At 49.1% G+C, this 115,343-nt stretch carries 110 protein-coding genes and 6 tRNA genes (2 of these 116 only partly in view); 34 read left to right on the top strand and 82 right to left on the bottom strand.

The window, feature by feature from the left end; all coding sequences use genetic code 11:
- The 5 genes in view from nuoN to H6859_02675 are tightly spaced (at most 11 nt apart) and all read right to left on the bottom strand, a layout consistent with a single transcriptional unit that may run on beyond the window.
- Positions 1–918, bottom strand: the 5' portion of a protein-coding gene (gene nuoN, locus H6859_02695) for an NADH-quinone oxidoreductase subunit NuoN (GenBank protein USO06121.1). 525 nt of this gene lie to the left of the window's left edge; 918 of the gene's 1,443 nt are visible here — the first part of the coding sequence; the start codon lies at positions 916–918; its stop codon lies beyond the left edge, outside the window.
- Positions 915–2,453: an NADH-quinone oxidoreductase subunit M gene (locus tag H6859_02690; protein USO06120.1), complete on the bottom strand. Its 1,539-nt coding sequence runs from the start codon at positions 2,451–2,453 to the stop codon at positions 915–917. The genes nuoN and H6859_02690 overlap by 4 nt, the downstream gene beginning before the upstream one ends.
- Positions 2,454–2,456: 3 nt before the next feature.
- Positions 2,457–4,511 (bottom strand): NADH-quinone oxidoreductase subunit L, encoded by a 2,055-nt coding sequence (nuoL, locus tag H6859_02685; protein ID USO06119.1) that lies wholly within the window; start codon positions 4,509–4,511, stop codon positions 2,457–2,459.
- Positions 4,512–4,521: 10 nt separating this feature from the next.
- Entirely contained in the window at positions 4,522–4,833 is a 312-nt protein-coding gene (nuoK, locus tag H6859_02680) for an NADH-quinone oxidoreductase subunit NuoK (protein USO06118.1), read from the bottom strand.
- An 11-nt stretch (positions 4,834–4,844) separates the two neighbouring features.
- Positions 4,845–5,459: an NADH-quinone oxidoreductase subunit J gene (locus H6859_02675; protein USO06117.1), complete on the bottom strand. Its 615-nt coding sequence runs from the start codon at positions 5,457–5,459 to the stop codon at positions 4,845–4,847.
- A gap of 194 nt (positions 5,460–5,653) precedes the next feature.
- Here H6859_02675 and H6859_02670 point away from each other — a divergent pair, with 194 nt between their 5' ends.
- Positions 5,654–6,157, top strand: a complete 504-nt coding sequence (locus H6859_02670; GenBank protein ID USO06116.1) for an acyloxyacyl hydrolase — start codon at positions 5,654–5,656, stop codon at positions 6,155–6,157.
- Positions 6,158–6,165: 8 nt separating this feature from the next.
- On the opposite strand, the gene H6859_02665 is transcribed toward H6859_02670, so the two are convergent.
- From H6859_02665 to nuoH, 3 genes are read right to left on the bottom strand one after another with little or no spacing between them, the layout of a single operon-like run.
- On the bottom strand, positions 6,166–6,732 hold the full coding sequence (locus H6859_02665; GenBank protein ID USO06115.1) for a hypothetical protein: 567 nt from the start codon (positions 6,730–6,732) through the stop codon (positions 6,166–6,168).
- 57 nt (positions 6,733–6,789) lie between these two features.
- On the bottom strand, positions 6,790–7,272 hold the full coding sequence (nuoI, locus tag H6859_02660; protein ID USO06114.1) for an NADH-quinone oxidoreductase subunit NuoI: 483 nt from the start codon (positions 7,270–7,272) through the stop codon (positions 6,790–6,792).
- Between the two features lie 10 nt (positions 7,273–7,282).
- Positions 7,283–8,296: an NADH-quinone oxidoreductase subunit NuoH gene (gene nuoH, locus H6859_02655; protein USO06113.1), complete on the bottom strand. Its 1,014-nt coding sequence runs from the start codon at positions 8,294–8,296 to the stop codon at positions 7,283–7,285.
- Positions 8,297–8,492: 196 nt separating this feature from the next.
- On the opposite strand from nuoH, the gene H6859_02650 reads away from it, so the two are divergent.
- Positions 8,493–9,728 (top strand): M23 family metallopeptidase, encoded by a 1,236-nt coding sequence (locus H6859_02650; protein USO06112.1) that lies wholly within the window; start codon positions 8,493–8,495, stop codon positions 9,726–9,728.
- On the opposite strand, the gene H6859_02645 is transcribed toward H6859_02650, so the two are convergent.
- Positions 9,725–10,129 carry a phosphoribosyl-ATP diphosphatase gene (locus H6859_02645; GenBank protein ID USO06111.1) on the bottom strand — a complete coding sequence of 135 codons (405 nt, stop codon included), beginning with the start codon at positions 10,127–10,129 and terminating at the stop codon, positions 9,725–9,727. The genes H6859_02650 and H6859_02645 overlap by 4 nt on opposite strands.
- A 95-nt stretch (positions 10,130–10,224) precedes the next feature.
- Entirely contained in the window at positions 10,225–12,309 is a 2,085-nt protein-coding gene (locus tag H6859_02640) for an NADH-quinone oxidoreductase subunit G (GenBank protein USO06110.1), read from the bottom strand.
- Between the two features lie 95 nt (positions 12,310–12,404).
- Between H6859_02640 and H6859_02635 the strand changes: the two genes are divergently transcribed.
- Together H6859_02635 and H6859_02630 are read left to right on the top strand one after the other, a co-directional pair.
- On the top strand, positions 12,405–15,299 hold the full coding sequence (locus tag H6859_02635) for a phosphoribosylformylglycinamidine synthase (GenBank protein ID USO06109.1): 2,895 nt from the start codon (positions 12,405–12,407) through the stop codon (positions 15,297–15,299).
- A complete protein-coding gene (locus tag H6859_02630; protein USO06108.1) occupies positions 15,299–16,120 on the top strand; it encodes a phosphoribosylformylglycinamidine synthase subunit PurQ in 822 nt (273 codons plus the stop codon). Before H6859_02635 ends, H6859_02630 begins: the two co-directional genes overlap by 1 nt.
- Before the next feature lie 449 nt (positions 16,121–16,569).
- Here H6859_02630 and H6859_02625 read toward each other — a convergent pair whose 3' ends face one another.
- On the bottom strand, positions 16,570–17,412 hold the full coding sequence (locus tag H6859_02625; protein USO06107.1) for a hypothetical protein: 843 nt from the start codon (positions 17,410–17,412) through the stop codon (positions 16,570–16,572).
- Between the two features lie 176 nt (positions 17,413–17,588).
- Between H6859_02625 and H6859_02620 the strand changes: the two genes are divergently transcribed.
- Positions 17,589–17,810: a hypothetical protein gene (locus tag H6859_02620; GenBank protein ID USO06106.1), complete on the top strand. Its 222-nt coding sequence runs from the start codon at positions 17,589–17,591 to the stop codon at positions 17,808–17,810.
- 9 nt (positions 17,811–17,819) lie between these two features.
- Here the strand turns inward: H6859_02620 and nuoF are convergent, their stop codons facing one another.
- The 11 genes from nuoF to ispG all read right to left on the bottom strand — a co-directional run bounded on the left by nuoF (position 17,820) and on the right by ispG (position 27,159).
- The gene (gene nuoF / locus H6859_02615; GenBank protein USO06105.1) at positions 17,820–19,100 is read right to left on the bottom strand and encodes an NADH-quinone oxidoreductase subunit NuoF; all 1,281 of its coding nucleotides are present in this window, start codon (positions 19,098–19,100) and stop codon (positions 17,820–17,822) included.
- The gene (gene nuoE, locus H6859_02610) at positions 19,101–19,760 is read right to left on the bottom strand and encodes an NADH-quinone oxidoreductase subunit NuoE (protein ID USO06104.1); all 660 of its coding nucleotides are present in this window, start codon (positions 19,758–19,760) and stop codon (positions 19,101–19,103) included. It lies immediately after the preceding gene.
- Positions 19,761–20,969: an NADH-quinone oxidoreductase subunit D gene (locus H6859_02605; GenBank protein ID USO06103.1), complete on the bottom strand. Its 1,209-nt coding sequence runs from the start codon at positions 20,967–20,969 to the stop codon at positions 19,761–19,763.
- Entirely contained in the window at positions 20,966–21,628 is a 663-nt protein-coding gene (locus tag H6859_02600; GenBank protein ID USO06102.1) for an NADH-quinone oxidoreductase subunit C, read from the bottom strand. The genes H6859_02605 and H6859_02600 overlap by 4 nt, the downstream gene beginning before the upstream one ends.
- Before the next feature lie 10 nt (positions 21,629–21,638).
- The gene (locus H6859_02595; GenBank protein USO06671.1) at positions 21,639–22,154 is read right to left on the bottom strand and encodes an NADH-quinone oxidoreductase subunit B; all 516 of its coding nucleotides are present in this window, start codon (positions 22,152–22,154) and stop codon (positions 21,639–21,641) included.
- Positions 22,155–22,217: 63 nt separating this feature from the next.
- On the bottom strand, positions 22,218–22,565 hold the full coding sequence (locus H6859_02590) for a hypothetical protein (protein ID USO06101.1): 348 nt from the start codon (positions 22,563–22,565) through the stop codon (positions 22,218–22,220).
- Complete coding sequence (locus tag H6859_02585) at positions 22,556–22,927, bottom strand: NADH-quinone oxidoreductase subunit A (GenBank protein USO06100.1); 372 nt, start codon at positions 22,925–22,927, stop codon at positions 22,556–22,558. Before H6859_02585 ends, H6859_02590 begins: the two co-directional genes overlap by 10 nt.
- 150 nt (positions 22,928–23,077) lie before the next feature.
- Positions 23,078–23,154: transfer RNA gene (locus H6859_02580), tRNA-Asp, on the bottom strand.
- Positions 23,155–23,226: 72 nt separating this feature from the next.
- On the bottom strand, positions 23,227–24,348 hold the full coding sequence (gene ald / locus H6859_02575) for an alanine dehydrogenase (GenBank protein USO06099.1): 1,122 nt from the start codon (positions 24,346–24,348) through the stop codon (positions 23,227–23,229).
- On the bottom strand, positions 24,345–25,796 hold the full coding sequence (locus H6859_02570; GenBank protein USO06098.1) for an NAD-dependent succinate-semialdehyde dehydrogenase: 1,452 nt from the start codon (positions 25,794–25,796) through the stop codon (positions 24,345–24,347). The genes ald and H6859_02570 overlap by 4 nt, the downstream gene beginning before the upstream one ends.
- A gap of 115 nt (positions 25,797–25,911) precedes the next feature.
- A complete protein-coding gene (ispG, locus tag H6859_02565) occupies positions 25,912–27,159 on the bottom strand; it encodes a flavodoxin-dependent (E)-4-hydroxy-3-methylbut-2-enyl-diphosphate synthase (protein USO06097.1) in 1,248 nt (415 codons plus the stop codon).
- Between the two features lie 101 nt (positions 27,160–27,260).
- Between ispG and H6859_02560 the strand changes: the two genes are divergently transcribed.
- Positions 27,261–27,335 (top strand) — tRNA-Val (locus H6859_02560).
- Between the two features lie 131 nt (positions 27,336–27,466).
- On the opposite strand, the gene H6859_02555 is transcribed toward H6859_02560, so the two are convergent.
- From H6859_02555 to H6859_02530, 6 genes are all read right to left on the bottom strand, one after another.
- On the bottom strand, positions 27,467–27,745 hold the full coding sequence (locus H6859_02555) for an HU family DNA-binding protein (GenBank protein USO06096.1): 279 nt from the start codon (positions 27,743–27,745) through the stop codon (positions 27,467–27,469).
- Between the two features lie 182 nt (positions 27,746–27,927).
- Positions 27,928–30,348, bottom strand: coding sequence for an endopeptidase La (lon, locus tag H6859_02550; GenBank protein USO06095.1), 2,421 nt, complete (start codon positions 30,346–30,348; stop codon positions 27,928–27,930).
- A gap of 90 nt (positions 30,349–30,438) precedes the next feature.
- Complete coding sequence (gene clpP / locus H6859_02545; protein ID USO06094.1) at positions 30,439–31,092, bottom strand: ATP-dependent Clp endopeptidase proteolytic subunit ClpP; 654 nt, start codon at positions 31,090–31,092, stop codon at positions 30,439–30,441.
- A gap of 99 nt (positions 31,093–31,191) precedes the next feature.
- Positions 31,192–32,640 carry a trigger factor gene (locus H6859_02540; protein USO06670.1) on the bottom strand — a complete coding sequence of 483 codons (1,449 nt, stop codon included), beginning with the start codon at positions 32,638–32,640 and terminating at the stop codon, positions 31,192–31,194.
- A 31-nt stretch (positions 32,641–32,671) separates the two neighbouring features.
- Positions 32,672–32,756: transfer RNA gene (locus H6859_02535), tRNA-Leu, on the bottom strand.
- A gap of 30 nt (positions 32,757–32,786) precedes the next feature.
- Positions 32,787–34,178 (bottom strand): NAD(P)H-hydrate dehydratase, encoded by a 1,392-nt coding sequence (locus H6859_02530; GenBank protein ID USO06093.1) that lies wholly within the window; start codon positions 34,176–34,178, stop codon positions 32,787–32,789.
- 75 nt (positions 34,179–34,253) lie between these two features.
- On the opposite strand from H6859_02530, the gene H6859_02525 reads away from it, so the two are divergent.
- Both H6859_02525 and glnA read left to right on the top strand, forming a co-directional pair.
- Positions 34,254–34,329 (top strand) — tRNA-His (locus H6859_02525).
- Between the two features lie 76 nt (positions 34,330–34,405).
- Complete coding sequence (glnA, locus tag H6859_02520; GenBank protein USO06092.1) at positions 34,406–35,833, top strand: type I glutamate--ammonia ligase; 1,428 nt, start codon at positions 34,406–34,408, stop codon at positions 35,831–35,833.
- Positions 35,834–35,846: 13 nt separating this feature from the next.
- Here glnA and H6859_02515 read toward each other — a convergent pair whose 3' ends face one another.
- On the bottom strand, positions 35,847–37,082 hold the full coding sequence (locus tag H6859_02515) for a hypothetical protein (GenBank protein ID USO06091.1): 1,236 nt from the start codon (positions 37,080–37,082) through the stop codon (positions 35,847–35,849).
- Between the two features lie 172 nt (positions 37,083–37,254).
- Here H6859_02515 and parE point away from each other — a divergent pair, with 172 nt between their 5' ends.
- The 3 genes from parE (at position 37,255) to H6859_02500 (ending at position 41,794) form a co-directional block, all read left to right on the top strand.
- A complete protein-coding gene (parE, locus tag H6859_02510) occupies positions 37,255–39,303 on the top strand; it encodes a DNA topoisomerase IV subunit B (protein ID USO06090.1) in 2,049 nt (682 codons plus the stop codon).
- A 35-nt stretch (positions 39,304–39,338) separates the two neighbouring features.
- The gene (locus tag H6859_02505; GenBank protein ID USO06089.1) at positions 39,339–39,785 is read left to right on the top strand and encodes a hypothetical protein; all 447 of its coding nucleotides are present in this window, start codon (positions 39,339–39,341) and stop codon (positions 39,783–39,785) included.
- 89 nt (positions 39,786–39,874) lie between these two features.
- The gene (locus tag H6859_02500) at positions 39,875–41,794 is read left to right on the top strand and encodes a YdbH domain-containing protein (protein ID USO06088.1); all 1,920 of its coding nucleotides are present in this window, start codon (positions 39,875–39,877) and stop codon (positions 41,792–41,794) included.
- 162 nt (positions 41,795–41,956) lie between these two features.
- Here H6859_02500 and H6859_02495 read toward each other — a convergent pair whose 3' ends face one another.
- From H6859_02495 to H6859_02480, 4 genes are all read right to left on the bottom strand, one after another.
- Positions 41,957–42,682, bottom strand: coding sequence for a hypothetical protein (locus H6859_02495; GenBank protein ID USO06087.1), 726 nt, complete (start codon positions 42,680–42,682; stop codon positions 41,957–41,959).
- 37 nt (positions 42,683–42,719) lie between these two features.
- Entirely contained in the window at positions 42,720–44,630 is a 1,911-nt protein-coding gene (locus tag H6859_02490; protein ID USO06086.1) for an SLC13 family permease, read from the bottom strand.
- 77 nt (positions 44,631–44,707) lie between these two features.
- The gene (locus H6859_02485; GenBank protein USO06669.1) at positions 44,708–46,828 is read right to left on the bottom strand and encodes an LPS-assembly protein LptD; all 2,121 of its coding nucleotides are present in this window, start codon (positions 46,826–46,828) and stop codon (positions 44,708–44,710) included.
- Between the two features lie 409 nt (positions 46,829–47,237).
- A complete protein-coding gene (locus H6859_02480) occupies positions 47,238–48,596 on the bottom strand; it encodes a DEAD/DEAH box helicase (protein ID USO06085.1) in 1,359 nt (452 codons plus the stop codon).
- A 76-nt stretch (positions 48,597–48,672) separates the two neighbouring features.
- Here H6859_02480 and gshB point away from each other — a divergent pair, with 76 nt between their 5' ends.
- The 3 genes from gshB to hisI are packed head-to-tail and all read left to right on the top strand — an operon-like array spanning position 48,673 to position 50,521.
- A complete protein-coding gene (gshB, locus tag H6859_02475; protein ID USO06084.1) occupies positions 48,673–49,638 on the top strand; it encodes a glutathione synthase in 966 nt (321 codons plus the stop codon).
- Positions 49,635–50,084 carry a hypothetical protein gene (locus H6859_02470; GenBank protein ID USO06083.1) on the top strand — a complete coding sequence of 150 codons (450 nt, stop codon included), beginning with the start codon at positions 49,635–49,637 and terminating at the stop codon, positions 50,082–50,084. Before gshB ends, H6859_02470 begins: the two co-directional genes overlap by 4 nt.
- 11 nt (positions 50,085–50,095) lie before the next feature.
- Positions 50,096–50,521, top strand: a complete 426-nt coding sequence (hisI, locus tag H6859_02465) for a phosphoribosyl-AMP cyclohydrolase (protein USO06082.1) — start codon at positions 50,096–50,098, stop codon at positions 50,519–50,521.
- Here the strand turns inward: hisI and H6859_02460 are convergent.
- Positions 50,512–50,940: a hypothetical protein gene (locus H6859_02460; GenBank protein ID USO06081.1), complete on the bottom strand. Its 429-nt coding sequence runs from the start codon at positions 50,938–50,940 to the stop codon at positions 50,512–50,514. The two genes, hisI and H6859_02460, sit on opposite strands and share 10 nt — an antisense overlap.
- 28 nt (positions 50,941–50,968) lie before the next feature.
- Positions 50,969–52,768, bottom strand: coding sequence for a single-stranded-DNA-specific exonuclease RecJ (recJ, locus tag H6859_02455; protein ID USO06080.1), 1,800 nt, complete (start codon positions 52,766–52,768; stop codon positions 50,969–50,971).
- A 114-nt stretch (positions 52,769–52,882) separates the two neighbouring features.
- On the opposite strand from recJ, the gene H6859_02450 reads away from it, so the two are divergent.
- Entirely contained in the window at positions 52,883–53,179 is a 297-nt protein-coding gene (locus H6859_02450) for a hypothetical protein (GenBank protein ID USO06079.1), read from the top strand.
- Here H6859_02450 and glpX read toward each other — a convergent pair.
- From glpX to H6859_02435, 3 genes are all read right to left on the bottom strand, one after another.
- Positions 53,176–54,144: a class II fructose-bisphosphatase gene (gene glpX / locus H6859_02445; protein ID USO06668.1), complete on the bottom strand. Its 969-nt coding sequence runs from the start codon at positions 54,142–54,144 to the stop codon at positions 53,176–53,178. The genes H6859_02450 and glpX overlap by 4 nt on opposite strands.
- Before the next feature lie 73 nt (positions 54,145–54,217).
- Entirely contained in the window at positions 54,218–55,525 is a 1,308-nt protein-coding gene (locus H6859_02440) for a homoserine dehydrogenase (GenBank protein ID USO06078.1), read from the bottom strand.
- A gap of 45 nt (positions 55,526–55,570) precedes the next feature.
- Entirely contained in the window at positions 55,571–56,278 is a 708-nt protein-coding gene (locus tag H6859_02435) for an OmpA family protein (protein USO06077.1), read from the bottom strand.
- A 356-nt stretch (positions 56,279–56,634) separates the two neighbouring features.
- On the opposite strand from H6859_02435, the gene phaC reads away from it, so the two are divergent.
- Positions 56,635–58,494, top strand: coding sequence for a class I poly(R)-hydroxyalkanoic acid synthase (phaC, locus tag H6859_02430; GenBank protein ID USO06076.1), 1,860 nt, complete (start codon positions 56,635–56,637; stop codon positions 58,492–58,494).
- Between the two features lie 236 nt (positions 58,495–58,730).
- Here phaC and rpsI read toward each other — a convergent pair whose 3' ends face one another.
- The 13 genes from rpsI to H6859_02365 all read right to left on the bottom strand — a co-directional run bounded on the left by rpsI (position 58,731) and on the right by H6859_02365 (position 65,483).
- Positions 58,731–59,273, bottom strand: coding sequence for a 30S ribosomal protein S9 (gene rpsI / locus H6859_02425; protein ID USO06075.1), 543 nt, complete (start codon positions 59,271–59,273; stop codon positions 58,731–58,733).
- Between the two features lie 5 nt (positions 59,274–59,278).
- Entirely contained in the window at positions 59,279–59,743 is a 465-nt protein-coding gene (gene rplM, locus H6859_02420; protein USO06074.1) for a 50S ribosomal protein L13, read from the bottom strand.
- A gap of 112 nt (positions 59,744–59,855) precedes the next feature.
- The gene (locus H6859_02415) at positions 59,856–60,167 is read right to left on the bottom strand and encodes a divalent-cation tolerance protein CutA (GenBank protein USO06073.1); all 312 of its coding nucleotides are present in this window, start codon (positions 60,165–60,167) and stop codon (positions 59,856–59,858) included.
- Between the two features lie 171 nt (positions 60,168–60,338).
- Positions 60,339–60,415, bottom strand: a tRNA-Pro gene (locus H6859_02410).
- A gap of 48 nt (positions 60,416–60,463) precedes the next feature.
- Positions 60,464–60,540: transfer RNA gene (locus H6859_02405), tRNA-Pro, on the bottom strand.
- Between the two features lie 88 nt (positions 60,541–60,628).
- Positions 60,629–61,180: a MerR family transcriptional regulator gene (locus H6859_02400; GenBank protein ID USO06072.1), complete on the bottom strand. Its 552-nt coding sequence runs from the start codon at positions 61,178–61,180 to the stop codon at positions 60,629–60,631.
- Between the two features lie 36 nt (positions 61,181–61,216).
- Positions 61,217–61,513, bottom strand: a complete 297-nt coding sequence (locus tag H6859_02395; GenBank protein ID USO06071.1) for an integration host factor subunit alpha — start codon at positions 61,511–61,513, stop codon at positions 61,217–61,219.
- Positions 61,514–61,659: 146 nt separating this feature from the next.
- On the bottom strand, positions 61,660–62,634 hold the full coding sequence (locus H6859_02390) for a ketoacyl-ACP synthase III (protein ID USO06070.1): 975 nt from the start codon (positions 62,632–62,634) through the stop codon (positions 61,660–61,662).
- Between the two features lie 18 nt (positions 62,635–62,652).
- Positions 62,653–62,961: a PigN domain-containing protein gene (locus H6859_02385; GenBank protein ID USO06069.1), complete on the bottom strand. Its 309-nt coding sequence runs from the start codon at positions 62,959–62,961 to the stop codon at positions 62,653–62,655.
- Positions 62,962–62,972: 11 nt separating this feature from the next.
- The gene (gene plsX, locus H6859_02380) at positions 62,973–64,007 is read right to left on the bottom strand and encodes a phosphate acyltransferase PlsX (GenBank protein ID USO06068.1); all 1,035 of its coding nucleotides are present in this window, start codon (positions 64,005–64,007) and stop codon (positions 62,973–62,975) included.
- Between the two features lie 102 nt (positions 64,008–64,109).
- A complete protein-coding gene (locus H6859_02375; protein ID USO06067.1) occupies positions 64,110–64,289 on the bottom strand; it encodes a 50S ribosomal protein L32 in 180 nt (59 codons plus the stop codon).
- Between the two features lie 88 nt (positions 64,290–64,377).
- A complete protein-coding gene (locus H6859_02370; protein USO06066.1) occupies positions 64,378–64,989 on the bottom strand; it encodes a DUF177 domain-containing protein in 612 nt (203 codons plus the stop codon).
- A gap of 5 nt (positions 64,990–64,994) precedes the next feature.
- Positions 64,995–65,483 (bottom strand): ubiquinol-cytochrome C chaperone family protein, encoded by a 489-nt coding sequence (locus tag H6859_02365; protein ID USO06065.1) that lies wholly within the window; start codon positions 65,481–65,483, stop codon positions 64,995–64,997.
- Between the two features lie 120 nt (positions 65,484–65,603).
- On the opposite strand from H6859_02365, the gene H6859_02360 reads away from it, so the two are divergent.
- Complete coding sequence (locus H6859_02360) at positions 65,604–66,059, top strand: outer membrane protein assembly factor BamE (GenBank protein ID USO06064.1); 456 nt, start codon at positions 65,604–65,606, stop codon at positions 66,057–66,059.
- Positions 66,060–66,121: 62 nt separating this feature from the next.
- Here H6859_02360 and H6859_02355 read toward each other — a convergent pair whose 3' ends face one another.
- The 11 genes from H6859_02355 to H6859_02305 all read right to left on the bottom strand — a co-directional run bounded on the left by H6859_02355 (position 66,122) and on the right by H6859_02305 (position 75,203).
- On the bottom strand, positions 66,122–68,269 hold the full coding sequence (locus tag H6859_02355; protein ID USO06063.1) for a sodium-translocating pyrophosphatase: 2,148 nt from the start codon (positions 68,267–68,269) through the stop codon (positions 66,122–66,124).
- Between the two features lie 267 nt (positions 68,270–68,536).
- A complete protein-coding gene (locus H6859_02350; protein USO06062.1) occupies positions 68,537–69,013 on the bottom strand; it encodes a flagellar basal body-associated FliL family protein in 477 nt (158 codons plus the stop codon).
- 120 nt (positions 69,014–69,133) lie between these two features.
- Positions 69,134–69,607 (bottom strand): transcription antitermination protein NusB, encoded by a 474-nt coding sequence (locus H6859_02345; GenBank protein USO06061.1) that lies wholly within the window; start codon positions 69,605–69,607, stop codon positions 69,134–69,136.
- Entirely contained in the window at positions 69,608–70,042 is a 435-nt protein-coding gene (ribH, locus tag H6859_02340) for a 6,7-dimethyl-8-ribityllumazine synthase (GenBank protein USO06060.1), read from the bottom strand.
- 8 nt (positions 70,043–70,050) lie between these two features.
- Positions 70,051–71,148, bottom strand: coding sequence for a 3,4-dihydroxy-2-butanone-4-phosphate synthase (ribB, locus tag H6859_02335; protein ID USO06667.1), 1,098 nt, complete (start codon positions 71,146–71,148; stop codon positions 70,051–70,053).
- 11 nt (positions 71,149–71,159) lie between these two features.
- Complete coding sequence (locus H6859_02330) at positions 71,160–71,753, bottom strand: riboflavin synthase (GenBank protein USO06059.1); 594 nt, start codon at positions 71,751–71,753, stop codon at positions 71,160–71,162.
- A gap of 9 nt (positions 71,754–71,762) precedes the next feature.
- The gene (gene ribD / locus H6859_02325) at positions 71,763–72,737 is read right to left on the bottom strand and encodes a bifunctional diaminohydroxyphosphoribosylaminopyrimidine deaminase/5-amino-6-(5-phosphoribosylamino)uracil reductase RibD (GenBank protein USO06058.1); all 975 of its coding nucleotides are present in this window, start codon (positions 72,735–72,737) and stop codon (positions 71,763–71,765) included.
- The gene (nrdR, locus tag H6859_02320) at positions 72,737–73,207 is read right to left on the bottom strand and encodes a transcriptional repressor NrdR (protein USO06057.1); all 471 of its coding nucleotides are present in this window, start codon (positions 73,205–73,207) and stop codon (positions 72,737–72,739) included. The genes ribD and nrdR overlap by 1 nt, the downstream gene beginning before the upstream one ends.
- 6 nt (positions 73,208–73,213) lie before the next feature.
- Positions 73,214–74,503, bottom strand: coding sequence for a serine hydroxymethyltransferase (locus H6859_02315; protein USO06666.1), 1,290 nt, complete (start codon positions 74,501–74,503; stop codon positions 73,214–73,216).
- Between the two features lie 45 nt (positions 74,504–74,548).
- Positions 74,549–74,974 carry a ribose 5-phosphate isomerase B gene (gene rpiB, locus H6859_02310; GenBank protein ID USO06056.1) on the bottom strand — a complete coding sequence of 142 codons (426 nt, stop codon included), beginning with the start codon at positions 74,972–74,974 and terminating at the stop codon, positions 74,549–74,551.
- A gap of 25 nt (positions 74,975–74,999) precedes the next feature.
- Positions 75,000–75,203: a hypothetical protein gene (locus H6859_02305; GenBank protein ID USO06055.1), complete on the bottom strand. Its 204-nt coding sequence runs from the start codon at positions 75,201–75,203 to the stop codon at positions 75,000–75,002.
- Between the two features lie 45 nt (positions 75,204–75,248).
- Here H6859_02305 and H6859_02300 point away from each other — a divergent pair, with 45 nt between their 5' ends.
- Positions 75,249–76,427: an acyl-CoA dehydrogenase gene (locus tag H6859_02300; protein USO06054.1), complete on the top strand. Its 1,179-nt coding sequence runs from the start codon at positions 75,249–75,251 to the stop codon at positions 76,425–76,427.
- A 223-nt stretch (positions 76,428–76,650) separates the two neighbouring features.
- On the opposite strand, the gene H6859_02295 is transcribed toward H6859_02300, so the two are convergent.
- Positions 76,651–77,082, bottom strand: a complete 432-nt coding sequence (locus H6859_02295; GenBank protein ID USO06665.1) for a MarR family transcriptional regulator — start codon at positions 77,080–77,082, stop codon at positions 76,651–76,653.
- Positions 77,083–77,224: 142 nt separating this feature from the next.
- A complete protein-coding gene (locus tag H6859_02290; protein ID USO06053.1) occupies positions 77,225–78,298 on the bottom strand; it encodes an enoyl-CoA hydratase/isomerase family protein in 1,074 nt (357 codons plus the stop codon).
- Positions 78,299–78,352: 54 nt separating this feature from the next.
- On the opposite strand from H6859_02290, the gene hemB reads away from it, so the two are divergent.
- The 4 genes from hemB to motB all read left to right on the top strand — a co-directional run bounded on the left by hemB (position 78,353) and on the right by motB (position 83,319).
- The gene (hemB, locus tag H6859_02285) at positions 78,353–79,414 is read left to right on the top strand and encodes a porphobilinogen synthase (protein ID USO06052.1); all 1,062 of its coding nucleotides are present in this window, start codon (positions 78,353–78,355) and stop codon (positions 79,412–79,414) included.
- Between the two features lie 91 nt (positions 79,415–79,505).
- Positions 79,506–81,128, top strand: a complete 1,623-nt coding sequence (locus H6859_02280; GenBank protein ID USO06051.1) for an EAL domain-containing protein — start codon at positions 79,506–79,508, stop codon at positions 81,126–81,128.
- A gap of 221 nt (positions 81,129–81,349) precedes the next feature.
- Positions 81,350–82,243, top strand: coding sequence for a flagellar motor stator protein MotA (gene motA, locus H6859_02275; protein USO06050.1), 894 nt, complete (start codon positions 81,350–81,352; stop codon positions 82,241–82,243).
- Positions 82,244–82,284: 41 nt separating this feature from the next.
- Positions 82,285–83,319 carry a flagellar motor protein MotB gene (motB, locus tag H6859_02270; protein USO06664.1) on the top strand — a complete coding sequence of 345 codons (1,035 nt, stop codon included), beginning with the start codon at positions 82,285–82,287 and terminating at the stop codon, positions 83,317–83,319.
- Between the two features lie 205 nt (positions 83,320–83,524).
- Here motB and parC read toward each other — a convergent pair whose 3' ends face one another.
- Complete coding sequence (gene parC, locus H6859_02265) at positions 83,525–85,762, bottom strand: DNA topoisomerase IV subunit A (GenBank protein ID USO06049.1); 2,238 nt, start codon at positions 85,760–85,762, stop codon at positions 83,525–83,527.
- A complete protein-coding gene (gene recO / locus H6859_02260; protein USO06048.1) occupies positions 85,749–86,513 on the bottom strand; it encodes a DNA repair protein RecO in 765 nt (254 codons plus the stop codon). The genes parC and recO overlap by 14 nt, the downstream gene beginning before the upstream one ends.
- A 71-nt stretch (positions 86,514–86,584) precedes the next feature.
- On the opposite strand from recO, the gene H6859_02255 reads away from it, so the two are divergent.
- Both H6859_02255 and H6859_02250 read left to right on the top strand, forming a co-directional pair.
- On the top strand, positions 86,585–87,376 hold the full coding sequence (locus H6859_02255; GenBank protein ID USO06047.1) for a DUF108 domain-containing protein: 792 nt from the start codon (positions 86,585–86,587) through the stop codon (positions 87,374–87,376).
- 32 nt (positions 87,377–87,408) lie between these two features.
- Complete coding sequence (locus H6859_02250; protein ID USO06046.1) at positions 87,409–88,005, top strand: histidine phosphatase family protein; 597 nt, start codon at positions 87,409–87,411, stop codon at positions 88,003–88,005.
- A gap of 11 nt (positions 88,006–88,016) precedes the next feature.
- Here H6859_02250 and folP read toward each other — a convergent pair whose 3' ends face one another.
- The 8 genes from folP to H6859_02210 all read right to left on the bottom strand — a co-directional run bounded on the left by folP (position 88,017) and on the right by H6859_02210 (position 96,138).
- Complete coding sequence (gene folP, locus H6859_02245) at positions 88,017–88,862, bottom strand: dihydropteroate synthase (GenBank protein ID USO06045.1); 846 nt, start codon at positions 88,860–88,862, stop codon at positions 88,017–88,019.
- 5 nt (positions 88,863–88,867) lie between these two features.
- A complete protein-coding gene (folK, locus tag H6859_02240; GenBank protein USO06663.1) occupies positions 88,868–89,323 on the bottom strand; it encodes a 2-amino-4-hydroxy-6-hydroxymethyldihydropteridine diphosphokinase in 456 nt (151 codons plus the stop codon).
- A gap of 110 nt (positions 89,324–89,433) precedes the next feature.
- Entirely contained in the window at positions 89,434–90,015 is a 582-nt protein-coding gene (locus H6859_02235; GenBank protein ID USO06044.1) for a DUF882 domain-containing protein, read from the bottom strand.
- A 163-nt stretch (positions 90,016–90,178) separates the two neighbouring features.
- Entirely contained in the window at positions 90,179–91,852 is a 1,674-nt protein-coding gene (locus H6859_02230) for a L,D-transpeptidase family protein (protein USO06043.1), read from the bottom strand.
- Positions 91,853–91,933: 81 nt separating this feature from the next.
- Positions 91,934–93,676, bottom strand: coding sequence for a dihydroxy-acid dehydratase (gene ilvD, locus H6859_02225; protein USO06042.1), 1,743 nt, complete (start codon positions 93,674–93,676; stop codon positions 91,934–91,936).
- Positions 93,677–93,764: 88 nt separating this feature from the next.
- Positions 93,765–94,271, bottom strand: a complete 507-nt coding sequence (locus H6859_02220; protein ID USO06041.1) for a PH domain-containing protein — start codon at positions 94,269–94,271, stop codon at positions 93,765–93,767.
- A gap of 178 nt (positions 94,272–94,449) precedes the next feature.
- The gene (locus H6859_02215) at positions 94,450–94,989 is read right to left on the bottom strand and encodes a PH domain-containing protein (protein USO06040.1); all 540 of its coding nucleotides are present in this window, start codon (positions 94,987–94,989) and stop codon (positions 94,450–94,452) included.
- Positions 94,990–95,055: 66 nt separating this feature from the next.
- Positions 95,056–96,138: an ATP-dependent 6-phosphofructokinase gene (locus tag H6859_02210; GenBank protein ID USO06662.1), complete on the bottom strand. Its 1,083-nt coding sequence runs from the start codon at positions 96,136–96,138 to the stop codon at positions 95,056–95,058.
- A gap of 154 nt (positions 96,139–96,292) precedes the next feature.
- Between H6859_02210 and H6859_02205 the strand changes: the two genes are divergently transcribed.
- Genes H6859_02205 through H6859_02180 form a run of 6 tightly spaced genes read left to right on the top strand, consistent with a single transcriptional unit; the run spans position 96,293 to position 100,133 of the window.
- Positions 96,293–96,496, top strand: coding sequence for a DUF465 domain-containing protein (locus tag H6859_02205; protein ID USO06661.1), 204 nt, complete (start codon positions 96,293–96,295; stop codon positions 96,494–96,496).
- 27 nt (positions 96,497–96,523) lie between these two features.
- Entirely contained in the window at positions 96,524–97,021 is a 498-nt protein-coding gene (gene purE, locus H6859_02200; GenBank protein USO06039.1) for a 5-(carboxyamino)imidazole ribonucleotide mutase, read from the top strand.
- Positions 97,022–97,034: 13 nt separating this feature from the next.
- Positions 97,035–98,093, top strand: coding sequence for a 5-(carboxyamino)imidazole ribonucleotide synthase (locus tag H6859_02195; GenBank protein ID USO06038.1), 1,059 nt, complete (start codon positions 97,035–97,037; stop codon positions 98,091–98,093).
- Positions 98,094–98,097: 4 nt separating this feature from the next.
- A complete protein-coding gene (fumC, locus tag H6859_02190; GenBank protein USO06037.1) occupies positions 98,098–99,513 on the top strand; it encodes a class II fumarate hydratase in 1,416 nt (471 codons plus the stop codon).
- Between the two features lie 4 nt (positions 99,514–99,517).
- Positions 99,518–99,877 (top strand): hypothetical protein, encoded by a 360-nt coding sequence (locus tag H6859_02185; protein USO06036.1) that lies wholly within the window; start codon positions 99,518–99,520, stop codon positions 99,875–99,877.
- 34 nt (positions 99,878–99,911) lie between these two features.
- On the top strand, positions 99,912–100,133 hold the full coding sequence (locus tag H6859_02180; protein USO06035.1) for a ribbon-helix-helix domain-containing protein: 222 nt from the start codon (positions 99,912–99,914) through the stop codon (positions 100,131–100,133).
- On the opposite strand, the gene H6859_02175 is transcribed toward H6859_02180, so the two are convergent.
- Both H6859_02175 and H6859_02170 read right to left on the bottom strand, forming a co-directional pair.
- Positions 100,114–103,566, bottom strand: coding sequence for an AsmA family protein (locus H6859_02175; GenBank protein ID USO06034.1), 3,453 nt, complete (start codon positions 103,564–103,566; stop codon positions 100,114–100,116). The genes H6859_02180 and H6859_02175 overlap by 20 nt on opposite strands.
- A gap of 100 nt (positions 103,567–103,666) precedes the next feature.
- Positions 103,667–104,197, bottom strand: coding sequence for a cyclic nucleotide-binding domain-containing protein (locus H6859_02170; protein USO06033.1), 531 nt, complete (start codon positions 104,195–104,197; stop codon positions 103,667–103,669).
- Between the two features lie 127 nt (positions 104,198–104,324).
- On the opposite strand from H6859_02170, the gene H6859_02165 reads away from it, so the two are divergent.
- The gene (locus H6859_02165; GenBank protein USO06032.1) at positions 104,325–104,585 is read left to right on the top strand and encodes a hypothetical protein; all 261 of its coding nucleotides are present in this window, start codon (positions 104,325–104,327) and stop codon (positions 104,583–104,585) included.
- 17 nt (positions 104,586–104,602) lie between these two features.
- On the opposite strand, the gene phbB is transcribed toward H6859_02165, so the two are convergent.
- A complete protein-coding gene (gene phbB, locus H6859_02160; protein ID USO06031.1) occupies positions 104,603–105,328 on the bottom strand; it encodes an acetoacetyl-CoA reductase in 726 nt (241 codons plus the stop codon).
- 21 nt (positions 105,329–105,349) lie between these two features.
- Positions 105,350–106,537, bottom strand: a complete 1,188-nt coding sequence (locus tag H6859_02155) for an acetyl-CoA C-acetyltransferase (GenBank protein USO06030.1) — start codon at positions 106,535–106,537, stop codon at positions 105,350–105,352.
- A 186-nt stretch (positions 106,538–106,723) separates the two neighbouring features.
- Here H6859_02155 and phaR point away from each other — a divergent pair, with 186 nt between their 5' ends.
- Positions 106,724–107,257 carry a polyhydroxyalkanoate synthesis repressor PhaR gene (gene phaR / locus H6859_02150; protein USO06029.1) on the top strand — a complete coding sequence of 178 codons (534 nt, stop codon included), beginning with the start codon at positions 106,724–106,726 and terminating at the stop codon, positions 107,255–107,257.
- 121 nt (positions 107,258–107,378) lie between these two features.
- On the opposite strand, the gene H6859_02145 is transcribed toward phaR, so the two are convergent.
- From H6859_02145 to H6859_02130, 4 genes are all read right to left on the bottom strand, one after another.
- Positions 107,379–110,711 carry a hypothetical protein gene (locus H6859_02145; protein USO06028.1) on the bottom strand — a complete coding sequence of 1,111 codons (3,333 nt, stop codon included), beginning with the start codon at positions 110,709–110,711 and terminating at the stop codon, positions 107,379–107,381.
- A gap of 178 nt (positions 110,712–110,889) precedes the next feature.
- Positions 110,890–111,969 carry a TcpQ domain-containing protein gene (locus H6859_02140; GenBank protein ID USO06027.1) on the bottom strand — a complete coding sequence of 360 codons (1,080 nt, stop codon included), beginning with the start codon at positions 111,967–111,969 and terminating at the stop codon, positions 110,890–110,892.
- A gap of 104 nt (positions 111,970–112,073) precedes the next feature.
- A protein-coding gene (gene prfB / locus H6859_02135; protein USO06026.1) for a peptide chain release factor 2 occupies positions 112,074–113,190 on the bottom strand; the annotation gives its coding sequence in 2 pieces (ribosomal slippage) (positions 112,074–113,120 and positions 113,122–113,190; 1,116 coding nt in all).
- Positions 113,191–113,230: 40 nt separating this feature from the next.
- Complete coding sequence (locus H6859_02130) at positions 113,231–113,824, bottom strand: DJ-1/PfpI family protein (GenBank protein ID USO06025.1); 594 nt, start codon at positions 113,822–113,824, stop codon at positions 113,231–113,233.
- A gap of 296 nt (positions 113,825–114,120) precedes the next feature.
- Between H6859_02130 and H6859_02125 the strand changes: the two genes are divergently transcribed.
- Entirely contained in the window at positions 114,121–115,041 is a 921-nt protein-coding gene (locus H6859_02125) for an OmpA family protein (GenBank protein USO06024.1), read from the top strand.
- A gap of 176 nt (positions 115,042–115,217) precedes the next feature.
- Positions 115,218–115,343: the beginning of a TrkH family potassium uptake protein gene (locus H6859_02120; protein ID USO06023.1), read on the top strand. 1,317 nt of this gene lie beyond the right edge of the window; only the first 126 of its 1,443 coding nucleotides appear in the window; the start codon lies at positions 115,218–115,220; its stop codon lies beyond the right edge, outside the window.

The raw sequence follows: 115,343 nt of genomic DNA, 5'->3' as shown, positions 1-115,343 counted from the left end.
CATATTCCCAATCGAACTATAAGCGAGCAACCGTTTGATATTATCTTGTGCAATTCCGGCAAAAGCGCCCAAAAACATCGACATCAATGCCAGGAAGTAGATAATCTGCACCCACTGCTCAGAAAGCGCCATAAACGGCTCAAATAACAAGCGCATCAACAAGCCCATCGCCGCAATTTTCGGCACAATCGCAAACAGCGCCGTCACCGCCGTCGGTGCACCTTCATAAACATCGGGGGTCCACATATGAAACGGCACAGCAGAAACCTTAAATGCAAGCCCCGCCAAAACAAACACCAGTCCAAACGTTACGCCAATCGGAACACCGTCCAAATCGCTCAATGTTGCGCCCACCACACCAAAATTTACGGAACCCGTAAAACCATAAATCAAAGAAACACCAAACAAAAGCATCCCAGAAGACAAGGCACCAAGAAGGAAATATTTAATCCCCGCCTCCGACGAACGCATCGAATTACGATGAAATGCCGCAAGCACATACAAGCTTAAAGACTGCAGCTCCAGCCCCATATACAGCGCTAGGAAATTATTGCTTGAGACCATGATCATCATCCCGATCCCGGCAAACAAAACCAAAATGGGAAACTCGAACCGCTCCATCCCTTCTTGCAACAAATAACGCACAGACAAAGCCAATGAAGCAATCAGACCGATAATAATCATCAGTTTCATAAACCCGGCAAACTTGTCCATCACAAACATACCGCCAAGTACGCTACGCGTTTCCCAACCCACCGAAAGCAGTATCAAAGCACTAAGCGCCAACCCGCAGACAGCTGACCAGCAAATCACACGCGTAGAAACGTTGCCCTGGCTCGCACCAACGATCAACAACCCCATTCCAATCAAGGACAGAAAAATTTCTGGCAATACAGGGATCAGGTTAAAATCAATCATTCTCCCACCTCCTGCAACATGCCTGTTTCAGGCGTTTCAACAACCGCTGCAGCGTTCAACTTTGCATTATATTCTGTAATCAGCTTATCCACCGACGGACCGATTTTTTCTGTCACAACGCCCGGAAACACACCCAGCCAAAGCACCAGAAGAACAATCGGCACCAGCAAACCAAGCTCGCGCCAGTTAAGATCAGGCATCGAGAGCGCATCATCATTCACACGCGGTCCAAACACAACCCGACGATACAAGATCAGCATATAAGCTGCGCCAATAATAACACCCGTAGCCGCCAAAGCCGCAACCAAAGTGCTCACCTGGAACGCACCAAGCAATACGAGAAATTCACCAACAAACCCGCTTGTTCCCGGCAAACCAACGCTGCCCAGCATTAAAATCATAAACACAGTCGCATATTTCGGCATATTTTTGACAATGCCGCCATAGCGTTCAATTTCACGCGTATGCATCCGGTCATAAACAACGCCCACACATAAAAAGAGTGCTCCGGAAATCAAACCATGCGAAAGCATCTGAAAAATCCCGCCTTCAATCCCTTGTGTCGTCACACTAAAAATCCCGATCGTCACAAATCCCATATGCGCCACCGAGGAATAAGCAATCAACTTCTTCATATCTTCCTGCACCAACGCAATTAGCGAGGTGTAAATAATCGCAATAACACTCAAAGCAAAAACAAAGTCGGCAAAATACGCACTCGCCTCAGGCAGCATCGGCAAAGAAAATCGTAAAAATCCATAACCGCCCATTTTCAAAAGCACCCCGGCCAAAATAACCGAGCCGGCCGTCGGCGCTTCGACGTGCGCATCGGGAAGCCACGTATGCACTGGCCACATCGGCATTTTCACCGCAAAACTCGCAAAAAATGCCAGCCACAGCCAATACTGCAAATGCGTCGCTACTGGGTTATCCATCAATGTCGGAATATCGGTGCTGCCCGTCTGTGCATAGAGTGCCAGCAAGCCTATCAACATCAACACCGAACCCAGAAGCGTATAAAGGAAGAACTTATAGGCCGAATACACACGGCGAGGACCTCCCCATACCCCGATAATCAAGAACATCGGAATCAACACACCTTCGAAAAAGACGTAAAACAACACCGCATCCAGCGCAATAAATGTTCCGATCATAAAGCTTTCCAGCAACAGAAACGCAACCATAAATTCCTTAACACGTACCTTAACTGCGTCCCACGCCGACAAGATACACACCGGTGTCAAAAACGCCGAAAGCAAGACAAAAAACACTGAAATACCATCAACTCCGACATGATAGTTAATCCCCAAAGGCTTCAACCAGCCCCCCTGTTCAACAAACTGAAATTCAGCGCTTGATCCATCAAAGCGCGTATACATAAACAGCGCAAAAGCCAGCGTAAACAAAGATGTATAAAGTGCCATATGCCGGGCATTTTGCTTCACAGTCCCTTCATCCCCGCGAATCATCAAAATGATCAACACGCCGGCAACCGGCAAAAACGTCATTAATGAAAGAAGCGGAAAATCTACCATAGTCTAAAACCCTTGCCCGCTTTTAAATACAAACCACGAAACAATTGCGATGAGCGCAACCATCATCACAAATGCATACTGAAAGACATATCCGCTCTGGAAACGGCTAATCACACCAGCCAGCTTTTGAACGCTCTTCGCACTGCCGTCCGGGCCCAACCGGTCAATCGTATTTTGATCCCCAACGCGCCAGAAGAGCCGTCCAAGCATAAAAGAGGTTTTTATAAAAATAGCGTTGTACAGCTCATCAAAGAACCACTTATTGAAGAAAAGCGCATAAGGCACAGCAAAAATAGTTTTGATTTTTTCAGGAATTCCCGGGAGCAGCATATACGCCAGATAGGCTAAACCGATCCCTAAAAGCCCCATAACCAACGGCAGGAACTTGACCCATTCAGGCACATGGTGGGCAGATTCCAGCGTATCATTTTGGTGCTGCACACGGATAGCCTGTCCCCAGAATTTTTCTCTTCCCATGCCGCTATCCACGCCTTCTTCTTCAAGAACAGGTGCTTCAATGTCATGCTCAATTTCAACATCAAGGGTGTGATGCGCATCGAGTTCAATCTCAGCAACATGCTCAGCCTTACCGCTACCGACAAACGGTTCATAGAAGACCATCCCGGAAAACAATGCGCCTGTTGCCAAAACAACGAGCGGCCCCAGCATCACCGCCGGGCTTTCATGAATATGACTCATCACTTTTTCACTCGCCCGCGGCTTGCCGTGGAACGTCATGATTAACAAGCGCCACGTATAAAACGCCGTCATAAAGGCTGCTGCGATCCCCAGCCAGAAGGCGATATTCCCAAACCATGTGTGATCCGCCCATGCGGCCTCCAGCACGATGTCCTTGGAATAAAATCCGGCAAAAGGCGGTATCCCGGCCAGCGCAAGCGACCCAACCCACATCAAACCATAGGTCATAGGGATTTTCTTCCAAATCCCGCCCATCTTGCGCATATCCTGCTCATCACTCATCGCGTGAATGACCGAACCGGCCCCCAGGAACAACAAAGCCTTAAAGAACGCATGCGTCATCAAATGAAACATAGCCGCGCCATAGGCCGACACGCCTAGCGCAAAGAACATATAGCCGAGCTGGCTCATCGTTGAATACGCAATGACCCGCTTGATATCAAACTGCGTCAGACCGATCGTCGCCGCGACAAACGCCGTCGCCCCGCCAACCAATGTCACCACCATCAGCGCTTCTGGAGCATATTCATACAAGGGTGACATCCGCGCCACCAGGAACACACCAGCAGTCACCATCGTCGCCGCGTGAATAAGCGCCGAAACCGGCGTCGGCCCCTCCATCGCATCAGGAAGCCACGTATGCAACCCCAATTGCGCCGACTTTCCGATCGCCCCGACAAACAACAACAAACCAATCAGCGTCAACGCGTGATATTCCTGACCAATAAAGCTGAAATACGTCCCGGCCATTTCCGGAACTGCCTCAAAAATATCATCAAACTGCAACGTACCAAACACGACGAAAATCGCCATCATCGCCAGCGCCAGCCCAAAATCACCAACCCGGTTCACAACAAAAGCCTTCACCGCTGCGGCATTCGCACTGTTCTTATGATTCCAAAACCCGATTAACAGGTAGGAAGCCAACCCGACCCCCTCCCAGCCAAAGAACAGTTGCAGCAAATTATCCGCCGTCACCAACATCAACATCGCAAAGGTAAACAGCGACAGATACGCCATGAACCGACCCTTGCAGGGATCATGGCTCATATACCCGACCGAATACACATGAACGCACGCCGATACGATATTAATCACGCACATCATCACCACAGACAGCGAATCAATCCGCAGCGCCCATGAAACATTTAAATCACCTGAAATAATCCAACTTGAAAGCTCAGTCGTATAGCTATTTTCACCGATAGCCACATCAAAAAACAGGCTAATCGAGGCAAAAGCCGCCACGATCAAAGCACTACATGTTATAAACTGAGCGCCTTTATCCCCGAGCTGCTTTCCAAACAGAAAAGAAATCACAAACGCAAGCAAAGGCAAAAAGACAGCTAAAAGTTCCATTACACGCGCCCTACCCCTTCATACTCGAAATATCTTCGACCGCGATAGAACCTTTATTGCGGAAGAACGCCACCAAAATTGCCAGCCCGATCGCCGCTTCAGCCGCCGCCACCGTTAAGATAAACATCGTAAAGACCTGCCCCGTCAAATCATTCAGATAGGCGGAAAACGCCACAAAATTAATATTCACCGCAAGCAGCATCAATTCGATCGACATCAAAATCACAATCACGTTTTTTCGGTTCAAAAACATGCCAAACACACCGATCGTAAAAAGCAACGCCGCCAAAGTCAGATAATGTCCCAAAGCAATTTCAAACATGCCGCTCCCCATTAGCCCCCCGTTCCCGGCGTAACCTTGTGAATTTCCAGCACATCCTTACGCTTGCGCCGATGCTGGGCCGCCACCACCTGCTTGCGCAAACCAGGACGAGCGCGCAGCGTCAGAACAATCGCACCGATCATGGCCACAAATAAAATTAAACCGGCAAGCTGAAACGCCAAAATATAATCCGTATATAAAATCTGCCCCAAACTTTCAGTATTCGTCGCGCCTTCAAAACGCAAAGAAGGCGCGGCTAAATTTTGCTCAACCCCTGGAACAAAACCCCAGGCACCATAAATCAACACCAACTCACTCAATAGAACTGCGCCAATCAATAATCCCATCGGCACATATTGCATCGCCCCTTTACGCAAATTAGCAAAGGAAATATCAAGCATCATCACAACAAACAAGAACAACACCGCCACCGCGCCCACATAGACAATCACCATGATCATCCCGACAAATTCAGCCCCTAATAATATGAACAATCCGGCAGAATTAAAAAACGCAAGAATGAGAAACAGTACGGAATGCACAGGGTTGCGCGCCGTAATCACCATCAAGGCGCTCAGCGTCAAAATCACAGCAAAAATATAGAAGGCAATGCCGGAAATGATCATAAGAACAATCTTTTGTTTCTGCCCTTTCGTTCTAGTCTGTTACGCCGCGGCGCGCAAGGCCCCTAACCCAAAAAATCCTCTACATTTTAGACATTTTTTCAAGATTGATTTTTATCCTTAATCGGGCATTATAAAAATGATAAAGCACTGCTTTTAAATCCTTTTACACGCCCGCCCTAAAACAGAAATCACCCATGAGAAGAAAAGCTCTCTCCGCCTTTTTGAGCGCAGGATTACTAAGCGCAATCACCCCCGCAGCAGCCACAGATACAGCCCCCGCGTACTGGCTCAATTTCGCCATTGGTTACTATGATGTGTTTGATGAGCAAGACGGCTTCGACCTGCGCGCAGAATTCCGCCCAAACAGCACCGTATTTATCGATAATTTGAAACCCTGGGCAGGATTAGAACTCACCTCACAAGGCTCAATCTGGGCCGGCATCGGCCTGCTCTATGATCGGAATTTTAAAGAAAACTGGTACTTCACCCCCAGCCTGGGCGTCGGGTTTTACACCGACGGCGGCAGCGACAAAGACCTCGACTATCCCGTCCAGTTCCGCAGCCAACTTGAAATTGATTACGAACTGGAAAGCCAGCATCGCATCGGCCTGTCCTTAAGCCACATGTCAAACGCAGGCCTCGGAGATCACAACCCCGGCACCGAAGTCATCAGCCTGAACTGGTCCTATCCGTTTTAAAAACCACCTTAAACTTCTGGAATTCTCAGCGCATCAAATGCAAAACCACTTATTTTTTGTTTAGTTATAGTAGTGCCTCTATAAAGTTCGCTGTCCGAAACATATGGAATAATCGAAGCCAATACATCATTAATAGCCTGACCTTCCGGCTCACCAACGACATGGCAGTTTAAAATAGCTTTAGGAGAAATGTGTTCGATAGATTTTTTCCAATTTTCGCGATCAAACGCCAATTCACTTTGGCGCGATAAAGAAAAAAAACTATGTTCAGGATTACCGAGACCACTAAAATAAAGATTACAAAAAACGACAAAGTCATAGTTATCCTCTGAACCAAGTTCAAAAAAGTTTGAACCATAATCGAGATTGCAAACATCCACTTTTGGGTTGGCTGCAATACAAACATCTAGATTTTGATTAATCCATTTCACCGACTGAACAAGAGCGACAGTATCACTGTCTTGAAGGCAATCATCTTCACAACAAAGCCCACCAACAAGTAAAGCACTTGAATAAACACCCCCTGCCTGTGACTGATCACCAAACATAGTCGCAAGCCGCCGATCATCAAACACAACTCTCTTTAAAGCCATGAAAAGAAATATAAAGTAATATAAAATTATGTCAACAGACTATCTATAAGGCGCATCTGCGGCAATATTTGCCGCAATTTGCGCTTCCCAGCGATCGCCATTGGCAAGCAGTTTGTCTTTGTTATAAAACAACTCTTCACGCGTTTCAGTTGAATATTCAAAATTCGGCCCCTCAACAATCGCATCAACCGGGCAGGCTTCCTGACACAAACCGCAAAAAATACATTTGGTCATGTCGATATCGTATTTCGTCGTCCGTCGCGATCCGTCCGCGCGCGGCTCGGTTTCAATAGTTATGGCCAAAGCCGGACAAATCGCTTCGCACAGCTTACACGCAATGCAGCGCTCTTCACCATTCGGATAGCGGCGCAACGCATGCTCACCGCGAAATCGCGGGGAAATTGGTCCCTTTTCATACGGATAGTTAATCGTTACCCGCGGAACAAAAAACATATATTTCAGGGTCAGCAAAAACCCCTTCACAATTTCCGTCAGCAAAAATGAGCGTGCAAATCCGTCCATATCAATTCCTTTACCCCGGCAGCGCATCAAACGTAATGAGAACCCCGGCGGTGAACACCACCCACACAAGCGTAAGCGGCAAAAACACTTTCCACCCCAGCCGCATCAACTGGTCATAACGGAAACGCGGCAACGTCGCCCGTGCCCAGATAAAGAAAAACATCACCAACGCGGTTTTCATCGCAAACCAGATGATTCCCGGCACGAACGCCAAAAAACTCATTCCAAATGGTGACAGCCAACCACCAAGAAATAACGTTGTTGTCATCGCGCTCATCAAAATCATCGCCGAATATTCACCCAAGAAAAACAGCGCATAAGTCATGGCCGAATATTCAACCATAAACCCGCCGGTAATCTCCGACTCGCCCTCCGGCAAATCAAACGGCGCACGGTTTGTTTCCGCCAATATAGAAACCAGAAACACAATCAACATCGGAAACAGCAAAACCTGCATCCACAACGGACGAGGTGCTTCAACAATTTCCTGCAAATTGAGACTGCCCGTACACAAAAGCACACACACGATAATCAGCCCCATTGAAACTTCATAAGACACCATCTGCGAAGCGCTGCGAAGACCGCCCAGAAAAGCATAGCGCGAATTCGACGCCCATCCGGCCATAATCACGCCGTACACCGTCATCGACGACACGGCAAAAAGATACAAAATCCCAACATTGATATTGGCCAGCACCCATCCCTTATCAAAGGGAATCACCGCCCATGCAATCAACGACAAGGCAAACAGCATCATCGGCGCGAGCAAAAACACCGGACGGTTCGCCCCGCTTGGAATAATCGTTTCCTTGGAAAACAGCTTAATTCCATCGGCAATCGGCTGCAACAACCCAAACGGCCCGACCGTCATCGGCCCCTGTCTGCGCTGCATCGCGCCCATAATTTTACGCTCGGCATAAGTATAATACGCCACAGCCATAAGCACACCGGCCACGATCAAAACCGTGTAAAGCAGCGTTAAAGCCGTCCACAAAACATAAAGATTTTCAAAAAGTACGAACATCAGGAATTATAAAAATTTAAGCGTTAACATCCTCGCCCAATGTGCAACCTTTAAAAGAAAAAGTAAACGCTAAAATCCCGGCTATACCCACGTCAAATCTCGAGAATGCCACAATTTTAACTTTTCATTAACATATTATAATTACAATGCACTAAGCCCCTGTAAAATATACATAAGGGAAAATAGAGGCACCAAAATGGCGGATAAGACCGAAAAACGATCCATTCTTGATGATATTTTGGCACACGTAACCGTGCAAAGCGCCAATGGCGCTATCAGCATCAACAGCTCCAGCTTGGGTAAAGGCAAATCACAAACAGTCAAAAACTTACAACAAGAGCTGTCCAACGAAGGTCTGTACGTGTCCAAAGGCCATCGCTATTATAATGACGGTTATCCAGGAGGAATCACCGATTTTGGCCTGTTAATGAAGGCCGATCCAATACAGGCCATAAACCACATTAATGACGCTCTTAACGACAATAATTTAAATGAAAAGGATATTCTGAAACTACAAATAGCGCTGAATGCCAGCACAGACGATCCGACAAAAAAAATCAAAGTTCTCGGCGAAATGAACGCACAAACCGCCAACCGCCTTGCCGATCACCTCGCGCAACAGATGATAAAACCAGATCCAAACAGCGCTCTCAGCAAAGCCCTGCAAAAACACGCCGCTCCAACAAAATTAAGTGAAATAGGAATAGAGGCAAAAAAACAAACCTCTGATCGCTTTAACAACAGCGCCGCACATCACAATCACGATCATGGGCATGGGCATGGGCATGGGCAGAATAAAGAGATTCAAACCCGAAAACCGGTCGGAAGCAATACACTGGATACAAGCACCAGTCCTTTGACATTGCGAACGCCAATAAACAATATGAGGGTAACAAGCACTCTCAAAGAAAGGTTTGGCAAATCACATCAAGGCTTGGATATAAATACCGAAAAAAGAGGTAATGCGAATATCGGTGAGCCAATTCACGCCCCCGCAAACGGCGTCGTCGCCTATGCAGGAGCCTCCAGCGGCTATGGTAAACTGATATCCTTGTACCACGGCCACAACGTATACACGCAATATGGCCATGTCCGGGACACAAACCACCTTTCGATCGGTCAATCTGTTAACACCGGCGAAAATTTCGCGCAAATCGGCAAATCCGGCACAAACATTGCCCATTTACATTTTGAAGTGATCATCGAAAGAAACGGTGTAGGCTACATTGTCGATCCGCAAAAGGCCCTAGTACCAGGTGTTAATCTTTATGACCCTGACGTACAAAACAAACTTATTGAAAGCGCGAGCGAAAAAATCTCAAAGAACACTTCAGAGGCCTTCGGAACCAGAGTCGCAAGTTTCAATGAACAACGCTACGAAACGACACTCATCGCATCAAATACAATCAACGATAAACCGGCAATCACTTAAGCCGCTTTATCTTTCCCTTCAATAAACTGCGCAATGTCGGGCTTGAAATAATTCGGTCCCTTGAGAATCTTGCCATCCTCTTCGCGCACAATCGGCTTGCCATCTGCACCAAGCTTGCTCATATTCGAGCGCTGCACCTCTTCAAATGCCGCCGTTTTCACACCATGCAAACCAAAAGACAAATACGCCCCGTCCAGCACATATTGAATATCGGTGAGCGCGTCAAGTACCTCGACAATATTTCCTTCCGCCAGCGCCTCCTGCAATTCCTCAAGCTCTTCGGCCAGCAAATTCACCCGCAGCGCATTGGTCTTTTCATCCGAAATATCCGGCGCAGCCTTCACCGGAAGCCCGTACGTTTCATGGAAAATCTGTACATATTCAAGTGTCGTTTTGCTCATATCCTATCCTCTTTCGTCATTGCGAGCGCAGCGAAGCAATCCATAAACTAGATTGCTGCATCGTCCTCGCAATGACATACTCGCAAACATTGTCATCACTCCGCCGCCTCCAACATTTCATCATCAGCATGAGTAAACGATTCTACACAGTCTCGCATCGTCGCCGAAGCCCGGCAAATCACATTCGCCATATAATAATTACGTACAGGATTCACAAAAGAAGCTTTATCGGCCGGGCCCTTCGTGCCAAATTCACCCCACGGCGCCGGTGCAATAGAATCGACAACTGACATATGCTTAAATTCATCCAAAACACGATCCCGCAACTCAGCCTGCGTATTATACGGCAATGTCTGGCCTAAAGCTTCCGAAAGCGCCCGCAAAATCTTCCAGTCTTCTTTGGCATCACCCGGCGGGAACGAAGCGCGGCGCGCATATTGCACCCGCCCTTCGGTATTTAGATAAATCCCGTCTTTTTCGGTATAAGCAGCCCCCGGCAAAACCACATCTGCACGAAGCGCCCCATGATCCCCGTGATGCCCTTGATAAATCACAAAAGTCTTCCAGCCGATAGACGCACGCGCATCGAACTCATCCGCGCCCAGCATATACAGAGCTTTGATAGAGCCATCCTTCGTCCCCTTAACAATTCCAGCAAAATCCTTACCGCCAACCTGCGGAACGAATCCCACATCAAGCGCCCCAACCCGGCTCGCTGCGCGGTGCAAAATGTTAAAGCCGTTCCAACCCTCTTTCGCAACGCCAAGTTTTTCGGCAGCCATGTAAAGCGCATGGTGAATCGCCTCGCCGTCAGGCCGTGCAAACACGGCGCTGCCAACGACAATCATCGGCTTCTTGGCGTCTTTGAAGACCTTTGCAAAACCGCTTTTAGCCTTCACAAACTTTTCGAGTGCCTCAGGCCCATCCCCAAAATGCTCATAATCATAGGTCAACGCCGCCCGCTCTCCGATCAACCCGATCTTCACCCGGCGTTCAAACTGTGCCTTACGAATACGCGCATTAATAACCGTCGCTTCATGACGCGGATTGCTCCCGATCAGCAAAATCGCATCAGATTCATCAATGCCGGCAATGGTAGAATTAAACAAATATCCCGCCCGGTTCGATGGATCAAACTGCGCCCCGTCAGTACGGCAATCCATATTCGGACTGCCCAGTTTTTCGAGTAAATCTTTCAACGCGACAATCGATTCGACTTCGGCCAAATCACCGACCAGCCCGGCAATCTGCTCACCCTTCAAACTTGAAAGTTTTTTGGCAATCAACGCAAACGCCGCTTCCCAACTCGCCTCAACCAACTTTCCACTGTCTTCATCACGAATATATGGCCTATCCAGACGCCCGTTATTAAGGCCGTCATACGCAAAGCGCGTCCGGTCAGAAATCCACTCCTCATTCACATCTTCATGCAAGCGCGGTAGAATTCGCATCACTTCTCGCCCACGCACATCAACGCGGATATTCGATCCCACCGCATCATGCACATCAATCGTCTCAACCTTTTTCAACTCCCATGGCCGCGCCTTAAATGCATACGGCTTGGAAGTCAGCGCCCCTACCGGGCACACATCAATCAAATTGCCCGAAAGCTCTGTCTGCACCAATTCACCAATAAATGTACCAATCTCGGCATCTTCCCCGCGATTAAGCTGCCCCAACACAGGCGTACCGGCGATTTCTTCGGCAAAACGCACACAGCGCGTACAATTAATGCAGCGCGTCATCGTAGTGCTAATCAGCGGCCCTAGCTCCTTGTCCTTCACCGCACGTTTATTTTCCGCAAAACGACTCCGGTCAAATCCATAGCCTACAGCTTGATCCTGTAAATCACATTCGCCCCCCTGATCACAAATCGGACAATCGAGCGGATGATTGATGAGAAGCATCTCCATCACGCCCTTGCGCGCCTTCTTAACCATCTCGGAATCGGTATGCACAACCATGCCTTCACCCGCAGCCATCGCACATGATGCCACCGGTTTTGGCGGCCCGCCTTCAACCTCCACCAGACACATCCGGCAATTTGCCGGCACACTCAGCTTGTCATGATAACAAAAGCGCGGCACCTCAATGCCGAGCGCTTCCGCCGCCTGCAAAATACTTGTTCCGCGTTCGACTTCGATTTCCATGTCATTGATTGTGAGCTTAACTGTGGCCATAAATTTGAGTTTCTGTTGTGAAGTGTATTGAATTCTCTAACCTATTCCTGTTTAATCTGCGCGAAAGCCAAGATCAACAGTTAGTTTAAAAGTATATGACCACTCGCATTGAAGTTCTAGCCTCACCGGAAGACGGGCGCGCAAAAACACTGGAAAAAATCTTAAAGCACCAAGGCAAAACCGCGCAAGTGCGCGTGGTCGATGTTTACACCAGCGAACACCCGGCCGCCGCCAATGACAGCTTTCAATCCAGCCTTGCCAACCCTGTGACTCAGAAAATCGGCTCCCTCCCCGATGATTTCGACTGGGCCCTGGAAATCGGATATCTGCCCGGCGTTACCGACAATGTCGGCCACACCGCCGCAGAATTGCTAAAACTGGCCGGAGCCGAAAACGACAATGAGTGCTTCTCTTCCCGCCTATATCTCATCAAAGGCGACCTTAAGCAAAGCGATATCGAAGAACTTTCGCAAAGCCTTTCCAACAATCTGATTCAACGTGCTTCCATCAAAAGCGCTGAAAAATTCAAAGCCGATGGCGGAATGGACGCCGTCATCCCTCGCGTCACGCTTGATTCAACAAGCAGCGCAGCAGCCGACGCAATTGACCTCAATGATTTGGATGACGAACAACTCATGGAGATCAGCCAAAAGGGAATCCAAAATCGAGGCCCCCTCGGTCTCCCTCTGGTTTATATGAAAGCCATACAAAAGCACTATAACGGCAAAACCATCACAGACATCGAACTCGAAACCATTGCGCAAACATGGTCCGAGCACTGCAAACACACGATTTTTGCCTCCCCTATCGACGATATTGCCGACGGTCTTTACAAAGGCTTTATCAAGCGCGCCACCAAAGAAATCCGCGCCGCTAAAGGCGATAATGACATTTGCGTTTCGGTCTTTTCCGATAACGCCGGCGGCATTATTTTCGATGATGAATACCTCATCACCGACAAGGTTGAAACGCACAACTCCCCTTCCGCCCTCGACCCGTTCGGCGGCGCAATCACCGGAATCGTCGGCGTCAACCGCGACTGCATCGGCTTCGGCCAAGGGGCCAAACCTATCATCAATCGTTACGGATTTTGCCTCGCCGACCCGCGCACTTCGTCGGAATATTACCGTGATCAAAAATGCACAATCCCCGTGCTATCCCCTGAAACTATCATGAAAGGCGTGATTGACGGTGTAGAAGCAGGCGGCAACCAGTCCGGCATCCCCACCCCGCAAGGCTTTGTGACCTTTGATGATCGCTTCGTCGGAAAGCCTTTGGTTTTCGTGGGAACAATCGGCCTCATCCCGCGCGAAATCAACGGGAAACCTGGCCACGAAAAATGCGCAAACCCCGGCGATAAAATCGTTGTCGCAGGCGGCAGAGTTGGCCGCGACGGCATCCACGGCGCAACATTTTCTTCCGTGGCACTCGATGAAGGCTCCCCTGCCACCGCCGTCCAAATCGGCGACCCCATCACGCAGAAAAAAATGTCCGACGCTATTATCAAAGAAATCCGTGATATGGGGCTCTACAGCGCGATTACCGATAACGGCGCAGGCGGCATGTCTTCTTCCATCGGTGAAATGGCTGAAGGCTCCGGCGGCTTCCATGTTGAACTGGATAAAGTACCGCTAAAATACCCTGGTATGGCCCCATGGGAAATCTGGATCAGCGAATCACAAGAACGCATGACCATGGCCGTACCGCCCGAAAATGTTGATAAAATCATTGAACTCTTTGCTAAGCGGGGCGTTGAAGCAACCGTTGTTGGCATCTACACCGATGATGGCCGCGCAAAAATCACCTATCAAGGCGAAACCATCATGGATATGGATATGGACTTCCTCCATGACGGCAATCCTGAAACCCCGCTTGCAACCAATTTCACCCGCGGCGGTAATGATGAACCGGATATTAATGAACCCAGCGCCCATGAAAGCGCATTGCTGAATATGCTGGGCCGTTTGAATATCTGTTCAAAAGAATTCATCTCAACCCAATATGACCATAACGTGCAGGGCTCCGCCGTTATGGGACCGTTACAAGGCCCAGGACGCGTTTACGCTGAAACCTCAATCACTCGGCCTGTTTTAACCAGCAACAAAGGCATTGTCCTCTCCCAAGGCCTCTTCCCGCGCTACAGCGACGTCGACACTGCCGCCATGGCCGCCGCAGGCCTCGATCTCGCCGTACGTAACGCGGTTGCCGCCGGTGTGGATCTGAACCAACTCGCCCTGCTCGACAATTTCTGCTGGTGCAGCTCAGATGAACCCGAACGCTTGGGGCAGCTCAAACGCGCCGTTGAAACAATTTATGAGATGGCCGTAAAATACGAAACCCCGTTCATTTCCGGCAAAGACTCAATGTTCAACGACTTCAAAGGCTTTGATAAAAACGGTAAACCAGTCAAAATCTCGGCCCCGCCAACCTTGCTGGTTTCTTCCATCGGTGTGATTCCCGATATTGAGCGTTCCATCGATCTCGCTCCCAAAGCCGTTGGCGATCTGGTCTACCTGCTCGGCGAAACCAAGGATGAGTGCGGAGCATCCGAATATTACGACCATCTCGGCCATCTCGGCAACAACGTCCCAGAAACCAACAGCCACCAGAACTTACGCCTCTATAAACTCTATGGCCGCGCCGCCCGCGACCGCCTGATCGCCTCCGCCTACGCGCTGAACTATGGCGGCCTTGGCGTAGCTTTGGCCAAAAAAGCCATCGCCGGGCAAATGGGCATGGATATTGACCTGTCGACTATCGACAGCGAACTGCGCAGCGACAAACTTCTGTACTCCGAAAGCACCGGCCGCATCCTCGTCACCGTCGCCCCGCAAGACAAGGACAAGTTCGAGAAAAATTTTAAAGGTTATGAGCATTGCACGTTTGTAGGTCATATTGCCTACGGCAATAAACTCAATATAAAGAATATATTACAAGTTGATATTGATAAACTGGATGAGGCGTATAAAGCGCCCCTAAGGAATTGCTAATGAGCGCTAAAGTTCTCGTACTCGCCGGATACGGCCTTAACTGTGAAGAAGAAACCCTGCACGGTTTTGAACATGCAGGCCTCTCAGGCCAAATCCGCCACATTAACGATCTGATCGAAAACCCAAAGGAGCTGGAAACGGCAGAAATTCTTGCTATCCCCGGCGGGTTTTCCTACGGCGATGACACCGGCGCCGGCAACGCCTATGCGCAAAAACTCAAACTCGCATTGTGGGAACCTTTGCAAAAATTCATCGCGCGCGACACACTGGCCATCGGCATATGCAACGGCTGTCAGATTCTCACCAATCTCGGCCTCAACCCGCCCACGGGCACCCCCTATGGCGAGCGCAAGATTGCCGTAACATACAATGAAACTGCGCGCTATCAATGCCGCTGGATCGACCTGAAAATCACCTCAAGCTCCCCATGGCTCAGCGGTATAGAGCACATGCACCTCCCCGTCGCCCACGGCGAAGGCCGCTTTATGATGGATGAAGGCACCCTCAAAACCCTCCAGAATAACAGCCAGATCGCCGCGCAATATATCAAACCGGGCGGCACGCCCGCCAATGGCGAATTCCCCTACAACCCCAACGGCTCGCTCAGCGATATCGCCGCCATCACCGATGAAACCGGGCGCATTTTAACCATCATGCCCCACCCCGAACGCGGCATGTTCACCAGCCAGCGCGATGATTATATGCAAATCAAGGATGCCGCCCGCCGCAAAGGCCAAGCAGTAAACGAAACCGCCGACGGCATGGCTTTGTTCACCAACGCCGCGCGCTACTTCGAAATAGCGCAGAAAAAAAGCGCTTAACGTTTAATCAAATCAATCCTGCCGAGGAGTAAGTTCAGTAGCACTAGAGAGAAGTTTCTTATACTTTCGCGCGCGCCCATAATGACGCTTTGCCCAAAATCCAAAAAACCCTGAAAGCCCAAGAAAACCAACGCCGCCTATACCCTTAACGACACCGCTCACTAAAGCGCTTCTGGCCTGATGATCGTTGGAAACCACAGCCTTTCGAAAATCATCAACAGCCGAATATGCAGTCCCCCCCAGCCACAATAACGCTTAAAACCGCCCCGGCCGTAAACCTCCGACCCCTCACTACATTGTTGTTAGCAAGAGCCCGCCAAGTCCGTTTCCGCTCCGATAACGCCTCAACGCGGCTTTCTATCATATTTCACCCTCTTTTCACATAACTTAAGAAAGAACATATAAATATATTTTCCAGAAGTCAAAAACTTCCTCAATTTTAAAAACCTTTAGCCAAATTCAAAAGAATCATCATCCCGAACAATCTCCGAATTACAATCAACGCTCAATCTGCCAAATTCTTCCCCAGCCTTTTCCAAAACCTCGTCAACACGTTTTAACATACCCATGAGATCGCGGTTCCATTTCCTCCTGGATTCACGACCATTATATAAACCAAAACCACACTTTCTCTCAAATATATATAAAAAAGAAATTTGCGCCGAAGCCTCGTAAAGCTCTATCTCCGCAAGAGAAATCTTTGAACGTGCCCCAAGAGCTGTAATCAGCGTTTTAAGACCATCCTTATCCTCCGTATAATCACACGCAAGAACGTCACCGGCTATCTCCGCTCTTCCTGCCCTGATTTTTTCAAAAAGCATAGGATTATGTACCGCCTCACGTTCAAGAATATCTAACCCCTCCCGAAAACGCGAAATTTCTTCGGAGTGGTTTTGATCAAATGCCTTTTGAGTATCCATAAACTCTGCAGATAGTCCGGATTTTAAAAGCGCATCTTTAACAATTTCTCCCATCGCTTTTCGGAACAAAATATGGTTATAATGTCTCGCATATAAAATCCCCGCATAATCATCCAAAACTGTCTCCGCCTGACGCGCCCAAATTTCTTGAGAAATATCCGGCAACAAGTCTTGAAGCTCCTGCGGAGTATCAATAGAAATATCATCAACACTCTTTCCCAAAAGCCCTTCACTAAATGCTTCTAAAGCCGAATGCTTTTGACAGCCCATCCCTGGATAAGCCGCAAGGTCATCGACCAACGTCTTCATATTGGCGCGAATAGCACAGGCCTGCTCATAACGCTCTCTTAGCTTTGAAATATCAATATCCATAACGTTTCCGTTTCCCAAGGATCATAATCTTGGCAACCATAGACAACAGGCATAATTATGTCAACAAATAGCCGTGTATTTTATAGCACATTATACATTTTTATTGACAAAACACATTACATAACGTAAAAACCACTCCAAACAACTTTATCGAGCATAATATTGGGAACAAAAAAATGGAAATAAGATCGCCATTAGATAAACAAAGTGGAATAACGGCTCTGTTTGGCGCTCTGGCCGCTGGAGCCGTTCTGATCACAGCCTTAGCGCTTTCAGACATACCCGCAGAAGAACAAGGACTGACCGCTGACTATAATAATAACAGCAATAACAGTTTTGTATTTGAAATCGCAGAAAAAGATATGACACCGCCCGTACCAGACTATGCACAACAATAAGCCAAAAGCCTAAGCCGCCGCCTTACGGTACTCCATAATTCTGTGCTCCATCTCGGAACGAAAATGCTTGATCAACCCCTGCACCGGCCAGGCCGCCGCATCGCCCAGCGCACAAATCGTGTGCCCTTCAATTTCCTTGGTCACCTCAAACAGCATATCAATCTCTTCAACGCTGGCATTGCCTGCCACCATCCGCTTCATCACGCGCCAGACCCAGCCCGTCCCTTCACGACACGGCGTACATTGACCGCAACTCTCATGCATATAAAACTGCGACAATCGGCAAATTGCCTTGATCACATCCGTAGACTTATCCATCACAATAACGCCCGCCGTGCCAAGGCCAGTACCGAGTTCACGCAAGGAATCAAAATCCATATGCAAGTTTTCACACATCTCTTTCGGCAACATCGGCGTCGAAGACCCGCCCGGTATCACAGCCAGCAGATTATCCCATCCGCCGCGCACACCGCCACAATGCTTCTCAATCAGCTCTTTGAGCGGAATGCCCATAACCTCTTCGACATTGCATGGCTGGTTCACATGCCCCGAAATACAAAACAGCTTCGTCCCGGCATTCTTCTCATTCCGGCCCAGCCCGGAGAACCACGAACCTCCACGGCGTAAGATCGTCGGCGCCACCGCAATCGTTTCCACATTATTCACCGTTGTCGGACAGGAATACAGCCCCGCCATCGCCGGAAACGGCGGCTTATTACGCGGCTGGCCTTTCTTGCCTTCAATCGATTCAATCAACGCGGTTTCCTCGCCGCAAATATAAGCCCCGGCCCCGCGATGCAAAACAACATCAAAATCCCAACCGGACCCGGCGGCATTCTTCCCCAACAATCCAGCAGCATAGGCTTCTTTAATCGCCTTAATCACTTCAGAACCCTCATTCTGAAATTCCCCGCGAATATAGATGTACGCTGCATGCGCCCCCATCGCGAAACCGGCAACTAAACACCCTTCAAGCAATTTATGAGGTTCATGGCGTAAAATATCGCGATCTTTACAAGTTCCGGGCTCAGACTCATCGGCATTCACCACCAGATAATGCGGCCGCCCATCCGATTCTTTAGGCATAAAAGACCATTTCATCCCTGTAGGAAAACCTGCTCCACCACGCCCGCGCAAGCCGGAGGCCTTCATCTCATCAATAATCCAGTCCCGCCCCTTGGCCAAAATTGCCTTAGTATTGTCCCAATCTCCACGTGCCTGCGCCTGCTTAAGAGAAAAACTCTCCCAGCCATAAATATTCGTAAATATTCGGTCTTCGTCGTTAAGCATTTAAGCCACTCCCGCCTTTTTTGCCCGCTCTTTAAGAGTCGTCGGTCCGGATAGCGCCATCGAGGCTTTACGTGCCTTTTGTGAACCAATTTTCGGCTTCATATCCTCGGCCAGCATATCAAGAATTTCCTTCATGCTCCCCTCGGTCAGATCCTCGTAATAATCATCATTGATCTGCACCATCGGCGCATTCACACACGCGCCAAGGCATTCAACCTCCATCAAGGTAAATTTGCCGTCCTTCGTGGTCTCGCCCATACCGATACTCAAATGCTTCGTACAGGTCTTGATAATATTATCACTCCCGCACAGCCAGCACGGCGTCGTCCCGCAAATCTGCACCAGATACTTCCCCACTGGCGCAGTGTTATACATGGAATAAAACGTCGCCACCTCGTAAACCTTGATCGGCGCCATATCGAGGATTTCTGCAATCTTATCCATCGCCGCGCGCGGAATCCACCCACCATAGGGCGGCTTCGCCTTCGCGCCCTCTTCACCCACCTGACGCTGCGCCAGATCCAGCAAAGGCATCACCGCCGATTGCTGCCTGCCCTTGGGATACAGCGAGATCGCCTCATCAACACGCTTCTGATACGCTTTATTAAATTCAAAGCTATCCGGCTGATAATCAGCATGCAATTCAAACGGTTTTTTCATCTAACGATCAATCTCCCCAAACACAATATCGAGGCTGCCGATAATCGCCACCGTATCGGCCAGCTGATGCCCCTTGCTCATAAAATCAAGCGCCTGCAAATGCGCAAAGCCCGGGGCGCGAATGCGGCATCTATAAGGCCTGTTCGTCCCGTCACTCACCAGATACACGCCGAACTCGCCTTTGGGGGCTTCCACGGCTGTATAGGTCTCCCCTGCCGGCACATGAAAGCCCTCACTAAACAGCTTAAAGTGATGGATCATCGCCTCCATCGAAGATTTCATCTCGCCGCGCGGCGGCGGCGCAACCTTGTAATCATTGACGCGGCTCGGCCCGTCCGGCATCTTTTCAATCGCCTGTTTCATAATTTTCAGAGATTCATAAATCTCGGCCATCCGCACCAGATAGCGCGCATAACAATCCCCGGTCTTCCCAACTGGAATATCGAAATCAAAATCTTCATATGAATCATAAGGCTGGTTCTTGCGCAAATCCCACACCACACCGGAAGCGCGCAGCATCGGCCCGACAAAGCCCCAATTCAGCGCCTGGTCCTTCGAAACAATACCAATATCCACCGTGCGCTGCTTGAAAACGCGGTTATCCGTAAGCAACGTTTCCAGATCGGTCAGGAATTTCGGCAATTCTTCAACCCACTCCAGCATATCGTCCAGAAGCCCCGCCGGAAGATCCTGCGATACACCGCCGGTGCGGAAATAATTCGCATGCAACCGCGCCCCGCAGGCCCGCTCACAAAACTCCATGCCCTTCTCGCGTTCTTCGAACCCCCATAGCGCCGGGGTCACAGCTCCCACATCCAGAGCAAAAGTTGTAATATTGAATATGTGATTAATCACACGGCTCAGCTCGGCAAACAGCACTCGAATATATTGCCCCCGCTTGGGCACGCTGATCCCCAGCAGCTTTTCCGTCGCCAGAACAAACGCATGCTCCTGATTCAAGGGACACACATAATCCAGACGATCAAAATACGGCATCGCCTGCGTATAGGTCTTATGCTCGATCAGCTTTTCCGTGCCCCGATGAAGCAGACCAATATGCGGATCCGCCCGCTCGACAATCTCGCCTTCCATTTCCAGAACAAGCCGCAAAACCCCATGCGCAGCCGGATGCTGCGGCCCGAAATTCATTGTATAGGGCTTGATCTGCGTCTCTTCGACAATATCTATATCTCGTTTTTCTGCGCTCATCCCGCACCACGCCCCTCTTTTGACGCCTTCCAGCCATGCGCAGGAATAGCCGCCTTCTTATCACCGGAAAGCTGCACATCGGTCATTGCTTCCCACGGCGATAATGCATCAAACTGGCGGAAATCCTGAGACAGTTTCACAGGCTCATAAACAACGCGTTTAAGCTCATCGTCATAGCGAACTTCAACATAACCGGTCAGCGGAAAATCCTTGCGCTGCGGATGTCCCTCAAAACCATAATCGCTCAATATACGGCGCAGATCAGGATTGCCTGCAAACATCACACCATACATGTCCCACACTTCACGCTCATACCATCCCGCAGAGCTGAAAATATCCACCACAGACGGCACAGGCGTCTCTTCATCTGTTGTAATTTTTACGCGTAGCCGCTGATTATGTCGCAAGGACAGTAAGTTATAGACAACATCAAAACGGCCAACGCCCAACGCCCTATCCGGATAATCCGCCCCGCAAATATCAACCAAAACGCGAAATGTACACTCTTTGTCATCCCGCAGAAAATTCAAAATGCGCACAATATTTTCACGATTGCCATTCAGCGAAAGCTCGCCTTTAAAAAAATCATAACTCGCAATGGAATCGTCCAGATTTTCCATGATGTAATCAGCCAGATCCTTAAGTGCATCCGTTGCCATCCTCGCGCCCCTATCTCACAATGCGCGTATCTTCGCGCTGAATTTTTTTCTGAAGTTGTAACAACCCGTAGACAAGAGCCTCTGCCGTCGGCGGACAGCCCGGTACATAGATGTCAACTGGCACAACGCGGTCACATCCACGCACAACGGAATAGGAATAATGATAATACCCGCCGCCATTGGCGCATGATCCCATCGACACAACCCAGCGCGGCTCCGGCATCTGATCATAAACGCGTCGCAAGGCCGGGGCCATTTTATTGGTCAACGTCCCGGCCACAATCATAACATCGGACTGGCGGGGTGATGGCCGTGGAATAATGCCGAAACGGTCTAAATCATACCGGCTCATATAGGAATGGATCATCTCCACCGCGCAGCACGCCAAACCAAACGTCATCGGCCACATTGACCCCGTACGCGCCCAATCAAACAGCGCATCTGTAGAGGTGAGCAAAAACCCCTTTTCATCCAGAGTCTTGGAAATCGCCGCAGGCACGACGTCTTGCTCCTCCGCCGGCGGCATTTTGACGTCCGTACGAAAATCGTACGCCGGCGCAGCGATTATATGCTTGTCCTGCCCCATTTCTTAACTCACCCCAGCAAGCTGAAGGGCCCGATCCAAACGATCATTGGCCCCTGTACTTTCCATCAATACAGCCAATTGCTCCTCACCAATTCCAGAATCACTTACGTGTTTCATGAAGAGGGCCAATGCCTGCTCAAATTGTTTCCTCATCTCAATAACTCTAGAATCTGTACCCTCATCCAAAGCGGCATACTGCTCCTGAGTGGTTGTCTCAGGATACACCCCCGAAACATCCCGATAAGGGTTTTCATCAGCATCGCGAAAAACAGCGCTTAACTGCGCGGCCATTTCCACCAGAGCATTAATTTTCTGAGAAACTTCCTGCCACTGAATCTCAGTCATTCCCATTCCAACGCTCCTTTCTTCCATTCGTAAATAAATCCAACAGTCAAAACACCCAAAAACACCACCATAGACCAAAATCCGAACACACCTATTTCGCCCAGAGATATGGCCCAGGGAAACAAAAACGCGATCTCTAAATCAAAGATAATGAAGAGCAAGCAAACCAGATAAAACCGCACGTCAAATTTTGTACGCGCATCGGAAAACGCATCAAACCCGCACTCATAAGCCGAAAGCTTTTCCGCATCCGGATTTTGCCGCCCGGCCAGCAACGATCCCAAAATCATCACAAGCGACACTCCAGCCGCAATCACAATAAACAGCAGAATCGGTAAATACGTTAACAGAAAATCTTGAGGTGCCATGAGCAGGTCTAATTCGTGTGTTAATCTGCCTCCGTTTTAACACCGCAATGCCCAAAAGGAAACAGGGAATTCAAGGGAATTCACGCAAATTTTTTAAAATCCGCGTACTCACTTCATCAAATTAAAAAGGGAATTTTTTAAAATCTCAAATGGCGCGAGTGACGAGACTTGAACTCGCGGCCTCCGCCGTGACAGGGCGGCGCTCTAACCAACTGAGCTACACCCGCGCATTCGAGGTTCGTTTTCTTATCAAGTTAAAGCCTGTTCTGTCAACGGTCTTTACGGCTGAATTGTAAAAATTATGCTACCAACATCGATGCTGTCGGAAACAGATCCATATCCAGCGCTTCAGCCACCGCTCTATGCGTAATCTTTCCGTTGCAAACGTTCAGACCTTCCAGGAAATTTAGGTCATAAGAAAGTGCCTGTTTCCATCCCTTATTTGCCAATTGCAGCGCATAAGGCAACACCGAATGATTGAGCGCCAACGCTGAAGTGAGCGGTACCGCACCAGGCATATTTGCCACGCAATAATGCACAACATTATCAACAACATAAGTTGGATCATCATGCGTAGTCGCCCTGGATGTTTCCGCACACCCCCCCTGATCAATTGCAATATCAACAAACACCGAGCCTGGAATCATCTCGCTCAGCATTTCTCTACGAATCAATTTTGGCGCCGAAGCACCCGGAATGAGAACAGAACCGATCACCAGATCAGCGTTCTTCGCCATTTCTTCAAGCGCCCCGGTGCTGGAATACACAATATTGGCCCGGCCGATAAAATACTCATCCAAAAACCGCATCCGCTCATTATTGCGCTCTAAAATTGTAACATTCGCGCCAAGCCCGGTTGCCATTTGCGCCGCATGAAATCCGGCCACGCCGCCGCCAATAATAAGGACTTTCGCAGGCTTCACACCGGGAACGCCGCCAATTAAACGCCCTTCACCCCCTTTATGCTTCTGCAAATGATAGGCCCCCACCTGCACAGATAGCCGCCCGGCAATCTCACTCATCGGCTGCAAAAGCGGCAAGCCGCGCCCGTCACCGCCCGTTACGGTTTCATAAGCGATCGCCGTGCAACCTGACTCAATCAAACCGATCGCCTGAGGCCTATCTGCAGCCAGATGCAAATAGGTAAACAGCACATGGTGCGGCTTCAACAATTTAAATTCTTGAGGCTGCGGCTCCTTAACCTTAATAATCATCTCGGCATGGTCAAAGACCGCTTCAGCCGTTTCAGCGATCCGCGCCCCGGCGGCTTCATAATCTTCGTCGCTAAAGTTAATCCCCGCGCCCGCGCCGCTTTCAACCCAGACTTCATGACCATTGCGCACAAACTCCACCACAGAATTGGGCACCAGCCCAACGCGATGCTCTAGCTTTTTAATCTCTCGCGGTACGCCGATGATCATTTCAACCCTCCCATCAATACATATTTCATTTCAAGATACTCATCTATCCCGTATTTAGAACCCTCACGACCCAGACCCGACTGTTTTATTCCGCCAAACGGCGCGACTTCTGTCGAAAGAATCGGCTTATTCACCGCTACCATACCGTATTCCAAGGCCTCAGATACGCGGATAACCCGCGCCATATCTTTAGAATAAAAATACGCCGCCAACCCGTAAATTGTGTCATTCGCCAAGTCAATCACTTCGGCTTCATCAGAAAAACGAAACAGCGGCGCCACCGGACCGAACGTCTCTTCTCGCGCGATTTTCATTTCTTTGGTCATACCACCCAGCAATGTCGGCTCAAAAAAGAATTCACCGGCCTCGTGCGGCTGACCGCCGGTGACAAGCTCCGCCCCATGCTCCAGCGCATCGGCGATATGATCCTGTACCTTTTCCATGCCTTTTTCATCAATCATCGGACCGATATCGGTGCCCTCCTCTAGCCCGTCACCAACTTTCAAAGCCTTAATCTTCACCGCCAGCTTCCTGGCAAATTCATCATAAACCGTGTCCTGCACGTAAATCCGGTTCGCACATACGCAGGTCTGACCCGCATTGCGGAATTTACAAGCCATCGCTCCGTCCACGGCCTGCTCAATATCGGCATCGTCAAACACGATAAACGGCGCATTCCCGCCCAGCTCCAGCGACAGCTTCTTAATCGTGTCCGCGCATTGACGCATCAATAACCGTCCTACCGCCGTCGAACCGGTAAAGGACAACTTGCGCACCGCCGGGTTTTCGCAAAGCTCTCGACCGATCGGCGCCGGATCATCACTAGTAATCACATTAAACACACCAGCCGGAAACCCAGCCTCATCGGCCAGCACCGCCAACGCCAACGCCGAAAACGGCGTATTGCCCGCCGGTTTACACACAATCGTACACCCAGCTGCCAAGGCGGGCGCGACTTTGCGCGTAATCATCGCCGATGGAAAATTCCACGGCGTAATCGCCGCACTTACACCTACAGGCTGGCGTAAAACGCTAATCCGTGCCCCGGCAACCGGTGAGGGGATAAGGTCGCCGTAAACCCGCTTGCCTTCCTCGGCAAACCACTCAACAAAGCTGGCCCCATACAGAATCTCCCCCTTGGCCTCGGCCAAAGGCTTGCCCTGTTCAGTCGTCAGAATCACCGCCAGATCATCAACATGCTCGACAATAAGCTCATACCAGCGCCGCAAAATCGCTGCCCGTTCCTTCGCGGTTTTCTTCGCCCAAGCCGGAAAAGCCTTTTCTGCCGCCGCAATCGCCGCGCGCGTCTCGCCTGCCCCCAAATCCGGCGCACAGCCAATCACCTCACCATCAGCCGGATTGGTGACATCATAGCGCGCCGGACCATCAACCCATACCCCATCGATATAGGCCTTATCTTTAAGAAGCTTTTTGTTTTTCAGTTTCATGTTTTCCCTTTATTGTCATTGCGAGCGTAGCGAAGCAATCCAGAGCCTGCAAGCACCATTGCTGGATTGCCGCGTCGGGGCCATGCGGCCTCCTCGCAATGACAACAGAGCGAATTCAAGCCGTCGCACTCTCATCACTCGTCCCAAACCGCCGTTCAACATACTCTTTGACCAGCGCCTGAAACTCTGCCGCAATATTATCACCGCGCAGCGTATGCACCTTTTTACCGTCTATAAACACCGGTGCCACTGGGCTTTCCCCCGTGCCGGGCAATGAAATACCAATATCCGCATGCTTGGATTCACCGGGACCATTGACGATGCAGCCCATCACCGCCACCTTCAAATTCTCAACCCCCGGATAGCGTTTACGCCATACCGGCATCGATTCATCCAGATGCCGCTGTATGTCTTGGGCCAGCTCCTGAAAGAATGTCGAGGTCGTCCGCCCACATCCCGGACACGCCGCCACCTCCGGCGTAAAGCTCCGCAAGCCTAAGCTTTGCAAAATCTCCTTACACACCCGCACCTCAAGCGTGCGATCCCCACCCGGCTCAGGCGTCAAAGAGGCACGGATCGTATTGCCAATCCCCTCATTCAACAAAATCCCCTCACCCAGCGCTGTCGCCACAATGCCTTTACTCGCCATCCCCGCCTCGGTCAGCCCCAAATGCAGCGCGTAAGTCGAACGCTCCGCCAACGCCCGATACACCGCAATAAGGTCCTGCACCCGACTCACCTTCGCCGACAGGAGTATCTGATCCTTACGCAAACCAACGCTTTCAGCGCGCTGTGCACTCAAAAGCGCCGATTGCACCAGCGTTTCACGCATCACAGCCTCGGCGTCCCACGGCGCGGCTCTCGCCGCATTCTCATCCATCAACTTGGTCGCCAACTCTTGATCCAACGAGCCCCAATTCACCCCAATCCGCACGGCTTTGTTATGCTGCACAGCCTTTTCAATCATACTCTCAAACTGCGCATCACGTTTCTTGCCAAAACCGACATTGCCCGGATTGATCCGGTACTTATCCAGCGCCTCGCACAGCTCAGGCACGTCGTTCAACAAGGTATGACCGTTATAATGAAAACACCCGGCCAGCGGCACATCCAGCCCCGCCGCCTCCAACCGCTCCCGCAAGACCACAACTCCGCGCGCAGCCTCTTCGGTATTCACCGTCACGCGAACAATTTCACTCCCAGCCAAAAACAGATCCTTCACCTGTTCAAACGTCGCCTCAACATCCGCTGTATCGGTATTCGTCATCGATTGCACAACAACAGGCGCATCATCGCCAACGGTGACACCACGAACCTTTACGGCATGCGTTTTATGACGCGGTTTTTCCATGATCTGGACCATGCGCTTTATTTAGAGTGAATTACACAAAAGGTCAAAGTTTTCATGAAAGCTATTGATTTTTTCAAATGAAGTTACTAAACATACCATTCCTTATTTGATAAGGGCGATTAGCTCAGTGGTAGAGCGCCTCGTTTACACCGAGGATGTCGGCAGTTCGACCCTGTCATCGCCCACCATTCCTTCCTCTCCAAAGTGCAAAAAAGCCCCGCAAACCTGCAGGGCTTTTAGAATTCTTTAGAAGCATTACCAAGATCCCGTTCGTCTAACTACGCTTTTGCGCACCAACGGGACAAGAACCTTTCAGTTCTTACTTCTTGTTCACAGCTTCTTTCAGCTCTTTACCAGCTTTAAACTTAGGCTGCTTGGAAGCCGGAATCTTGATAGGCTCACCCGTGCGTGGGTTACGGCCAGTTGTTGCAGCGCGCTTGGCAACTGAGAATGTGCCGAAACCAACGAGACGGACATCATCGCCTTTTTTCAAAGAGCCTTTGATAGCGTCGATAACAGCATCAACAGCAGATGCAGCTTTTGTTTTAGAGATGTCGGCTTTGTCAGCCACTTTTGATACGAGGTCTTGCTTGTTCATAATAATCCCCTTCAGGTTAAAGTTAAGCAATTAAATGACTTTTCTGAAAAGAATTCTAAAAGAAAAAAACATCCTAAAGAAAAAATCCCAAAAAAATCGACTTTTGAAAAACTTTAAAAGCCAAAGCCAGTAAGGTTTTTCGAACTGTGTAACGAATCTTTTAGGCTTTTTTCGCGCAGGAATCAATGGCGAATTACGTCTTCACCCTTATTTTCTGCACTTTCTGGAGCAATTTGCTCAATTTTTTTACTGGAATCACTATCAAGTGGCTTTGGAGCCTCTAATAATGCATGCGCAAGCACTTCATCAATCGTACCTACACTCACAATTTCCAGTTCTTTTTTAACATTCGCAGGAATCTCTTCTAAATCTTTAACATTATCTTCGGGAATCAGAACCTTTTTAATGCCCCCGCGCAGCGCGCCAAGCAGTTTTTCTTTCAAACCACCAATCTCGGTAACCTTGCCGCGCAAATTCACCTCGCCGGTCATCGCAATATCTTTGCTGATCGGAATGCCGGTCAGACATGAAACAATCGCCGTCACCATCGCCGCACCAGCCGAAGGCCCGTCTTTCGGCACGGCCCCTTCCGGCACATGAACGTGAATCTGCTTTTTCTGCAAAGCCTCATAATCAATGCCATAAGCCGCCGCGCGAGACTTAATAAGCATCTCCGCCACAGTAATAGATTCTTTCATCACATCTTTCAGGTTCCCGGTCATGGAAACTTTACCGTCTTTGCCTTCGTAATTGACCGCTTCAATCTGCAAAATCGAACCGCCAACTTCAGAATAAGACAGCCCTGAAACTACGCCAACATTGTCTTTATCATCAATCTCGCGGGTTTTAAATTTCTTAACACCCGCATATTTCTTAAGATTACGCGGCGTAATGGAAATCCGCTCCTTACCTTTCATCAGGATTTCCTTAATGGCCTTCCGGCAAAGCCGCGACAATTCTCGCTCAAGACTGCGAACGCCAGCCTCGCGGGTGTAATAACGAATCAAATCACGCAATCCATTATCGCTAATCGAAAACTCATCCTTCTTCAAACCTGCCGCTTTCATCTGCTTTTTCAGCAAATGCCGCTTGGCAATTTCAAGCTTTTCATCCTCGGTGTAACCGGAAATATGAATGATCTCCATCCGGTCCAGCAAAGGTCGAGGCATGGTTTGCAACGAGTTCGACGTACACACAAACATCACATCGGACAGATCATAATCAATCTCTAAATAATGGTCCTGAAATGTTGAGTTTTGCTCAGGGTCTAAGACCTCCAACAACGCCGAAGACGGGTCCCCGCGCCAATCAGAGCCAAGCTTGTCAATCTCATCAAGCAAGAACAACGGATTCACCGTCTTGGCCTTTTTCATACCTTGAATCACCTTACCCGGCAAAGCACCGACATAAGTTCGACGGTGACCGCGAATCTCGCTTTCATCACGCACACCGCCCAAAGACATCCTCACAAAATTCCGGTTCGTCGCCCGCGCAATTGATTGTCCCAAAGAGGTCTTACCAACCCCCGGCGGACCGATCAGACATAAAATCGGACCTTTAACCTTCTTGGTACGCTGCTGCACAGCTAGATATTCGAGAATGCGCTCTTTAACCTTCTCCAACCCATAATGGTCGGCATTCAAAATCTTCTTTGCTAGTTTGATGTCGGATTTCACACGGCTACGTTTTTTCCACGGCACCGCCAAGATCCAGTCGAGATAATTGCGCACCACGGTTGCCTCCGCCGACATCGGACTCATTTGCCGCAATTTTTTCAATTCTTTAGCTGCACGTTCTTTCGCTTCTTTTGGCAAATTAGCTTCTTCGATCTGCTTTTCCAGCTCGCCCAACTCATCCAGCCCGTCTTCGCTGTCGCCAAGCTCCTTCTGAATCGCTTTCATCTGCTCATTCAGGTAATACTCACGCTGAGTTTTTTCCATCTGGCGCTTCACGCGGCTGCGCACACGTTTTTCAACCTGCAACACACCAATTTCGCCTTCCATAAAGCCATAAATACGCTCTAACCGCTCATGCAACGTTGAAACCTCAAGCAATTCCTGCTTTTGCTCGATTTTGAGCGCCAGATGTGACGCAATCGTATCGGCCATCTTGGTCGGCTCTTCAATCTGATTAACCGAAACAATCACCTCAGGCGGAATTTTCTTATTTAGCTTCACATATTGCTCGAATTGCGTTGTCACCGCGCGTGCAAGCGCCTCAAGCTCATCATTCATTTCCGTAGTATCTACAACGTCTTCGACGCCAGCTTCCAAAAAGTCCTTATTTTCAGAAAAACCCGCGACTTTAACCCGCTTACCACCCTCAACCAGAACTTTTACAGTCCCGTCAGGCAACTTCAACAATTGCAGAATCGTCCCGACAACGCCCGTAGTATAAAGATCATTGGCAGAAGGATCGTCCTCAGATGGTGATTTCTGTGTCAAAAGCAAGATTTGCTTATTTTCATGCATCACATGCTCAAGTGCATGTACAGACTTATCGCGCCCTACAAACAGCGGCACAATCATATGAGGAAACACTACAATATCGCGCAAAGGCAATACAGCATAACGTTGAGACGAGGACTTTGAGCTTCCGAGCATGGCTTTCCTTAAAAATTCAGATTATTAAGCAGAAAAATGGAACCTTTTTATCAAAAATCAAGATACTCCACTACAATACGCCCAAAACCTTTATTTTTTCTTATCATCATCGGCCAAAACGTGATTTTCTACAACTTCGTCAATCAAACCAAATTTCTTAGCTTCTTTTGCGCTCATAAAATTATCGCGTTCCATTGCTTTTTCAACGTCAGCAAGCTTTTGTCCGGTATGATGCACATAAATCTCGTTCAAACGTTCACGCAGCCGCAGGATCTCACGCGCCTGAATCTCAATATCGGTAGCCTGCCCCCGCGCACCCCCTGATGGCTGGTGGATCATAATGCGTGAATTCGGCAAGGAATAACGATGCCCAGCCGCACCGGCCGCCAACAACAACGAGCCCATCGACGCCGCCTGCCCAATACACACCGTATGAACCTCAGGCTTTATATATTGCATCGTGTCATAAACAGACAAACCAGCCGTTACCACACCGCCAGGTGAATTAATATAAAAGGAAATCGGTTTTTTGGGATTCTCGGATTCCAGAAACAAAAGCTGCGCGCAAATCAGGCTGGTAACATAATCATGCACCTCCCCGGTCAGGAAAATAATCCGCTCTTTCAAGAGGCGCGAATAAATATCAAACGCCCGCTCACCGCGGTTTGTCTGCTCGATCACGGTCGGCACCAGCGTATTGTTGTAAACTTCTAAAGGATCGCGTTCATTGAAATCTGTGCTCATAAGTTTTTATCCGAAAAGGGTTGTTGAAGTGTAAATACAAACAAACCGTACCCGAGGAGATACGGTTTGTTCAAGTCTGAATATAAATTTGCGCAGAGTTTACTTCTTCGCAGCAGCTTTTTTCTTCGCCGCCGCTTTTTGAGTAGCCGGCTTTTTCTTACCATCGCTTTTTTTCGCTGAAGACTTCTTGGCCGCCGCTTTTTTCTTCGGCTTGGCTTCGCCCTCCTCATCATCCAGAGCTTTCAAAAGCTCATCCTGAGACACGGACTTTTCTTTTACCTCAGCCAGCTCAAGAATATAGTCGACAACTTTTTCCTCAAACAAAGGCGCACGCAGGGATTCAAGTGCATGCCGGTTCTTGCCGTAATAATCAAAAACCTCACGTTCCTGACCGGGAAATTTCTGCGCTTCCGTAATCACAGCCTTATGCAACTCAGCATCAGCCACGGTAATATTCTGGCCATTACCGACTTCCGCCAGAATAAGCCCCAAACGCACGCGGCGCTCGGCGATTTGCGCATACTCATCCTTTTCCGCCTTTGAAAGCTCTTTATCCTCACCATTACGCTGACGATCCAGTTCAACTTGCTGGATAATATTAGTATTCTCCATTTCAAGCATGCCCGGAGGAACATCAAATTTATTCGCATCATCCAGAGCGTCCAAAAGCTCTTTCTTCAAAACCATCCGGGAATGCCCGTCAAGTTCCTTCTGAAGCTGCTCTTTAACCGCTTCTTTCAAGGCTTTTACATCATCTATGCCAAGGGATTTAGCGAACTCATCATTGATTTCCGTCTTAGCAGGCTCACGAATTTCGTGGATATCCACATCGAAAATCGCATCACGCCCGGCCAATTCTTCTGCCCCGTAATTTTCAGGGAAAGAAACTTTGACCTCAACTTTTTCACCGGCTTTTTTGCCGAGAAGCTGCTCTTCAAACCCCGGAATAAACTGACCGGAACCAAGCTTAAGATGATGCCCGTGCGCATGCATACCTTCATGCTCAACATTGTCATCCGCCGTGCGTCCATGAAAATCAATCACCAGCGTTTCACCGTCTTTGGCACCGCGCTTAGCTTCCACAACCTTCGTAGACTGATTATTCGCTGCAATACGCTCCAGCGCTTGATCAACTTCATTATCATCGGGCGTTGTAACCATTTTTGTAAGCTTAATCCCCTTAAGGTCAGCCACTTTAAATTCAGGCATCGCCTCAACCTGTACGATGTACACAAGATCATTCCCTTCGCCAAAATCTTTGCTCTTCACTTCAATTTTCGGCTGCAAAGCAGGTTTAATTTTCTTGTCTTGAAGCGCTTTTTGAGATGTCTCATTCACAGCCGCTTCCAACACCTCTCCCAAAATCGCTTTACCATAGCGCTGTTTCAACATGGCATGCGGAATTTTTCCTGGACGAAAACCCGGCATACGGGCCGTTTTGCCCACTTCTTGAAGTTTTACATCAACACGTTTTTCGATATCATTGGCTGGAATAGTAATTTCCAGCTCGTGGTTTAAACCTTCGGACTTTAATTCTTTAACTTTCATAGCGCTCATTTTCTATTTGTTACTTCCTGTATGGTGCGGCTGGAGGGACTTGAACCCCCACGCCCGAAAGCACCAGAACCTAAATCTGGCGTGTCTACCAATTTCACCACAGCCGCATACCGGGTAAATCTAAAAACTGAGCGGTTTTAGCGCAACTTTGCACAAAAACCAAGCTCTTCTTGCAAAACTTCAGGAATTAAATCGATTAGATCGCTGGCCACCAGCCCCGGCCCAAACCGCAAAGCCGCCTCGCCATGCATCCAAACGCTGGCACAAGAGGCCTCAAACGCAGGCATCCCCTGCGCCAATAGTCCGGCAATCATCCCTGCCAGTACGTCCCCAGAGCCCGCCGTCGCCAAAACGGCACTTGCATGAGCATTAATAACCGCCCGCCCGTCCGGATGCACAATCACCGTATCGGCACCTTTAAGAACTATAACCGCGCCGATTTGCATCGCCGCTATCCGCGCTTTGTCCAGCTTCGTACCCACAATATCAGGAAAAGCCTTCACAAATTCTCCCTCATGCGGAGTAATAACGTAATTTTCACTTAAGCCAGCAGGTAAATCATTTAAGGCATCCGCATCCAGCACCGTTGGCACATCGCTCTTATAATCCGGCTTCACGCCCAAACCACCAGGCCCGTAAAGCCGCACCGCAACGCGCTCTGGCTGATCTTCCTGATCATAAACCAATATATGCGGCGCCAAGGCCGCCCGGTAAACATCTTCCGTGCCTTTCGGCGCTACGACAGCCACCAGCCCCGCGCCAATCCGCGCACAAGCCTCACTCGCCAGCCGCGTAGCCCCTGTTAATTTCGGAGCGCCATAGACCTGCACCAGACCATTATCATATTTATGCCCGCCAAGACCTTTTCGCGGAAACGTTTTCAGCCATAAATCCGGATGATTTTCCAGCGCATCAGATTCAAAATCTGCTGTAATACCGATATCAACTTCATGAACCTGCCCGCAATACCCTGCCCCCGGATAGAGGACATGCCCCAGCTTCTTCCGATGAAATGTCAGCGTACAATCCGCCCGTAAAGTATGCGCATCGACTGCACCGGTATCACCATTAACGCCAGAAGGAATATCCACCGCCACCACCAGGCAACGCACCTGACCAAAAACATCGCTAACAGCTGCCTTTAAATCGCCCTTAAAACCCGTGCCAAACACCGCATCGACAACCAAACTCGCCGTACTTGCATCAACTGCCTCAAACGAAACTGTCTCCCCGCGCCAATTATTATAGGCCTTCAGCGCATCCCCTTTGAGCTTTTCCGGCTCGACCAAACACGCACACAGCACGCTCCGTCTAGCTTTGCGTAGAATTTCAGCAATAACAAATCCATCCCCGCCATTATTCCCCGGTCCGCAGAGAACAAGGATATTCGGCACCTCATATTCAGCAAGAATAAACTTCGCCACTGCCCGTCCGGCTACCCTCATCAAATCAAACCCCGGCGTCCCTGCCTCAATCGTATCCCGGTCCGCTTTTGCCATCTGCGCAACCGTCAAAATCTCATGGCTCATTTATTTTACGCCCCATCTGTTCAAAGCACTTGACCTTTTATAGCCCAAAACCTTATACAACTTAAATTAATTATGGCGACTGTAGCTCAGCTGGTAGAGCCCTCGGTTGTGATCCGAGTTGTCGCGGGTTCGAGTCCCGTCAGTCGCCCCACTCTTGCAAATCATTCTAGTCTTGTAAAATCCACCTTCCAAAGTAGAATGCTTTGCAAGAAAGGACCCCCCTGCTCATGACCACCGCTCTCAAATTCAAAAATATTGCCGAATTCCTGAAATACATTAAAGAAAACGACATCCAGTATGTTGACATGAATTTCACCGATCTGCGCGGAAAATGGCAACACACAACCGAATATGCACCGGAACTCGATGAATACAAACTCAATCGTGGCATTTTCTTTGACGGCTCCTCCATTGCAGGGTGGCAACCAATTAACGACTCCGACATGGTCATCAAACCGGACCTCGGTAAAGTCGCCATTGACCCTTTCGCCGCACAAAGAACACTCAAGGTCTTTTGCGACATCCATGAACCAAACTCAGGCAAGCCTTATGCGCTTGACCCGCGCTCCATCGCCAAAGCCGCGGAAAAGCATCTCAAAAGCAGCGGCCTGGCTGATACGGCCTATTTCGGACCAGAAGCCGAATTTTTCATCTTCGATGACGTCAAAATCCATATGGAAACCAACCGCGTCAGTTTTGAAATCAACAGCGAAGAAGCCCCTTACAACGCAGGGCGCCATTACGACACCGGCAATATGGGCCACCGCCCGCAAACTAAAGGCGGTTATTTCCCTGAAAGCCCGGTTGATCATCTCTCTGACATTCGCGGCGAAATGCTGACCGTTATCCAGAGCATGGGTGTCGAAGTGGAAAAACACCACCATGAAGTCGCCCCCAGCCAGTGCGAACTCGGCATCAGGTTCTCGACCCTGCTGGACAGCGCCGACAACATCCAGCTTTACAAACATGCGGTACACAACGTCGCCAACGCCTACGGCAAAACCGCCACTTTCATGCCCAAACCCGTCTTCGGAGATAACGGCTCTGGTATGCACGTCCATCAATCTTTATGGAAATCAGGTAAACCTCTCTTTGCCGGTGACAGCTACGCCAACCTGTCTGAAAACGCGCTCTATTATATCGGCGGCATTATCAAACATGCCCGCAGCCTAAACGCCTTTACCAACCCGACAACAAATAGCTATAAACGACTCGTTCCAGGTTATGAAGCGCCTGTATTGCTGGCCTATTCCGCTCGAAATCGAAGTGCTTCTTGCCGCGTTCCATACAGCGCTTCACCAAAAGGCAAGCGCATCGAAGTTCGTTTCCCTGACCCAACCGCCAACCCATATCTGGCTTTCGCTGCAATGTTAATGGCCGGACTTGACGGAATAGAAAACAAAATTCACCCTGGCGAAGCCATGGACGAAAATCTCTATGATTTGTCACAAGAAGAACAAGATAAACTGCCGAATGTCTGCCATTCTTTACGCAGCGCACTAGAGGCTCTACGTGAAGATCATGAATTTCTGCTAAAAGGCGATGTCTTTACGCAAAGTGCAATCAACGCCTATATCGGCTTAAAAGAAGAAGAAAACAAAGCGTATGAAATGATGATCCACCCTATCGAATACAAACTATACTATTCCTCATAATACCAACATTTTTCTATTCCGCAGTTCTGGGTTTTATCTCATTTACAACCAGCTTATATGTTTCAACATTACGCGCCCATTTAAAATAATCATCGTCACGTGAAGGCGTAAACAGGGAAACAAAATAATAAAAATCGCCTGCCGACATAATTGTCAACCACAGCTCATGTTCAATAACCCTTTCATTTTCATCCGTAACCTTAAAAACCTGTGTATCAACAAAATCATAGCTATCACCAAGAAAAAATTCATTTCGATTTTCAATAACATCGCCCATAACAAGCCCCTTTTCCGCAACATCCTCCTTATAATAATTGAGTTCGTCATCAAGAGTCTCTGAAGCATAAATAGACACAAGATCAATACCAATCTGCCCATCCAAACGAATCTTCCCAGTGTGAGAACCATCATGTATGTAATGTGTGTTAAGCAATAAAACTTCCATACGATCAATCGTACGAATAGGTAACGCTTTCAACTCCCAACTGACCGGATACATAAATTCAGCCAAATCCAGAAACTGGTAACGCTGCATTTCTTCGATATATTCCTTAACCGGAGTAATAGGATCAAAGGAATCAAGTACCATTTTCTGCATGACTTTCTCATCATGCCAACGCTCGATAGGAACAACATACTGAGCATACATAACGTGCTTACCGTTTGTATAAACACTGGCACGAACAGCATAACTAACCTTGTTTTTGATAAAAACATAAAGAGCCTCCGCGCGTGTATCGTCATGGACAGTAAGCCCCTGCACGTTATAGCTGCTGGAAAGAAAAAACTGCATAAGCCACTGCTCAACAGTCATATAATAATCCATACTCATCGCTTCAACTGTCAAATAACTACGCTCGGAATATATGTCTGGCGGCCCGTAAAACCGTACAATTTCTCCCATAATTTTATTGGTAACCGAAAAATCTTCCGGCCTGCCCTTTGTCATATTTTCCCATCCCTTGGGAATTCGAATTTCAAAATTCAACGCAGGATCACCAAACGTTTTTAGAACCAAAGGTTCCGTATTTTCTGTAAACTCACCGGAGGAAAGTAGATCAAATTCGGGCATAGGTTTACGATATTGTTCCATAACTTTTTGAGCAAAAGCGCTATGAGGAAAAAACCAAGAAATACCGGAAACCAACACAAGAAGCACACAAATCCTATGTAAACTTATCATTTCTAAAACACCTCTTATGCTTTCTTTCAGGGCAATAAATGGAACGCAAACATTATTGTAACACATCTCTTGGCCAAGTTTCCAAAAACACGGTCTTAATTCATACCAGGCTTAAAAATCCGTGTATTCCCCTCTACACATAGGCTAAAGCCCTTGATTTGCAGGCCATAGAACTTTACACAAAAACAAAGTACGATTTTTTTTAACGCTCACGTACAAAGTAACAGAGTTTAATAATATGTCTGATTTATTCGCTCCACCTTCTGCTGCATCAAAAAACAACTACGATGCCTCTTCAATTGAAGTTTTGGAAGGACTTGAGCCTGTTCGCAAACGCCCCGGCATGTATATTGGCGGCACAGATGAGCGCGCCTTGCACCACTTGGCCGGCGAAATTCTGGACAACTCAATGGATGAAGCCGTAGCGGGCCACGCCGACTGGATCGAAATCGCCCTTGAGGCTGATTACTCTCTTATCATCCGTGACAATGGCCGCGGCATCCCGGTTGACGAACACCCGAAATACCCCGGAAAATCAGCTCTTGAGGTCATCATGACCACACTACACTCAGGCGGAAAATTCTCAGGAAAATCATACGAAACCTCAGGCGGTCTGCACGGTGTAGGAATTTCCGTCGTCAACGCCCTATCCGATAACATGTGGGTCGAAGTCGCCCGCGAAAAGAAACTCTACCGCCAAAGCTTTTCCCGCGGCCTCCCAACTTCAAAACTCGAAGATTTAGGCGCCATTAACAACCGCCGTGGCACAACCGTATCTTTTCACCCCGATCCTGACATTTTCGGCTCACAAGCCCGCTTCAAACCCGGCTGGCTGTTTCAGATGGCCCGCTCCAAAGCATATCTATATTCCGGCGTTGAAATTCGCTGGAAATGCGCCCACGAAATTATCCCTGAAGACAGCAAAATCACGCCTGAAGCCGTATTTAAATTCCCCAACGGACTGCTTGACTACCTTGACGCCACGCTACATAACCGCAAAACAGTAATCCCCAACCCCTTCGCAGGCAAAGCCGATCTCCCCGGTAATGAAGGTCGTGTTGAATTCGCCATCACATGGCCTGAAAACGGTGAAGGCTTTAGCCATTCCTACTGCAACACCGTACCAACACCACAAGGCGGCACCCATGAAACCGGGCTGCGCACCGCACTCTCACGAAGCCTGCGCGCCTATGGCGAAATGATCGGCGTAAAGAAGGCAAATATCATCACTGCTGACGATGTGCTGGGCGGCGCAGCTATATTGCTTTCTGTCTTTATCAAAGACCCCCAGTTTCAAGGCCAAACCAAAGAAAAACTCGCCAGTTCAGCTGTCAGCAAATGGGTTGATAGCGCCATAAAAGACCATTTCGACCTTTGGCTTTCCGGTGACCCGGCTTCAGCCACCAAGCTACTAAACGCCATCATCCTGCGTGCCGAAGAACGCCTGCGTCGTAAAATGGACCGCGTACAGGCCCGCAAAAGCGCCACACAAAAGCTGCGTCTGCCTGGCAAACTCGCCGATTGTTCACGCGCCAATGCCGAAGACACCGAGCTTTTCATCGTTGAGGGTGATAGCGCAGGCGGCTCAGCCAAACAAGGCCGCAACCGCGAAACACAGGCCATCTTACCCTTGCGCGGCAAAATTCTCAACGTCGTCAGCGCCACCGCCGATAAAATCCGCGCCAATCAGGAAATTCAAGATCTCATCCAGGCTCTGGGCTGCGGCGCTGGCCGAGACTTTCACCTCTCCAAACTCCGCTATGAACGCGTCATCATCATGACCGATGCAGACGTTGACGGCGCCCATATCGCCGCGCTGCTCATCACTTTTTTTTATACTCAAATGCGCGAACTTGTCGAAGAAGGGCACCTCTATCTCGCCCAACCCCCGCTCTACCGCCTCGTCGCAGGCAATAACAGCGCCTATGCAAAAGACGATGAACACAAAGATGCACTGATGGAAACCAAGGAATTCAAAGGAAAAAAAGTTGAAGTCAGCCGTTTTAAAGGTCTTGGAGAAATGCCCGCAAAACAGCTCAAAGAAACGACCATGAACCCAGCCAGCCGCACCTTGCTACGCGTAACCCTGCCCGAAGCCGCCGCCGCACTCGCTATAGGACTGTCCGGTGAAGAACTGGAAAGTCTGGAAGGCGAAAACCCGCTTGAAGCCGGCGCTTCACAGGCTGACATCGATGATCTCGTCGAACGCCTGATGGGCAAAAACGCCGAGCCCCGCTTTCAATTCATTCAAGACAACGCCGAATTCGCCAGCGATATTGACGTTTAGGTAAAAACATTCGCACCGCACCAGGGATAAAAAACTTGAATTGGATAAAACGCCAACTCTATCGCACAATTGACTACGGCCACGAAGCTAAAAGACGTGCTGAACGAAGGAAAAGTCTCCAGAATTTTTTATTAATTCCGTCTGTTATTTTGTCCACTTCTCTAATCTGGCTCTTAAGCCTCTATTGTTTTTCACAATGGCACGCATACATCTTTCCAGAAGAAACCCTCGCCAATGCGGAAGGAATAGGGCCAATTCTGGTAACCGTCTCACCTCTTTTTTTCGCTCTTTTGTTTGGGATGATTCTAGGAAACAAGCTTGTCGCATTATTTCCAACAACCAAACGAGTCCTTGAGCAAGAAGCTCAAAAATTTTCCCAAACCTCTTACAAGGAATCACAAAAACACCTGCTGAGACTATCGGTAATTATCATCCCTTTATCGTTCGGATTAGCCATTTGGGGCGTTTTTCTTCCTTGGTAGGCTTTTTAGCTCTTACCGCAGGAATATGTGCGCTGAGTTTAAACCCCTAACATTGACGTTTAACCAACATACAGCGATGATGAGGCGTCATGAAACGCCCGATTTTAATTCTCGCACTCCTAATCATGACCGGAGCCATCGGCGTCACCGGTTATGTATGGCTGAACATCCCTCAACACCTTGAGACCAGACTCCGACAAACCATGAATGAAGCAGGTTTTGAAAATTATACCCTCCCACCGGCCGAAAAGAAACTTGGACAAACCGTCTATCAAAACATCGCTCTTGACCCTGATGGTTTCAGCACACTCGAAAACCTGACAATAACCTACAATCCCCTGAAACTTGCTCTGCTTGGAAAAATTAACTCTCTGCGCCTGTCCGGCCTCGATTTAACCGGAGAACTAGACCCGCAAGGCAAAATCACCATAGCCGGATGGAACGACGTACAATCCCCCCTTCCACAAATACTTAAACTTAAAAACACGCTCATAGAAATTGAAAATGCACGCCTGTCAGTGCTCAGTCAAAAATGGGGCGGCACATCTCTAAGTCTGGACATGCAAGCGCGCCCACAAAGACAGCACGTCAATCTACAAGGCAGAATCACAGCTACGCAGCGTACGCTCAGCGCCACAGCCAGTCTGGAAGGCCAAATCAGCAACAAAGGCTTCTGGGATCTACGCATGGAACTTGAGCAAGGCAAAGTCACTCTGCCCAATTTGCGTGCATCACGCCTCGCAGGATTAATCAATCTCAGCAGTCAAAACATGCTCCCAATCCGCATTCTCGGTGAACTGGAAGCAGGAGGCCTTAATGTCGCGGAATTGCCATGGCAAAAAGGCGCCCTGACACTTGAAGGAACAGTTCATGAACCGCAAATGATCCTCGCTGCAAAATCCGCTGGCATTGAAGGGCTTGAACTCGCTCTCGACATTCCCAATATGCGTGCGCCTTCGCTTTTTTCAGGAACTTTACATACAGATAAACTGGCAAATCTTTTCGACTATCTGAAAGAACAAAAGAAACTCCCGGTCCCCAGAGATACCCTGACTTTTCTAGAACAACTCAACAATATCGATATTATTTTCGCCAACCAAAAAAACTTAATATTTAACATTAAAAATGAAGAGCAAAATATTGATATAAAAGGAAATATAACCATAAAAAAAGAGGGAGGATACACAGGTGAAATTCAAGCTGCCCTGCTTCCACTATCGAGCCTAACATCCACCCCTGACGCCCTCGGCACCGTCAATATGCAAGGTGACTTCACAACCACAGCCAATAAAATATCCGGCACGCTCCAGTTTCAACTGGCTAAACACAGCATGTTGCCCTATGGCCCAATCCCCCTAACGCTCAGCGGCGCAAAAATCAAACTGAAAGACTGGAAAACTCTTTCCGGCCCTCTGGAAAAATCGCTCCCCTGCGCTATTCGTAACTTCAAACCAGAACACAACTGCTCCCTGTCACTGCAAATTCGTAAAAGCCAAATCACCCCTAGCGCCTTAACCATCAAAACGTTGGGCACAAAAATCGATGCCCCATCCGACCAAGACAAAAATAAAAAAACTTTACTCAAAATCAACGAAATTGACCTCAAAGACCTGCTTCAAGCATTTAAAAAATCAAACTGGAACGCGGCAGGCTACCTTGAAGGCAGCGCAATCCTTTATAAAGAAAACGGCAAGCTCATAATCGATAATCTCTACCTGAAAAATAAAGGTGTCGGAATCTTAAAACTCAAAGAAGGCGCCTTGTTCGACCTCATGGAAATGGAAGAATTTGAAAAGGAAACAATGAAACTGGCACTGGAAAACTTCCACTACGACCTTCTGGAAATCAAAGCGTCAGGGGCGCTGCCCGATGATGTCCATATCAGCGTATTTGGCAAAGGTAAAAACCCACACCTAATGCAAGGACACAGCTTTTCACTTGACTTCAAAATCAAACCAAACTTCGCTCCGCTCATCGACACACTGTTTCCAGCCACAAAAACCGAATGAACACCCCCGCCCCAAGAGGCGAGGTATCATGTCATTGCGAACCGCCAAAGGCGGTGAAGCAATCCAGAATTTATTCTTGTGGCACTGGATCGCTTCGCTGCGCTCGCGATAACGATTACGCCGCAAACGGCGAGGAATTAAACCCGAAAGAGATTAAAGATTCTAGGGATAATCACAACTATCATAAGTCACTTTAGCAAAAGAACGCGCCCCTTCCGCAACGTTCAGACGATATTCACGGTTTTCTACCACCACAGAATGACGCAGCGGCATCACACCGCTTTTGCTTTTCATCAATGCCCCGTCAACAATAAAATCGATCACAACCTCCTTTGAAGGGTCGTACCACGCCTCAGGCTGCCCGCTCGCATTCACCGCCGATCGCCCCTTTCCCTTCACGATCAATGCCCCTTCAGCCAAACTAATCTGACTCTCCGGCCCATCATAAGCCGGGCTCATGACCACGAAACGTTTCGTTTCCGGCTCGCTGCAATTACGCGGCGGACGAGCGCTCCGAATTAAAAACTCCAACCGCTCCGCAGAACGCCCCTCATCAAGCTGCTGTTTCAGAAGCGCCACCAAATCCCGCAAAGGCCCCTCCGGCAACATATCTTCGTAAGCTTCCTGCAATTGCTTATAACGTGCCTGCGCCGTCTGCGCCTCCGCTCGTGACTGCGTAATACTGTCTTGCAACGTTTCACGCTCACTCAACAAAGCTTCGTTTCGTGTCCTCAAAAACCACTCCTGCTGCCCGGCATTTTGCCCCCCCAGCCAAAACCCCAACCCGAAAGCCAGCAGCAATACGCCAATTACAACCATGAATCCGGCCATCCTCTCCGAATTGCGGCGTCGATAACGATCCTGAGGGTTATAAGATGATAGTCGCATGATACCTATATTCTTCGAAGCTTATTCCAAGCCTACTTTAAAGTCCGTAGTAATATTGCACGATAAAAATATACGCACCCCACAAAAGCAGGACAAGAGGAATACCGGCACGCGCAAAATCCCGGAACCGGTAATGTCCCGGCCCCATAACCAGCAAATTCGTTTGATAACCAATCGGAGAAGCAAAAGAACAATTCGCCGCAAAAATCACCGTCACAGCAAAAAGATGAGAAATATCAAAGTTCAGCCCCGGCGGAACATCAATACTTCCTGCCAGATTCATGGCAATCGGTGTAAATAAGATCGCACACGCATTATTGCTCAACACATTAGTCGCAATTGCCACCAGAATAAAAAGCACAGCTAAAACAGAAAGCGGCGTATCAACAAAAGGCAAAGTCAACAACCCTTCAGCAATTGAACGCGCCGCACCTGAAGACTCCAAAATCACACCAAGCGCAAGCATAGAACCAACTAACAGAAAAATCTTCCTATCAATCGCCCGCGTCGCCTGACGAATATTCAAACATCCGGTGGCAATCATACCTGCTGCTCCGGCAATTGCTGCCACAGGAATACTAATCAAGCCAGCCGCCGCAAGCCCAATAGCAGAAATAAAAATCCCCGCAGCTATCGGCGTTTTCCCCAACACAGGAAGATCACGCTTTGATCCTGAAAGCACAATAAAATCCGTACTCTCACGCATAGCATTGACTGTGCTGTGCGGACCGGCAACCAACAAAACATCGCCAGATTCCAAACGAATACGCCCCAACCGCCGCCGCACAACCTTTGCCCGACGCTGAATCCCCAGAACAACAACCCCAAACTGACGCTGAAAATTCGCATGCTCCAAAGACATATCAATCAACCGTGAAGCCGGCGTAATCATAACCTCCGCCAAAACCCGTGTTTCCAGCGCTTCCACTTCATTACCCGTACTGCCCCCTTCATCGCCTTCAACAATATCCTGCGCAGCAGTTTTCTGCATAACTTGCGCCTGCTCCTCAGACAACAAAAACGCGGGATGCTGGGCCAGCAAAGCCGTCAAACTATCGCGTGTACTGGAAATAATCAAAATATCACCGCTTTCGATCGCATACCCCTCAAACGGTGGAAGAATCAAATGGCCGCCGCGCTGAATAAGCTTGATATTCAAATCCGGCAAACCTGGAAAACGCCCCTCAACACACTGCGTACCAATCAACTTAGAATCTTCTGCAACATCAATTTCCGCTACAAATTCCTTTTTTGATCCGGCCAGATCTCTAACCATGTTCGCACGATCCGGCAAAAAACGTGGTAACAGAAAAAATACATAAACAAACCCGACCACAGCCAACATCGCCCCCGGCACGACAAACTCAAAGAAACCAAGCGGACTGTAACCCAAATCCTCCATCGCACTGGAAACCAAAAGGTTAGTGGACGAGCCGATCAGCGTCGTCATCCCGCCTAAAATCGCAATATAGCTAAGCGGAATTAAAATACGGCTTTCCGATAAGCCCACGTAATGCGCCAATACCTGCACAATTGGAATTGCGATAATGACTAGCGGTGTATTATTCATAAACGCGCTCATCACACAGACAAAAACCATCAACGCAAAAATCGTAAGCCACCCGCCTTTAGCGCCTGATCTCGCAAACATAGACGTCAAAATCCGTAAGGAATCTGTTTGTATCATCCCCTGCCCCATGACGAGCAGCGCAAGCACGGCAATCAAGGACGGATTGGCAAACCCCGAAAGCAACGCCGTCGAATCAATCTGGTTTTTTCCAGCCGCATCAGGCAAGGGAAATACCTGTCCAAAAACCAACAAGGCAGTCAGCACGGCTAGACTTGTAATCTCAATCGAAACCTTTTCGCGCATAAACGAAACCACAGCCGCAACTGTAATAAACAGCCCGAACCACATATGGATTGTGGGATCAACAAGGATATTCACGTGCTGAAAACTCCTGGATTTGGATACGTCTATGGTTTAAGAATTATGGCCATCATATTCGCAAAAAGGGACTGGTTTCAACCACCACTTTCATGAACCGATCGTAAAGAAGACTCCTCAAACTCACCAAGGTTTTTCAAGCCAACACGAAATAAAATTTCAGTGCTACTATCCCCGGAAGCATCCCGCGTTAAATTCCGCTCTCCGGTAAAAGACCAGAATAAACATTGCCCCAGATAATCCAAGCCTACAAAAGCCTTACGCAGACCTGGCTCCTTCCCTAAATCCTGAGTTGCTCCAAAACGGCTGCGCCACTCCTTATCAAAATAAAACTGCGCCGAAGCGTCAATCTGCTCCCGGCTTTCTTCAATATCGGTGCCTTCGAGCTCACCTGCATACAAATACCGCACATTTAATCGAAAACGATTCCAATCCGCGTTTGCATCAATTTCATGGCGTTTGGAATTCAAATCATTGCTCCCCATTTGAAACCGGTAATCCAGATCGTAAATATCCTTATAACTTGCAGAAATTTGCCCGACATAATCGGACTCCTGACGTTCTAACCCAGACCCGGCCGGAAACGGATTATCATCCTCATCAAACCGGTAACTCTGCCCCAAAAACACATCTCCAAAACTCCCCTCATAACCAAAAAGCCCGCTGCGCAAACCATAAGTAACCCGGCTGCGATCTTCCACCCGGTCAAGACCGGGAAACCGATTAGACTCAAAAACATTACTAGCATCAATCTGCACATCATTACTATCTTCGTTAGGAATACTGTCCTCCCCCGTTAGATTAGGCGCGAAAGTAAACGCCACCAGCGGCTCAACCCGGACCTGAAATCGCTCAAACGGACGCGCCATCGGATAACTGCTTTGCATATGAAATTGCGGAAAAACCCGCGTATCGGTCGACGAACGACTGCGTCCAGACGCAGTCGTCGCAACCACTCGATCGGTAGTATGATACACATCCCCACGCACATTCGCATCGACTCGCGTTAGCAATCCATAATCAGACACTAGGCGGCGTTTCCAACCACTACCAACGCTCAAACGCTGCACATCCTGCTCGCCTCTTTCACGACGCAATCCCAAAGCGGAAGCGTCCGCATACCACTGTCCCTTGACCCAAGGCACAGCCCCCGGCTCCCCCTGAAAGCTCGCCAGCATTTCTGGTAAAATACCTGGCTGATCCAGCGGCGTTTCACGAATGCGAATATCCTGAAAAGACAGCAGCCGCACCGCCGCATAATCGCGGCCAGAGAAACGCTCTGCATATAATTCATTCTTTAACACATCTTCATCGGTAAAGTCATATTGACGCATATACTGATCATCAGAGGCCCAATTAACATTCATCCCCGCACGCCATTTCTCATCAATGTCCCATCGCCCTTCAGCAAAAACATGTCCGCGCATTTCATCCTCCTCTGCCACATCCTGACCCGCCGTCCGGTCCGTCCGATCTGAAGAGGTCACTCCGCCGCTAAGCTCCAGCGATGCATCCTTCAACCGCTTGCGATACTCTGCCAGCCCCAAAGGCGCTTGCTTCGTCATCGCCATCAAGCCAAAAGTCGCATCATGATCAGGCGCAATCGCCCAATAATAACTGTTTTCAACAAAAGCCCCGAGTTCACTTTTGTATCCAAAAGACGGAGACAAAAACCCGCTCTTTTGCTTAATCGTACCATCCGGATGTGAAAAATACGGTGTATAGGCAATTGGTACGCCCAGCGCCTCAAAGCGTGCATGACGGTAAGAAACGCGATGAACCTCCTGATCATGCTCCACTTCCGAAGCCACAATGCGCCAAACAGGTGGACGATCAGGCTTTTCTTCACAAGGCTCACATGGCGTATAACTTGCGCCTTCCATCGTGATTTTTGTACCGCCCTCCAAACGCCCACGCTCCGCTGTAAAACGGGAACCATCATTCAACACGCTGCGCAAACGCTCCACATCGCCATCGCGCAAGGCGTTGCTATAAGCCGCATAATCCGTCAAATGAATATCGCCATTTTCTTCATTCAGCACGACATTTCCATCAGCCTGTACCCGATCAATACCAAGATCGTAAAGCACGTCATCAGCACGCAAAATCCGTCCAGCCTGCACAATCATCACATCTCCCGACGCACTCACCGTATTGCTCAGCTCATCACGCAACATTTGGTCCGCCTGAATATCCACCGGCGCCTCACCGTCTCTCTGAGCGGAATCACCTCTCTCAAGATCGTAACTTTGTGTTAAAAGCGGACTATATTGCGAAGAAAAACCCTCTCCAGACGCAGAAGCAATCTGGAACCTCAATGGTGCTGAGGATTTTGGAACAACGCGTGGCGTCGGCACATAAACCTCAACAGGCACAGCAGCCTCAGCTTCAGGCACGCCTGAAACCTCAACCTCACTCGCCACCGGCTGATATCCGGTCAGAAGTTGGGCCCGCGCCGGACCATTCGCCAGCGCACATATCAAAAAAACAGAAACAATGAGAATTTTACGCATATATTTGACTTAAAGGTCTATGAAAAAGGCCTGTAACCCTATTCTTCTTCGCTCCCTAAGTGTGCCCGTGCCCACAGGCTCAGGTCAAGACGTATCACTCCGCCTTACCAAAAAAAGACGGCATTTCATCACCAAACCCCTTAACATCACCCTGATCATCGTCACGGCGTGGCTTACACCCTTTAGAAACAGGTTTTCCAAGGCGTTTATCCCTTTTTTCCTCAGACTTACGCGCCACATTAGACTCGAACTGAGCACGAGACTTCTGCGGCTTGTCTTTAGGTCCATCGCGTTCAGCCCCGTCGGCATTCGAAACATCCTTCTTTGCAGGCCCAGAGCCACCCACAACGCCTTCAGGAATGATCTCTTTAATCAGCTTTTCAATCGCATCGAGATATTTCTGCTCAGCCCGTGTTGCTAGCATCCATGCCCGCCCATCTTTACCCGCGCGCCCCGTACGCCCAATCCGGTGCACATAATCATCCGCGTTCATCGGCACGTCAAAATTAAATACATGCGACAAATCATCCACATCGAGTCCGCGCGCTGCGACATCGCTACAAACCAGAAGCGTAATCTCGTTATTCTTAAACGCTTCCAACGTCTCAGTGCGTATCTTCTGCGGCATATCGCCATGAAGCCCGCGCACATTATAATGTTTACCCTTCAACCACTGCACCAGCCCGTCAATATCACGCTTGCGATTACAGAAAATAAACGCCGTTTGCACATTTTCCTGCTCAATAATTTTTCCCAGGACCTCTCTCTTACGCCGCGGATCAGTATGTACGACAAACTGCTCAACATTTTTTGCCGTTGTCGCCGCGCGTGCCACCGAAACCTCTTTCGGACTGCTAAGAAATTTCTCTGTCAATTTACGGATTTCCGGCGGCATTGTCGCAGAGAACAGCAACGTCTGACGCGTAAACGGCACCAGACTTACAATTTTCTCAATATCGGGAATAAAGCCCATATCAAGCATCCGGTCGGCTTCATCAATCACCAAAACCTTGATGTCAGTCAGCAAAATCTGACCGCGTTCAAACAGATCCAGCAACCGCCCCGGTGTCGCGATCAGTACATCAACGCCCCGCTCCAGCAGTTTTATCTGATCGCCCATTGATGTCCCACCTGTTAGTAAGGCCTTGCTAAGCTTGGTATACTTCCCGTACGTATCAAAATTTTCTGCCACCTGCGCCGCCAGTTCCCGCGTCGGCGTCAGGATCAGCGAACGCGGCATCCGTGCCTTCGCCCGTCCGCCATGCAGGATTTCAATCATCGGCAGCGTAAAACTCGCCGTCTTGCCCGTACCTGTCTGCGCTAAACCAACCACATCGCGCATCATCAGGATATTCGGAATAGCCTTCTCCTGAATAGGAGTCGGCTTTTCATAGCCACAATCGGCAATCGCCTTTAAGATATTTTCGCTTAAGCCAAGCTCTTCAAATGACATATATTTTTTGCTTTTTTGTTATGAATACCCTAGCTATTATACTTTACGCAGTAAATCAAGCGAAAGAGCCATTCCGATGTCATTAAAAGTCGCCCTGCAAATGGATCATCCCGCAAGCCTGAACTATAAGAAAGACTCAAGCTTTCTCATAGGGCTTGAAGCACAAAAGCGCGGCCACAAACTCTTTTACTACTCCCCACTTGAACTTAGCCTTAAAAATGGCAAGCTCAGTGCACCCTGTGCACCGCTGCAATTTCGACGCAAAAAAGATGCGTATTTCACTCTTGGCGCCTTTGAAGAAACAGATTTAACAACGTTCGATATCATATTGATGCGGCAGGATTTTAATAACCCATCTCTTTACAACACAATCACACACATCCTTGACCATATTTCAGATCAAACATTGATCCTGAATGACCCGACAGGCGTACGGGAATCTCCGGAGAAGCTGTTAATCACGCATTTTCCTGAACTAGCTCCACCAACACTGATAACTCGCAATCTGGATAAAATTCGTGAATTTCAAAAAAAACATCCCAATCTCATCCTCAAACCGCTCAATGGCTTTGGCGGTATGGATGTTTACCACATCAAACCCAACGATCCCAACCTGCAGGCTGTATTTGAGATGTTCTGCCGCCTCCACCCCGAACCCTTCGTCGTACAGAAATATCTGCCTGAAATCCGCAAAGGTGATAAACGCCTCATTGTTGTAGAAGGTGAGCCCATCGCCGCCCTCCTCCGTGTTCCTCAAGAAAACAATGCCCGCGCCAACCTCGCAGCCGGCGGAAGCGCTGCCATCGGAAAAATCACGCCCCGCGACCGCGAAATCTGCAACATGCTAAAACCCGAACTCGTCCGCCGCGGCCTCGTCTTTGTAGGCCTCGACGTCATTGGTAATTACGTAACCGAGATCAACCCCAAATCACCAACAGGCCTTCAACAAATCTACAAGCTCCAGGGAATCAAATGCGAAGAAGCCATCTGGAATGCTTACGAAGCCCGCTACATTCAAAGACAAAAAACATCTCGAACATGAATGAGAAAAGCAAAAACGTTAAAAAATGGCTCAAAAACCAGTCAAAATCCCGCCTCATCCCGGCCGGATTAATTGTCTTCGCTCTGCTTTACATCACCCTGGGACCACGTTTCGGCAGAGAATACCAGATTCAGATCTATAACGAACTCCAACTCGCCGCCGCCATCTGTAAAAACTCCCGCAAGTGGGCTCTTACTAACCCTGGGCGCCTCAAACTGGGGCAAGGCGATCTTCGTCATATCCCCGTAAACGGCAGGCATATTGAACTCAAATACGTTGATTACCCAAAAGTAATGTTTCTTGATTCGGGAATCAAAAAAACTACCGGACGACGTACAGCACAAGATATTTATTGTGTCTATGCTGACCCGCGCGTAGCCGGAGATCGCAAATATTACAAATATGATGAACAAATCTGGGTCGATAAGGTCCGTTTTCGACGATAGGAATTTTAAAAATGAACAACAAAAAACAAGACGAAGAAACCCTCACCTTTCTCCCGCGCTTCGATGCCAATGGCCTGATCCCTTGTATCACCACCAGCGCCAAAACCGGCAAAGTCCTGATGCTCGCCTGGATGAATGAACAGGCCATCCGCAAATCTATCGAAACGGGGCAGGCCCATTACTGGTCCCGCAGCCGCCAAAAGCTCTGGCACAAAGGCGAAAGCAGCGGCAACACACAAAAAATTATCCATATGCGAACAGATTGCGATCAGGACTGCCTGTGGATCAGTGTTGAAATGAACCCCGATGCCAGCTGCCACACTGGCCGCGAAAGCTGTTTTTATCGTGAAATCGACCTGCAGGCAGATGCAAATTCAGGTCAAATGAAATTCATTGACGTAAATCGCATTTTTAACCCCGAAGACGTTTATTCGTGAGAATGCTCATGCACAGAAGCCAAATCTTGAGAATCCACACCACGATGAACCCCGAAATAAATACTGACATTAAAAACCAGTAGCAAGCTTGCCACGACCAGAATTTTATTCGCCGTTCTCTTCCGCGGCCCGCACGGTTCATGACAACACCCAGTATCATGACAATCAATGTGTTTGCTGTAAAAATAAAGCGCCCAGCCCAAAGCCACCACAGTTGCAGAGGCAATAATCATCGGCACTTCCCATTCATGCATGACATCATGAAAAGAAACCAGCCACCCCGGCACCGCTACCATCAACCCCAGCCCCGTCAGAACACTGACCAGACTGAACAATGTTGGCAACACACAGCAAAAAATATGACTACTCTCCGAGAGTAAAATGGCCAAATAAAGACGTTTTTGATGTTTTTCCTGCATATATGCACCTCTAAAAGAGACGCGCAGACTATAGCATAACAAATTTTTCCGCAAGCATTTCAAGCGCCAAAGCCGCATCTTTGATATGCATCTCAACCCTCTCCTGCCCGCCCCAAGTATCAATTTTCAGCATACCAAGAATATCAAACGCCGCTTTTCCCTGCTTGAGCAAAGCTTCACCAAGCGGCGTGCCAACGCTCCGAAACGCCATGGCTTTCATACGGCTACCGCCTTCCCAGTCCGAAATCATGACCCGAATATGCGTCTCACCAACCACATCCGCACTATGCACTCGTACATTCTGAAACAGAAAAACAGGTTCCGGCGCCTCCTGTCCAAATGGTCCAACAAAATCATGCACCAACCGCACCAGATCGGTTTTCGCCCCACGCACCGTAAGCACACCGTCAACGACCGTTTCAACCGCGCTCTGCCCGCTTTCAACCTGCCCGGCAATATGCTTGTCTAAAAACACCTCAAAATCTTCGATCCGGTCTCTACCAATCGTAAAACCGCCGGCCATCGCATGCCCACCGCCCTTTTCAATGATCCCCTCATTTCGCGCATCAATAAAGGCACGGGCCAAATGCACACCGGAAACAGAACGCCCGGAACCGCGTCCTTCAATCTCACCGCGTTCATTTTTTACAAATGCCACCACACAAGCAGGCTTGCCGTATTTTTCCTTCAAACGCCCAGCCACCAGACCGCTAAGCCCTGTATGCCAGCCTTCCCCTGAAACAAAAATTACCGGATTTTGATCAAGCCCCCGCGCTTCAACTTGCGCAATCGCCTCACGCTCCATCTCCACCTGCAACGCTTTGCGCTTGTCATTGCAATCATTAAGCAACCACGCCATATCGCTGGCATCACCCGGATCATCACAAGACAACAACTTCGCGCCCGTATCCGATTTATGCACTCTGCTGCCCGCATTAATCCGCGGCCCCAGCACAAATCCGGCATGATACGGCTCAATGCCACCCTTAATGCCCGAAACCTCAATCAACGCATTCAAACCCACATTCTCACTGGCCTGCATCTGCGCGAACCCCTGACGCACCAACAACCGGTTCACCCCGGTCAACGGCACCATGTCACACACCGTGCCCAACGCCACAATATCCAGCCATGACTTCAATGGCGCTTCATCACCTGCAAAAAAACCAGCCTCACGCAAAACCTTGTTGATCGCCACGCAGGCCATAAATGTCACGCCGACCGCCGCCAACACCGCCAGCCCCGCTGCATCGTCTTTGCGCTTCGGATTGATCACATAACGCGCCTGCGGCAAGTCCGTTTCCGCCTCATGATGATCCAAAATCAGAATCTCCAGCCCCATCTCGGCCCCTGCCTGTACCACATCAAACGCCGTCGTTCCACAGTCCAGCAAGAACACAATCTCCGCGCCTGCGTCTTTTAGTGACCGTAACGCCTCGACATTCGGCCCATAACCTTCGGTCAGCCGGTCGGGTATATAAATCGGTGCCTCCACCCCGCAATGTTTAAGGAAACGATAAAGCAGCGCCGAAGACGTCGCCCCATCCACGTCAAAATCCCCAAAAATCGCAATCTTGCGGCCATCTTGAATAGCCTCGGCAACAAATTCCGCTAGCCCACCCATATCCGCCATCGCAAACGGATCAGGAAAATGCTCCCGCAAAGTGGGATTCAAAAAACCGGGAATATCATCAGGCTCCACACCGCGCTGCAAAAGCATCCGCGCAACCACCTCCGGCAAATCATACGCCCGCGCAACGCGCTCCACAGCGCCCAAATCAACATCCGGCCGCACCCAATGCGCTTTATTCAAAGACAAAGATTCCATAAAAAAGATTTAACCACGAATAAACATGGATGGACATAAATTAAAGGCAAAAAAATATTGATTTTTCATATAAATATAGCTATAAAACCCAAAAATCATTACGGAAACAATATTATGACCACGACACCCCGCGCCCTGACTATCTTTTTCTCCACACAAACATCGTCTGATGAAATCGCTAAAGTATGTACAGCTCTAACCAGCAGAAACTACGAAAACGGTGTACGACTTTCTACACCAATGCAGAACTCAAAGCGCCCTAAACAAAACCAAGCCACAGCTATAACCTTTAAAATAGAAGCAAAAAAACACTGGCTAAGTCTTGCAGAAGAAAAAGACATATCCAACAACATTCCCAAAGTGGCTATTGCCCACCAGTTTCATTCAAAACCGGAATGTGATGCCGCTTAAATAGATTTTAGCCACGTCTTACGGCGTAAATTATGCGTCGCCTCAACCCGGCGCACTGTCCCCGACTTCGAACGCATAATGATCGAGCTTGTCTTCGCGCCGCCAGGATAGCGCCGCACGCCGCGCAGCATAGTTCCGTCCGTCACGCCTGTGGCCGCAAACATCACATTATCGCCCTTGGCCAGATCATCAGTTGTGTATATCTTATCCAGATCGGTAATCTCCCATTTAGCCGCCCGCTCACGCTCAACATCCGTATGGAAGACCAAACGCCCCAGCATTGAACCGCCAATGCACTGCAACGCCGCCGCCGCCAAAACGCCCTCAGGCGCACCGCCATTGCCAACATACATATCAATACCGGTATCCGGATCAGTCGTCGCAATCACCGCGCTCACGTCACCATCACCAATCAACGTAATCCGCGCCCCGGCAGTGCGCACATCCCTGATCAAATCCACATGACGCGGACGATCAAGAATACACACATTCAAATCATTCACTTCGCCATCTTTTTCCTTGGCCAGCCTGACCAACACATCACCAATCGGCGCGTCCAGATCCAAAATATTCGGATCAATCCCCGGCCCGACCGCAATCTTGTCCATATACGTATCGGGCGCATTCAAAAAACCACCCTTATCCGTCATCGCCACAACAGCCAGTGCATTCGGCCCGCCAGCCGCAGTAATATCTGTGCCTTCCAGAGGATCAAGCGCAATATCAATCTCAGGACCATGCCCATCACCAACCTCTTCACCGATATAAAGCATCGGCGCTTCATCGCGCTCACCCTCGCCGATAACGATCGTTCCACGAATATGCAAGCCATTGAACGCATCGCGCATCGCATCCACCGCCACCTGATCAGCCATAACCTTATCGCCGCGCCCCACGAGCTTCGAAGCCGCCAGCGCCGCCGCTTCAGTCACCCGCACCACCTCAAGCGCAAGATTTCTACCCATAAGATTATCGAGTTCGGCCATGTTTTCTGCTTTCCGTACTTGCGTCATAATTATACCCTTCTATTAGCGCGCCCTAACTTAACGTCTCAATCCGCATCAAGCAAGGCTCATCAACAACCGTCTCCAATTTCCCAAACGCCGTACATGCCGCCTGCATATCGCCATGACGCACTTCATGCGTGGTCAGAACCAGCGGCACCGGCTGATGCGGGTCGCGGCAACGCTGAATAATCGCCTCAACCGAAACGCCATAATCACGCAAAATCGCCGAAACATCCGCCAGAACACCAGGCTTATCAAGCACCTGCAACCGCAGATAATACATGCCGCGTATGTCGTCAATCGGCATCCAGTTTGCCACCTCAAGAGCCTGAGCAGGCACACCAAAAGCGGGAATAACGTGCCCGCGCGCCAGATCAACAATATCAGCCATTACCGCCGAAGCCGTCGGCCCTTCCCCCGCACCCTTACCGGTCAGCAACGATGTCTGGGCCGCATCACAATCGACATAGACCGCATTATACACATCTTCAACCATGCCAAGAGGGTTAGAGCGCGGTACAAGGCAAGGCTCCAAAACCTGCATCACCTGCCCATTTAAACGCTTTGCAATCCCCAGAAGCTTGATTCGGTAGCCAAGCTCGTCAGCCGCCGCAATATCATCCGCCGTAATCTTGCGAATACCCTCAATCTTCAAATTCTCAAAATCAAGCCGCACACCGAAGGCAATCGCCGAAAGCAGCGCCAACTTATGCCCCGCATCAATCCCGTCAATATCAAAGCTCGGATCGGCTTCCGCATACCCGGCCTCCTGCGCCTCTTTCAAGATCACATCAAAATCGCGCCCCGTCTCACGCATCGCCGTAAGCATATAATTGCATGTTCCGTTCAAAATGCCGTAAACCGCATGAATAGCATTTCCCGCAAACCCTTCACGCATGGCCTTGATAATTGGAACGCCCCCCGCCACGGCCGCTTCATATGTAAGGGCAACGTTATTTTCTTCCGCCAACTGTGCCAAAGCAGCACCATGATGCGCGAGCAATGCCTTATTGGCTGTCACCACATGCTTCCCTGTGGCCAAAGAGCGCTCTACAAGCTCTTTCGCCGTGCCGTCGCTACCGCCGATCAGTTCAACGATCACATCGATATCTGCGCGCCCAGCCAACGCCAATGCATTATCGACCCACGCATATCCTGACAAATCAACACCACGATCTTTATTCGCGTCGCGCGCGCTCACAGCCATAATCTTCACAGGCCGCCCGGCCCGGCGCGCAAGCAAATCACCGTGCACTTGAATAATCTTAACCACACCGACCCCGACTGTCCCCAGCCCGGCTATTCCCAAACGCAACGGCGCTTGCTCTGCTCCAGCCATCATCTCAACCTTTCAAATTGTTTATTAAATCTATACGTGAAGCAATTAACGAGAAATTTCAACCCGCCGCGCTGCTTCTTCTGGTGTTTTTCCATCCAGATTTTGAGCAGGCTTTGCATCACCCCACGCCATCACCCGGATAAAGTCCGCAGGAACACCTTTATCAATCAATGCGCGTGCCACAGCAAACGCCCGATCCATAGAAATTTTAAGATTAACAACCTTACGCTGCGCTGCCGAATTATAATTTGCCATCACGCTCGCATGCCCCTCAACCGTAAGCCCGATCCCCGACGCCGCATTAAACGCTTCAGCCACTCTGGAAACTTTCGCCAAACCCTTTTGGTTCAGCGTTGCAGAATCATGACCGAAATACACAACCACCGTGTCACGATCAGACGCACCAACCGCAACATAACCTTCGCCGCGTAAAGACGAAGCGTAAGGCCGCGCCATTTGCGCACTTACAGGCACAGGTGTCATGTCTTCAAACGGGAAAATCTCTACACTCGGATCAGCGGAAACAATAGAGCCAAAAGGCATTGTGGCATAAACCTGCCCAACAGGCATAACCGTCGCAGGCGCAATTTCCATTGCATCCATCTCTACCGAGGCAACAGGCTGGTAAGCAGGAGCAGGCACGTGCTCATCCAGATCAAAAAGCTGTACACGCCCGCCCGTGTTCTCATAAACAACCGATGACAAATCAACAAATCGATCCGAGTATTCAACCACTTCCTCAGATTGAGGCATTTCTAAAATCGGCCTCCCCGGTTCCGTGTTGAAATATGAACACCCTACCAGTGCAAAACTGGCACAAGATATGCAAAGAAAACGGGAAAGATAAAAGCGATGCTGCATCATAAATTTAATCAGTAAACTCTAAACTTAAACAATGAAATCATGATCAGAAATTTCTCGCCCTTTTACAAGCCCGCTGAACCCAAAAGCTATTTTTACCCCCGGTATTTTCGCGGCGCCCCTCGCGAATCATGCAGCATTTTTTTATCGCTTTTCAGCATTATTTCCGCTATATTGCCCTTTATTTTTGCTGCGTTCTCATCCACTTAATCAAAAATGGTTAGACAATGGTTCAGGTCGATTACAACATGTCCAAAAATAAAAACGCACAAAAAGCGCCCCAAAACGACAACAATGCCGCAGCGCGAAAAGCACTTCAGCGACAGATCGAAACGCTCCCCGATCCCGTCGCCCTGTCGCAAGCCCTGATGAATGCTTACCAGCAATCCCAGCCGCTCTTCATGGATATGCTGCAAAAAATGGGGCAAACACCCCCCTCGGCAGAACTTCCCTCTTTTGATCCCGACCCGATGAATGTTGGAAGCGCCGGCGCACACCTTATAAACGCAATGGCCACAGACCCACTAAAATTCTGGGATTTGCAAATAACCTATGCACAAAAACAAGCCCAGCTCTGGCAATCCAGCATGAACAAAATGTGGGGACAAGAAAGCAAACCCGTAATTAAACCGCAAAAAAGCGATCGCCGCTTCCGTGATGACAGTTGGAATGACAGCGTCTTCTTCGACTTTATAAAACAATACTACCTGCTCGCTTGCAATTTTGTAGAACAAAATATCGAAAACGCGGAAGGCCTCTCAGAAAACGAAAAAAGAAAACTCACCTTCACCAGCAAACTGATGATGGATGCCCTCTCTCCCTCAAACTTCGCCATGACAAACCCCGAAGTCCTAAAAGAAACCTTGCAAACCGGTGGCATGAATCTGGTCCACGGCTTACAAAACATGCAGGAAGACTTTGCACGCGGCAATGGGCAACTCAAAATCAGCACCACCGATTACGACGCCTTTAAGCTCGGTGAAAACATAGCCACCACCCCCGGGCATGTCGTTTATGAAAACGATCTGATGCAACTGATCCAGTATGAACCGCAAACGCACGGCGTATTCAAACGCCCGCTTTTGATTGTGCCCCCCTGGATCAATAAGTTTTATATTCTGGACCTCCAGCCACAAAGCTCCTTTATCCGCTGGGCAGTCGAACAAGGCCATACGGTCTTTTGCATCTCGTGGGTCAACCCTGATGCAAAATTGGCGCAAAAAGGTTTCGACGCCTATATGTTCGAAGGGCTAATCGCCGCCCTCGATGAGATCAAAAAAATCACCGGCGAACCCGACTGCAACGCCGTTGGTTATTGCCTCGGCGGAACGCTGCTGGCCACAACGTTGGCCTGGCTCAAAGCCAAAAAACAGGAAAAACGCATCGCTTCTACAACCTTTCTGACCACTCTGGTCGACTTCCAGGATTCTGGCGATATGAAGCTGTTCATGGATGATGAACAAATTGATGAAATGATCGAAATGATGAGTCGCCACGGCGTTCTCAAAGCAGAAGAACTGCAACGCACCTTCTCTCTGCTACGCGCTAACGATCTTATATGGTCCTTCGTGGTGAATAACTACCTGATGGGCAAAGAGCCTTTCCCATTTGACCTGCTGTATTGGAACGATGACTCCACCAATATGCCTGCCAAAATGCACAGCTTTTACTTGCAAAACATGTATCGCGACAATTTGCTCAGCCACCCCGGCGGCATCGAAATTGACGGCATAAAAATTGACGTAAGCAAGGTCAAAACCCCGGCCTATTTCCTTTCCACGAAAGAAGATCACATTGCCCCGTGGAAAGCGACTTACGAAACCACACAAATGTTGAGCGGTCCAAAAACTTTTACGCTGGCCGCCTCCGGCCACATCGCCGGGGTTATCAACCCACCGTCAAAAGAAAAATATTGTTTCTGGAGCGCAAACGACACACCGAAAAGCCCCGAAGACTGGCTTAAAAATGCTGAAGAAACCGCCGGATCATGGTGGCCACACTGGCAGGAATGGATCAAACACTACGCCGGCGGCCAGGTCGAAGCCCGCCATATAAAAGCACCCATCGAACCCGCCCCGGGACGTTATGTGCAGGTAAAAAGCAACTAGGGTCGGGACCTATAATAACCGGTAAACGTACAAAAAACGCCCCGAAAAATCATTAAGATTACCCGGAGCGTTTCTTGTTTTGTGAACTTTGGTAGAGGAGATCACAAATTCTTATAAAGCGTAAAAGTAATACAATTTGTTTGTACGCTAGGCATCCAAGGCGAGGTGCGCGGAGCGTATATAAAATACGTGAGCACACCGAGACCGCAGGATAACGCAGCGTACGAGCAAATTTATTATCTTTTAGCCCATTGTTTCGTTCTACGCGCTTTGTGCTTGCCAACCTTCTTGCGCTCAACAATCCGCGCATCGCGGGTCATCATACCAGCTTTTTTCAAGGCCGGACGCATTTCAGGGGCAAAATTCTCAAGCGCGCGGGAAATCCCGTGACGTACAGCGCCCGCCTGACCGGACAAACCGCCGCCCTTCACAGTGCAAACTACATCAAACTTGCCAACGCTGTTCACAATCAGGAACGGTTGATTCAAAATTAAACGCTGCGTCTGACGCGCAAAATAAGTTGCTTGGTCACGACCATTCACGGTCACTTTACCACTACCGGGCTTGATCCAGACACGCGCCACAGCATCTTTCCGGCGCCCGGTCGCATAAGCGCGACCCTGCTTATCCAGCTTTTGCACACGCTTTGCAGGCGCTTCTTCAGGCTTTTTATCCGCTGCAGAAGCTTCAGCTTTGACATCTTCAACTTTCACAGCATCGCCCAAATCTTTAAGATCTTTCACAGCTTCGTCTTTCTTTTCAGTTTCTTTCTTGGCCATATCGCTTAGCCTCTCTTATTCTTGGGGTTCAGTGATGCAACATCAAACACTTCAGGCTTTTGCGCCTCGTGCGGATGCTCGCTACCGGCATAGACTTTCAGATTGCTGAAAACCTTATAGCCCAAAGGCCCTTTCGGCAACATTCGCTGCACGGCCTTCTCAATAACGCGCTCAGGATGCTGACCATCGAGAATCTGCCCCTTACTGCGCTGCTTGATCCCACCAGGGTAACCTGTATGCCAGTAAAAGATGTCATCTTCACGTTTCTTACCCGTCAAGCGCACCTTCTCGGCATTAATCACGATCACGTTATCGCCGTCATCAACATGCGGCGTATAACTTGGCTTATGCTTTCCACGCAAACGAAGCGCGATGATGCTGGCCAAACGGCCCAGCACAACATCCTGTGCATCAACAATGATCCACTTTTTCTCGACTTCTGTGGGTTTTGCAGATGTAGTTTTGCTCATAATTTTATTCCTTATTGAAAAAGTCGGGTGGTTATCGCGCAAATACACCGACATGTCAATAAAAATGAATAAAAACAGAAGGATAAAATTACGGTATTATTATACCAATATCTTAAGTTCGAACCTGCTCCCGCATCCAGCTCACAAAATCCTGCTGCGCCTTTTCCACCGGCAAAGAAACAATACAGGGCACATCATAAGAATGTTTACTCTTAATCGCCTTCTCAACAGGCTCAAACAACTCCCGGCGCGTTTTATAAATTACCGCCACCTCAGTCTCATCCTGAATAACCCCCTCCCACCAATACAGCGAACGATGCGCTGGAAATATATTCGCGCACGCCACCAGCCTGTCCTCCAGCAAAGCTTTGGATATTTTCGCTGCATCCTGTTCAGATGGATATGTCACATAAACAAAAATCATGCCGCCAACCTTTCTCCTGCTTCAAAAAAAATCGTCAATCCGGCGAAACGACAAATCCGAAATACCCAACATCGGCGCCAGGAACACCGGATCTTCAATCTTAATATGTCCAAGAGCAAAAACCATAGCTATAGCCATCAAAAAACCAAGAAAACACAAAATAAAAGTGGATGGTCGGGCTGAGAGGATTTGAACCTCCGACCTCTTCGTCCCGAACGAAGCGCGCTACCAGACTGCGCTACAGCCCGCCGATAAAACACACCCATTTTACATTAAGTTGAGTGCTATGCAAAAAATGGTCGGAGTGGCGGGATTTGAACCCACGACCTTTCGGCCCCCAGCCGAACGCGCTACCAAGCTACGCTACACTCCGATCATGGCCAAAACTTGCAAATGATTTTTCTATATGATTGCTCAGGAAAAAGCAAACGCGAATTACCAGGAGCCACAGCCCTCAAGCCTTATTCAGACTTAAGTATTTTACGAAGTTCTTTAAGTTCATTAACCATATTTTGCAAAGCACTGCGCTGCTTCGAAGACATCCCCATCGCAAGCTGTCCCTTCACAGACGCGCTCACGCTTGGCTCATTATTATTTTGCGCTTCGGGTTTGTCTTCCAACAAACCGGCCTTACCCTTTTCCTTCAAAAGCTTCTGCACGCCTTTGATTGTATAACCTTCCGTATAAAGCAAATGATGAATCCGCTTCAAAAGCTCCAGATCCTCGGGACGATAATAACGCCGCCCGCCGCCACGTTTGAGTGGACGAATTTGCGAAAATTTAGTTTCCCAGAACCGCAACACATGTTGCTGCACATCCAGAATATCCGCTACTTCACTAATCGTCCGAAACGCAGAAGCCGATTTACGCGTTTTAGGCTGCTTAACAGGGCCGCGCTCCACTTCTTTTCCTGTCAAAGGACCGGTAATTTTTTCAGCCGTTTCATGCGCAAGATCCTCCGCCTGCTCATCGCGTTCAACAATTGGACCTTTTTGCGAATAGACCTGATTCATACCTAAAATTCCTTATGACTATTTAACTATAATTGACTACTCGCCACTATTAATGCGGTCTTTCAATACATGAGACGCCCGGAACACCAAAACTTTACGTGGTGAAATCGGAACATCAACACCGGTTTTGGGATTGCGGCCAATCCGCTCACCCTTCTCCCGAACAGAAAAACTGCCAAAGGATGAAATTTTTACATTCTCGCCCTTCACCAATTCATCGGAAATTTCATCGATCACAGCTTCCACCAGATCAGATGATTCATTACGTGATAATCCAACTTCTTCGTAAACGGCTTCAGCCAGATCCGCGCGTGTAATCGTACGATTGTCCATCGATTTCTACTCCAAATTCATGAATAAGCTCAGACTAACGACCTAAAACCAGCGCGTCAATATTTGGAAAGAACTTAACCCCAAAAAATGATTCTTCTTCAAAGGGCTAGCCTAAAGACTTAAGAATGCACCAGCAGGATCAAGACTTAGAAACGCACCAGAGCGCTGCCCCAGGTCAAACCACCACCCATTGCTTCCAGCAACAAAAGATCCCCTTGCTTGATCCGCCCGTCGGCGGCGGCTTCATCCAACGCCAGAGGAATGGACGCCGCCGACGTATTCCCATGATGATCGACCGTCGTCACAACCTTATCCATGGGCAACCCCAGCTTTTTCGCCGTAGCCTCTAAAATGCGGATATTGGCCTGATGCGGCACCAGCCAATCGATCTGATCAGCGGTAATATTATTCTCTTCCAGCGCTTCATTCACCACGTCAGCCATAAAAGACACGGCATATTTAAACACTTCACGCCCCTGCATAACGATATGCCCCGCGCTCCCTGTACTTGACGGCCCGCCATCGGTATACAGCAAATCACGAAGCGTGCCATCAGCATAAAGATGTGTGGAGTGAATGCCGCGCGCGGAAATATCGTCCGCACTCTCCTGCCCTTCAAGAATAATCGCCCCGGCCCCGTCAGCAAACAAAACGCACGTCGTCCGGTCATTCCAATCAACAATAGAAGAAAGCTTCTCCGCGCCAATCACCAGAATGCGCCGCGCCTGCCCGCATTTAATAAAATTATCCGCCGTTGCCAACGCATAGATAAAGCCGCTACAAACCGCCTGCACATCAAAAGCCAGCCCGGCTGGAATCTCTAAAGCCGCCTGCACCTTCACCGCCACCGCCGGAAATGTCTGATCCGGCGTCGTTGTCGCCACAATCACACCATCAATTTCGCCCGGCTCAAGCCCGGAAGCTTCCAAAGCCGCACGCCCGGCGAAGGTAGCCAAATCCGCCGTCGTCTGATCGTCCGCTGCAATATGCCGGGATTTAATACCGCTGCGCTGCGTGATCCACTCGTCGGTCGTATCCACCATCTTCTCCAAATCCTGATTGGTCAGGATTTTCTCCGGAAGATAGCCGCCTGTTGATTTTATAATGGAGCGTAACGACATTGTTCTTTTTCTCAGAGGTTATAACATTTTCAAAATTGTAAACAGCAGCATAAATCCTATATAGAAAGAACCAGTCACAATAAGCTCTATTCTAGCAAAGGACCATTCTTTCTTACGCTCTTTGCCAATCAAAGACTTAGTTCCAAGGACCCCACCCAAAACATCATATATAAAAAAGACCGGAAACAAGACAGCCACCAAATAGGCAAAGGGTGTGTCTTTTAAAAAGAATGCGACAACCATACCAGCAAAACAGCCAACCAGAGCATAATAAATATTACGCTTCTTTTTATTACTTTGCTTTTTGGTATTTTTATCTTCACTCACAAAAAACGTCCCTATTCAATAAGCAAATTCTGTTCTGACAAACACTCAATCTCGCGCCCGACCATCTCGACATAACCCTGCTCCGCCAATTCCGCAGCCAGCTTCACCGCAGAAGAAAACGCCAGCGCGTCACACCCCCCGTGGCTTTTGACACACAAACCGTTCAAGCCCAAAAACACCCCGCCGTTATAGCGGCGCGGATCTACCTGATGCTGAAAACGTTTCAGCGCAAAATACGCCACCATGCTCCCCAAAATCCCTAAAGGATCGCGCATCACATTCTTTTTAAACAAATGCGTAGTCAAACTCCCCACGCCTTCCGCCGTTTTCAGAGCAACATTCCCCGCATACCCATCACTGACCACAACATCAACCGTGCCTTTGGTAATATCATCGCCTTCAACAAAACCATAGTAATGCCCCGGAAACTCAACCTCGCTCAGAATCGCCGCAGCCTCCCGCACATGATCAGGCCCCTTCATTTCTTCCGAGCCCACATTAAGCAGCCCCACACTCGGCTGAGCCACATTCTTGTGCAATTTAGCAAACACAGCGCCCAAAACCGCAAACTGCACCAGATTTTCTGCATCCACAAGCACATTTGCTCCCAGATCCAGCATAATCGTATCACTCTGGCGCGTCGGAAAAATACTGGCAATCGCTGGACGGTGAATTCCGGGCAAAGGGGTAAGCACCATCTTCGCCAGCGCCATCAAAGCCCCCGTATTGCCCGCAGACACAACAGCCGTCGCGCGCCCCTCTTTAACAGCCTCAATCGCTAGACGCATCGAACTCCCCTTGCTCTTCCGCAAGACAGCCGAAGGTTTCTCATTACTCAGAATTTTATGCTCCGTATGAACAACCGTGCTCACAGCCTTAAGTGCAGACTCTCTGTCCAAAAGCGGCCCAATCTGCCCCTCATCCCCAAACAGTATAAATCCAAGCTGCGGATGCGCCTTCAGCGTCAACACCGCCCCTGGAATAACACTCTCAGGGCCATAATCGCCGCCCATGGCATCCAATGCTATAATTCGCGAACGAGACAAGAAAACAATCCTTGATATTCAGATAAAGCAAAAGCCCTCATGAAAGGGCTTTCCAATTTTGACAATATTTGCAGACAAAAGCCAGCCCTTTAAAGCTCGACCCTAATCGCGCGCTTCAAGTACCTGCTTACCTTTATAAGTACCGGTCTTCAAATCGATATGGTGACGGCGCTTCGGCTCACCCGTATTGGCATCTTCAACCCAATTCTCAGTTGATAAAGCATCATGCGCACGGCGCATATTACGCTTAGACTTTGTTGTTTTTCTTTTTGGAACAGCCATAGCTCTTATCCTTTTAAGTAACTTGAGCGCGTTTTTTACAGCCTTTGCCCTCCCAACGCAAGGATTTTCTTTCGCTTAGGAACAAGACTTAGCTTTCACTGCCAGAAATCTTATCTTTCCAATCTTTTAACGCCGCAAACGGATTTTTTACCAAATCATCTTCCTCTAAAGCTCCCATTTTCCGCTCAAGCTCTTCAAATTCAACACCTTCTGCATGCGGATACGGATTAATAGAAAGAGATAAATATTGCGTTACCAACTCCCCCAGATCAATTTTGCCCTCAATCAAGGCTTCCGGATCATCCTTCTCATCCAAAATCGGAAGCTCCCCATGTCCTTTTTCGTTCAACTTCTCATGACGCGCCTTGGTAATAGACACCGCCACTTCCGGGTCCGCGTACCAAGCCTCAAAATCATCCTCAATATGGCTATGCACCGGCTCCAAAGTAACTACACAAGCCTGCGTAACATCGGCGCGAATCTGGCCTTTGATGTAATAGCTCATCTCCCCGGCATGGTGCGAAACCCGAATATCAGCCTCCAAAGCATCTACACTCTCCACACCCAAACGCTGGCTCAATCGCCCGCACGCCAACGCATCAGGGGCAATCGTTAAAGTCTCCTCAGCCTTGTTCATCGCCTCCACATCAAACAAATGCGACCACTCAGTCTCTAAAATTCTTTTCGGCGCTTTTGACATCTCACTTATTCCTTCTCAAACGCAATTTTACCCGACAAAATTGCATCCATATCCTGTATCTTTAAAAATGCCAGAATTTCTAACGCTTTTACCTCCATTTTGGCAATCTTTTTCTCGTCTGCCTCCACCGCGCTGCCATACAAATTCTTGCGCAACGCCGCCGCCAAATCCCCATCCGTCAAAGCCTGTTCATAAGCATGCATCCGCCCGTTAAATGCTTTCATCATCTTACGCATATGTTTCGGCACCCCCATATCGCCAATCCCCATTTCACGCAATGTTTGATCCATATCCTCAAAACACACATCAAACAGCGCTTGGTTAAAGTGCAGAGCCTCATCGCGCCCTTCCTCAAGCATCCGCTGGAAAACCAAAAAAATGAACAGCACCATCAGATCAAACCGTCCGTCAAACGTATCTGGAACGCCGTATTTTTCATAAAATTTAGGCTGACGCACACAAACCAAGACATTCGCATACACATCGCGAGTCATTTGTTTACATGGATTTCTTCTCATTAAAAGGTGAAGCATTTCAGCAAGCATAAGTTTTCTTTTTTTTCAGCGCGCACTATAGTATAAATCTCCACCCATGAAACATAAAAAGATACAGCCATGATTCTTCAAATATCGAAAAAAACGCTTCTCCTTTCAGCTGCGATTCTAACACTTGGAACAAGCGCCTGCACCCCCATGGTCGCCCAGCGCGGCAACATGGTCGAAGATTTTCAGATGCAGCAAATCACGCCGCACGAAAGCACACGCTCCGATGTCTTGCGCAATCTCGGCTCACCAACCAGCAAGTCAACATTCGATCCCAATGTCTGGTATTACATCGGTCAGAAAACCGAAAAACGAGGCATTCTCGACCCTCAGGTTGTGGAAGAACGGATCATCTTGGTCGCCTTTAATGAGGAAGGCTTTGTCGAAGCCATTCAGGACATCGACCGCGAGCGCATGAACATCCCTTATGCACGAGAAAAAACCCCAACCCACGGTAATGAGACGACTGTTATGCAGCAATTTCTCGGGAATCTGGGTAAATTCAACCCGCAAACTGGCGAGCAATAATACAACAAAAAAGCCCCGCCAAACCGGCGGGACTTTCTTAAATTCTGTTATAGGCTGAACGCTTAAGAACCAGTAGCGAATTTCGCCACAATCGCTACCAGCAAAATCGCCACGATATTGGCAATCTTGATCAACGGATTCACCGCCGGCCCGGCCGTATCCTTATACGGATCGCCAACAGTATCGCCCGTCACAGCCGCTTTATGAGCATCGGAGCCCTTGCCGCCATAATTACCGTCTTCAATATATTTCTTGGCATTGTCCCACGCACCGCCACCGGCCGTCATGGAAATTGCCACAAAAATACCGGTTACAATCGTCCCGAGCAACATTGCCCCCAGACATTGGAATGCCGCAGCCATGTCGCCCGTCACCTTATAGATGACAACCCACAAAACAGCCGGAGCCAATACAGGTAAGAGCGATGGCACAACCATTTCACCAATCGCCGCTTTGGTCAGCAAGTCTACAGCCGTACCATATTCCGGCTTGGCCTTGCCTTCCATGATACCCGGAATCTCCTTGAACTGCCTGCGCACCTCAATAACCACAGAAGCCGCCGCGCGCCCCACTGCCGTCATCGACAGCGCACTGAACAAATACGGCAACAACCCGCCCAGAAACAAACCGATCACAATATACGGATCAGTCAGATCAAAACGAATGTCGGCCAGCTCCGGCAGATAATGCGCAATTTCTTCCGTATAACCGGCGAAAAGCACCAACGCGGCCAAACCGGCACTGCCAATCGCATAGCCCTTTGTTACAGCCTTCGTTGTATTGCCGACCGCATCCAACGCATCCGTCGTATTGCGAACGCCCTCAGGCAGATCCGCCATCTCGGCAATTCCGCCCGCATTGTCAGTCACCGGACCATAGGCATCAAGCGCCACAACCATCCCGGCCAGTGAAAGCATTGAAGTTGCAGAAATCGCAATGCCATACAATCCCGCCAGATCATAAGCAACGTAAATCCCGCCACAAATCACCAGCACCGGCCACGCAGTTGCCTCCATGGAAATCGCCAATCCGCGGATCACATTGGTCCCGTGCCCCGTCATCGACGCCTTCGCAATCGTGCGCACAGGCCGATAGTCTGTCGAAGTATAATACTCCGTAATCCAGATAATCAGCCCCGTAACAACCAATCCGGTAAGAACGCACAAAAACAACTCCACAAGAGTAACAACGCCGCCATCGACCAAAGGCACAGCCATATCAACACCGATATTCGCCAATGCCACAGCAATCAACAACGCCGAAAAAATTGCACTCGCCGCAAAGCCCTTGTAAAGCGCCCGCATAATGCTTGTATCATTACCTTCTTTTTGCTCATTAAGACGCACAAAAAACGTCCCGGCCACAGAACCTAAAATACAGATCGCACCAATAAAGAGTGGCAAAACCATCATATGCTCAACCGCCCCCGGAGCAAACGTGCTAAACGCAATCAACATCGTTGCCACCACGGTCACGGCATAGGTCTCAAACAAATCCGCCGCCATTCCGGCACAGTCACCGACATTATCACCGACATTATCGGCAATTACCGCCGGATTACGTGGATCATCCTCAGGAATGCCCGCCTCAACTTTTCCCACCAGATCCGCGCCGACATCCGCGCCCTTGGTAAAGATTCCTCCACCCAAACGCGCAAAAATCGAAATTAACGACGCCCCAAAGCCAAGAGCCACCAGCCCTTCCAGAACATGACGCGTCGCGCTCATCGCGGCCTCACCTTCAAGGCCGCTCAAACCCAGACTGTAACGCAAATACAGATAATATCCTGTCACACCAAGCAGACCCAACCCGACAACCAGCATCCCGGTCACGGCGCCAGCCTTAAACGCCACATTCAGGGCCTTGCCAAGACTTTCCGTTGCCGCTTGCGTGGTACGCACATTCGCCTTAACAGAAACAAGCATCCCGTTATAACCGGCCAGCCCCGATAAAAATGCACCGATAATAAAACCAATCGCCACATGCCAACCAAGCAGCAAATACAAAAGCCCGGCCACCGCCGTGCCAACAACCGCAATCGCTCTATATTGCCGCGCCAGATACGCCGCCGCACCTTCCTGAATCGCCCCTGCGATCTCTTGCATACGCGCATTTCCCGCGCTCTGAGCCATAATTTGCCGTGACGCCAAAGCGCTGTAAATCAACGCCAAAATCCCACAAGCTACCGTAATCAATAACAGTGAAGACATATCCCCTCCCTCACTTGTTGTTTGTAATAATCACACATAAACACACCCAAGAACCTACTGAATTTGTTCAAGGATTACTCGAAATTGTACCCATCCCAAACATCAAGGCAAGACGATTTTACAAAACACACTTAAAACTCGCGAAAAAACAGGGGACAAAAAAAACCGCCCAAATGGCGGTAAAAGTTTTTTTGATGTATAGAGGGTTCACATCAAGGTTTAAAATCGCGATAGAATTCCACCCTGTAAACGGAAGGATCTAAATTCTTATATGGGCCGCTGTTGTACAACTTGAAGCAACACATCATGCACCGTATCTTCTCCGACCACTCTTGCGCTCACAGCATTAAGGCGCTTCTTCAGAATATCGACCTGAATAACGCCGCCCTTGAGCGCCGCATGCTTATTGAGAACACCATACATATCCTGAATGAAAGCATCCTTAAGCCGCGGCGTAATCATCTCAACCTTAGCCCTGGCTTTCGCATCCACGACTTCAAGCGTAACCACCAAATTCACAGTCTGGCTTACGCCATTATTATCAACAATCGGAAGAATTAAAGGATCAAGCTCTACAAACTCATAATGTCCGCTGTGATCATCTTTTTTCTTATCCTCTTCTTTATGATCATCAACCGTATCGACAGCAGAAGCCTCTGCAGGCTGAAAGAAATAAAAATACGCGCCAGCACCGCCGCCGCCCAGGACGATCAGCGCTCCTAACGCTATAAATATCATTCGCATTTTTTTACACCCTAATGCTTATAAGAACCCTACAATTTATGGTAAAGAAAAAGATTTAACGGCAGGTTAGAATTAAATAAAATTTTATGGAATAAAAACGCAGTAACATAGTAAATGCGCCTATCGAAACACAGAAGCAACGCTATCTAAAACGCCATTAATCAACGCCACTTCATTACGCTCGTAAAAAGAATGTGCAACATTCAAATAATCATTAATTATGATAGGCTTATCAATATTTTGGATCAAAAGCTCATAGGCCCCGCAAATCAGAATTGAACGCAAAAGCGGCTCAACAACACGGTCCTGAGCATCCTTTTTCAAATTAGCATCCACAACCGATTCCAATTCCGCACGGCACTCCTCTACGCCATATAAAATCGCTTTCAAAAGCACTTCATCCGGCTGCACTAACCGCTCACCTTGAACTTCCATCCCAGAGCGATGATGCAAATACTCATCCAAAACAACCCGCATAGGCTGCCTATTCTGGCTGACCTGATAAAGCGCTTGCACAGCGCTCAACCGCGCAGAAAGCGCCCTGGCCTTGCGCGAAGCCCCGTCCGATGATGCAGGTTTTTGTTCTTCGCTCATCTATTCACCCTTCGCAAAACGCGCCTTATGCGCCGCCAGCGCCAGCGCCGCCAGCGCTGCCGCCCGGCCTTTATTCTTTTTCTCAGGAAGTGCGCGCTCCAAAGCCTGTACCCGTGTCTCACATGTCAAAATCCCGTTGCCAATACACAGCCCGTCACAGATAGAAAGATCCATCAGTCCTCGCGCGCTTTCCCCGGCCACAATATCATAATGCGAGGTTTCTCCGCGGATGACGCACCCCAACGCCACAAATCCGGCATATTTGCGCGCGGCAAATTTAATAGCCGCCGGAATTTCCAAAGCGCCCGGAACAGAAATCCGGTCAAAAGCCACACCTTTCGCTTCAAGCGTAGCAATAGCCCCACTCACCAACGCATCGGCGATATCTTCATAAAATCGGGCTTCAACAATAAGAATGCGGGGTTTATCAGGCATTTTGAGCACTAAGGGTTAATCGATTTGTAATCAGTTATATATAATCCGTACCCTTCCAAACCAACAACATTTTTAGGATGATCGGTTAAAAGAATCATCTTCATAATACCCAAATCTTTCAATATCTGAGCACCAATCCCATATCGCCGAAGCTGACCGCCATTATTTTTTTTCACCTCTCCCTTCAAGCGCCGAGATAAAGCATCCGGCTGCGGCTCGCGTAAAATCACAATCACACCCTCTCCAGCATCTTCAATAAGCTTCATAGAAACATGTAGATCAGAATCCTGATTTGCCCCCAAAATATCGCTCATAAAATCAACCACATGCATCCGCACCAATACTGGTCCCTTGGCCCGCGCAATATCGCCCTTCACCAGCACCACATGCTCGGCATATTGAACCGTATTCGCATACAGTATGAACCGAAAACGCCCACCATAACGGCTCTCCAGCACATCTTCATGAATACATTTAACCAGCGTTTCGCGCGCACTGCGATGCGCAATCAGATCTTCAATCGTACCGATTTTCAGCCCATGCTTACCCGCAAAACCAACCAAATCCGACAGACGCGCCATCGTGCCATCGTCATTCATAATCTCACAAATCACACCCGCCGCAGAAAATCCTGCCATCCGCGCCAGATCAACCGCCGCTTCCGTATGCCCCGCGCGCTCCAGAACCCCGCCGTCACGCGCCAGCAATGGAAACACATGCCCCGGCGTAGCAATATCCTCACGCCGCGCCTGCGGGTTTATGGCCGCCTTGATTGTCGTCGCCCGGTCGGCAGCCGAAATCCCCGTCGTTACCCCCTCCTTGGCTTCGATCGACACCGTAAAGGCAGTGCGATGATGCGTATTATCCCCCCGCCCCATCAATTCCAGCCCCAGCCGCTCCACCATCGCCCGTTCCATCGGCAGACAAATCAAACCACGCCCGTCCTTGGCCATAAAATTAATATTGTCCGCTGTGGCCATTTCAGCGGCAATGATGAGATCGCCCTCATTCTCACGATTTTCATCGTCTACCAGAATAACTGGCTTGCCCACACGCACATCTTCCAAAATGTCATCAATGCTCGAAAGCGCTGTTTCCGTTTTCATCGCTGCCTCACTCATGCTGCCACCTCAAGCATTCTGGCCACATAGCGCGCCAACATATCAATCTCGATATTGAGCATATCACCGTCTCTCTTATCTGAAAGATTCGTATGCTCCCAGGTATGGGAAATGATATTGACACCAAACAAATCCCCTTCAACCTCATTAACCGTTAATGAAATTCCATCCAAAACCACAGAACCTTTCTGCGCAATAAACCGCGCAAGCTCTTTCGGCACCTTAACCTTAAGACGATGCGAATCCCCGTCAACATCAATGGATATCAACATCGCCACCCCATCAACATGCCCGAAAACAATATGACCGCCCAACTCATCGCCCAGCTTCAAAGACGGCTCCAGATTAACCCGCATGCCCTCTTGCCAGTTTTTAATAACCGTTTTCGAAAGGCTCTCCGCCGACACATCAACGGCAAACCAGCCAGAACCCTTCTCAACAACAGTCAAACAACAGCCCGAACACGCAATTGATGCGCCAATCGACATCTCCTCCAAATCCAGCGCCGCCGTTTCAATCACAATACGCCAGTCGCCATCTTTATCAAGGGAACGCACACGGCCAACATCCTGAACAAGTCCTGTAAACATGCGGCCACCCTAATCTTCTCGGATATAAATTTCCAGCATATCTTCGCCCAAAACCCTGGTTTTTTGTAATTTAAGCCATGAATACGCACCAAAATCTGCCGCGTCCACCCCCCGATCTCCCAAAATCAGCGGCGATTTACACAATTGAAATTCATCCACCAGCCCTGCTTCCAAAAAACTCCGATGCACTTGTGCTCCGCCTTCCACCAACAACCGCGTTATACCTTTTTCGGCCAAATAGGCTAAAACCTCTTCAATCGTATTCTGACGACAAATTTCAAAGCCAGACGCATCCTTAATACGCCCGCGTCGATCCAAAATGACCCGCAAAGATTCATGCTCAAAACCAGCCAGCCGCGTTGTTAACTTTGGTTTATCAACCAAATACGTTTCTGAACCAACCAAAATCGCATCATACAAGGAGCGTTGCAGGTGCATATATCTCTGGGACAGTTCTCCGCTTATTTGCGTTCGCTCACCGGCACCAGCAGCAATTTTACCATCAGTTGAAACTGCACATTTCAATGTCACAAAGGGACGTCGCTGTATCACCCGGCTGATAAAACCTTGGTTCAGAGCCAAAGCCTCCTCCTCCAAAACACCCTCAACCACTTCAACACCCGCATCATTCAGCATTGCAATTCCGCGCCCTGAAACCCGCGGATCAGGATCTTCACACGCCACAACCACCCGCACAACGCCCACATCAATCAACGCCTGCGCACAAGGGCCCGTTTGCCCGGTATGCGAACAAGGCTCCAAAGACACGTACGCGCACGCGCCCTTGGCCTCATACCCGGCCTTTTCCAAAGCAATCGCCTCCGCATGCGGCCGCCCTCCACGTGCCGTATGCGCCGCCGCGATCACAACATCATCCTTCACCAAAACACACCCGACAGCCGGATTCGGCGCAACCATGCCCAAACCCCGCCTGGCCATACTCAAAGCCATACGCATATATTTTTCATCAATTTCAGGAGACATTATTTCTTACTTTTAGACTTAAGCGTTTTCACATCTTCCAGAAAATCATCAAAATCCTCAGGCTTGCGGAAATCTTTATACACGCTAGCATAACGGATATAGCCAATCGCATCGAGATCTTTGAGCGCATTCATCACTTCAGCCCCAATCACATCTGAAGAAATTTCCTGCTCGCCGCGTGATTCCAGCTTACGTACAATCGCGCTGGCCGTCTTTTCGATCTGCTCAATCTCAATCGGACGCTTCTGCAACGCAATTTGCATAGATTTAATAATTTTGTCGCGATCAAAGGGCTGCTTGCGTCCACCGGATTTCAGTACCGTCATCTCGCGGAGCTGCACCCGTTCAAACGTTGTAAAACGCTCATCACAATCCGGACAAAACCGGCGACGGCGAATTACGGAATTATCCTCACTCGGGCGAGAATCCTTCACTTGTGTTTCTTCACATCCGCAAAACGGGCACTTCATATAAACCTACAAGGTTGGATAAATCGGGAATCGCCTACACAGCTCTTCTACCTTAGCTTTAACAGCACGCTCAACATCACCATTACCGTCTTCCCCATTGGCCTTAAGCCCATCAAGAATTTCAATGATATACTCACCGACCAGCTTCCATTCAGCCGGGCCAAAGCCGCGCGTTGTCGCTGCCGGCGTTCCCAGACGCACGCCGCTGGTCACCATCGGCGGCGCCGGGTCAAACGGCACAGCATTCTTGTTACAAGTAATGCCTGCACGCTCCAGCGCTTCTTCGGTTTCTTTACCGGTGAGACCTTTCGGACGCAAATCGACCAACACAATATGGCTGTCTGTCCCGCCGGAAACAATATCCGCACCGCCCGCCTTCAAAACGTCGGCCAAAACCTTGGCATTTTCAACAATAGCCTTCGCATACATCTTAAAGTCAGGTTTCAACGCTTCGCCAAAACAAACGGCCTTACCGGCAATAACATGCATCAAAGGCCCGCCCTGAATGCCCGGGAAAATTGCCGAATTGATCTTTTTGAAAATCTCCAGATCATTAGTCAGAATCATCCCGCCACGCGGCCCACGCAAAGTTTTATGCGTCGTCGTTGTCGTAACGTCAGCATAAGGCACTGGACTTTCATAAGAACCACCCGCAATCAGTCCTGCATAATGGGCCATATCCACCATCAAATATGCACCAACAGCATCGGCAATTTCACGGAAACGTTTAAAGTCAATCTGACGCGGATAGGCCGAAGCCCCGGCGATAATCATCTTGGGCTTATGCTCTTTCGCCAAACGCTCAACTTCATCATAGTCCAGCAAAGCATCACTTTCACGCACGCCATACTGGATAGAGTTAAACCATTTCCCGGATTGGTTCGGCGCCGCGCCATGGGTCAAGTGCCCGCCGGCCGCAAGACTCATCCCCAAAATCGTATCACCAGGCTGCAGCAAAGCCTGCATCACACCCTGATTGGCCTGAGAACCGGAATTCGGCTGTACATTAACGTATTTAGCACCAAACAGTTGCTTCGCACGCTCACGCGCCAAATCCTCAACCACATCCACAAACTCACAGCCGCCATAATAACGCCGCCCCGGATACCCTTCAGCGTATTTATTGGTCAGCACAGATCCCTGCGCATCCAAAACAGCCTTTGAGGCAATATTTTCAGAAGCAATCAGCTCAATCTGATTTTGCTGACGCGCCAATTCTTCGCGTGTCGCCGCATAAATTTCCGGATCAACCTCTTTCAAATCATCCGTAAAAAATCCGCTCACCACACCGCTCATTTTATTCTCTTTCATTGCTGCATTGCTCATTAACTAAAACCTTTCCTAACTAAGTTTATCCACGCGCCGCCTGTGACGCCCCCCTTCAAATTCTGTATTCAAAAATATCTCGACAATATCGAACGCCACCTCTTCGCCGATAATTCGCGCGCCAAGGGCCAGCACATTGGCATCATTATGCGCCCGGGTCAAGCGCGCCATGGTTACATCTGTGCACAACGCCGCCCTCACCGCGGGGTTACGGTTCGCCGCAATCGAAATCCCGATCCCGCTGCCACAAATGACAATACCCTGCTGGACCTCGCCACCTGCAATCGCCTTGGCCAGTTTTTGCCCATATTCAGGATAATCAACTGAGTCGTTAGAATTCGTGCCCAGATCAAGCCACTCAACATCGCTAAAGTGCGCTTTGATTGCTTCTTTCAAAGAGTATCCGCCATGATCACAGGCAATCGCCAATTTATGTTTCATGCCACAATATATAGTGTGCACACCCTTAAGTAATCAAGCCCTTCTTTTTCAGCACATATTCAAGGCGCTTCAAAGCATTTCGCTTAAGCGTCAATTCCGATGCATTCGCAGGCCCCTGAATCGAAACTTCCGTCAAGCTGGCCGTATCCATCACCGAGACTTTGACAAAAGCCCCAACGGGAAAAAATTCGAGAATCACCTCACGGCCATTGAGAAGTTCTTTGCTCATGATATTCTCTATAGCGAAACATACCGTATCAAGAAAGAGACAATCATGCATAAGCGCGCCGACTTTAACTGGGAAGACCCGCTGCTCCTCGATGAACTCCTCACCGACGAAGAACGCATGATCATGCAAACTGCGCGCGATTACGCTCAGGATAAACTGCTCCCGCGCGTCATCGAAGCCTATAAAACCGAAGAATTTGATCCCAATATCATGAAAGAAATGGGGCAGCTTGGTCTGCTCGGCCCGATGATCGATGGCTATGGCTGCGCGGGAGCCTCCTACACCGCCACCGGGCTCATCGCCCGTGAACTGGAGCGCGTCGATTCCGCATATCGCTCCTGCTATTCTGTGCAATCTTCCCTCGTTATGCTCCCTATTTCTCTCTTCGGCACCGAAGATCAAAAACAGAGATTCCTGCCCAAACTCGCCTCCGGCGAATATATCGGCTGCTTTGGCCTCACCGAACCCGATGGCGGCTCCGACCCGAACGCCATGAAAACCAAAGCCAAGAAAACCAAGGACGGCTACTCCATCTCCGGCGCCAAACAATGGATTTCCAACTCACCCATCGCCGATGTCTTCATCGTCTGGGCCAAAGACGAAGACGCCCAAATGGTCGGCTTTATTTTGGAAAAAGGCATGAAAGGCCTGTCCGCGCCCAAAATCGGCGGCAAGCTTTCCTTACGCGCCGCTCCCACCGGCGGCATCGCCATGGATGAGGTCCACGTGCCCGAAGAAAATCGCCTGCCCGAAGCCTTCTCGCTCAAGGCCCCAATGCTCTGCCTCAACTCCGCGCGTTACGGAATCGCTTGGGGCGTCATGGGCGCAGCCGAAGATTGCTGGCACCGCTCCCGCCAATATGTCATGGACCGTGAAATCTTTGGCAAACCGCTGGCCGCGCAGCAACTCATCCAGAAAAAACTCGCCGATATGCAAACCGAAATTACGCTGGGCCTCGCCGCCTGCCATCGTTTGGGCCGCCTGCGTGATTGTGACCGCGCCGCCCCCGAAGCCATTTCACTTCTAAAGCGTAATAATTGCGGTAAAGCGCTGGAAATCGCCCGCCTCGCCCGCGACATGCACGGCGGCAACGGCATCGCCGACGAATACCACGTCATGCGTCATATGTGTAACCTCGAGGCCGTCAACACTTACGAGGGAACACACGATATCCACGCCCTTATCCTTGGCCGAGCTCAAACGGGCCTTCCGGCGTTTGGTTAAATATAGGAATTTTTTCCTTGACCCTGGCAAAAATCCATGTAACCATCACATCAAGATTATGCATAGTCTGTAAAAAAACAGACGGTAAGTGGCGCACGGCTAAGAGCAAACACCAAGACGCCATTTGCAACCAAAAGCTTAGCTGAATGCGGCAACACCGTCCCGTTTCATAGGGGGCCCCGTATGTTTTTAACGGCGCGAACGGAAAAAAATAAAGAAAAATCTAAAATCCACCGCCATAGGCGCTGGTCTGCTTCGCCCAGAAGCGCTCCAGCATCTTCATCGTATCGCCGAGTGCGTTCAGACGCTCATCGGTAACTTCAGAACCTGAAATCTCATTTTCATGGCGAGCAAACATGTCTGAAATCATAGTCTTCAACCCCAGCCCTTTTTCCGACAGCTTTACGCGAATCGAACGCTTGTCATGGACAGAGCGTTCCTGGACCAGATAGCCATTCTCCACCATCTTCTTGACGTTGTAAGAAACGTTGGAGCCAAGATAATAGCCACGGATCGTCAATTCCCCGACGGTCATCTCATCATCGCCAATATTATATAAAATCATGCTCTGCACGTTGTTGATGTCCTGAATACCTTTTTTGTCCAGTTCCACCTTCAGCACGTCCAAAAAATGACGGTGCAAACGCTCAATCAACTGAATAGCTTCGTAATAGGGTGTCGAATTCACGAATTTAACTCCAAAATAAATCTAATAAACATTATTGTTTTTTACGCAAATAGCAGTGTGAAGCGATGCGTCAAGAAGGTCAAGAGGAAGCTTACAAATCCTGATCCTCTTAGAAAATCCGTACATCCTTTAAATCATAATCACAAGGCGTAAAGTAAGAATCAACAAGAGCCTGAGAAACATCCCCCAACGCCTGATAACACCATTGAGGGCTTTTATCTTTATCAATAAGCTGCGCACGAATGTCTTCATACATATCCTGCTGCAAAATGAATTTCTGACACAACGCCAAATCCATAGTGATTATCTCATCAAATCCAAGTCTTTGTGCTTTATCGAGATAAGCAGCCACCACCATCACGCTTATCGGCGAACGCATCTCTAAAATCGCCAATGTTTCAAACGCAAAATCATCGTCATTCTCTCGTAAACGCCCACAGATTGCAGAAACATCACAATCGGTAAACGCAGATTCAATAACATCCGCATGGTTCAAATCAAAATCATCCACCCCACGCAGAGCCGTTTTCAACGCCCCGCCCAAATCATCACAACCAAGATTCTGCTCAACCGTTTGCGATAAATTCTCTGCATCCTCAATGTAAAAATCGGCCAAACCCGCCGCAATCATCGTTTTTCCATCAATATGATGACCCGTCAATGCAAGATAACGTCCATAATTGCCGGGGCAGCGCACCAATTGATACATACTGCCAACATCAGGAAAAAAACCGATTCCCGCTTCCGGCATGGCAAAAACTGTACCCGCTGAGGCAATCCGTACCTTACAATGCCCGGCAATCCCGTAACCACCGCCCATAGTAATCCCGTCCATAAAGGCAATCGTCGGCTTCGAATAATGAAATATCTGCTTATTCAGCGCATATTCTTCACCAAAAAACACCATCGGCACACGCGGCGTCACCAACCCGCGCCGACAATCCATGCCCGAATAATAAAACGCCTTAATATCTCCGCCCGCGCAAAAGGCTTTATCTCCTGCGCCCAAAAACAACACTGCTTCTATAGATTCATCTTCCGCCCAACCATTCAGCGCCGCACGAATCTCGCGAATCATCTCCAGCGACAACGCATTATGCGCATCCGGCCGATTAAGCGTCACAAGCGCCAAGGCACCACACGTTTCAATAAGGACTTCAGATCTGGGAACTGCTTGATTCATAGGGTAATACCGCTTAAATGTAGGCGGAAACAAAAAATATCAGGAACCGCCAACATGACAGCACAAAAGAAGAATACGGTAAGCGCAGGCGCGGAGCAACCATCCCTCCCCATTTCACAAGGGGCCTATCCACAAACACGCATGCGCCGCCTGCGCTCACAAGGCTGGCTCCGCGACATGGTCTGCGAAACCCGGCTATCGGCAAATGATCTCATCTGGCCACTCTTTATCATCGAAGGCGAAGACAGCGCACAAACCATCACCGCTATGCCCGGCGTCCAGCGCCTCACCATCGACCGCGCGCTGCAAGCTGTTAAAGACGCTGCCGCATTAGGCATCCCCGCCATCGCCCTTTTCCCCGCCACCCCGCCAGAGAAAAAAACACCCGGCGGTGAAGAAAGCACCAATCCGTTCAACCTCATCTGCCGCGCCGTGCAGGCCATCAAAAAAGAATGCCCCAACATCGGCATCATCACCGATGTTGCGCTCGACCCCTACACAACCCACGGCCATGACGGTTTGCTGGAAGATGGAAAAATTCTCAATGACGCCAGTGTCGAGATTCTGTGCAAACAAGCCCTCAACCAGGCACGCGCCGGCGCAGACATCATCGCGCCATCCGATATGATGGACGGGCGCATCGGCGCTATTCGGGAGGCGCTCGATTCCGAAGACTTCGAAGATGTCGCTATTCTCTCCTACGCTGCAAAATATGCCTCCTGTTTTTACGGTCCGTTCCGTGATGCGGTCGGCTCGTCCGGCGCGCTCAAAGGCGACAAAAAAACCTATCAAATGAATCCGGCCAATACCGACGAAGCTCTGCGTGAAGTCGCCCTTGATCTGCAAGAAGGAGCCGACATGGTCATGGTCAAACCCGGCCTACCCTATCTCGATATTATCCAGCGGGTCAAAAGCACCTTTTCCGCACCAACATTCGCCTATCAGGTCAGCGGCGAGTACGCCATGCTCAAAGCCGCTGCTCAGAGCGGCGCTTTCGATTACAAGAGTGCACTAATGGAAAGTCTTTTGGCCTTTAAACGCGCCGGATGTGATGGCATATTGACCTACGGCGCACTCGACGCCGCCAAAGAGTTAAAGCAACAAAAAACCGCATAAAGAATCTCTGTATGCATCACAAAGATGTAATGCGAAGATACTCGTTTTCCGCTATCCTTAAAAGTAGTGCGGATTCTAAAATACAAACAATATGACCAACCCTTCTGAAACAAAAAAACAACGCGACCGCTTTCTGGCCTTTGCCTTTGCCTCGGCAGATTTGTTTTTGGAAATTTCCATGGAAGGCCGTATCACCTACGCTCTGGGAGCCTCCAAAAGCCTCACCGGCTTTGAAGACGAAGACATTATCGGTAAAAAAATGCTCGAACTCTTCTCTGTCTACGATCAGGCCCAGATCCAAAACATCTACGAAAACGCACAAGCAGGCAAACGCGCGGGCCCTCTCATCGTCGATCTCAACGAACTGGTCAGCAAGCGTAAAGCCGTCTTCACAGCCATGCGCATGCCCGAAGACCCAAACTTCTACATCACACTAGGCTTCAGTAATCTTTTAATGAGCAGACTTGCCGGCGAAATCTCCGCCATCAGCACGGGGCCTATTTTAGATCGCGCAGGATTCATCCAGCAGGCTAAAGATACATTTGACATCGCCCGCTCCATAGACCAACGCATCGAAATAACATTGTTTGACTTCACACCGACCAAAGAGCAAAAAGAACGTCTGGGCAAAGAAGGCTGGAACAGCTTCACCGAATCCATTGGTCATTTCCTTCAATCCCAAGCCATCGATGGACAAGCCGCCACCATGATCTCTGACGGCAAATACGGACTCATCCATGAAAAAGACATAGATAGCGCCCTCATCCGCGAACGCATAGAATCTCTGGCCGCTAAAAATGATCCTGAAGGTGAAGGGGTTGAGGTCCAAAGCAAAACAATCCACACAAACCTCAATACACTCAACAATCACGATGCAACCCGCGCACTTGTTTATACAGTTAACGAATTTGACCGCGAAGGCACAAACTTCACCATAGAGACACTCAACTCCTGTGCAAAAGATTATGTAGACGCCAACACTGAGCGTATTAAAAAACTCCAAAGCATCATAGAGCGCCAGGACTTCACCTTACATTTCCAGCCCATCGTCAAACTTAAAACCAAAGAAGTATCCCACTACGAAATACTCAGCCGCTTCAAAGAAGGCGACACTATGGAATGGATCATGCTTGGAGAAGATACGGGACTAGCCCCGGCTTTTGATATGGCCGTATGCGAACGCGCCATCAACCATATCAAACATAAAGGCGGCGGATCACGAACCGTCTTCTCTGTAAATCTGTCCAGCCAATCCATCCAAGACGACACATTCAAAGAAAAACTCATGGAAAAACTTGGAAATCAAAACAACCTGCATGAACGCCTGATATTTGAAGTCACCGAATCAGGACATATCAAAGACCGCAGTAAAATTCAAAAATTCATCGAACAACTTAAATCATTAAAATTCACAATTACTCTGGACGACTTCGGCACAAACGCCGCAACCATCCAGCACCTACAAAAACTCCCCGTCGACTACGTCAAAATCAGCGGCAAATATATCCGCAAAATACTTTCATCCGGACGTGACGCCGCCACAGTTAAGAATCTGACAAAAATAGGCAAAGAACATAACATCAAAGTTATAGCTGAATTCGTTGAAGAACAGGCCCAGGCAGACATGCTCATGGAAATAGGTGTGGATTACGGCCAAGGCTACCTATTTGGCAAACCAGAAACTGCGCCAAGTTTTACCCCACCTAAAAAGTAACACACAAAGCTTCCAGCCTTGATCTTGTAAAAAAAAGTACGCACAATAACCAGACTAAAGTGCAAACAGATTTAACTTTTTGCGCCAAAATATATCTTCGGGCAACACACCTCTTCTGCAGTTTTGTTGCCCCATTAAAGAGTCTTTAACAGGAAATAATGTATCCTTTAAAGAACCTCCACCGCTGCGTATCCATGCAATTGTAAGGATTTTTGCTTGTCATGAAGTTTGTCGGCATCGCGCTTGTATTCGTCTGCACGTTTGGCGGTCTTTTGATCGCCATGCATTTCGATATGCCGAAATTCATGAAGCTTGTAATGCTAATTCTCGGAGCTATGCCCGGCGAATTTGTCATCATTTTCGGCTGCGCCGTTGCCGCATTTCTCATTGCGAATTCGACCGAAACCATCAAAGGCACGATGAAATATTTCTCAGCCCTTGCAAAACCCTCAGCTTATTCCAAAGATGACTATGTCGAACTGATGAGCATGCTCTTCACCGTGTTCAAACTCGCCCGAACAAAAGGCTGGCTCGCTCTCGAACAACATATCGAACAACCCGAAGAAAGCGATGTATTCGCCCAGTTCCCAAGCTTTCAACACAACCATCACGCCCTGATTTTTCTATGCGATTATCTGCGCATCATCTCCCTGGGCAATGATAGCCCACACGAACTTGAAGCCCTCATGGATGAAGAAATTGAAACCATTGAGCACCACGAGGGCCATCCCGGCCACGCTGTGCAAACCATGGCCGATGGCATCCCTGCGCTCGGCATTGTTGCTGCCGTTTTGGGTGTAATTAAAACCATGGCCTCAATCTCCGAACCACCAGAAGTTTTAGGAAAAATGATCGGCGGCGCGTTAGTGGGAACATTCCTTGGGGTTTGGCTATCCTACGGCATGGTCGCACCCATTGCCGGAGCCATGACCTCCAAAGCTGAAACGCAAGTCATGTATTTTAAATGCATAAAAGTCGCGGTTATCGCCTTCTTAAACGGTGCAGCACCACAGGTCGCCGTTGAATTTGCCCGCAAATTTTTACCCCATGATATACAGCCAACCTTCCAGGAACTGGAAGAAAAACTAAACGAATTACCAAGTCCAGGCGCTTAAGACCACAGGCTTAATAACACGTAAAAAGGGAAGTGACCGACGTGGCTGAGGAAGACAAAGTCGAACAGCCTATAATTATCAAAAAGATCAAAAAGGGCGGTGGCCACCACGGCGGCGCCTGGAAGGTCGCCTATGCCGACTTCGTAACGGCCATGATGGCATTCTTTCTGCTCCTGTGGCTCTTGAACGTCACAACAGAAGACGAAAAAAACGCAATATCAAACTACTTCGACCCCACACACCCCAAAGTTTCAAGCGACACCAGCGGCGCAGGCGGCGTCCTTGGAGGCCTAAGCGTTGCACCCAAAGGTGCGATGGTCAGTAATGTACAACCTATTACAGCATCAACACCATCCGGATCAGCAGTAAATAATCGTTCGGCCAGAAAAGATAACCTCGAACAAGCCAAAGAAAAACTCCGCAAACAAGAAGAAGAGCGCATGCAAAGCGCCAAAGCAGAAATCGAAAAAGCCATCGAATCGGACCCCGAACTCAAAGAACTCAAAGACCAGCTCCTCATTGACATGACCCCCGAAGGCCTGCGCATTCAGGTCATTGATAAGGAAGGAAAACCAATGTTCGCCTCCGGCAGCGCGCGGATGTTTGAAAAAACCCGTAAACTGCTCGAAAAAGTCACTGAAGTCATCAAAAAGCAACCCAACGAACTCTCCGTACGCGGCCATACCGACAGCGTAGGTTACGGCCCCGAAGCGACTTACACAAACTGGGAACTTTCCGCCGACCGCGCCAATTCATCCCGCCGCGTCATGCTGGAAAGCGGCTTCCCGCCCGAGCGTATCAACAACGTTGTTGGCAAAGCCGATACCGAACATCTCATCAAAGATGATCCCAAAAATGCCAGCAACCGGCGCATCTCCATCATTTTGCTGAAAGAAGAACTCACCAACCCCGACTTTGAGAAAAAAGCCGCCGCCGCACTTCCGGATATCCGCAAAAAGACGGAAGAAGAACGCGAAGAAGAAAAAGCCGGCGACGCCTATATAGAGCAACCCACAGGCGTCTTTCCCAAAATGGGTACCTTCAAGAAAACCCCCGGCGCAATTGAGTTTCCTTAATTATGAAAAAATCCAAAAAAATTCCTGAATGGACTGACAGATTACTCGGCTTCTTCTGCCTGTTTAGCGCTCTCGGCTTCCTCCAGTCTCTATTGTTCTTGACCTTTAATTTAGAAGCAAAACAAATAATCGCGATCACATTCCTTTGTTCAATATCCTCTCTCATTCTTGGCGGTATCATTTTAGCCATTCACAATAGAAAAAACTAATCAAACTTATTACTCTTCGGAAAACCATTCGGCGGCAAACGGCCCGCGGAGGCGCGCTTACCCACCCACGGATTAATATCCTCAACCAAAGTCATCCCCGCGCCATATTTAAACTCAAGCCCCTCATCCCATTTAAAGGTCTTGGCATCGCTAATCCCGCCATCTTTATATTTCTGCAGGATCACGCCTTTTCCGCGTCCCATTTCCGGCACCTCAGCCAGCTCAAACACCAGCATCTTGCGGTTCTTACCGATCACCGCGATGTGGTCGTGCCCATCGGCGACCGCGCGGCACAGCACCGCTTCTACATTGCCCGACACATTCAACACCTGCTTACCGTTCTTGGTCTGGGCCAGCACGTCATCACTCCTCACAATAAAGCCATGCCCGCTCGTCGCCGCCACCAGAATCTTCTGCCCCGGTCTATGCAGCATCATCGCCGCAATATCGCTGTCATTAGGCAAATCGACCATAATCCTCAAAGGCTCTCCAAAGCCGCGCCCTGGCGGCAACTTGTCACAACCCACCGTATAAAACCGACCGTTCGTGCCAAAAACAAGCAGCTTGTCGGTCGTTTGCGCCTCCAGCACAAACGCCTCCCGGTCGCCGTCTTTATATTTAAAGTCGCGTGCATTCAGCCCATGGCCCTTCATCGCCCGCACCCAGCCCTGACGCGAGCAAATAATTGTCACCGGCTCTTTCTCAATCATTGCCTCATCCAGATCCACCGCAACCGGGGCTGGCGACGCACCAATCACCGTGCGCCGCGCGCCCAGCGCAGTATCCTGCCCAAACTGCTTACCCAGCGCCTTAATCTGCTTTTTAATACGGGTCCACTGACGCGCATCCGACCCAATCAGCGTCACAAGCTCATCACGCTCTGCCGACAGATTCTCGTGCTCACCCTTTATTTCCATCTCTTCAAGCTTATGAAGTCGGCGCAAACGCAGGTTCAAAATCGCTTCAACCTGCACCTCGGAAAGTTTAAACGCCTTGGCCAATTCTGCCTTTGGATCATCCTCAAAGCGAATAATCCGGATCACCTCATCAATATTCAGATAAACGATCAGATAGCCTTCCAACACCTCCAACCGGTGCAAAACCTTCTCCAGACGATATTGCGAACGCCGAACCAGCACCTCTTTCTGGTGGTTCATCCAGGCCTGCAAAACCTCTTTCAGGTTCATCACCCGCGGCACTAAACCGTTTTCCAATACATTCATATTCAGACTAAAACGATTCTCCAGATCGGAATTGCGATAAAGCGCCTCCATCAACAAATTCGGATCAACATTCTGGCTTTTCGGCACCAGCACAATGCGGATATCTTCCGCTGATTCATCACGAATATCATCAAGCATCGGCAACTTACGCGTTGTCACCAGTTCGGCAATTCGCTCAATCAGCTTGGATTTTTGCACCATATAGGGAATTTCGTTCACCACGATCTGATACTTGCCGCGCCCTAAATCTTCCCGTTCCCACTTCGCACGAACGCGGAAAGCCCCTTTTCCCGTCTCATAGGCGCTGACAATATCCCTATGATCTTCGATCAAGGTGCCGCCAGTTGGAAAATCTGGCCCACTCACAATAGTCGCCAGCTCCGCAATACTGACATCCTTTTGCTCCAAAATGCACTCCATCGCAGCGCACAGCTCGGCCACATTATGCGGCGGAATGGAGGTCGCCATCCCCACGGCAATCCCTGTCGCACCATTGGCCAAAAGATTCGGAAAACCGCCCGGCAGCACCACCGGCTCATTTTCTGACCCGTCATAGGTCGGGCGAAAATCTACCGCATTTTCCTCAATGCCGTCCAGAAGCAACAAAGCGACCGTCGTCAACCGCGCTTCCGTATAGCGCATCGCCGCCGCATTATCCCCGTCAATATTCCCAAAATTCCCCTGCCCATCGACCAGCGGATAACGCTGCGCAAAATCCTGCGCCAAACGCACCATCGCATCATATACAGCCGTATCACCATGAGGGTGAAACTTACCAATCACATCGCCCACCACGCGCGCAGATTTCTTCGGCGCCCCCGTGGGCCCAAGCTTGAGCTGATACATCGCATACATCAAACGCCGGTGCACAGGCTTCATCCCATCGCGTACATCAGGCAGGCTGCGACTCATAATCGTCGAAAGCGCATAGGACAAATACCGATCAGAGAGCAACTCCCCAAACGGCTGATCAATCACATCATGATCTGGAACTGAATTATCCTGCGGCATACTCATTCTTTCCTATCGATTGCATATCAAGAGTTTTGGCAAATCGCTGCGCAAAAATCAAGCGTGCATCAGGAACGCCTCTGGAATGATGCGTAAAAACGTAGGTGTCCAGAAAATGCCCGGTCATCTCCAACCCCTTCATAACCTCTTTCTCATTCATCTCCCCGCCGCCCGGTTTTAAGAACCCTGCCAACGCCAACAACTTGCCTTTATAGGGCGCCCCTGCCGACGCGCTCACCGCCTTGCCCGTCTTCGGCGATACATACATCAAATTCTCATCACCATTGCCGCTCGCGCATCGCGTCAAATCCAGCGAAAACCCGAGTTCCTTAAGCAGTGCAATTTCCCATAACACATACGCTGCGCCCCACACATCGCTCTCCAGCGTCTCAAACAACGCCTGCAAACCATGATAAAGCCCTGCATGCGCCTCACGCTCTGGCAACGCGGCATCACACAAAGCGCACGCCGATTGCAACGCCGCCAATTTCAACGGCTCTTGCAACAGATGCGCCGACACATTTTTGGACAATTCCAGCGTGAAAGCCCCCAGCCCATCATGCGTACGGCTTTGCCACGTGACATCGACCAGATTGCCGACCTCCAAAGACCCGCGCAGCTTCGTCCCCTGCCCTCCGCGCACATACCCGGCCGCGCGTCCATGATGCGCGGTCAGCAGTGAGACAATCGCCCCATGCTCCCCATGCGCCCGTGCACGCAGCACTATCCCTTGATCTTGCCAGCATTCCATGAAATAAAACTATCCGATATATCATCCCTGCGAAAGCAAGGATCTTTTGAAATTAGGAAAAATCCCCGGCCATGAAAATAAAAACAGTCGGTATCGCAGGATTAGGAGCAATCGGCAGCGCCGTAGGCCGTGCTTTAATAAAAGGCATTGACGGCCTTGAATGGACAGCGGCCAGCAATCTGGAAACCGTCGACGAATTCAACGTACCCTTAGTTGATTTTAAAACCCTTGCTAAAAGCTGCGACATCATCATCGAATGCCTGCCGCCATCCGCCGTCCCTGAACTGGCTAAATATGTTTTTGCCGAGCAAAAGACCCTCATTCTGATCTCATCTTGCGCTTTGTTGATGTTTCCTGAAATTTTAAATGCCCACAAAAATACCCACAGTCGCATCCTCGTGCCATCCGGTGCGCTTGCTGGTATTGATGGTGTTAAAGGATTGAAAGAACTAGGAATTGAAAAAAGCATTATTGCATCAACAAAGAAGCCATCAGGTTTCTCCGGTGCCCCCTATGTGGATAAAATGGGGATAAATCTGGAGCAAATTCAAGCCAAAGGGATCAAAACGAAAATTTTCGAAGGCAACGCCTTAGAGGCCGCAAAAGGCTTCCCGGCCAACGTCAATGTCGCCGCAACATTATCGCTGGCCGGCACAGGTCCGGAAAATACACAAGTCGAAATCTGGGCCGACCCGAACGCCAAAGGCAACACTCACGAAATCAATGTTTACGGTCAGTTCAGCCACCTAAACGTGCGCATCACCAATATGCCCGATCCAGCCAATCCGAAAAGCTCAATGCTCGCCGCGCAAAGCATCGTCAGTGTTCTCAAAGATATGAACACAGCTCTGGTTGTCTTATAATGCCTGCGCCCCTCCCCGCAAAGCGTTTTTATATGATTCGACACGGTGAAACCGAAGCCAACGCCGCGCGTATCATGGCCGGACACATTGACACCCCGCTTACAGCCAAAGGCCGCGAACAGGCATACAACGCCCAAAAAGTTATTAACACACTTCAGGTCAAACCCGCAGCGATCTTCCACAGCCATCTTTCCAGAGCACGCGACACCGCCATCATCATCAATGAGGCTCTGAACGCTCCCATGCATGAAGACCATGATCTGGCTGAAATTCACGCCGGAGATTGGGAAGGTGCACCATATGAGGTAATTGCCGAGATGTTTGACGGCTGGCCCGACGTGCCGAATGGAGAAACGCACATTGACTTCTTTGAACGGGTCAAACGGGGAAAAACAAAGGCTTTAACTCATTCAGATGACCCGGTATTGATTGTATGCCACGGCGGGGTTATGCGCGCTTTTGGTGAAATCCACGGCATCCCCACACCAGGAAAATTCCAGAACGCCCATTTGTATGAATTTATACCTAAGCCGGAAAATCTAAAATTCCCTTGGGCGGTTTATGATTATCGTCTTTGCCCAAAATTAAAAACTTTACTAAAATCAGAATCCACGATTTACCAAATCTAAAATTTTACACCTTACACATTCTGAATCGTATCAAAAACTTTAAACGCCTGTACGTGTGCAGCCACATCATGCACGCGGAAAATTTGCACGCCTTGCGAATATCCATAAAGTGCCGAAGCCAATGAACCTGCTAAACGGTCATCTGGCGGTTCATCATTCGAAATTTTACCAATAAAGCTCTTCCGGCTCGTCCCAAGCAGGATAGGCACCCCCAAACCATGAAATTCTTTTATATTTCTAAGCAGTAACAGATTATGCTCTAATGTTTTGCCAAATCCAATCCCCGGATCACAAACAAGCATTTCTACATCGATACGGTGCGTCTCACATAATTCAATGCGTTGCTGTAAATACTGAGAAACATCTTTTACAACATTGCTATACAAAGGATTTTTCTGCATAATCTGCGGAGTTCCCTGCATATGCATCAAAAAGATCGGCACGCCAGCCTCCGCTGCCACAGACAAGCTATCAGGATCATAGCTTAAGGCACTAATATCATTTATAATATTTGCCCCAGCATTAAGTGCGGCTTCCATAGTTTTCGCATTGCGCGTATCAATACTGACCCACGGCGCTTTACCAAGCAGCCCTTCAATAACCGGCACCACACGCGAAATTTCTTCTTCTGTATCAATAGCTTCCGCACCAGGCCTCGAGGACTCCCCGCCAACATCCAGAATCGTCGCACCCTCAGACAACATCTGCAAACCATGTGCTATCGCCTTGTCAGAATTAAAAAATTTACCACCATCACTAAAACTATCAGGGGTCACATTGACTACACCCATAATATGCGGACCGCCCGCGAAAGGGTGCAGATTTGAAACATTTATATCGGCGCATTTTCGGGTCATTTCTATCACGCCGCCAATATTTGTGAAATTTCAATCTCCTGCCCCTCAGGCATTTTTTCAACCAAATCTCCGACAGACAAGCCGAAAACCGGATGCCGCCACGCTGGCGCAATTTCCTGCAACGGCTTGAGAACAAAGGCTCTCTGATGCATACGCGGATGCGGTACCGTGCACACGGAATCCACGCACACCTCATCACCATAGGCCAGCAAATCCAGATCCAAAACTCGTGGCGCATTCCGCTCAGCTCGCACACGTCCAAAATCATGCTCAACACCCTGCAAGACGCCCATAAGAACCTTCGCAGACAAAGCCGTTTCCACCACAACAACCGCATTACAATACCACGGCTGCTCAGACACCGGCACCGGCGCACTGCGCCAAACACTAGACACTTTCGCAATCTCAAGCCCGACAGTCGCCAGTGCCGCTACAGCCGCCCCTAAAGTCTCCTCCGGCATACCATAACGGCTTGGCAAATTCGCCCCTAATCCAATCAGAATCAAAAACAGCCTCCTGTAAAATCAGAAGGCTGCACTCTAGCTCATTAATAATAAATGATAAAGAGAGATTACCAGCTACGGACTTTGCCAGTATCTACATGAATAAAGTCACTTTTGGGATAATAACCAACCCCGCCCGCACGCAAATTCATCGCAATCTTACGCAGGCTATTTGTTCTATAACCCTTGATATGCAGATCGATCGCCTGACCGTACATATGAAAAGAATTCTTGGCCACACCCGTACTCACCCGACGCAAATTCGCATTTGTCTTCGGACTGCGATAACCAGACAAAATTTCCAAAGGCTCACGTTGAGAAGCCTTACGCTGCACCAGAGAAATAATATCAATCACCCGCGGGTCCATCGGAAACACTTCACCAGTGCGAAAATCACGCAAAACATAATTCAAACGCTCAAACGCTTCAGGCAAATATTTATCACCAACCCGATAAACACCATTAAAACTTTCACCCGTATGAGCGTGGCGAAAACCAACGCGCCAAGTTCCGCGAGCAGCCTGCGCATCCGAACCAAACCCCAAAGGCACAACGGTTGCCAAAACTCCAGCCAGACCAAGCTTCAAAATTTCACGACGATCAATAGAGTTCAAACTCGAACCAAGCACATTTCCAGTGTTTTCAAACATTCGCCACCTTTGATGAATTATTGTTATAAGACTTTTAAAACTTTAACTTGAAAGAACTAACAGAATTTTCGAACGAGAAAAAGGCCAAAACCAAAGAAAACCAGCCTGCTTCTCCATAAAATGCTTCACACACCCGAAAAGGCGCAAAAAACCGTTCCTAACCTCAAGTATTATCCACAGGAATAAAGATTCCGTCAATATCCTTAAGCATTTTTATTAAATTATCGTCAAAACCATACAAATCCTGACCATAAACAAGCCCACCCTGATCATTAACCCACACAGTATAGTACAGCAGATAAACAGGGATTGGATCTGAAATATAAAGATCGCGCGTCTTTTTATCCTGCACTAAAGCCGCCAAGTCCTCTTCATTCCAACCCTTGCGATGCTTAAGGATAAAATCCGCCATCCGCTCTGGGTCTTTCATCCGCACACACCCCGAAGAAGCCGCGCGATTCGCCCGCTCAAAATAATGCCGCTCATTCGTGTCATGCAGATAAATATTATAGGCATTGGGCATCAAAACCCGGATACTCCCCAGCGGATTATGCGCGCCAGGTATCTGCACCATCCGCAGATCTTTCAACTCCTCTTCCGTAACATTTTCCCAATCAAACACCAACGGATCAAGCGTCATCGCCCCTTCCCCGCGCCCACTGATAAGCTGCATCCCCTTATGCGTCAGATATTCAGGATCTTCCCGCAACTTTGGTAAAATATCATCACGTTTAATTGTCGGCGGCACAGTCCAATCCGGATTAAGTCGCACACCATGAATTTCCGCACGAAAAATATTCGTCGGACGCTCCTTACGCCCCACAATCACGGGCATCTCAAACGCCACATGCCCGCCCTCCACGGCCCAGAGCATCGCCGAAGGCACATTCACCACCACGAAGGTATCGGGCTTTTCCTCTTCAACCCAGCGAAGCCTCTCAAGATTAGCGACAAGCTGCAAGATTTTATGCTCGCGCGCGCGGTTAAGAATATCCAGAGTTTGCTGCCCGACAATTCCATCATCTTTCAGGCTATTATCCCGCTGAAACCGAATAACCGCCGCAGCAAGTCTATCATCGTACAAATACGGATCATCCGTCTGCGGCCTACCCGCATTCAGTCGCAAACGCAAATCTGGCACAGATTCATCCCGCTCATTCGGCTTTAATAATCCCTTCATACGAATCGGCAATACTTTCTCATAATCTTCCGGCTTACTATTCACCAGTGTAACCAATTCCCGCTGTATCTGCTTATAAGTCTGCCCCTGCGGTTCAAAAGATTCGATCAAATCCTCAATATCGCGTTGCGCATTCAATCGCTCAAATAAATACGCCCCGGCAAGCGGCGCACGCCAATAACGCCAATGCGACTTTAATGAACCCGGATTCACCCGAATGCCCGTCAAATCTTGCGCCAAGCGTAAATAAGCATCACTGAGCAACACATCAAGCTCACCCAAAAGTGCCTCATCGCGCTGTCCCACCAATTCATGCAGCCGTTTCAAATGATAGCTATAAGGATTAAAGCCATGCCGCCAGCTCTTTTCAATAATCTCCAGAAAATCCCGCGCATTCGTTTTTGCCCGAGAGCGCGAAACCCAATACGGCTCATACCCACGCTGGCTATAAAATACCTCCAGCGCTTTCACGTCTTTAAATGCCTTGCATGCCGCACGGTCTTCAAATGTAGCGTAGATCGCACCACTGACACCTGCCTGCACATTGAGCAACTGCTCGGCGCTCACCGGTTCTTGTGCGCTCACAGGAACAATAGGCACCGCAAATATTGCAGCGCCCACAACCAAACCCGAATACAAAAGAAATTTACGCGTCATAAACAACATCAAAGGAAAGTGTGAATCACTCCCGGGCAACGTAACACGAAAACAATAATTTTTCACGAACTAAGCGCGCACCTAAAGCTCCACATATATATGAGTCTCTTCCTTCGCCCCCGGATGCGTTACCGCACCATCACGCGCCGGGCCAACCTGATCGGCATATTTCCACAAAGCGCCGGAATTATAATTCGTCTTACGCGGCTTCCATTCGCTGCGGCGCGCCGCCAGCTCTTCATCAGATAACAGAACCTCCAGCGTACCAGCCTCCGCGTCAATACGAATAATATCACCATCTTGAATAAGCCCGATCGGACCGCCCACGGCAGCTTCCGGCCCAACATGACCGATACAGAAACCGCGCGTCCCGCCGGAAAAACGCCCATCAGTGATCAAGGCAACCTTACTTCCGGCCCCTTGCCCGTATAAAGCCGCCGTCGTCGAGAGCATCTCACGCATCCCCGGACCGCCTTTGGGACCCTCATAGCGCACAACAATCACATCACCGTCTTCATACTCACGCGCCTGCACCGACCTGAACGCCGCTTCTTCACCATCAAAAATCCGCGCCGGCCCTTCAAAAACAAACTCCTCCAGCCCGGCAATTTTTACAATAGCCCCCTCCGGTGCCAAATTGCCTGTCAAACCGACAACGCCGCCAGTCGGATGAATGGGGTTAGAGCATGGAAACACTACATCCTGACCTTCAGGAAAGCGCACATCAGCATAATTTTCAGCCAGCGTTTTACCCGTAATCGTCAGACAATCACCATGCAAAAAGCCATTATCCAGCAATTCCTTAATCACCACGCCAACACCGCCAATATCATACAGATCCTTGGCCACATATTTTCCGCCGGGGCGCAAATTGGCAATCAATGGTGTTTTCTTGAAGATTTCAGCCACCTCTTCCAGCGGAAAATCAATTCCCGCCTCATGCGCAATTGCCGGCAAATGCAGCCCCGCATTGGTGCTGCCGCCCGTTGCCGCCACAATCGCCGCGGCATTTTCCAAAGATTTCCGCATCACAATATCACGCGGCAAGATCCCATTTTTAAGACACTCCACCACAGCTTCACCGCAAGCCTTGGCATAGCTTTCTTTCGTATGATCCTCTGCCGGAATGCCGTTAGCACCCGGCAAAGCAAGCCCCATCACTTCCGCCACGCAGGCCATCGTATTGGCTGTAAACTGACCGCCGCAAGCCCCGGCTCCAGGCAAAGCGCCACACTCACAAGCATAAAGCTCTTCATCGCTGACCTTACCAACAGCATGCTCGCCAACGGCTTCAAACACCGTCACAATATCAGCATCCTGACCACGAAACTTGCCGGGCAAAATCGTCCCGCCATAAAGAAAAACAGAAGGTACATTCAGGCGCACCATCACCATCATCATTCCCGGCAAAGACTTGTCACACCCCGCAAGCCCCACCAGCGCATCATAACAATGCCCGCGCATGGTCAATTCCACACTATCGGCAATCACTTCACGGCTCGCCAGAGACGAACGCATCCCTTCATGCCCCATCGCAATCCCGTCCGTCACCGTAATCGTCGTAAATTCGCGCGGCGTCGCCCCGGCTTCTTTTACCCCGGCCTTCACAAACTGCGCCTGCTCGGCTAACTTAATATTACACGGTGCCGCCTCATTCCAGCACGTTGCCACCCCCACCAAAGGCTTGGCAATATCTTCGTCTGTCAAGCCCATAGCGCGGAGCATAGCCCGGCGCGGCGCGGCGTCCGGCCCCTCCGTCACATGCCGACTCACCAGCTTGTCTTTATTCCATCCGTTCGGGTGCGCATGTTTTTTATCAGACATAATACTATCTCTTCTTTTGTATGAAGTTGTTTATTGCCTCTGTTTTTACAGAAAGCGCAAAAGAATGGAAGAGCGGAAATAAACCTTTTTAGGCATCTTCTTCCAATTCATCCTCGCTTAAGGTCAAATGATTATAGGCATGACGCAGCTCCGGCCCGTTCGCAACATAGGGAATTACAACATAGCGCTGCCCCGTCCCCATAATCACAACATTGGAATAGCCCATAAGATAGCCCGGCGGCATGCGCTCTAATTCCACGCTTTCAATCTTGGAAAAGCGTATATCCACAACATCGACCTGCAAAATGCCATAACGAAAAAACATCCGCTTGTTCGTCAATACCAGCATTAAAATTTCTTTTTTAATTGAGGCATAAATAAACATAATGATAGCCGTCACCACCAGCAAAACCCCAAGCTCAATGGCCAACAAGCCGACAAGCACAGCCAAAACAAACACAGCAACCGATTTCCAATAAATACCAATATTACTGATCTCAGCCTGCTTTATAATTTTTTCGCCTTTAACCAGTAAATCTTGTGGATTACCCTTCTTAAACAACCCTCCACTCTTTTTAACCGCTTCTTCACTCATGATGCTTTTCCCCTTTGTTTTTCTTTACTCTTCGCAGAGAAACGGATCGAAAACCTTATGTTTCGAAAACCGGAAGCGTAAGTGTACATCAAGTACATGCGAACCGGAAGCGCACTTGTGTCCTGCGGGTAGAAACATGATGTTTGCAGGTCGTTTATCCATGAAGAGTAAAGAAAAACTAGATTGTGCGCGCTCTTTCAATCGCCTGGCGAAACGCAATCGGATCCTCAATCGGCGGCAAAACCACCTCGCCAATCCCCATCCCACGCACCGCCAGACGGCCATAATTGAAAATCCGTCCCAAAATAGTCTGCAAAACATTCACCCCTTCAATCCGGTCAATACTCATCTCACCGACCTGCCGCGCAACCAGCCCGCGCTTATACACCAACCGCGTATTGGTAATCGCAATTTCAGTCGTCGCCTTCACCACCATCATCTGCGCAAAGCTAAGCAGACCAAGGACGAAGGCAATAAAGGCCGCAATTCTAAGACCTGGATGCAAAAGATCTAAATTTTGCAAACCTTCCATAATCGGCAAATTAGCAGGAAAGATGCCCATTTGTTTGTAAACGATCACACCGCCAACCACGATCATCAGGCTGATGATAATCCCCCAGATAATCGCCATGAAGGCATGCACCGTGTACATCCAGTGAAATTTCCCGACATGAACCAGCTCTTCATTCGGCCCCAGCGATTGTTCTACATATAGCATTCAAATTCCTTAATCTTGTTCCCATCAGCTTAGCCTGAAACGCTGACCTGCTTCAATCCCGCTTTTCTAATCCCCGAATGAAATCCCGAGGCTGCGGGCTGTATGAACCAAAAAGCCATCAGACTCCACCACGCGGCACTTTTTAATCGCATCTTCAATCGGCACGGCCACAGCCTCCCGGCCACGCCACGCGACCATCTTGCCATATGTCCCTTCCGCGATAAGATCGACGGCTTTAACCCCCAGCCCTTGCGCCAGTAAACGATCATTATGGGTAGGATTCCCGCCGCGCTGAACATGCCCCAGAACAGTCACGCGCGTTTCAAACCCGGTTGCTTCGGCAATTCTTGGCCCTAAATATTCACCAATTCCGCCATAACGCGTTTCACCGCCATGATAAACAACCTCGCGCTTTTCACCCTCAGGCCCTTTCACAGCTTCCGACACAATCACAAGCGCAAAATTCCGCCCGCTTTCTTTAACGCGTTGTATTTTCTTCGCAATCCCTTCCAGCGTATAAGGGATTTCAGGAATCAAAATCACGTCCGCCCCGCCGGCAATGCCCGCATTCAACGCAATATGCCCCGCATCGCGCCCCATCACTTCCAAAATCATCACCCGGTCATGACTGGCCGCCGTTGGCTGCAAACGGTCCAAAGCCTCTGTCGCAACTTCCAAAGCCGTATCAAATCCGACAGAAACATCCGTCATCGCCAGATCATTATCAATCGTCTTCGGGATTCCCACCATGTTAAGACCGCCCTTCTTGGTCAAACGGCTAAGAATATCAAAACTCCCGTCACCGCCAATCCCGATCAACGCCTCAATATCCAGATCCTTAAGCGCGGCAATCACTTCCTCCGAGCGATCCTTAACCGTTCCATCATCCACCTTATAACGAAAAGGATCGCGGCTATTCGTCGTCCCCAAAATCGTTCCTCCTCGGCGCATAACAAACCCGTCAAAATCAGTTGGATGCAATTTCCGTACACGATAAGGAGTTTCCAACAACCCTGCCGTACCATTTTCAATGCCGATAACGCTCCAACCGAGCAAATCGGCCCGATGCACCACCGCCCGCATAACCGCGTTTAACCCGGCACAATCACCGCCACTGGTCAGAATCCCAATTGTTTTTGACATAGTTATCCACCTTAAGAGAATTAAAAGAAGAGTTTACAAGGCGAAGAATGAATACCCTGTTAAATTCTATATCCATGATACGCATTTTCTATTATCAAACAACATTTTATGTGTTAGGCTTAAGCCTTTAAAGGATCAATTTTTGTACGACTTTTCTGATATGGAAGATCAAGAAGAACTTCAAGCGAAACTGGCGGAATACCAGAGCGAGCACAAAGCGCTTGATCACATGATCGAGATCGCGATGGCGAGTGATAAGCCTGTCAATTTACTACATATACAACAGCTCAAAAAGAAAAAGCTGTGGCTCAAAGACATGATCAAAAAGATTGAAAGCGACCTGATCGACGACATTATTGCTTAATCCCCTCAAAACATTTATAAAGTGCTCATGACTCATACGGATAAAGACCCTCAAGTTGGCATCATCATGGGCTCCCAGAGCGATTGGGACACCATGGGGGAGGCCCATGACATCCTGCACGAATTAAACATCCCGCACGAAGTCAAAATTGTTTCGGCGCATCGCACACCGGAGCGCCTGTATAATTACGCCGAAACCGCTAAGAATCGTGGACTGAAGGTGATTATCGCAGGCGCAGGCGGCGCGGCGCACCTGCCCGGCATGACCGCATCCATGACCCCGCTGCCCGTTTTGGGCGTTCCAGTTGAAAGCAAGGCCCTCAAAGGCATGGACTCCCTGCTTTCCATCGCGCAAATGCCCGGCGGCATCCCTGTCGGTACGCTTGCCATCGGCAAAGCCGGTGCCAAAAACGCAGGCCTGCTTGCCGCCGCCATTCTGGCCACAGCCGATAAAACCATCGCCAAAGCTCTGGATGATTTCCGCGCAAAACAAACAGCTGACGTTGCACAAACACCCTCAGATTGATATAACCTCGTCCATGAATAAAATCACACTCGGCATACTCGGCGGCGGACAGCTCGGGCGAATGAGCGCGCTGGCTGCAGCCAATCTTGGCATTTCCGTTGTCATCTTCACTTCTGAGAAAAATTCTCCGGCCTCTCTCGTCGCCGCGAAGACGATTATTGCCGATTATACTGACGAGCGCGCCCTAAAAGAGTTTTCCAAAATTGTTGATGTAATTTCTTATGAATTCGAAAATATTCCAATAGAAACAATCCATTTCCTGCAAAAACTTAAGCCCGTTTATCCGAATGAAAAGCTACTGGAAGTTTCTCAAGACCGTCGCAGCGAAAAAAACTTCCTGGGCAGCATAAAAATACCGACCGGTCGGTATGCCCCTGTGGATAAACCTCAAGATATGCTCGATACGCTTGAAAAATGGAATGCGGACTCCTGCATATTAAAAACGACACGTTTCGGATATGATGGCAAGGGTCAAGCGCGCTATACAAGCGATTCCAATATCGATACGTTATGGACTCAATTTAATGGCGCACCTTTAATCATGGAAGAGATTATCGATTTCGATTGTGAAATTTCCGTCATCGTCGCCCGCGATGCCACCGGAAAAACCATCCATTATGATCCCGGTCTCAACGAACACAAAAACCATATCCTCTCCAAAACCACCGTACCCGCCCCGCTCGATAAAAATGTCCTGAGCGAAGCTGTTTCGCTCGCCGAAAAACTGGCGAAAGACGTAAACCTGCGCGGAGTCCTGACGTTGGAGCTTTTTGTTACCAAAGATAACCGCCTGCTCGCCAATGAAATCGCCCCGCGCACCCACAATTCCGGCCATTGGACGATTGACGCCTGCGCCCACTCACAATTCGAAAACCACGTCCGCGCCGTATGCGGCCTGCCCGTCATAGAGCCTCACCGCCATTCACCTTGCGAAATGCATAATCTCATTGGCGACGACATAAACCTTATTGAAAAATACCAGAGACAAGAAAACGCTTGCCTTCATGACTACGGCAAGCAAGATATAAGGCCGGGCCGCAAAATGGGCCATATCACAATTCTAAAGGACTAAAAACATGAGCAAGCCAGCGAAAAACCTCACAGATACCCGCACAGAAAGCGATTCTATCGGCGATATGCAAGTCCCGGCCGAGGCCTATTACGGCGCGCAAACCGCTCGTTCTTTGATGAATTTCGACATCGGCACCGAAAAAATGCCTTCCGCCCTCATCCGTGCTCTGGGCATTCAGAAAAAAGCCGCCGCCTTGGCCAATATCAAGCAAGGCTCAATGGACAAAGACCTCGGTAAAACCATCATCAAAGCCGCGGAGGAAGTCATTGATGGCACACTGGCCGACCAGTTCCCTCTCGCCATATGGCAAACCGGCTCCGGCACACAATCCAACATGAACGCCAACGAAGTTATCTCCGGGCGCGCCAACGAAATCCTCACTGGCACACGCGGCGGTAAAGAACCCGTTCACCCGAACGATCACTGCAATATGGGCCAAAGCTCGAACGATACCTTCCCCACAGTAATGCACATCGCCGCCGTGGAGGAAATTCACACATCGCTGCTCCCCGCCTTGGAGCAACTCCACAAAGCGCTGGAGGCTAAATCCAAAGCCTTCGCCACGCTCGTCAAAAACGGCCGCACACACCTCCAGGACGCCACACCGCTCACGCTAGGCCAGGAATTCTCCGGCTACGCCAAACAGGTCGAATATGGTATCGCCCGTGTAAAAGACACCCTGCCGCGCCTTTATCAACTCGCCCAGGGCGGAACGGCTGTCGGCACCGGCATCAACACACGCATCGGATTTGACATAGAATTCGCCGCGCAAGTCGCTGAAATCACCGGCTTGCCCTTTGTCACCGCCGAAAATAAATTCGAAGCCTTGGCCGCCCACGACGCACTGGTAGAAACCTCCGGCGCGCTCAACACGCTGGCCGTATCGCTCATGAAAATCGCCAACGACATCCGCTTGCTCGGCTCCGGCCCGCGATCGGGGATCGGCGAAATTGCCCTGCCAGCCAACGAGCCCGGCTCCTCTATCATGCCCGGAAAGGTCAACCCAACCCAGTGTGAAGCCCTCACCATGGTCTGCGCACAAGTCATGGGCAATCATACGACTGTATCGATAGCGGGCTCTAACGGACATTTCGAACTCAACGTCTTCAAACCCGTCATCATCTACAATGTCCTGCAATCAATCCGCCTGCTCGCCGACAGTACGAAAAGCTTTACCAAGCGCTGCGTCGAAGGCATTGAGGCAAACGAAAAACGCATCACTGAGTTGATGGAAAACTCATTAATGCTTGTCACCGCGCTCAACCCTCATATCGGCTATGACAACGCGGCCAAAATCGCCAAGAAAGCCCACGCCGACGGCACAACGCTCAAACAAACAGCCATAGAACTCGGCCTGCTCACAGAAGAGCAATTCGACGAATGGGTAGACCCGCTCTCTATGATCAAACCAAGAGATTAAAAAAATGTATGACATACCTAACGACTTCAACGAGTTATTATCTGGATGCCGTGGGGAAATTAATCTAGTAGGTTTCGGGCCATACGATATTCAGATCCACTGTGGAAACTACACGATACAAACATATGCACACCTCAAATACGTAACAAAAGAAAAAACCTTCACTGGTAATGCAGAAGAGCAACAAAGTAGAGAAGTTCTTTTAAAGTGCATTGGGCAAGATATTAAGGATATTCAAAAGATAAACGAAAATAGCTTTGTCGTGAGCATTTCTAATGGAGATAAAATTACATTCATTGCGGATAAACCGGAATTTGAATGCATAATGGTAAGAATGCCAGACAATATGGATATTATTATTTAAAAAACTCTGTGTACTCCGTGCCTCTGTGGTAAAAATGAAAAAACACTCCGTCAACATCCTTGGCCATCAAACCAGCATCACACTGGAAGACGAGTTCTGGGACGCACTAAAAACCGAAGCCAGCGCGCAGGACCTCTCACTCAATAAACTCGTCGCTGAAATCGACGAGCAGCGCGGCGAGAATAATCTCTCCAGTGCTATCCGCCTCTATATCCTCAAAATGCTGCAACAAAAACTTACTGAAGCAACCCCTTAAGCAACCCCTGAATGGCTTCTTGTGCTTTTTCTTCATCACTCTTAGGCGGCGGCGCAGGCGCTACAGGCTGCACTTGCGGCTGCTTCTGCGTAGAAGGCTGCTGCTCACCAGAAGCCGGCTCAGTTTCTGTTACAGGAGGCAGTGTTCCATCTGTTTTAGCACGTTTCTGCGGCAAAACACCAAACTTCTGCAACTTCTCCGTCACATCCTTACCCAGTAAATCCGGCAACTCTTCCACTACCTTTTGCTGCAAGCGTTGACGAACAAACGTATCGAACAACCCGCTACCAAACGTATTACTAGGATTATCCAGAGATCCCTTAATCACCACATCAAACGGGTCCACATCCGGTGCATTGGCCAGCGTTACCGTGTGCATCGTATCAATCCACCAACGCGGCAAATTCACAGACCCTTTCGAGTCAATCTTTGCCTCAGACCCCGCCATCACCATCTCGGTAATATTAACGCGGCCCGCTTCAATCGCATAAACGCCCTTCACCGTATCAAACGCAGTCTCTCCACTGCTGGTCGACGCATTCAAAATCTGCTGCACCCGCGGCAACGGCTTGTTGCTTTCCATCAAGGCACCTGCCAACCCGGCCAGATCAAACCCCTTCATCACCACATTATTCCCGGCCAGATTGGCCCGCCCATTTAAAGATCCGACAAGCGCCGCCTGCGATTCCCCGGTGCCGGATACATCAAAATCAAATGACACATCCCCTCTCGCCTGAATGCGCCCGGAGCCGACAAGAGCCTTGGCCAAAGCCCCCATATTAATATTGTCTATTTTACTAGCCATCTTCACAATCATCGGTGCCTTCGGTCCCGTTGATGAAACACTGCCCGCTGCACTAATCTGCCCGTCATACAAGCCTGCCTGTAAATCAGCAATATTCATCACACCATTTTGAAGTGTAAGCTTCAAAGCCGGTTTCTTCATATCCCACGTTTCATAAAGTATAGAATTCGCCGCCACATCGATATCCGCATTCATCGCATGCAACCAGCCCGCATCCATAGGCGCGCTCGACCATTTTTCAGCAGATTTTGAACCGGAAACGGCGGAAGATTGACCCACAGATGAACCACTCTTGCCACTTTTCAACACCAGATCGCCAAGCCGCAGACTTCCATTCAGCTCAGGCTTAGTACCGCTCGAATCCAGTCGAATTGCTCCGGTTATCGTTGTGCCAGCCAAGTCAGCCTTGATATTGCTCAAAGATGTCACCTTGCCATCCATCGCCACATCCGCTGCAAAATCCATAGGCTTGCTCAAAGAGGCATAACGCGGCGCGCCTGGCGCAAAGCTTTGCAACGCCTTATCCATATTCGGATGCTTTACCAATAGCGCCAAACCGCTAACAGAAAGTTGAGTCAACGGATGAGAAGCCCGCCCCTTCACGAAAACCTCACCGCCGAGCGCCTTAATAGACGCATCAACATTTAACGCCTTCAAATCCCCGCTGGCCTTAAGGCTCGCCTGCGTTCGCCCCAGATCCTTCGGCCACGCCGCCGTATCAACCTTAAATGCCCCGGCTAGCTTATAAGGATCAGGCGTATCGACCAAAACGCGAATATCCAGCCCCGCCATATTTTTCAAATCGCCAATCGTCCCGTTCACATTCACAACCGATCCGACAAATTGATCCGCCCCCGCTTTGACAATACGTAAAACACTAGGCCGCAGCGCCGCCTCTACGCCAAAACCTTTAATAGCATGTCCCTGAATGGTCGTATCATGAATCCGCAGATCCAAATCAACATCAAAGGGAAGCGCCAGCGTTTTCAGCGGCGCTAAAGGATCCCCAGCCACCGACCCACCTGAACCGTTCATCAGAGTGTCAAAATCCAGTTTATCTGCAACCACCTTAGCTTTCAATAAAGAGCGCGGCGTATCTTTTTGCCCCTCAAATGCACCGGAAAGTGAAAACGCCGCCTCATCCATATTGATTATGCCTTTATCAAGCGACAGGCCAGACGGACGCACCTTCCCTGCAAATTCAAACACTCCGCGCTTGGAATCTCGCACCAACGGCAAATTATTCATCCCGGTAAAAGCCTGCACCGTAATGGGTAAGTTTTGTGTCTCACCTTTAATTTCAAACGCTGCCACCGGACCGGAATAAATCACCATACCCGTCTTGGCTGACTTAGATTTATCCGCAAAACTCAAGGCCCCGGAAAACTGCATCCGCCCCTGACCAGGTACTTCCCCCACATCAACGAGACCAGCAAAACTTTTCTCTGTATTTTGTACAGTAAATTGAACCTTTTTTAAGACTTGCCCGTTCAGGACCACTCCCGGCACCTGCAAAGACAATTTAATATCGCCAACCTCTTGAATCTCAAGTGTTCCCGGCAGCATTCCGGCCAAAGAAGCCGCATCAAAAGACCCGCCATTTGAAGCTTTTTTGCGCCCGAAAATCGAGTCAAGATCAACAATATCTTGCCCGGTAAACGCCCCGTTCATGCTCAGCGGCTTCATAGCAATATCAACAGCCCCGTTAAGCTGCTTTCCCGCAACCTCTAACTCAGCATTTTTAAGTGAAGCCTTATCAGCATTCGCGCTCAACAAACCGCTAACCGCCAAAGCGCCTGATACTCCCGTTGACGATGCCTCCTTGCCACTCAGCGCCTTTAAATCTTCAATGCGAACAGAAATCTCGCCTTGCGCCTCCGGCATACCACCGAAGCTCAACACGCCCGCATAACGCGCATCAACGCCGCGAGAACGCGCTTTTACATTCAAACTGGTCGATTGTAATACCGTATCAATTTTCCCGCTCTTAGCCTCAAATTCAATCGGCTGATCATTATAAAGGAGCGATCCTTCCGCCTTAAACGGACCTTGCAAAGAGCTTGCCTGCACATCCAAATTCACCCCCCGAAGCTTATGCTCTGCCTTTTTCCCAGCCTCGCGATACTCAAAAACACCGTTTTCAATGCTTATATCTTCAAACGAAACTGCAAATTTCTGTGCCCCAGAAGACACCTTTTCGCCAGCGCTCAGCGCCTTTTTCGCGTTCACCATAGCTTCCAACTTCGGCGTCATAAAATTAAACCGCCCATCCACATCCTTAAACAGCGAAACCTGCGGAGCCTCCAGACGCACGGAACGCACGACTACCTGCCCATTGAAGAGCGGCATCAATTGGGCGCGCACATCAAGCTGCTTAAACGCTGCAAACACTTTTTCCCCCGCCTTATCCGACGGATCAAGCACCATCACATCAGCCAAAAACACCCGCGGACTAGGCAACAGCGCCAGCGAAATATCACCTTCAATACGCACATTATGCCCTGTAAGCTCCGCCACCTGTTGCAAAATCGGCTCTTTGTATTTATTCCAATCAAAAAAGCTCGGTGCCACCGCCAAACCGATCAACAGCATAACGAACAACGAAAAAACAGCGAATAACCATTTCATAAGAAATCTCCTGACGCGAGAGCATAAACAAGCCACACAAAAGTTTAAAGGTTCATGCTTTTATATAGGAAAAATGCTGCAAATGACAAGAAAACAAGAGCTAGGAATAGCGCTCTTCAAAAACATCGACAGCCTTTAAAAACTCTTCCAGCTTTGGCAAAACAGAAGCCTGAAATGTTCGCTGCCGAGCACGCGGCAAAGACGAGAGAATGTTGTCATAAATAATCTCCGTCGTCTCCACTAAATCCTTAACATCACTCTTCTTGTTAACCAGTGTATTATTTGCTGAAATCACACGCTGAGTAAGCATTTTCACAATCGCCGCAATAGTAGGATCCGTTTTTCCCAACTTCGCCTGAAAGGACTGGCGCGTAATAACAATCAAATTACAATCCTCAAGCGCCCGCACAGACGCCGTGCGCAACTCATCAAAGATCAGCGCCATTTCCCCGAAAATCTGCCCCAAATCTAGTTTGGCCAGACTAACTTCCCGACCTTCATTCTCGGTATAAACCTCAACCACGCCCGATTGAATAAGATACGCGCAATTCCCAGGCTCCCCTTCTTCCATAATCAAGGTTCCCTTAGGGACAAACCGGCGTTCAAGTATGACTGTAGATCCGCGACTCATATATCCGTTATACCCAGCATAAACCTGTAAAGAAAGAGGAATCCAATCGAACAAACTATGAGTTTGCCAGCTACAAAGACACATGATAAAAACAATTAAAGAAAACAACAATTTAAGAGCTAGAAAGATGAAGCAAAGAACAGAACAACTCACCGAAATTCTGAGAGCAGCAACCGCTCCAGGCGTAATGGGACTAAACAACGAACTCGCAAACACGCTCAACGCACTTGACGACACGAACATGTACACCGAACCTGATGCAGATGATGGGCCTGATTCAGACATAAAACTAACATCAAAAGACTGCGCAGAAACTATAGACGAAATGAGAGAACTATCGAAGCAAACAACCCAGCAAGTTCTGGATATGATACGAACTTGCGGCTAAGCCATGTTCCTGATGACCTAGACCATATATTGACCACCATTAGCCGAAAGTGTTGCACCGGTAATAAACGCAGCCCGCTCAGACACTAAAAACGACACAATCGCCGCGATTTCCTTCGGCGTCCCCATTCGCCCCACCGGTATCTGCTTCACAATACTTTCTAAAACGGCAGAATCCATCGCCTCGGTCATCTCCGTCTTGACATAGCCCGGACAAATCGCATTCACCGTAATACCTTTACGTGCACTTTCCAACGCCAATGCCTTGGTAAAACCAAGCATCCCGGCCTTGGCCGCTGAATAATTCGCCTGCCCCAGTTGGCCCTTTTGCCCGTTGATCGAACTGATATTAACGATCCGTCCCGCGCCCCGATCGCGCATCCCGCCAACCACAGCCCGGCACATATTAAAGCAGGAGGTCAGGTTTGTCTCAATCACCACATGCCAGTTCTCATCACTCATTTTATGCAACATTCCGTCCCGCGTAATGCCAGCGTTATTGACCAGAACACCGATCGGCCCCAGTTCCTTCTCAACCCTGGCCACAGCTTTTTCGCATTTACCAAGATCGGCCACATCAACCTTGAACGCCCGGCCTTTTGTTTCTTTTTCAAAGGCCTTGGCCGCAGGTTCATTGCCCGCATAAAAGGCTGCAACCTTGTACCCATCAGCCATCAGCGTTCGCGAAATCTCCAGACCAATCCCGCGCGTTCCGCCCGTAACAATTGCAACTTTATTTGTCATTTTTCTTCCTTCTAAAAACTACTAACGACTAACTTTTTCAACGCACATGGCAATCCCCATCCCGCCTCCAATACAAAGCGTTGCCAGCCCCTTCCCGGCCTCGCGCCGCTTCATTTCATGCAATAAGCTCGTAAGCACCCGCGCACCCGACGCGCCAATCGGATGCCCCAGAGCAATCGCCCCGCCATTCACATTGGTAATCTCAGGGTCAAAACCGGCTTCTTTCATAACGCAGCAAGCCTGCGCCGCAAAGGCCTCATTTGATTCCACCAATTCCAGATCACCGACAGACCACCCCGCTTTTTTCAAAGCCTTCGCACTGGCTGGAATCGGCCCCGTACCCATCACCTGCGGATCAACTCCCGCCATAGCCCAGCTTTTAATCTTCGCCAATGGCACAAGCCCTCGCTTTTCCGCCTCACTTTGGCGCATCAAAACAACAACTGCCGCTCCGTCATTAATACCCGAAGCATTTCCTGCCGTCACGCTCCCGTCTTTCTTGAATGCCGGACGAAGCCCGCTAAGCCCCTCTACTGTCACACCCGCACGCGGAAACTCATCTTGTTCAAACACAACCTCTTCTTTACGCTTTTTAATCGTCACCGGCACGATTTCATCTTTAAATTTACCTGCAACAATCGCGGCTTCCGCACGCTGTTGAGATTGCGCTGCAAACGTATCCTGCTCTTCACGGGAAATGGAATATTTTTCCGCAATATTTTCTGCCGTAATTCCCATATGGTAATCATTATAGATGTCCCAAAGCCCGTCCACAATCATCGTGTCACTAAGTTCTGTATTTCCAAATTTGACTCCATCACGCATATGTATGCAATGTGGCGAAGCACTCATATTTTCCTGACCACCAGCAATAACAATATTCGCGTCACCGCACAAAATTGACTGCATTCCCAGCGCAACACTACGCAAACCCGAACCACAAACCTGATTAATTGTATAAGCGGTTTTCTCCTCAGGAATACCTGCGTATATAGCAGCTTGCCGCGCCGGATTTTGCCCAAGCCCAGCCGTCAAAACCTGCCCTAATATAACCTCATCAATATCACCGGGCTTAAGCCCCGCATCTGTGATGACAGCCTCTATCACAACCTGCCCCAGTCTTGCAGCAGACACACCTGACAACGCGCCGCCAAACGCACCAATAGCCGTACGCTTTGCTGCAACAATTACCACCACACCTTCACTCATTTACACTCTCCATTTCCAGAACAAAAAACACTTTAAATCACCGCCAAGATATGGCGCGCCACACCACATGTAAATAAAAATAATTATATGCAACGCAAAATTTTCTTTTCAAAAAAAACATTATATGCTTATTATACCCTATTCCACTGCAGCAAATTATGAACTTTTAACCAAAGAAGGTGCAACATGGCCAAAGGTAAGAACGGGCAGGATAACCCGACTGTAATTAAGAAATATGCTAACCGCCGCCTATATGATACAGGACGCAGCAGCTACGTCACGCTTGATGATTTATGTGAAATGGTTAAAGACGGCATTGATTTCGTCGTCTATGATGCCAAGAGCGGCACCGATATCACCCGCTCCGTACTCACACAAATTATTGTCGAACAGGAATCCAAAGGCGAGAATCTTCTTCCCACCGGCTTTCTCAAAAACCTCATAGGCTTTTACGGCGACAACATCCAGTCAATCGTGCCCAATTATCTCGAACAAACGCTCGATACTTTTGTTAAAAACCAGGAACAGGTACGCGAACAAATCAACAAATCATTTGAAGGCATAAACCCGATACAAAATATGTTTCCGCCTATCCCCGGAAGTGCCGACTTTGAAGAAATGAGCCGCAAAAACATGGAAATGTTTGAAAACACCATGAAAATGTTCATGCCTTTTAATGCGGATTACACGGAACAAGATCCTCAAAAAAAGCAAAAATAATTTAGAAACTCAGTTTCGTGCATGCGAAAAAAAACGGGCTCCCAAAAAATTGGCGAGCCCGTTTGTCAATAGATACCCACGGGTAAACCCGTGGTGTTCTGTCCTACGGACCGCATAAAAATTATGAACCGATAATAAAACGCATCACCTTATTGCGCATCCCCATAGCTTTGCCAAGCGCCTCTGTCGGTGCCTCATGTGCAACAACGGTAAACCTCTCCCCTTGATTAAAGAAGAGCAATGACGCCCCGGAATCAACATCAGCCCCGACACATGCAACTTCATAACTATCGACGCGCATATTATCACCACCAATCGTATTATCGGGAACGACAGCAAACTCACCAGGACAACGGCTCTGCGTACGCTCAAGATAAGCCTGAACCATCTCATCGAACTGCGAAGACGAAGAAAGCGTTTTCTGTTCAGCAGAACCGTAAATACTATCATCGCTCCACTGATAGGCCACAGCATCCGCCGCCCCTTCATTAATTTTTTCAATCTTATCCATGCTAGAAACTTTAGCTTGCGTAATCAAATCAGTAATAGACAACGCACTCGAACGCACCCCTGCATATAGCCCAGGCGCAAATTCCAGCCCAACATGAGGATCGACGCCCTGTGCAGCAAGCTCAATCTCACTCGCATGATCAACCTCCATATCCTCAAACGGATCGGAACTTTGGCTCATCACAATATCCTCCGGCTCAAGCGCCACCTGCGAGTCCATATCCTTTACCAGCCACTCGGTCTCATTATGCGCGCCCTCAGCGCGCATTTTCATCATATATTCCTGACGCTGCGCTTCATTCACATCACCTAAATCTGAGTAAACATTCTTATCACCACTATCCTCCGCTATAGCGATTTCTGAACGAATAACTTCAACACCCTGCCTCTCAGCAAAAGCCTTAAGCGCCTCATACTCCCGCACCAAGACCTGCATTCGCGCCTGATTATTCGGATCCGTTATACGCATTTCCGTTTCAACCTGTTCTAAAGCCAAGGCAACGCCGCCATTTTGAAGTATTTCATTAGGCTCAGAAACAGGTACAACATCTAACTCTCCAATAATTTCAGCTCTTTGTGTCGCCTTAACAACTGGTTTTTGTGCCGGAACCGGCACATCAATGTGCACACTCTGGACAACAGGACCAGAACTTACCCCAGCCTCCTCCGGCACAGCCTGAACGGGCTGAGCTTTCCCTTCCGCAATCAGACTCTCCTGAACAACATTCTTTTCAGTATCATCCGGTAAAGATTGCACCTCACGTAAAAGAGGTTCCATATTTTCAAGCTTCTGCTCTGCAGCAGCTAACGCAATCTCAAGCTCTGTTTTCTCTGCCGTCAATGCAGCAACATCCCGCTCAGCAACCTCAATATGCTCTTTTTGTTGCACGATACTATCGCGATATTTCTCTGAAAGTTTCACAAGATCTGCCAACGCAGCCTTCATTTCATCTTGCCGTGTTTCAAGCTCCTCAATTTTCATAGAGGCTTTATCATTACTTTCAACCTGGCCCTGCAACTCAACAATTTTTGTCTCAGAATCTTTGAGCTCCTGACGCACCTGCCCCAACTCCGAAAGCTGCAAATCTTTACCCTGAATCTGTTCAAGCAATTCTGCGTTCTCAGCCAGCACACCCCGCAATTGCTCCTGCGCATTACCCGCAGCAATCCGAGTCTGCAATTCACTATTTACCCCTTCAAGGCGGGCAACCTCAGCCTCCAAAGTCGGGATCCGCGCAACTTTCTTTTCACCTTGAGCAGCCAACGCTTTCAAAGCATCACGCTCTGCCTCCAGATCTGCAATTCTCGCCACATGAGCGTTAGCGTCCGCCTCCGCCGCATCCGATCCCGCAGACAAACTTTGCTGCGCCACATCAAGCTGCGCACGCAAATCCTCATTCTCAGCCTCAAGGTTTTCAATGCGCGTTACCATCACATCACTTTGACTACGCTGCACTTCTTGAAAAGCCAGCTTTTCTTTTAAAGCAGCATTCTCATCACGCAGCGTCGCAAGCGCAGCCGTTCCCTCACTAATTTCAGTCAGCGCCTTCGTCTTAGACTCACTTTCAGCCTTCAACGCATCAACTTCATTTTCTAGCGCTGCAATCCTAACTGCTTGTTCATTACGCACCTTTTCAACCGTTTTTTCCTGCTCTTCATGAAATTGCGTTTCAAGATCCCCTTGCGCCTTCGCAGCCGTTTCCTGCAACAAACGATTTTCATTTTGCACCTGAGCAATCTGATGTCGAAGCTGCTCCAAAAGCTCAGCGTCCACCACCTTACTTCCCGCAGATGTTTTCAAAGCAGCATTCTCATTATTCAGCGCAGCAATCTGTTGTTTAAACTCACTACGCACAGCCTCGCGCGCCGCAAGAATTTTAGTGCTAAGCTGTGAATTCTCATTCTCCAGTTCCTCAATTTGCGAACGCAACCCATCAACCAACTCTTTCCCTTCACCCTGCGCATCAAGGCTTGCTTGCAAATTCCCATTACGCGTTTGCAAGGACTGGACTTCAGCTTCCAGAGCAGTAATGCGCTCAAGATCATGAGAAGATTGAACGACCTCGCCTGTCTGTAACAAGGCCTGCAACCGAGCATTTTCGTTTTCCAACGTAACAATCTTTGCGTCCAATGCTCGCACATCACTTTCCACTAAACTCTCACCAGCTTGTGCCGTTTGTGCTGCAGAAAGCTGCCGCTTCAACAATGCATTCGCATCCTCTAACTCACGGATTTTCCCTGATAACTGCACAACAGAAGAAGACGTCTCCTCTACGCCTTCATTTCGAGTGCTCATTTGCACCTTCAACGCCGCATTCTGCTCCTCTAAAGACGTAATCTGCCGCCGCAGCGCATTAATCTCCTGACGGAAAGATTTCCCGGCATTCACAACAGCCGCATCCATATCAGGCATAAGCGATCCATCTTCACCAGCCGCAGGCATCACCATGTTAACAACACACGCATCAAGCTTGAACTGTCCCTCATCTATATCGGCCACATTAAAATGATAAGACTGCCCATCCGTTTCCACGCGCAACAACCCTGTCCGAGCAAGGGCATCAAAAAATGAAGAATCCCGCCCCAAACGCACAACAAACGCCTTATCTGAAACCGGCTTAATTTCATAAGCACGCTGCTGACCAGCTCCTGGATCCAAAATAACCTTCATCGCCGCTTGCTGATTCAAAATAGGCCGTTGAAAATCCAGCGCAAACGAGGTCTCCGAAAACTCATTACGTGCCAATGTCAAAACCGTATCTTGATTATATTTCCGCGCTAACGCACAATACGCACCGCCAGCATCACCAATCTTGGAAACAGCCCACCCTGTAGACGGTGCCATTATGGAGCCCTTTTGCGCCAAAGCGTCGCCAACAAGCGCCGAACTGGCCAAAAACGCACCTAAAACAGCCACTGAAGAAACCAAAGATCGAATACGCATCGCTCTTTTCCCTTAAATGCAATGAAAATCAAAATAAAGACAGGACATTACAAAACTCACTTCCCAAAACACGAGCAAAAGAATCATAAACCGAAACCCCCACTCCAGCTTACGGTCATAAGGATATGAGTCAAAACTTATTCACATTCTGCAAGCTAGGCCTGTGGGTAAAATCTCGCTACCCACCCTCAACAATCCGCACAACTAACGTCTTTTGCTGGCTTTCCTGATCCAAATGCAGTGTTGCAACCGGACGAACCTCACTACGCATATATTGATCCAAAAGCATCTGAACTGCCTGCTCATAATCACCGCGAATCTCAAATGGTTCCAAAACCGCAAAAGCGTTAGCATTATCCCAAATCAATGCCACATCGGCAGCCTGCGACCATTGCTCAAGCGTCTGACGGATATTCTGCCCTTCCAACGCACGCCATTGCCCCTCCTCAACTACATCAACCTGTTCCGTACCGGACGCTGGCTCGAAATCCACCACCGGAATAGGAGTATTAACCGGCACACGACCCCCGTTCCACACAATAATCTCCTCAGGTTTTTCAAAGACCGGTGGCAAAACGTCTAAAACCGGCGCTTCTTTTGCAGAAACCGTATTTTCAGCCGCTAGCACCTCTTCAACCAGAGGATCTTTAAACGAAGAAGGCACAAGCAAAATAGGCTCATCTTCAGAAACTGATACTCCCCCACCGATATGATCAGACATGCGAACCACCAAAGGCTCATAAGGCTCACCCTGAACCTCTGCAACAGCATTCCCTTTATTTAAATCGCCGGAAAGAGCCCCCCTCCGAACCTCAGATGACCTGGCAACGCTCTCATCAGGAATCTCCCGTGACACATCAAACTCCAATACCTCTTGTGCAGGCTCGTCCTCCACTACCACCATCAAACGGTCCTGACTTGGCGGGTCAAAATACGGGTCACCCGGTTGAGGGACCTGAGCTATAGCAGAATCATACACCGGCACCACAAGCTCGAGTTTAGGCTCATTCTGGACTACAGGTTGCTTAAATTGCTCCTGTGCGCTGGAATCCTCCGGTTTTGAAGAGTTCAGCGTCTGAGAATCATTCAAAATGGAAACCGAATCACGCAGCGGTGGCAAAAACTGAAATCCAGCCTGAATCACAGACTGCGCAACCTGCTCTGACGAATATGGATCAACCGTCAACGGGTTCGCCAGCGCCCCGCCACTCATGACCATCCCCATTAAAAGAACTGTTCCACAAACCTGAGTACGCATAATTGAAAATCCCTATAAAATTGTAAATTTACGAATCAGCCTAATGTAACACCATCGATATAACAAGCCCACCAACTCGACCAAACAGCTTTTATCGCTTAGAGCTATGAGTTTTCTTCATTCCGATGAAGCTTTTGCGCCAACGCCGCTTCCAAGAACCGATCAAGCCCCCCATCCAACACGGCCGCAGATTGTGAAGTTTCAACCCCCGTGCGCAAATCCTTAATCATTTGATACGGATGCAAAACATAAGAGCGAATTTGATGCCCCCACCCAATATCGGTTTTTTCTCCATGTTCTGCCGCGGCCTGTTCTTCGCGCTTATGCAACTCCGCTTCATAAAGTTTGGCCTTAAGCAGTGCCATTGCATTGGCACGGTTCTGGTGTTGTGAGCGCTCACTCTGTACCGCTGCGACAATCCCTGTCGGTATATGCGTAATACGAACCGCAGAATCCGTAGTGTTAACATGTTGGCCACCTGCTCCACTGCTACGATACGTATCGATACGTAAATCATTTTCCTCAACCTCAATATCGATGTCATCATCAATCACCGGCGAGACCGCAACCGAGGCAAAACTTGTATGCCGCCGCGCATTCGAATCAAACGGTGAAATCCGCACCAAACGATGCACCCCCGTTTCTGTCTTCAGCCAGCCGTAAGCCTGATCGCCTTCAATTTTCAAAGTAGCCGACTTAATTCCGGCCTCTTCCCCATCACTCATTTCCAAAACACAAACCTTATATCCGCGCCCTTCTGCCCAACGCGTATACATCCGCAGAATCATATTAGCCCAATCCTGCGCCTCTGTCCCGCCGGCCCCGGCATTGACCTGCAAATACGCGTCATTGCTGTCAGCCTCACCCGAAAGCAAGCTCTGTAACTGGCGGCGTTCAACCGTCGCTTTCATCACCTCCAAAGCCTGCTCAGCCTCAGCCACAACAGCCTCATCACCCTCTTCTTCCCCAAGAGCGATCAATTCAACATTATCACTTAAAGATTGCTCCAACGCCCGCACATTGGAAATCTGATCATCCAGCCGATTACGCTCGCGCATAACTTTCTGAGCCTTGTCAGCATCATTCCAAATATCCGGGTTTTCACTTAAAGCATTAAGTTCATCGAGACGCAAAACAGAAACATCCCAGTCAAAGATGCCTCCTCAGCAAAGCCAGAGCCATTTCAATGTCTCTTACAATGCTTTCAGTTTCAGCCTTCAAGTTAAACCCCTTAAAATCGAACGCTCCACCAAAGAGCTACCTAAGCTGCCACAGCCTGCGACATCGCACCGGCAGAAGCCTGTTCCATTAAAAACTGCGCCACCGCTGCTGTAAAGTCTCCGCGTGTATCTTCATCACAGCGCCCGCTCATCACAGCGCCACTTTGCACCAATGCATCATCAACCCAAACCGCACCCTGAACCTCCAGCATCTCACGCACCCCCTCAGGTCCACTCACACGCACGCCGCCGCCGCATTCAGCAAAAGCCAGTAATTCCAAAGCATCATGGAAAAATATAACCGTCTTACCCGCCTCAACAAAGCCGCGAATAAATCGCCGCGTATGCGCTGTCATTTTAAGCTTGTCAAGACTGCGCTGACCACCAGGCACCAGCAACACATCAAAATCAACCGCCAAGGCCCGACTCAAAACCTGATCGGAAGCAAAATTCAGCCCCCAGCTTTCCTGCCCGTCATCATCATTCCAGCTACTCACCAATCCTGCATCCATACTCACAATGCGAATCTGCACACCAAAATTTAAAATCTCCTTTTGCGTCAAGGTCAGGTCCTTCTCAGAAAACCCATTAGCAACGAGCACAGCAATTTTTTGACCACGCAGATATTGGCTCATTCAAAAACTCCTTAATTTATAAGCATTTAACGTTTTGATTCTTTTAAGAAAATCGAAAAACCGGGCAGACATCTTTACAAAAGATGTATCGACACACCGGAATTTTGCCACTTTATTTATCGTCTGACACCAAAGAGTCAAGTTTTTATTCCCCACGCCAAAAAACCCACCAGAAAAAATCCTCTGGAAAAGCAATCCCAAAGCCCTAAACACGCTTTACAATACGGAATAAGGGCTTTAAAAGCATAAGTATTATTAAAAAGCATGCTTTCAATACTGGTTTAAGGAGCACATAAATGAACACGCTGCGCAATATGATTTTAACCGCTGGCCTGCTGGCACTGGGGGGAACGACGTCCGCCTGCACTGCCTTCACAAGCTTCAGCGAAGTAGAGGCCTTAAATGACGCCCAAGCCGTGGGCAGCCCGTTCACCCAGGCCCTTGCCGAAGAATATCGACGATTCGCCAACAGCGAACTTAAAGACATGTTCGACTACCCTGACGCACTACACTTTGCGCGCAAAGGTCTGGCGGCAGCCTCCGGCGAAAATGTTTTGCCCGAACCAGTTGTTGACTGGAACCTGAGCGAAGAACATATCCGCGAACTCAGCGCTGCGCGCGGGCGTTTGATCGTCGCATATGATCTTGGCGGACGCGAAGTTGCTCCCGAAATCGCCGCCAAAGCACAGGCAAAATACGACTGCTGGATTGAAGGACAGGAAGAAGCATGGCAAGATTCAGATGGAATGGCTTGCAAGGATGAATTCCTGAAACATATCAGTCGACTCGAAGGCATGATTCAGCCGCCACCCGCCGCTCCAGCCCCTGAGATAACCGCCGACACAGGTGCGTTTGACATTGACCCTAACGCCCCTATGGCAGTCGAAAACGCTATGTATCTGGTCTTCTTTAACTGGGATTCATCGGATCTCGGCTCAGGAGCACTTAACGTTCTCGACGCCGTCGCTAATGAAATCTCTAAAAACCCGCCTGCAACAATCAATGTTGTTGGACACACTGATACATCAGGCTCTCAGAAATATAACCAACGTCTGGCATTCAAACGCGCCAACAATGTTAAGGATGCCTTGGTACAACGTGGCGTTGACCCGGCCCTGATTTTGGTCGACGCCAAAGGCGAAACAGAGCTATTGGTTGAAACACCGGACAATATCCGCGAACCGGCAAACCGCCGTGTGAATATCTCTTTCAACTAAAAGAGTAATCGCATAAAATCAGAGCCGAAGCATAGCCTGCCTGTGCTTCGGCTTTTTATAGCGCTCACAATAGTCGCTTGAATTTCTCTTCTGACAAGACGCAAGCGACGACAAATAGAAAACCTATTTCAGAAGCTAAGCAACGCTGTCAGAAGATAAAGACAAGGCTACTATTTATGGATTTTAGACCTGTTCTATACATTCAAGGTATTTTACTTTCCATCCTGTCTATCGGCATGATCATTCCAATGCTCGCAGATATGTATTGGGGCAACCCTGATTGGAAAGTCTTTTTCCTATGT

The organism is Rhodospirillales bacterium, assembly GCA_023898785.1.
GTDB lineage: Bacteria > Pseudomonadota > Alphaproteobacteria > Micavibrionales > Micavibrionaceae > TMED27.
The sequence above is the reverse complement of the archived record's forward strand: the minus strand, read 5'-3'. Positions and strand labels throughout refer to the sequence as shown.

Excerpts from the sequence above, each read along its gene's own strand:
- H6859_02690 (USO06120.1), bottom strand. The coding sequence starts at position 2,453 with ATGGTAGATTTTCCGCTTCTTTCATTAATGACGTTTTTGCCGGTTGCC.
- nuoL (USO06119.1), bottom strand. The coding sequence starts at position 4,511 with ATGGAACTTTTAGCTGTCTTTTTGCCTTTGCTTGCGTTTGTGATTTCT.
- nuoK (USO06118.1), bottom strand. The coding sequence starts at position 4,833 with ATGTTTGAAATTGCTTTGGGACATTATCTGACTTTGGCGGCGTTGCTT.
- H6859_02675 (USO06117.1), bottom strand. The coding sequence starts at position 5,459 with ATGATCATTTCCGGCATTGCCTTCTATATTTTTGCTGTGATTTTGACG.
- H6859_02670 (USO06116.1), top strand. The coding sequence starts at position 5,654 with ATGAGAAGAAAAGCTCTCTCCGCCTTTTTGAGCGCAGGATTACTAAGC.
- nuoI (USO06114.1), bottom strand. The coding sequence starts at position 7,272 with ATGGACGGATTTGCACGCTCATTTTTGCTGACGGAAATTGTGAAGGGG.
- nuoH (USO06113.1), bottom strand. The coding sequence starts at position 8,296 with ATGTTCGTACTTTTTGAAAATCTTTATGTTTTGTGGACGGCTTTAACG.
- H6859_02650 (USO06112.1), top strand. The coding sequence starts at position 8,493 with ATGGCGGATAAGACCGAAAAACGATCCATTCTTGATGATATTTTGGCA.
- H6859_02645 (USO06111.1), bottom strand. The coding sequence starts at position 10,129 with ATGAGCAAAACGACACTTGAATATGTACAGATTTTCCATGAAACGTAC.
- H6859_02640 (USO06110.1), bottom strand. The coding sequence starts at position 12,309 with ATGGCCACAGTTAAGCTCACAATCAATGACATGGAAATCGAAGTCGAA.
- H6859_02635 (USO06109.1), top strand. The coding sequence starts at position 12,405 with ATGACCACTCGCATTGAAGTTCTAGCCTCACCGGAAGACGGGCGCGCA.
- H6859_02630 (USO06108.1), top strand. The coding sequence starts at position 15,299 with ATGAGCGCTAAAGTTCTCGTACTCGCCGGATACGGCCTTAACTGTGAA.
- H6859_02625 (USO06107.1), bottom strand. The coding sequence starts at position 17,412 with ATGGATATTGATATTTCAAAGCTAAGAGAGCGTTATGAGCAGGCCTGT.
- H6859_02620 (USO06106.1), top strand. The coding sequence starts at position 17,589 with ATGGAAATAAGATCGCCATTAGATAAACAAAGTGGAATAACGGCTCTG.
- nuoF (USO06105.1), bottom strand. The coding sequence starts at position 19,100 with ATGCTTAACGACGAAGACCGAATATTTACGAATATTTATGGCTGGGAG.
- nuoE (USO06104.1), bottom strand. The coding sequence starts at position 19,760 with ATGAAAAAACCGTTTGAATTGCATGCTGATTATCAGCCGGATAGCTTT.
- H6859_02605 (USO06103.1), bottom strand. The coding sequence starts at position 20,969 with ATGAGCGCAGAAAAACGAGATATAGATATTGTCGAAGAGACGCAGATC.
- H6859_02600 (USO06102.1), bottom strand. The coding sequence starts at position 21,628 with ATGGCAACGGATGCACTTAAGGATCTGGCTGATTACATCATGGAAAAT.
- H6859_02595 (USO06671.1), bottom strand. The coding sequence starts at position 22,154 with ATGCCGCCGGCGGAGGAGCAAGACGTCGTGCCTGCGGCGATTTCCAAG.
- H6859_02590 (USO06101.1), bottom strand. The coding sequence starts at position 22,565 with ATGGGAATGACTGAGATTCAGTGGCAGGAAGTTTCTCAGAAAATTAAT.
- H6859_02585 (USO06100.1), bottom strand. The coding sequence starts at position 22,927 with ATGGCACCTCAAGATTTTCTGTTAACGTATTTACCGATTCTGCTGTTT.
- ald (USO06099.1), bottom strand. The coding sequence starts at position 24,348 with ATGATCATCGGCGTACCGCGAGAGATTAAAAAGCTAGAGCATCGCGTT.
- H6859_02570 (USO06098.1), bottom strand. The coding sequence starts at position 25,796 with ATGAAACTGAAAAACAAAAAGCTTCTTAAAGATAAGGCCTATATCGAT.
- ispG (USO06097.1), bottom strand. The coding sequence starts at position 27,159 with ATGGTCCAGATCATGGAAAAACCGCGTCATAAAACGCATGCCGTAAAG.
- H6859_02555 (USO06096.1), bottom strand. The coding sequence starts at position 27,745 with ATGAACAAGCAAGACCTCGTATCAAAAGTGGCTGACAAAGCCGACATC.
- lon (USO06095.1), bottom strand. The coding sequence starts at position 30,348 with ATGCTCGGAAGCTCAAAGTCCTCGTCTCAACGTTATGCTGTATTGCCT.
- clpP (USO06094.1), bottom strand. The coding sequence starts at position 31,092 with ATGAGCACAGATTTCAATGAACGCGATCCTTTAGAAGTTTACAACAAT.
- H6859_02540 (USO06670.1), bottom strand. The coding sequence starts at position 32,640 with ATGAAAGTTAAAGAATTAAAGTCCGAAGGTTTAAACCACGAGCTGGAA.
- H6859_02530 (USO06093.1), bottom strand. The coding sequence starts at position 34,178 with ATGAGCCATGAGATTTTGACGGTTGCGCAGATGGCAAAAGCGGACCGG.
- glnA (USO06092.1), top strand. The coding sequence starts at position 34,406 with ATGACCACCGCTCTCAAATTCAAAAATATTGCCGAATTCCTGAAATAC.
- H6859_02515 (USO06091.1), bottom strand. The coding sequence starts at position 37,082 with ATGTGTTACAATAATGTTTGCGTTCCATTTATTGCCCTGAAAGAAAGC.
- parE (USO06090.1), top strand. The coding sequence starts at position 37,255 with ATGTCTGATTTATTCGCTCCACCTTCTGCTGCATCAAAAAACAACTAC.
- H6859_02500 (USO06088.1), top strand. The coding sequence starts at position 39,875 with ATGAAACGCCCGATTTTAATTCTCGCACTCCTAATCATGACCGGAGCC.
- H6859_02495 (USO06087.1), bottom strand. The coding sequence starts at position 42,682 with ATGCGACTATCATCTTATAACCCTCAGGATCGTTATCGACGCCGCAAT.
- H6859_02480 (USO06085.1), bottom strand. The coding sequence starts at position 48,596 with ATGTCATTTGAAGAGCTTGGCTTAAGCGAAAATATCTTAAAGGCGATT.
- gshB (USO06084.1), top strand. The coding sequence starts at position 48,673 with ATGTCATTAAAAGTCGCCCTGCAAATGGATCATCCCGCAAGCCTGAAC.
- H6859_02470 (USO06083.1), top strand. The coding sequence starts at position 49,635 with ATGAATGAGAAAAGCAAAAACGTTAAAAAATGGCTCAAAAACCAGTCA.
- hisI (USO06082.1), top strand. The coding sequence starts at position 50,096 with ATGAACAACAAAAAACAAGACGAAGAAACCCTCACCTTTCTCCCGCGC.
- H6859_02460 (USO06081.1), bottom strand. The coding sequence starts at position 50,940 with ATGCAGGAAAAACATCAAAAACGTCTTTATTTGGCCATTTTACTCTCG.
- recJ (USO06080.1), bottom strand. The coding sequence starts at position 52,768 with ATGGAATCTTTGTCTTTGAATAAAGCGCATTGGGTGCGGCCGGATGTT.
- H6859_02450 (USO06079.1), top strand. The coding sequence starts at position 52,883 with ATGACCACGACACCCCGCGCCCTGACTATCTTTTTCTCCACACAAACA.
- glpX (USO06668.1), bottom strand. The coding sequence starts at position 54,144 with ATGGGTAGAAATCTTGCGCTTGAGGTGGTGCGGGTGACTGAAGCGGCG.
- H6859_02440 (USO06078.1), bottom strand. The coding sequence starts at position 55,525 with ATGGCTGGAGCAGAGCAAGCGCCGTTGCGTTTGGGAATAGCCGGGCTG.
- H6859_02435 (USO06077.1), bottom strand. The coding sequence starts at position 56,278 with ATGCCTCAATCTGAGGAAGTGGTTGAATACTCGGATCGATTTGTTGAT.
- phaC (USO06076.1), top strand. The coding sequence starts at position 56,635 with ATGTCCAAAAATAAAAACGCACAAAAAGCGCCCCAAAACGACAACAAT.
- rpsI (USO06075.1), bottom strand. The coding sequence starts at position 59,273 with ATGGCCAAGAAAGAAACTGAAAAGAAAGACGAAGCTGTGAAAGATCTT.
- rplM (USO06074.1), bottom strand. The coding sequence starts at position 59,743 with ATGAGCAAAACTACATCTGCAAAACCCACAGAAGTCGAGAAAAAGTGG.
- H6859_02415 (USO06073.1), bottom strand. The coding sequence starts at position 60,167 with ATGATTTTTGTTTATGTGACATATCCATCTGAACAGGATGCAGCGAAA.
- H6859_02400 (USO06072.1), bottom strand. The coding sequence starts at position 61,180 with ATGAATCAGGTCTATTCGCAAAAAGGTCCAATTGTTGAACGCGATGAG.
- H6859_02395 (USO06071.1), bottom strand. The coding sequence starts at position 61,513 with ATGGACAATCGTACGATTACACGCGCGGATCTGGCTGAAGCCGTTTAC.
- H6859_02390 (USO06070.1), bottom strand. The coding sequence starts at position 62,634 with ATGTCGTTACGCTCCATTATAAAATCAACAGGCGGCTATCTTCCGGAG.
- H6859_02375 (USO06067.1), bottom strand. The coding sequence starts at position 64,289 with ATGGCTGTTCCAAAAAGAAAAACAACAAAGTCTAAGCGTAATATGCGC.
- H6859_02370 (USO06066.1), bottom strand. The coding sequence starts at position 64,989 with ATGTCAAAAGCGCCGAAAAGAATTTTAGAGACTGAGTGGTCGCATTTG.
- H6859_02365 (USO06065.1), bottom strand. The coding sequence starts at position 65,483 with ATGACTCGCGATGTGTATGCGAATGTCTTGGTTTGTGTGCGTCAGCCT.
- H6859_02360 (USO06064.1), top strand. The coding sequence starts at position 65,604 with ATGATTCTTCAAATATCGAAAAAAACGCTTCTCCTTTCAGCTGCGATT.
- H6859_02355 (USO06063.1), bottom strand. The coding sequence starts at position 68,269 with ATGTCTTCACTGTTATTGATTACGGTAGCTTGTGGGATTTTGGCGTTG.
- H6859_02350 (USO06062.1), bottom strand. The coding sequence starts at position 69,013 with ATGCGAATGATATTTATAGCGTTAGGAGCGCTGATCGTCCTGGGCGGC.
- H6859_02345 (USO06061.1), bottom strand. The coding sequence starts at position 69,607 with ATGAGCGAAGAACAAAAACCTGCATCATCGGACGGGGCTTCGCGCAAG.
- ribH (USO06060.1), bottom strand. The coding sequence starts at position 70,042 with ATGCCTGATAAACCCCGCATTCTTATTGTTGAAGCCCGATTTTATGAA.
- ribB (USO06667.1), bottom strand. The coding sequence starts at position 71,148 with ATGAAAACGGAAACAGCGCTTTCGAGCATTGATGACATTTTGGAAGAT.
- H6859_02330 (USO06059.1), bottom strand. The coding sequence starts at position 71,753 with ATGTTTACAGGACTTGTTCAGGATGTTGGCCGTGTGCGTTCCCTTGAT.
- ribD (USO06058.1), bottom strand. The coding sequence starts at position 72,737 with ATGTCTCCTGAAATTGATGAAAAATATATGCGTATGGCTTTGAGTATG.
- nrdR (USO06057.1), bottom strand. The coding sequence starts at position 73,207 with ATGAAGTGCCCGTTTTGCGGATGTGAAGAAACACAAGTGAAGGATTCT.
- H6859_02315 (USO06666.1), bottom strand. The coding sequence starts at position 74,503 with ATGAGCGGTGTGGTGAGCGGATTTTTTACGGATGATTTGAAAGAGGTT.
- rpiB (USO06056.1), bottom strand. The coding sequence starts at position 74,974 with ATGAAACATAAATTGGCGATTGCCTGTGATCATGGCGGATACTCTTTG.
- H6859_02305 (USO06055.1), bottom strand. The coding sequence starts at position 75,203 with ATGAGCAAAGAACTTCTCAATGGCCGTGAGGTGATTCTCGAATTTTTT.
- H6859_02300 (USO06054.1), top strand. The coding sequence starts at position 75,249 with ATGCATAAGCGCGCCGACTTTAACTGGGAAGACCCGCTGCTCCTCGAT.
- H6859_02290 (USO06053.1), bottom strand. The coding sequence starts at position 78,298 with ATGAATCAAGCAGTTCCCAGATCTGAAGTCCTTATTGAAACGTGTGGT.
- hemB (USO06052.1), top strand. The coding sequence starts at position 78,353 with ATGACAGCACAAAAGAAGAATACGGTAAGCGCAGGCGCGGAGCAACCA.
- H6859_02280 (USO06051.1), top strand. The coding sequence starts at position 79,506 with ATGACCAACCCTTCTGAAACAAAAAAACAACGCGACCGCTTTCTGGCC.
- motA (USO06050.1), top strand. The coding sequence starts at position 81,350 with ATGAAGTTTGTCGGCATCGCGCTTGTATTCGTCTGCACGTTTGGCGGT.
- parC (USO06049.1), bottom strand. The coding sequence starts at position 85,762 with ATGCCGCAGGATAATTCAGTTCCAGATCATGATGTGATTGATCAGCCG.
- recO (USO06048.1), bottom strand. The coding sequence starts at position 86,513 with ATGGAATGCTGGCAAGATCAAGGGATAGTGCTGCGTGCACGGGCGCAT.
- H6859_02255 (USO06047.1), top strand. The coding sequence starts at position 86,585 with ATGAAAATAAAAACAGTCGGTATCGCAGGATTAGGAGCAATCGGCAGC.
- H6859_02250 (USO06046.1), top strand. The coding sequence starts at position 87,409 with ATGATTCGACACGGTGAAACCGAAGCCAACGCCGCGCGTATCATGGCC.
- folP (USO06045.1), bottom strand. The coding sequence starts at position 88,862 with ATGACCCGAAAATGCGCCGATATAAATGTTTCAAATCTGCACCCTTTC.
- folK (USO06663.1), bottom strand. The coding sequence starts at position 89,323 with ATGCCGGAGGAGACTTTAGGGGCGGCTGTAGCGGCACTGGCGACTGTC.
- H6859_02235 (USO06044.1), bottom strand. The coding sequence starts at position 90,015 with ATGTTTGAAAACACTGGAAATGTGCTTGGTTCGAGTTTGAACTCTATT.
- H6859_02230 (USO06043.1), bottom strand. The coding sequence starts at position 91,852 with ATGACGCGTAAATTTCTTTTGTATTCGGGTTTGGTTGTGGGCGCTGCA.
- ilvD (USO06042.1), bottom strand. The coding sequence starts at position 93,676 with ATGTCTGATAAAAAACATGCGCACCCGAACGGATGGAATAAAGACAAG.
- H6859_02220 (USO06041.1), bottom strand. The coding sequence starts at position 94,271 with ATGAGTGAAGAAGCGGTTAAAAAGAGTGGAGGGTTGTTTAAGAAGGGT.
- H6859_02215 (USO06040.1), bottom strand. The coding sequence starts at position 94,989 with ATGCTATATGTAGAACAATCGCTGGGGCCGAATGAAGAGCTGGTTCAT.
- H6859_02205 (USO06661.1), top strand. The coding sequence starts at position 96,293 with ATGGAAGATCAAGAAGAACTTCAAGCGAAACTGGCGGAATACCAGAGC.
- purE (USO06039.1), top strand. The coding sequence starts at position 96,524 with ATGACTCATACGGATAAAGACCCTCAAGTTGGCATCATCATGGGCTCC.
- H6859_02195 (USO06038.1), top strand. The coding sequence starts at position 97,035 with ATGAATAAAATCACACTCGGCATACTCGGCGGCGGACAGCTCGGGCGA.
- fumC (USO06037.1), top strand. The coding sequence starts at position 98,098 with ATGAGCAAGCCAGCGAAAAACCTCACAGATACCCGCACAGAAAGCGAT.
- H6859_02185 (USO06036.1), top strand. The coding sequence starts at position 99,518 with ATGTATGACATACCTAACGACTTCAACGAGTTATTATCTGGATGCCGT.
- H6859_02180 (USO06035.1), top strand. The coding sequence starts at position 99,912 with ATGAAAAAACACTCCGTCAACATCCTTGGCCATCAAACCAGCATCACA.
- H6859_02175 (USO06034.1), bottom strand. The coding sequence starts at position 103,566 with ATGAAATGGTTATTCGCTGTTTTTTCGTTGTTCGTTATGCTGTTGATC.
- H6859_02170 (USO06033.1), bottom strand. The coding sequence starts at position 104,197 with ATGAGTCGCGGATCTACAGTCATACTTGAACGCCGGTTTGTCCCTAAG.
- H6859_02165 (USO06032.1), top strand. The coding sequence starts at position 104,325 with ATGAAGCAAAGAACAGAACAACTCACCGAAATTCTGAGAGCAGCAACC.
- phbB (USO06031.1), bottom strand. The coding sequence starts at position 105,328 with ATGACAAATAAAGTTGCAATTGTTACGGGCGGAACGCGCGGGATTGGT.
- H6859_02155 (USO06030.1), bottom strand. The coding sequence starts at position 106,537 with ATGAGTGAAGGTGTGGTGGTAATTGTTGCAGCAAAGCGTACGGCTATT.
- phaR (USO06029.1), top strand. The coding sequence starts at position 106,724 with ATGGCCAAAGGTAAGAACGGGCAGGATAACCCGACTGTAATTAAGAAA.
- H6859_02145 (USO06028.1), bottom strand. The coding sequence starts at position 110,711 with ATGCGTATTCGATCTTTGGTTTCTTCAGTGGCTGTTTTAGGTGCGTTT.
- H6859_02140 (USO06027.1), bottom strand. The coding sequence starts at position 111,969 with ATGCGTACTCAGGTTTGTGGAACAGTTCTTTTAATGGGGATGGTCATG.
- H6859_02130 (USO06025.1), bottom strand. The coding sequence starts at position 113,824 with ATGAGCCAATATCTGCGTGGTCAAAAAATTGCTGTGCTCGTTGCTAAT.
- H6859_02125 (USO06024.1), top strand. The coding sequence starts at position 114,121 with ATGAACACGCTGCGCAATATGATTTTAACCGCTGGCCTGCTGGCACTG.